This window comes from Solimonas marina (genome assembly GCF_012241385.1).
GTDB lineage: Bacteria > Pseudomonadota > Gammaproteobacteria > Nevskiales > Nevskiaceae > Solimonas > Solimonas marina.
Map to the genome: position 1 here is coordinate 1 of NZ_JAAVXB010000001.1, position 113,614 is coordinate 113,614.

General features: G+C 65.6%; 110 protein-coding genes and 1 pseudogene (1 of these 111 cut by a window edge). 47 read left to right on the forward strand and 64 right to left on the reverse strand.

The window, feature by feature from the left end; all coding sequences use genetic code 11:
• Positions 1-508: 508 nt before the first annotated feature.
• Positions 509-1,714 carry a tyrosine--tRNA ligase gene (gene tyrS, locus G7Y82_RS00005; protein WP_168145948.1) on the reverse strand — a complete coding sequence of 402 codons (1,206 nt, stop codon included), beginning with the start codon at positions 1,712-1,714 and terminating at the stop codon, positions 509-511.
• A 292-nt stretch (positions 1,715-2,006) separates the two neighbouring features.
• Here tyrS and G7Y82_RS00010 point away from each other — a divergent pair, with 292 nt between their 5' ends.
• Positions 2,007-3,314: an OapA family protein gene (locus tag G7Y82_RS00010; RefSeq protein ID WP_366515577.1), complete on the forward strand. Its 1,308-nt coding sequence runs from the start codon at positions 2,007-2,009 to the stop codon at positions 3,312-3,314.
• A gap of 17 nt (positions 3,315-3,331) precedes the next feature.
• Entirely contained in the window at positions 3,332-4,447 is a 1,116-nt protein-coding gene (locus G7Y82_RS00015) for an anhydro-N-acetylmuramic acid kinase (RefSeq protein ID WP_366515578.1), read from the forward strand.
• A 28-nt stretch (positions 4,448-4,475) separates the two neighbouring features.
• Here G7Y82_RS00015 and erpA read toward each other — a convergent pair whose 3' ends face one another.
• From erpA to argC, 4 genes are read right to left on the reverse strand one after another with little or no spacing between them, the layout of a single operon-like run.
• Positions 4,476-4,832 carry an iron-sulfur cluster insertion protein ErpA gene (gene erpA, locus G7Y82_RS00020; RefSeq protein WP_168145950.1) on the reverse strand — a complete coding sequence of 119 codons (357 nt, stop codon included), beginning with the start codon at positions 4,830-4,832 and terminating at the stop codon, positions 4,476-4,478.
• Positions 4,833-4,837: 5 nt separating this feature from the next.
• Positions 4,838-5,251: a bactofilin family protein gene (locus G7Y82_RS00025; protein ID WP_168145951.1), complete on the reverse strand. Its 414-nt coding sequence runs from the start codon at positions 5,249-5,251 to the stop codon at positions 4,838-4,840.
• A 34-nt stretch (positions 5,252-5,285) separates the two neighbouring features.
• On the reverse strand, positions 5,286-6,053 hold the full coding sequence (locus G7Y82_RS00030; protein WP_168145952.1) for a DUF6776 family protein: 768 nt from the start codon (positions 6,051-6,053) through the stop codon (positions 5,286-5,288).
• Positions 6,054-6,068: 15 nt separating this feature from the next.
• Positions 6,069-7,100: an N-acetyl-gamma-glutamyl-phosphate reductase gene (gene argC / locus G7Y82_RS00035; RefSeq protein ID WP_168145953.1), complete on the reverse strand. Its 1,032-nt coding sequence runs from the start codon at positions 7,098-7,100 to the stop codon at positions 6,069-6,071.
• Positions 7,101-7,195: 95 nt separating this feature from the next.
• Here argC and hemJ point away from each other — a divergent pair, with 95 nt between their 5' ends.
• Positions 7,196-7,621 (forward strand): protoporphyrinogen oxidase HemJ, encoded by a 426-nt coding sequence (gene hemJ / locus G7Y82_RS00040; RefSeq protein WP_168145954.1) that lies wholly within the window; start codon positions 7,196-7,198, stop codon positions 7,619-7,621.
• A gap of 65 nt (positions 7,622-7,686) precedes the next feature.
• On the opposite strand, the gene bfr is transcribed toward hemJ, so the two are convergent.
• The 3 genes from bfr to G7Y82_RS00055 form a co-directional block, all read right to left on the reverse strand.
• Entirely contained in the window at positions 7,687-8,166 is a 480-nt protein-coding gene (bfr, locus tag G7Y82_RS00045; protein WP_168146539.1) for a bacterioferritin, read from the reverse strand.
• Between the two features lie 115 nt (positions 8,167-8,281).
• Complete coding sequence (locus tag G7Y82_RS00050; protein ID WP_168145955.1) at positions 8,282-8,509, reverse strand: (2Fe-2S)-binding protein; 228 nt, start codon at positions 8,507-8,509, stop codon at positions 8,282-8,284.
• An 88-nt stretch (positions 8,510-8,597) separates the two neighbouring features.
• Entirely contained in the window at positions 8,598-9,119 is a 522-nt protein-coding gene (locus tag G7Y82_RS00055; protein ID WP_366515580.1) for an RNA pyrophosphohydrolase, read from the reverse strand.
• A gap of 109 nt (positions 9,120-9,228) precedes the next feature.
• Here G7Y82_RS00055 and G7Y82_RS00060 point away from each other — a divergent pair, with 109 nt between their 5' ends.
• A complete protein-coding gene (locus tag G7Y82_RS00060; protein ID WP_168145956.1) occupies positions 9,229-9,885 on the forward strand; it encodes a histidinol-phosphatase in 657 nt (218 codons plus the stop codon).
• 30 nt (positions 9,886-9,915) lie between these two features.
• On the opposite strand, the gene G7Y82_RS00065 is transcribed toward G7Y82_RS00060, so the two are convergent.
• Positions 9,916-10,713 (reverse strand): inositol monophosphatase family protein, encoded by a 798-nt coding sequence (locus G7Y82_RS00065; protein WP_168145957.1) that lies wholly within the window; start codon positions 10,711-10,713, stop codon positions 9,916-9,918.
• A gap of 105 nt (positions 10,714-10,818) precedes the next feature.
• Here G7Y82_RS00065 and G7Y82_RS00070 point away from each other — a divergent pair, with 105 nt between their 5' ends.
• Positions 10,819-11,361, forward strand: a complete 543-nt coding sequence (locus G7Y82_RS00070) for a cob(I)yrinic acid a,c-diamide adenosyltransferase (protein WP_168145958.1) — start codon at positions 10,819-10,821, stop codon at positions 11,359-11,361.
• Here the strand turns inward: G7Y82_RS00070 and G7Y82_RS00075 are convergent.
• The 3 genes from G7Y82_RS00075 to ampD are packed head-to-tail and all read right to left on the reverse strand — an operon-like array spanning position 11,342 to position 13,689.
• Entirely contained in the window at positions 11,342-12,175 is an 834-nt protein-coding gene (locus G7Y82_RS00075; protein ID WP_168145959.1) for a helical backbone metal receptor, read from the reverse strand. The two genes, G7Y82_RS00070 and G7Y82_RS00075, sit on opposite strands and share 20 nt — an antisense overlap.
• Positions 12,175-13,038, reverse strand: a complete 864-nt coding sequence (ampE, locus tag G7Y82_RS00080; protein WP_168145960.1) for a regulatory signaling modulator protein AmpE — start codon at positions 13,036-13,038, stop codon at positions 12,175-12,177. Before ampE ends, G7Y82_RS00075 begins: the two co-directional genes overlap by 1 nt.
• Before the next feature lie 60 nt (positions 13,039-13,098).
• Positions 13,099-13,689, reverse strand: a complete 591-nt coding sequence (gene ampD, locus G7Y82_RS00085) for a 1,6-anhydro-N-acetylmuramyl-L-alanine amidase AmpD (protein ID WP_168145961.1) — start codon at positions 13,687-13,689, stop codon at positions 13,099-13,101.
• 40 nt (positions 13,690-13,729) lie between these two features.
• Here ampD and G7Y82_RS00090 point away from each other — a divergent pair, with 40 nt between their 5' ends.
• A complete protein-coding gene (locus G7Y82_RS00090; RefSeq protein ID WP_168145962.1) occupies positions 13,730-16,519 on the forward strand; it encodes a M16 family metallopeptidase in 2,790 nt (929 codons plus the stop codon).
• A 67-nt stretch (positions 16,520-16,586) separates the two neighbouring features.
• Here the strand turns inward: G7Y82_RS00090 and G7Y82_RS00095 are convergent, their stop codons facing one another.
• A complete protein-coding gene (locus G7Y82_RS00095) occupies positions 16,587-16,886 on the reverse strand; it encodes a hypothetical protein (protein ID WP_168145963.1) in 300 nt (99 codons plus the stop codon).
• 176 nt (positions 16,887-17,062) lie between these two features.
• Between G7Y82_RS00095 and G7Y82_RS00100 the strand changes: the two genes are divergently transcribed.
• Together G7Y82_RS00100 and G7Y82_RS00105 are read left to right on the forward strand one after the other, a co-directional pair.
• The gene (locus G7Y82_RS00100) at positions 17,063-17,374 is read left to right on the forward strand and encodes a putative signal transducing protein (RefSeq protein WP_168145964.1); all 312 of its coding nucleotides are present in this window, start codon (positions 17,063-17,065) and stop codon (positions 17,372-17,374) included.
• Complete coding sequence (locus tag G7Y82_RS00105) at positions 17,371-17,826, forward strand: tRNA (cytidine(34)-2'-O)-methyltransferase (protein WP_168145965.1); 456 nt, start codon at positions 17,371-17,373, stop codon at positions 17,824-17,826. Before G7Y82_RS00100 ends, G7Y82_RS00105 begins: the two co-directional genes overlap by 4 nt.
• A gap of 9 nt (positions 17,827-17,835) precedes the next feature.
• Here G7Y82_RS00105 and G7Y82_RS00110 read toward each other — a convergent pair whose 3' ends face one another.
• The 4 genes from G7Y82_RS00110 to G7Y82_RS00125 form a co-directional block, all read right to left on the reverse strand.
• Positions 17,836-18,843, reverse strand: coding sequence for an NAD(P)H-dependent glycerol-3-phosphate dehydrogenase (locus tag G7Y82_RS00110; protein ID WP_168145966.1), 1,008 nt, complete (start codon positions 18,841-18,843; stop codon positions 17,836-17,838).
• A gap of 138 nt (positions 18,844-18,981) precedes the next feature.
• Positions 18,982-19,506, reverse strand: coding sequence for a protein-export chaperone SecB (secB, locus tag G7Y82_RS00115; RefSeq protein WP_168145967.1), 525 nt, complete (start codon positions 19,504-19,506; stop codon positions 18,982-18,984).
• 88 nt (positions 19,507-19,594) lie between these two features.
• Positions 19,595-19,858 carry a glutaredoxin 3 gene (gene grxC, locus G7Y82_RS00120; protein WP_168145968.1) on the reverse strand — a complete coding sequence of 88 codons (264 nt, stop codon included), beginning with the start codon at positions 19,856-19,858 and terminating at the stop codon, positions 19,595-19,597.
• A gap of 26 nt (positions 19,859-19,884) precedes the next feature.
• Complete coding sequence (locus G7Y82_RS00125) at positions 19,885-20,310, reverse strand: rhodanese-like domain-containing protein (RefSeq protein ID WP_168145969.1); 426 nt, start codon at positions 20,308-20,310, stop codon at positions 19,885-19,887.
• A gap of 59 nt (positions 20,311-20,369) precedes the next feature.
• On the opposite strand from G7Y82_RS00125, the gene G7Y82_RS00130 reads away from it, so the two are divergent.
• From G7Y82_RS00130 to G7Y82_RS00140, 3 genes are all read left to right on the forward strand, one after another.
• Entirely contained in the window at positions 20,370-21,527 is a 1,158-nt protein-coding gene (locus tag G7Y82_RS00130; protein WP_168145970.1) for a murein hydrolase activator EnvC family protein, read from the forward strand.
• A 100-nt stretch (positions 21,528-21,627) separates the two neighbouring features.
• Positions 21,628-22,989, forward strand: coding sequence for a S41 family peptidase (locus tag G7Y82_RS00135; RefSeq protein ID WP_168145971.1), 1,362 nt, complete (start codon positions 21,628-21,630; stop codon positions 22,987-22,989).
• 37 nt (positions 22,990-23,026) lie between these two features.
• Positions 23,027-23,878: a divergent polysaccharide deacetylase family protein gene (locus G7Y82_RS00140; RefSeq protein ID WP_168145972.1), complete on the forward strand. Its 852-nt coding sequence runs from the start codon at positions 23,027-23,029 to the stop codon at positions 23,876-23,878.
• Here G7Y82_RS00140 and ubiB read toward each other — a convergent pair.
• From ubiB to ubiE, 3 genes are read right to left on the reverse strand one after another with little or no spacing between them, the layout of a single operon-like run.
• Positions 23,864-25,474, reverse strand: a complete 1,611-nt coding sequence (ubiB, locus tag G7Y82_RS00145; protein ID WP_168145973.1) for a ubiquinone biosynthesis regulatory protein kinase UbiB — start codon at positions 25,472-25,474, stop codon at positions 23,864-23,866. The two genes, G7Y82_RS00140 and ubiB, sit on opposite strands and share 15 nt — an antisense overlap.
• The gene (locus tag G7Y82_RS00150) at positions 25,471-26,091 is read right to left on the reverse strand and encodes a ubiquinone biosynthesis accessory factor UbiJ (RefSeq protein WP_168145974.1); all 621 of its coding nucleotides are present in this window, start codon (positions 26,089-26,091) and stop codon (positions 25,471-25,473) included. Before G7Y82_RS00150 ends, ubiB begins: the two co-directional genes overlap by 4 nt.
• Positions 26,092-26,140: 49 nt before the next feature.
• Positions 26,141-26,908 (reverse strand): bifunctional demethylmenaquinone methyltransferase/2-methoxy-6-polyprenyl-1,4-benzoquinol methylase UbiE, encoded by a 768-nt coding sequence (gene ubiE / locus G7Y82_RS00155; RefSeq protein ID WP_168145975.1) that lies wholly within the window; start codon positions 26,906-26,908, stop codon positions 26,141-26,143.
• Between the two features lie 150 nt (positions 26,909-27,058).
• On the opposite strand from ubiE, the gene G7Y82_RS00160 reads away from it, so the two are divergent.
• Positions 27,059-29,488 carry a PAS domain-containing protein gene (locus G7Y82_RS00160; RefSeq protein WP_168145976.1) on the forward strand — a complete coding sequence of 810 codons (2,430 nt, stop codon included), beginning with the start codon at positions 27,059-27,061 and terminating at the stop codon, positions 29,486-29,488.
• Between the two features lie 10 nt (positions 29,489-29,498).
• Here the strand turns inward: G7Y82_RS00160 and G7Y82_RS00165 are convergent, their stop codons facing one another.
• The 7 genes from G7Y82_RS00165 to dapF form a co-directional block, all read right to left on the reverse strand.
• The gene (locus G7Y82_RS00165) at positions 29,499-29,918 is read right to left on the reverse strand and encodes a gamma-butyrobetaine hydroxylase family protein (protein WP_168145977.1); all 420 of its coding nucleotides are present in this window, start codon (positions 29,916-29,918) and stop codon (positions 29,499-29,501) included.
• Positions 29,918-31,279, reverse strand: a complete 1,362-nt coding sequence (gene hslU, locus G7Y82_RS00170; protein ID WP_206370171.1) for an ATP-dependent protease ATPase subunit HslU — start codon at positions 31,277-31,279, stop codon at positions 29,918-29,920. Before hslU ends, G7Y82_RS00165 begins: the two co-directional genes overlap by 1 nt.
• A 26-nt stretch (positions 31,280-31,305) precedes the next feature.
• Positions 31,306-31,848 carry an ATP-dependent protease subunit HslV gene (hslV, locus tag G7Y82_RS00175; RefSeq protein ID WP_168145978.1) on the reverse strand — a complete coding sequence of 181 codons (543 nt, stop codon included), beginning with the start codon at positions 31,846-31,848 and terminating at the stop codon, positions 31,306-31,308.
• A gap of 146 nt (positions 31,849-31,994) precedes the next feature.
• A complete protein-coding gene (locus tag G7Y82_RS00180) occupies positions 31,995-32,363 on the reverse strand; it encodes a hypothetical protein (protein ID WP_168145979.1) in 369 nt (122 codons plus the stop codon).
• Positions 32,364-32,601: 238 nt separating this feature from the next.
• The gene (locus G7Y82_RS00185; protein ID WP_168145980.1) at positions 32,602-33,579 is read right to left on the reverse strand and encodes a tyrosine recombinase XerC; all 978 of its coding nucleotides are present in this window, start codon (positions 33,577-33,579) and stop codon (positions 32,602-32,604) included.
• Positions 33,576-34,274, reverse strand: a complete 699-nt coding sequence (locus tag G7Y82_RS00190) for a DUF484 family protein (RefSeq protein ID WP_168145981.1) — start codon at positions 34,272-34,274, stop codon at positions 33,576-33,578. The genes G7Y82_RS00185 and G7Y82_RS00190 overlap by 4 nt, the downstream gene beginning before the upstream one ends.
• Positions 34,262-35,101 (reverse strand): diaminopimelate epimerase, encoded by an 840-nt coding sequence (dapF, locus tag G7Y82_RS00195; RefSeq protein ID WP_168145982.1) that lies wholly within the window; start codon positions 35,099-35,101, stop codon positions 34,262-34,264. Before dapF ends, G7Y82_RS00190 begins: the two co-directional genes overlap by 13 nt.
• Before the next feature lie 56 nt (positions 35,102-35,157).
• Here dapF and G7Y82_RS00200 point away from each other — a divergent pair, with 56 nt between their 5' ends.
• The 3 genes from G7Y82_RS00200 to G7Y82_RS00210 all read left to right on the forward strand — a co-directional run bounded on the left by G7Y82_RS00200 (position 35,158) and on the right by G7Y82_RS00210 (position 37,055).
• Positions 35,158-35,556 carry a GFA family protein gene (locus G7Y82_RS00200; protein WP_240953997.1) on the forward strand — a complete coding sequence of 133 codons (399 nt, stop codon included), beginning with the start codon at positions 35,158-35,160 and terminating at the stop codon, positions 35,554-35,556.
• On the forward strand, positions 35,553-35,942 hold the full coding sequence (locus G7Y82_RS00205; RefSeq protein ID WP_168145983.1) for a VOC family protein: 390 nt from the start codon (positions 35,553-35,555) through the stop codon (positions 35,940-35,942). The genes G7Y82_RS00200 and G7Y82_RS00205 overlap by 4 nt, the downstream gene beginning before the upstream one ends.
• 99 nt (positions 35,943-36,041) lie before the next feature.
• Positions 36,042-37,055 carry a ParM/StbA family protein gene (locus G7Y82_RS00210; RefSeq protein WP_168145984.1) on the forward strand — a complete coding sequence of 338 codons (1,014 nt, stop codon included), beginning with the start codon at positions 36,042-36,044 and terminating at the stop codon, positions 37,053-37,055.
• A gap of 25 nt (positions 37,056-37,080) precedes the next feature.
• Here the strand turns inward: G7Y82_RS00210 and G7Y82_RS00215 are convergent, their stop codons facing one another.
• A complete protein-coding gene (locus G7Y82_RS00215; protein WP_206370172.1) occupies positions 37,081-37,689 on the reverse strand; it encodes an Isoquinoline 1-oxidoreductase subunit in 609 nt (202 codons plus the stop codon).
• A 187-nt stretch (positions 37,690-37,876) separates the two neighbouring features.
• On the opposite strand from G7Y82_RS00215, the gene G7Y82_RS00220 reads away from it, so the two are divergent.
• The 6 genes from G7Y82_RS00220 to treF all read left to right on the forward strand — a co-directional run bounded on the left by G7Y82_RS00220 (position 37,877) and on the right by treF (position 44,639).
• The gene (locus tag G7Y82_RS00220; RefSeq protein ID WP_168145986.1) at positions 37,877-38,335 is read left to right on the forward strand and encodes a (2Fe-2S)-binding protein; all 459 of its coding nucleotides are present in this window, start codon (positions 37,877-37,879) and stop codon (positions 38,333-38,335) included.
• 10 nt (positions 38,336-38,345) lie between these two features.
• On the forward strand, positions 38,346-40,580 hold the full coding sequence (locus tag G7Y82_RS00225; RefSeq protein ID WP_168145987.1) for a xanthine dehydrogenase family protein molybdopterin-binding subunit: 2,235 nt from the start codon (positions 38,346-38,348) through the stop codon (positions 40,578-40,580).
• A 4-nt stretch (positions 40,581-40,584) separates the two neighbouring features.
• On the forward strand, positions 40,585-41,571 hold the full coding sequence (locus G7Y82_RS00230; RefSeq protein WP_168145988.1) for an XdhC family protein: 987 nt from the start codon (positions 40,585-40,587) through the stop codon (positions 41,569-41,571).
• A gap of 17 nt (positions 41,572-41,588) precedes the next feature.
• Positions 41,589-42,182, forward strand: a complete 594-nt coding sequence (locus G7Y82_RS00235; protein ID WP_168145989.1) for a nucleotidyltransferase family protein — start codon at positions 41,589-41,591, stop codon at positions 42,180-42,182.
• Between the two features lie 79 nt (positions 42,183-42,261).
• The gene (locus tag G7Y82_RS00240; protein ID WP_168145990.1) at positions 42,262-43,029 is read left to right on the forward strand and encodes an SDR family NAD(P)-dependent oxidoreductase; all 768 of its coding nucleotides are present in this window, start codon (positions 42,262-42,264) and stop codon (positions 43,027-43,029) included.
• A complete protein-coding gene (treF, locus tag G7Y82_RS00245; RefSeq protein ID WP_168145991.1) occupies positions 43,008-44,639 on the forward strand; it encodes an alpha,alpha-trehalase TreF in 1,632 nt (543 codons plus the stop codon). Before G7Y82_RS00240 ends, treF begins: the two co-directional genes overlap by 22 nt.
• 7 nt (positions 44,640-44,646) lie before the next feature.
• Here treF and G7Y82_RS00250 read toward each other — a convergent pair whose 3' ends face one another.
• Positions 44,647-46,056 carry a WS/DGAT/MGAT family O-acyltransferase gene (locus G7Y82_RS00250; protein ID WP_168145992.1) on the reverse strand — a complete coding sequence of 470 codons (1,410 nt, stop codon included), beginning with the start codon at positions 46,054-46,056 and terminating at the stop codon, positions 44,647-44,649.
• Between the two features lie 232 nt (positions 46,057-46,288).
• Here G7Y82_RS00250 and G7Y82_RS00255 point away from each other — a divergent pair, with 232 nt between their 5' ends.
• The 5 genes from G7Y82_RS00255 to G7Y82_RS00275 all read left to right on the forward strand — a co-directional run bounded on the left by G7Y82_RS00255 (position 46,289) and on the right by G7Y82_RS00275 (position 53,555).
• Positions 46,289-47,737 (forward strand): aldehyde dehydrogenase family protein, encoded by a 1,449-nt coding sequence (locus tag G7Y82_RS00255; RefSeq protein WP_168145993.1) that lies wholly within the window; start codon positions 46,289-46,291, stop codon positions 47,735-47,737.
• A gap of 102 nt (positions 47,738-47,839) precedes the next feature.
• A complete protein-coding gene (locus G7Y82_RS00260; RefSeq protein ID WP_168145994.1) occupies positions 47,840-50,284 on the forward strand; it encodes a penicillin acylase family protein in 2,445 nt (814 codons plus the stop codon).
• A gap of 92 nt (positions 50,285-50,376) precedes the next feature.
• Positions 50,377-51,105, forward strand: a complete 729-nt coding sequence (locus tag G7Y82_RS00265) for an endonuclease/exonuclease/phosphatase family protein (protein ID WP_366515581.1) — start codon at positions 50,377-50,379, stop codon at positions 51,103-51,105.
• Positions 51,102-52,571: a phospholipase D-like domain-containing protein gene (locus tag G7Y82_RS00270; RefSeq protein WP_168145996.1), complete on the forward strand. Its 1,470-nt coding sequence runs from the start codon at positions 51,102-51,104 to the stop codon at positions 52,569-52,571. Before G7Y82_RS00265 ends, G7Y82_RS00270 begins: the two co-directional genes overlap by 4 nt.
• A 6-nt stretch (positions 52,572-52,577) precedes the next feature.
• Positions 52,578-53,555, forward strand: a complete 978-nt coding sequence (locus G7Y82_RS00275; RefSeq protein WP_168145997.1) for a bile acid:sodium symporter family protein — start codon at positions 52,578-52,580, stop codon at positions 53,553-53,555.
• 21 nt (positions 53,556-53,576) lie between these two features.
• Here the strand turns inward: G7Y82_RS00275 and G7Y82_RS00280 are convergent, their stop codons facing one another.
• Both G7Y82_RS00280 and G7Y82_RS00285 read right to left on the reverse strand, forming a co-directional pair.
• The gene (locus G7Y82_RS00280) at positions 53,577-55,769 is read right to left on the reverse strand and encodes a TonB-dependent siderophore receptor (RefSeq protein WP_168145998.1); all 2,193 of its coding nucleotides are present in this window, start codon (positions 55,767-55,769) and stop codon (positions 53,577-53,579) included.
• A 119-nt stretch (positions 55,770-55,888) separates the two neighbouring features.
• Positions 55,889-56,893 carry an acrylyl-CoA reductase family protein gene (locus G7Y82_RS00285; RefSeq protein ID WP_168145999.1) on the reverse strand — a complete coding sequence of 335 codons (1,005 nt, stop codon included), beginning with the start codon at positions 56,891-56,893 and terminating at the stop codon, positions 55,889-55,891.
• A gap of 120 nt (positions 56,894-57,013) precedes the next feature.
• Here G7Y82_RS00285 and pdxH point away from each other — a divergent pair, with 120 nt between their 5' ends.
• A complete protein-coding gene (gene pdxH / locus G7Y82_RS00290) occupies positions 57,014-57,634 on the forward strand; it encodes a pyridoxamine 5'-phosphate oxidase (RefSeq protein ID WP_168146000.1) in 621 nt (206 codons plus the stop codon).
• A gap of 37 nt (positions 57,635-57,671) precedes the next feature.
• Entirely contained in the window at positions 57,672-58,484 is an 813-nt protein-coding gene (locus G7Y82_RS00295; RefSeq protein WP_168146001.1) for an SDR family oxidoreductase, read from the forward strand.
• Between the two features lie 133 nt (positions 58,485-58,617).
• Here the strand turns inward: G7Y82_RS00295 and G7Y82_RS00300 are convergent, their stop codons facing one another.
• From G7Y82_RS00300 to G7Y82_RS00315, 4 genes are all read right to left on the reverse strand, one after another.
• Positions 58,618-60,102 (reverse strand): PepSY-associated TM helix domain-containing protein, encoded by a 1,485-nt coding sequence (locus G7Y82_RS00300; RefSeq protein WP_240953998.1) that lies wholly within the window; start codon positions 60,100-60,102, stop codon positions 58,618-58,620.
• Between the two features lie 13 nt (positions 60,103-60,115).
• Complete coding sequence (locus G7Y82_RS00305) at positions 60,116-62,485, reverse strand: TonB-dependent receptor family protein (RefSeq protein ID WP_168146003.1); 2,370 nt, start codon at positions 62,483-62,485, stop codon at positions 60,116-60,118.
• A 93-nt stretch (positions 62,486-62,578) separates the two neighbouring features.
• Complete coding sequence (locus tag G7Y82_RS00310) at positions 62,579-62,995, reverse strand: DUF2946 family protein (protein ID WP_168146004.1); 417 nt, start codon at positions 62,993-62,995, stop codon at positions 62,579-62,581.
• A 101-nt stretch (positions 62,996-63,096) separates the two neighbouring features.
• Positions 63,097-63,309 carry a cold-shock protein gene (locus tag G7Y82_RS00315; protein ID WP_168146005.1) on the reverse strand — a complete coding sequence of 71 codons (213 nt, stop codon included), beginning with the start codon at positions 63,307-63,309 and terminating at the stop codon, positions 63,097-63,099.
• Positions 63,310-63,543: 234 nt separating this feature from the next.
• Here G7Y82_RS00315 and G7Y82_RS00320 point away from each other — a divergent pair, with 234 nt between their 5' ends.
• The 6 genes from G7Y82_RS00320 (at position 63,544) to G7Y82_RS00345 (ending at position 69,130) form a co-directional block, all read left to right on the forward strand.
• The gene (locus G7Y82_RS00320; RefSeq protein WP_206370176.1) at positions 63,544-64,323 is read left to right on the forward strand and encodes a M48 family metallopeptidase; all 780 of its coding nucleotides are present in this window, start codon (positions 63,544-63,546) and stop codon (positions 64,321-64,323) included.
• A gap of 92 nt (positions 64,324-64,415) precedes the next feature.
• Positions 64,416-64,988, forward strand: coding sequence for a hypothetical protein (locus G7Y82_RS00325; protein ID WP_168146007.1), 573 nt, complete (start codon positions 64,416-64,418; stop codon positions 64,986-64,988).
• A 184-nt stretch (positions 64,989-65,172) separates the two neighbouring features.
• Positions 65,173-65,646: a hypothetical protein gene (locus G7Y82_RS00330; protein WP_168146008.1), complete on the forward strand. Its 474-nt coding sequence runs from the start codon at positions 65,173-65,175 to the stop codon at positions 65,644-65,646.
• Positions 65,647-65,737: 91 nt separating this feature from the next.
• A complete protein-coding gene (locus tag G7Y82_RS00335) occupies positions 65,738-67,102 on the forward strand; it encodes a DNA recombination protein RmuC (protein WP_168146009.1) in 1,365 nt (454 codons plus the stop codon).
• Between the two features lie 73 nt (positions 67,103-67,175).
• Positions 67,176-68,570 carry a 30S ribosomal protein S12 methylthiotransferase RimO gene (gene rimO / locus G7Y82_RS00340; RefSeq protein ID WP_168146010.1) on the forward strand — a complete coding sequence of 465 codons (1,395 nt, stop codon included), beginning with the start codon at positions 67,176-67,178 and terminating at the stop codon, positions 68,568-68,570.
• Between the two features lie 17 nt (positions 68,571-68,587).
• A complete protein-coding gene (locus G7Y82_RS00345; protein ID WP_168146011.1) occupies positions 68,588-69,130 on the forward strand; it encodes a class IV adenylate cyclase in 543 nt (180 codons plus the stop codon).
• Here the strand turns inward: G7Y82_RS00345 and G7Y82_RS00350 are convergent.
• Complete coding sequence (locus tag G7Y82_RS00350) at positions 69,119-70,018, reverse strand: AEC family transporter (RefSeq protein WP_168146012.1); 900 nt, start codon at positions 70,016-70,018, stop codon at positions 69,119-69,121. The two genes, G7Y82_RS00345 and G7Y82_RS00350, sit on opposite strands and share 12 nt — an antisense overlap.
• A gap of 211 nt (positions 70,019-70,229) precedes the next feature.
• Here G7Y82_RS00350 and G7Y82_RS00355 point away from each other — a divergent pair, with 211 nt between their 5' ends.
• Positions 70,230-70,976: a type 1 glutamine amidotransferase domain-containing protein gene (locus G7Y82_RS00355; protein WP_240953999.1), complete on the forward strand. Its 747-nt coding sequence runs from the start codon at positions 70,230-70,232 to the stop codon at positions 70,974-70,976.
• 62 nt (positions 70,977-71,038) lie between these two features.
• On the opposite strand, the gene G7Y82_RS00360 is transcribed toward G7Y82_RS00355, so the two are convergent.
• A complete protein-coding gene (locus G7Y82_RS00360; RefSeq protein WP_168146013.1) occupies positions 71,039-71,887 on the reverse strand; it encodes a thiol:disulfide interchange protein DsbA/DsbL in 849 nt (282 codons plus the stop codon).
• 243 nt (positions 71,888-72,130) lie between these two features.
• On the opposite strand from G7Y82_RS00360, the gene G7Y82_RS00365 reads away from it, so the two are divergent.
• The gene (locus tag G7Y82_RS00365) at positions 72,131-72,847 is read left to right on the forward strand and encodes a CPBP family intramembrane glutamic endopeptidase, BDIM_20840 family (protein ID WP_168146014.1); all 717 of its coding nucleotides are present in this window, start codon (positions 72,131-72,133) and stop codon (positions 72,845-72,847) included.
• Between the two features lie 229 nt (positions 72,848-73,076).
• Here G7Y82_RS00365 and G7Y82_RS00370 read toward each other — a convergent pair.
• The 3 genes and pseudogenes from G7Y82_RS00370 to G7Y82_RS00380 form a co-directional block, all read right to left on the reverse strand.
• Positions 73,077-74,375 (reverse strand): annotated as a pseudogene (locus G7Y82_RS00370) (MFS transporter).
• A 110-nt stretch (positions 74,376-74,485) separates the two neighbouring features.
• On the reverse strand, positions 74,486-75,481 hold the full coding sequence (locus G7Y82_RS00375; protein WP_168146015.1) for an MBL fold metallo-hydrolase: 996 nt from the start codon (positions 75,479-75,481) through the stop codon (positions 74,486-74,488).
• A gap of 495 nt (positions 75,482-75,976) precedes the next feature.
• On the reverse strand, positions 75,977-76,876 hold the full coding sequence (locus G7Y82_RS00380) for a LysR family transcriptional regulator (protein WP_168146016.1): 900 nt from the start codon (positions 76,874-76,876) through the stop codon (positions 75,977-75,979).
• A 411-nt stretch (positions 76,877-77,287) separates the two neighbouring features.
• Here G7Y82_RS00380 and G7Y82_RS00385 point away from each other — a divergent pair, with 411 nt between their 5' ends.
• From G7Y82_RS00385 to dmpG, 8 genes are all read left to right on the forward strand, one after another.
• Positions 77,288-78,778, forward strand: coding sequence for an alginate export family protein (locus G7Y82_RS00385; RefSeq protein WP_168146017.1), 1,491 nt, complete (start codon positions 77,288-77,290; stop codon positions 78,776-78,778).
• 49 nt (positions 78,779-78,827) lie between these two features.
• Entirely contained in the window at positions 78,828-79,628 is an 801-nt protein-coding gene (locus G7Y82_RS00390; RefSeq protein WP_168146018.1) for an aldolase/citrate lyase family protein, read from the forward strand.
• 207 nt (positions 79,629-79,835) lie between these two features.
• On the forward strand, positions 79,836-80,762 hold the full coding sequence (locus G7Y82_RS00395; protein ID WP_168146019.1) for a catechol 2,3-dioxygenase: 927 nt from the start codon (positions 79,836-79,838) through the stop codon (positions 80,760-80,762).
• A gap of 61 nt (positions 80,763-80,823) precedes the next feature.
• On the forward strand, positions 80,824-81,609 hold the full coding sequence (gene dmpE / locus G7Y82_RS00400; RefSeq protein ID WP_168146020.1) for a 2-oxopent-4-enoate hydratase: 786 nt from the start codon (positions 80,824-80,826) through the stop codon (positions 81,607-81,609).
• 16 nt (positions 81,610-81,625) lie between these two features.
• Positions 81,626-82,414, forward strand: a complete 789-nt coding sequence (gene dmpH / locus G7Y82_RS00405) for a 2-oxo-3-hexenedioate decarboxylase (protein WP_168146021.1) — start codon at positions 81,626-81,628, stop codon at positions 82,412-82,414.
• An 11-nt stretch (positions 82,415-82,425) separates the two neighbouring features.
• Entirely contained in the window at positions 82,426-82,617 is a 192-nt protein-coding gene (gene thmT / locus G7Y82_RS00410) for a 2-hydroxymuconate tautomerase (RefSeq protein WP_168146022.1), read from the forward strand.
• A gap of 34 nt (positions 82,618-82,651) precedes the next feature.
• Positions 82,652-83,599 (forward strand): acetaldehyde dehydrogenase (acetylating), encoded by a 948-nt coding sequence (locus tag G7Y82_RS00415; protein WP_168146023.1) that lies wholly within the window; start codon positions 82,652-82,654, stop codon positions 83,597-83,599.
• A 26-nt stretch (positions 83,600-83,625) separates the two neighbouring features.
• Positions 83,626-84,675 (forward strand): 4-hydroxy-2-oxovalerate aldolase, encoded by a 1,050-nt coding sequence (dmpG, locus tag G7Y82_RS00420; RefSeq protein WP_168146024.1) that lies wholly within the window; start codon positions 83,626-83,628, stop codon positions 84,673-84,675.
• 28 nt (positions 84,676-84,703) lie between these two features.
• Here dmpG and G7Y82_RS00425 read toward each other — a convergent pair whose 3' ends face one another.
• Both G7Y82_RS00425 and glmS read right to left on the reverse strand, forming a co-directional pair.
• Positions 84,704-85,999, reverse strand: coding sequence for a hypothetical protein (locus tag G7Y82_RS00425; RefSeq protein WP_168146025.1), 1,296 nt, complete (start codon positions 85,997-85,999; stop codon positions 84,704-84,706).
• Positions 86,000-86,008: 9 nt separating this feature from the next.
• A complete protein-coding gene (glmS, locus tag G7Y82_RS00430) occupies positions 86,009-87,847 on the reverse strand; it encodes a glutamine--fructose-6-phosphate transaminase (isomerizing) (protein ID WP_168146026.1) in 1,839 nt (612 codons plus the stop codon).
• Positions 87,848-87,998: 151 nt separating this feature from the next.
• Here glmS and G7Y82_RS00435 point away from each other — a divergent pair, with 151 nt between their 5' ends.
• Positions 87,999-89,297, forward strand: a complete 1,299-nt coding sequence (locus tag G7Y82_RS00435; RefSeq protein WP_168146027.1) for a polysaccharide biosynthesis protein — start codon at positions 87,999-88,001, stop codon at positions 89,295-89,297.
• 94 nt (positions 89,298-89,391) lie between these two features.
• Here G7Y82_RS00435 and glmU read toward each other — a convergent pair whose 3' ends face one another.
• From glmU to rsmG, 15 genes are all read right to left on the reverse strand, one after another.
• Entirely contained in the window at positions 89,392-90,780 is a 1,389-nt protein-coding gene (gene glmU, locus G7Y82_RS00440) for a bifunctional UDP-N-acetylglucosamine diphosphorylase/glucosamine-1-phosphate N-acetyltransferase GlmU (RefSeq protein ID WP_206370181.1), read from the reverse strand.
• A 37-nt stretch (positions 90,781-90,817) separates the two neighbouring features.
• The gene (locus G7Y82_RS00445; protein WP_168146028.1) at positions 90,818-91,501 is read right to left on the reverse strand and encodes a carbonic anhydrase; all 684 of its coding nucleotides are present in this window, start codon (positions 91,499-91,501) and stop codon (positions 90,818-90,820) included.
• A 158-nt stretch (positions 91,502-91,659) separates the two neighbouring features.
• Entirely contained in the window at positions 91,660-92,082 is a 423-nt protein-coding gene (locus G7Y82_RS00450; protein WP_168146029.1) for a F0F1 ATP synthase subunit epsilon, read from the reverse strand.
• A gap of 24 nt (positions 92,083-92,106) precedes the next feature.
• Entirely contained in the window at positions 92,107-93,510 is a 1,404-nt protein-coding gene (gene atpD / locus G7Y82_RS00455) for a F0F1 ATP synthase subunit beta (protein ID WP_168146030.1), read from the reverse strand.
• A 111-nt stretch (positions 93,511-93,621) separates the two neighbouring features.
• Positions 93,622-94,482 (reverse strand): F0F1 ATP synthase subunit gamma, encoded by an 861-nt coding sequence (gene atpG, locus G7Y82_RS00460; protein WP_168146031.1) that lies wholly within the window; start codon positions 94,480-94,482, stop codon positions 93,622-93,624.
• A 13-nt stretch (positions 94,483-94,495) separates the two neighbouring features.
• Entirely contained in the window at positions 94,496-96,034 is a 1,539-nt protein-coding gene (atpA, locus tag G7Y82_RS00465; protein ID WP_168146032.1) for a F0F1 ATP synthase subunit alpha, read from the reverse strand.
• 36 nt (positions 96,035-96,070) lie between these two features.
• Positions 96,071-96,607: a F0F1 ATP synthase subunit delta gene (locus G7Y82_RS00470; protein WP_168146033.1), complete on the reverse strand. Its 537-nt coding sequence runs from the start codon at positions 96,605-96,607 to the stop codon at positions 96,071-96,073.
• A 4-nt stretch (positions 96,608-96,611) separates the two neighbouring features.
• Positions 96,612-97,082: a F0F1 ATP synthase subunit B gene (locus G7Y82_RS00475; protein ID WP_168146034.1), complete on the reverse strand. Its 471-nt coding sequence runs from the start codon at positions 97,080-97,082 to the stop codon at positions 96,612-96,614.
• A gap of 60 nt (positions 97,083-97,142) precedes the next feature.
• Complete coding sequence (atpE, locus tag G7Y82_RS00480) at positions 97,143-97,430, reverse strand: F0F1 ATP synthase subunit C (protein ID WP_168146035.1); 288 nt, start codon at positions 97,428-97,430, stop codon at positions 97,143-97,145.
• 69 nt (positions 97,431-97,499) lie between these two features.
• Entirely contained in the window at positions 97,500-98,348 is an 849-nt protein-coding gene (gene atpB, locus G7Y82_RS00485; protein ID WP_168146036.1) for a F0F1 ATP synthase subunit A, read from the reverse strand.
• 26 nt (positions 98,349-98,374) lie between these two features.
• Positions 98,375-98,740 carry an ATP synthase subunit I gene (locus tag G7Y82_RS00490; protein ID WP_168146037.1) on the reverse strand — a complete coding sequence of 122 codons (366 nt, stop codon included), beginning with the start codon at positions 98,738-98,740 and terminating at the stop codon, positions 98,375-98,377.
• Between the two features lie 336 nt (positions 98,741-99,076).
• Complete coding sequence (locus G7Y82_RS00495; RefSeq protein WP_168146038.1) at positions 99,077-99,919, reverse strand: ParB/RepB/Spo0J family partition protein; 843 nt, start codon at positions 99,917-99,919, stop codon at positions 99,077-99,079.
• A 25-nt stretch (positions 99,920-99,944) separates the two neighbouring features.
• Positions 99,945-100,826 (reverse strand): type 1 glutamine amidotransferase domain-containing protein, encoded by an 882-nt coding sequence (locus G7Y82_RS00500; protein ID WP_168146545.1) that lies wholly within the window; start codon positions 100,824-100,826, stop codon positions 99,945-99,947.
• Positions 100,823-101,611, reverse strand: a complete 789-nt coding sequence (locus G7Y82_RS00505) for a ParA family protein (protein WP_168146039.1) — start codon at positions 101,609-101,611, stop codon at positions 100,823-100,825. The genes G7Y82_RS00500 and G7Y82_RS00505 overlap by 4 nt, the downstream gene beginning before the upstream one ends.
• Positions 101,608-102,261: a 16S rRNA (guanine(527)-N(7))-methyltransferase RsmG gene (rsmG, locus tag G7Y82_RS00510; protein ID WP_366515583.1), complete on the reverse strand. Its 654-nt coding sequence runs from the start codon at positions 102,259-102,261 to the stop codon at positions 101,608-101,610. The genes G7Y82_RS00505 and rsmG overlap by 4 nt, the downstream gene beginning before the upstream one ends.
• 219 nt (positions 102,262-102,480) lie before the next feature.
• Here rsmG and G7Y82_RS00515 point away from each other — a divergent pair, with 219 nt between their 5' ends.
• Positions 102,481-104,151 (forward strand): cellulase family glycosylhydrolase, encoded by a 1,671-nt coding sequence (locus G7Y82_RS00515; protein ID WP_168146040.1) that lies wholly within the window; start codon positions 102,481-102,483, stop codon positions 104,149-104,151.
• 29 nt (positions 104,152-104,180) lie between these two features.
• On the opposite strand, the gene G7Y82_RS00520 is transcribed toward G7Y82_RS00515, so the two are convergent.
• From G7Y82_RS00520 to G7Y82_RS00545, 6 genes are all read right to left on the reverse strand, one after another.
• Positions 104,181-105,317, reverse strand: coding sequence for an alpha/beta hydrolase family protein (locus G7Y82_RS00520; RefSeq protein WP_168146041.1), 1,137 nt, complete (start codon positions 105,315-105,317; stop codon positions 104,181-104,183).
• 123 nt (positions 105,318-105,440) lie between these two features.
• On the reverse strand, positions 105,441-106,958 hold the full coding sequence (locus G7Y82_RS00525; RefSeq protein ID WP_168146042.1) for a helicase HerA-like domain-containing protein: 1,518 nt from the start codon (positions 106,956-106,958) through the stop codon (positions 105,441-105,443).
• Positions 106,959-107,234: 276 nt separating this feature from the next.
• Positions 107,235-109,709, reverse strand: coding sequence for an acyl-CoA dehydrogenase (locus G7Y82_RS00530; RefSeq protein WP_168146043.1), 2,475 nt, complete (start codon positions 109,707-109,709; stop codon positions 107,235-107,237).
• Positions 109,710-109,765: 56 nt separating this feature from the next.
• Positions 109,766-110,380: a TetR/AcrR family transcriptional regulator gene (locus tag G7Y82_RS00535; protein ID WP_168146044.1), complete on the reverse strand. Its 615-nt coding sequence runs from the start codon at positions 110,378-110,380 to the stop codon at positions 109,766-109,768.
• 108 nt (positions 110,381-110,488) lie between these two features.
• On the reverse strand, positions 110,489-111,151 hold the full coding sequence (locus tag G7Y82_RS00540) for an outer membrane beta-barrel protein (protein WP_168146045.1): 663 nt from the start codon (positions 111,149-111,151) through the stop codon (positions 110,489-110,491).
• A 102-nt stretch (positions 111,152-111,253) separates the two neighbouring features.
• The gene (locus tag G7Y82_RS00545) at positions 111,254-111,412 is read right to left on the reverse strand and encodes a hypothetical protein (protein ID WP_168146046.1); all 159 of its coding nucleotides are present in this window, start codon (positions 111,410-111,412) and stop codon (positions 111,254-111,256) included.
• A 138-nt stretch (positions 111,413-111,550) separates the two neighbouring features.
• Here G7Y82_RS00545 and G7Y82_RS00550 point away from each other — a divergent pair, with 138 nt between their 5' ends.
• Positions 111,551-112,693: an OmpA family protein gene (locus G7Y82_RS00550; protein WP_168146047.1), complete on the forward strand. Its 1,143-nt coding sequence runs from the start codon at positions 111,551-111,553 to the stop codon at positions 112,691-112,693.
• Between the two features lie 79 nt (positions 112,694-112,772).
• Here G7Y82_RS00550 and G7Y82_RS00555 read toward each other — a convergent pair whose 3' ends face one another.
• Positions 112,773-113,614, reverse strand: partial view of a cyclic nucleotide-binding and patatin-like phospholipase domain-containing protein gene (locus G7Y82_RS00555; RefSeq protein WP_168146048.1) — the end only. 931 nt of this gene lie beyond the right edge of the window; 842 of the gene's 1,773 nt are visible here — the last part of the coding sequence; its start codon lies beyond the right edge, outside the window; it ends in the stop codon at positions 112,773-112,775.

Consider the following 113,614-nt stretch of genomic DNA (forward strand, 5'->3'; position numbering starts at 1 on the left):
TTGACTTGGCTACGTTGATACTCTCATGTTTCATGGCTTCGCCACGTACACGGGAGCACCCACACAAATTACTTGCTTTGTTCTTAAAGAGTCAGGCTGCAGCGGCTTCGTCTTTCGTCGGTGCCGTGCAGCGGGGAGGCGAATAATAGGGGTTTTTGAGATGCGTGCAACGACTTTTTGCCGAACAGAAACTATCTAATTGATAAAATTGATTTTTTTGTTCAAGAGAAAGTCTTGCCGATGATCCGAGCGCGCTGATTTTGTGTACTTTTTCACCAAATTCTGATCATTATTTGACCTTGTCGCGCGGCCGCGGCCTGGCCCCGCACAACCATGCGCCCGTTTCACGCCTCAATAAATGCCGAAAACCGGCTGGCGCGGCTCGAGTCGCTGGGCTCTGGAAGCCCCCGATCGCCATAAACGCAAAAAGGCGGGCCCGAGGCCCGCCTTTTTTGTTCTCTTAATATATGTACTCATTCGTTGGCGTACACGGAACTATGCGCTCAGCTCATTCGCCAGCAACCAGCTCAACGCGGGCATAGCGCCGCGAGCCCACCTGCAACAGCAGCTGTTGGCCTGGCAACAACATCAACGTCCGATCCTCGATCCGCTGCTGATCGACACGAACCGCGCGCTGCTCAACCATGCGGTTGCCCTCCCCGTTGCTGGCCACCAGCCCCGCCTCCTTCAGCACGCGCGCGATGGGAAGGCCAGCGGCCGGCGCCGCGATCCGCACCTCGGGGATATCGTCAGGCAATGCGCCCTGCGAGAACTGCGCGATAAAAGCGGCCCTCGCCGCTTCGCCGGCTCCGGCGCCGTGGAAGCGCGAGACCAGCTCGACGCCCAACTCCATCTTCACGTCTCGGGGGTTGGCGCCCTGCTCGACACCGGCGCGCAGCCCCCGGACCTCGGTCAGCGGTCGAAATGACAGCAGGTCGAAGTACCGCCACATCAGGGCATCGGACACCGACATCACTTTGCCGAACATCTCGCCCGGCGCGTCATTGACGCCGATGTAGTTGCCGAGGCTCTTCGACATCTTCTGCACGCCGTCCAAACCCTCGAGGATCGGCACGGTCATGATGCACTGTGGCCGCTGCCCGGCACCGGACTGCAGATGCCGCCCTACCAGCAGGTTGAACTTCTGATCGGTGCCGCCCAGCTCGACGTCGGCCTTCAGTGCCACCGAGTCATAGCCCTGCAACAGCGGATAGAGGAACTCATGGATGGCGATCGGCTGGCCGGTTGCGAAGCGCTTGGAGAAGTCGTCGCGCTCCAGCATGCGGGCAACGGTGTGCTGAGCCGCCAGGCGCAGCATGCCTTCGGTGCCGAGCTTGTCGAGCCAGCTCGAATTGAAGGCGATCGTCGTGCGTTCCGGATCGAGGATCTTGAAGACCTGCTCTTTATAGGTCTGGGCATTGGCCTCGACCTGCTCGCGCGTCAACGGCTTGCGTGTTTCGTTCTTGCCGGTCGGGTCACCGATCATTCCGGTGAAGTCGCCGATCAGGAAGATGGCTTCGTGGCCCAACTCCTGAAAGGCACGCAATTTGTTAAGCAGTAGCGTGTGCCCGAGGTGCAAATCCCGGGCCGTCGGATCAAATCCGGCCTTGATGCGCAGCCGAACGCCATCCTTTGCCGCCTGTGCGGCGCGGGCGCGGAATTCGTCTGCAGGGATGACCTCATCGGTGCCACGTTCGAGTTCGGAAAAATCCATGACGGCAGGATGCAAATTGAGCGAGCTGGCGGCGAGTAATTAGGTGAAAACATCCACCACGATTTGCTTGCAATGCCTCTGAAACTATGGTTCCTTAGACGTGCAGGCAGTACCTCAAATTAATACAACAATAGCGCAGTAATTCGAGATGGACCGTGCGGCACAGCGCGGCCGTTTGGGCGTTTTTCGGGTTGAGAAGATGAAGATTGATTATAGCCCAGCCGAGCTGGCACCTCGCCGTTCGGCTCGTCGCTCCGTGTGGCTCGCGGCGGCGTGTGTTTCTATTCTTGCCGTGGTGGCGACGCGCGAAGGCATCGCGACGCGGGAGAGTGCCCTGCACGATGCCGCCGGCGACGAAGCCGCGCAGGCGTTCGCGCCCACCACTGAAAACGCGTTCGACGCCGCCGTGCAGGGTGCTGCCGCCGACAACGTTGCGGCGCCGTCAGCCAGCGACTGGACGACCGTCGTCGTCAAGCGCGGCCAGACGCTGTCCGACATCTTCGACAAGGAAGACCTCGCCTTCTCCGACGCGATGACGATCGTCGGCTTGAACGACGACGCCGGCCGCCTGAAAAATCTGCGCCCCGGCGACAAGATCAGCATCCGCAAGAATGAGGATGATCAGCTCGACCAGCTGAATTACGAATACGACCCGACGCACACCCTGCAAGTACGTCGCGGCGACAACGGGTTCGAGGCAGTAACCATCGAAGCCGAAGTCCAGCACCACCCGGCACAACTCACCGGCGTGATCACCAGTTCGCTGTTCGCCGCCGCACAGAAAGCCGGTCTATCGAACCGCTTGGTGATGGAAATGGCCGACATCTTCGGCTACGACATCGACTTCGCGCTCGATTTGCGCGACGGCGACCACTTCTCGGTCGTCTACGATCAGCTCTACAAGGACGGCAAGAAACTGCGTGACGGTGACATCCTCGCCGCCGAGTTCGTCAATCAGGGCCGCAGCTATCGCGCGATGCGCTACGTCGACGCCGATGGCAACGCAACGTACTACACGCCGAACGGCGAATCGCTGCGCAAGGCGTTCATCCGCACACCGGTCGACTTCGTCCGTATCAGCTCCGGCTTCAGCCTGGGGCGCCGGCACCCGATTCTCAACGTCATCCGCGCGCACAAGGGCGTGGATTACGCGGCGCCGATTGGCACCCCGGTCAAGGCGACCGGCGATGGCATCGTCGCGTTTGCCGGCGTCCAGCATGGTTACGGCAACGTCGTCATCCTCAAGCACGGCCCGAAGTACTCGACGCTGTACGGTCATCTGTCGCGTTTCCGCAAAGGCCTGCACGCGGGTCAGCGCGTACGCCAGGGCGAGGTCATCGCCTACGTCGGCATGACCGGTCTGGCGACCGGCCCGCACCTGCACTACGAATTCCGTATCGACGGCGTGCACAAGAATCCGGTGACCGTGGCCCTGCCGCGAGCCAATCCGCTGCCGAAGAGCGTGGTCGCCAGCTGGCGTCATGACAATGCCGATGTGCTCGCGCGCCTCGACCAGATGTCGGACACCGCCACGGCGATGGTCACGCCCAGCGCCCCGGCAAGCGCGCCGGGCGCCCCGCCGTCGGCCCTGCACGACTGATCCGCGGTTCGCGGGCGGTGTCGCGCAGCATCATCTGTCTCGGGCTGATGTCCGGCACGAGCCTTGATGCCATCGACGCCGCCGCCTGCGAGTTCGACGAAGCCGGCAGGCCCCTGCGCCTGCTCGGTACCGCGGCCACGCATTACCCGGAAGCACTACGCGACGAACTGCTGAGCCTGCAGCGCCGCCCCGATACGCCCGTCACCTTGCGCGACATTGCCCGCCTCGACGCAGCCGTCGGGGATTGCTTTGCCGCTTGCGCCGAGTCGCTGCTGCACGACCTACAGCTGCCGACTGCGGCCGTACTCGCGATCGGTTCGCACGGTCAAACCGTGTTCCACGATCCGACGACATTGGCCACGAGCACACAACTCGGCGACCCAAACCGTATCGCCGCACGGACCGGCGTCACCGTCGTCGCCGACTTGCGCCGGGCCGATATGGCGCACGGCGGTCAGGGCGCGCCCCTGGTGCCGGCCTTTCACGCCGCCGCCTTTGCCGATCCGGCGCGGCATCGCGTCGTTCTCAATGTCGGCGGCATTGCCAATATCACCATCCTGCCGCGCGAAGGCGCCGTCACCGGCTTCGACACAGGCCCCGGCAACGCGCTACTCGACGACTGGATTCAAGCGTCGCGCGGCCAGCATTACGACGCCGACGGCGCTTGGGCGGCATCGGGCCAGCTCGACACCGCCTTGCTCTCGCGTTGCCTGGACGATCCGTACTTCGATGCCCTGCCGCCGAAGAGCACAGGCCGCGACCACTTCAATCTGGAGTGGCTGCAGCGTCAGCGACGGGACGCGCCACTCGACGCGGAGGACATTCAGCGCACAATGCTCGAACTCAGTGTCGAGAGCATCGCTCGCGCCATCGAGCGCCATGCGCCGCAGACGCAGGATCTCTACGTCTGCGGCGGCGGTGCCCGCAATCAAGCAATGATGGAAGGGCTGCGTCGGCGCCTGCCGGGCATTGAGGTCGCCACCAGCGCGGCGTTGGGGATAGACCCCGACTGGGTCGAAGCCGCCGCATTCGCATGGCTGGCTTGGCAAACCATGCACGGGCGCAGCGGCAATCTGCCGAGCGTCACTGGCGCGCGCAGCGCGGCCATACTCGGCGGCGTCTATCGCGCCTGACGCGCAACAGGCCGCCCAGCCGGTCAGCTCAGACCGAGAACGAGTTGCCGCAGCCGCAGGACGTCGTGGCGTTCGGGTTGCGAATCACGAACTGCGCGCCTTCGATGCTTTCCTTGTAGTCGATCTCGGCGCCCGACAGGTACTGCAGGCTCATCGGATCGACCAGCAAGGTGACGCCATTGCGAACGACGATGGTGTCGTCGTCGTCCTGCGTCTTCTCAAACTTGAAACCGTACTGGAAGCCCGAACAGCCGCCGCCCGTGACGAACACGCGCAACTTCTGATCCGCATCCTCTTCTTCACTGAGCAACTCGCGGACCTTATCCGCCGCCGCTGCGGTAAAGATGACTTCACTCGCTTCTTCGAAGGCTTCGACTTCTGACATGACTGCTATCCGGTGATAAAGCCCTTCACACGGCGCGCCTCGCCAAGCTCATCGAACTCCATCTCACCCTCGAGACCGTCGATCGACGCCGCGCTGTGCGACTCGTGTACCAGTTGCCCGTTGATCTGGGCGCCGGCTTCCATCTCGATGACCTTGTAGTACACGTTGCCCGTCACCCGCGCCTTGGCGGCCATGGTGATTTTCTCGGACGCATGCACGTCGCCGACGACAGTGCCGTTCAACACAATATTGGGGACGCGCACGTCACCTTCAATGGTGCCGTTCTCGCTGACCGACAACGACGATGCCTTCTCGCCGGACGTCAGGACCTTGCCCTTGACCCTGCCGTCGACGTGCAAGCCGCCCGCAAAGCGGATGTCGCCCAGAATTTCCGTCTGTCTGCCGATCAGAGTATCCACACCGCCCCCGCTCGAAGTCGTTGTCTTCGTTACGTTATTCCCGAACTTCATCACCCGCCCCGTTATCCACTATGCGCTGCCAGTCGAAGCTCTCCTCGGACCGCGGCGCACCGCTGCGGTCCGGGACCAGCGTGATCACCACGCGCTCCGGCGAAAATCCCGACGGAAGCTGGAACTGACCGCTGAATTCCTCGAAGTACTTCAATGAAAATACCAGATTCTTCGCGGCATCAGGCGACAGGGTATCGAGCGGCAGCGACCGTTCGGCACCGCCCTGCTTGCCGACGACCTTCATTTCGATGTGGCCGCTGACGCGCTTGTCCTGACGAACCGACTGAATCAGGGTCAGGAACAGGCGAAACGAGCCGGGCTGTTTCGGTACCGGGTCGAAGCGGATCTCCTGCACGCGGACCCCGGCCTTGGCCTGGTCCGGCGCGGCGATACCGCGATAGAACGCCACCTGCTCGCGCAGCTCAGAGGCCTCGGCCTGCAGATCGGTCAACGACTTCTGCACTGTCGCACAGGCCTGCTTGTCGATCTGGTTGGACTGCTTCAGATAGGCGATCTGATCCTCCAACTCGTCGACCTTCGCCCGTGCCGTACGCAGGTCGCGCGACAGCTGACGCCGCTCGGCACGCAACTTCTGTGCTTCGGTCTGCGCCTGCTCGAAATCGCTGACCGTGGTCGCGCGCGTGTAGCTGTACAGCGCCCACGACCCGAGCAGCACCGCCATCGACACGCCACCGACCAACGCTGGCTTCAGCCACGGCCGGTGGCGTTTGATGATGATCTTGTGCTGCACGGCGGCGTGCTGCGATCAGGGCGCGAGCGGCGGCGCCTGCAATCCGGCGCGCTCGTCGAGACCGAACATGAGGTTGAAGTTCTGCACCGCTTGCCCGGACGCACCCTTGACCAGATTGTCGATCACCGACAGCACGATCACCGTGCGCCGGTCCGGCGCCAGATGCACTGCAATCCGGCAGGTGTTACCGCCGCGCACGCCACGCGTCTCCGGGTGATCGCCGGCGGGCGCAACGTCGACGAACGGTTCGTCGGCGTAGCGTGACGCGTACAGCGCCTGCAGATCGACATCGTCACGGGTCAAACGCGCGTAGATCGTCGAATGAATGCCGCGAATCAGCGGCAGCAGGTGCGGCACGAAGGTCAGCCCCACCTCGGCGCCGGCGATGTCCGCGAGGCCCTGGCGAATTTCCGGCAGGTGCCGATGACCCGCTGCGCCGTAGGCCTTGAACGAGTCGTAGGCCTCCGTGAACATCGAACCGAGCTTGAGTTCGCGGCCGGCACCACTGACACCGGACTTGCAGTCGGCGACGATGCCGTCGCGTTCGATCGCGCCGGCCTCGAGCAGCGGCAGCAGGCCGAGCTGCACCGACGTCGGATAGCAGCCCGGGTTACCGACGATGCGCGCCTGGCGGATCGCCTCGCGGTGCACTTCCGGCAGGCCGTAAACCGCCTCGCTGAGCAACGCCGGAGTCGCATGATCGAGCTTGTACCACTGCTTGAAGGTCGCAGTGTCACGCAGGCGAAAATCGGCCGACAGATCGATGACCTTGATGCCGCGCTCGACCAGCGCCGGCGCCATCGCCATCGCCGTGCCGTGCGGTGTCGCGAAGAACACCGCGTCGCAAGCGGCCAGCGCTTCCGGATCCGGCGCGCTGAATTCGAGGTCGGTGTAACCGCGCAGGTGCGGGAACATTGCATCGGCGCGCGTGCCCGCTTCCTTGCGCGAGGTCAGCAGCGTGACCTCGGCTTGCGGGTGCTGCGCAAACAGGCGCAGAAGCTCGGCGCCGGTGTAACCGGTGCCGCCGACGATGCCGACCTTGATCATGGGGTGTCCGTCATGACGTGAAACGCTTGGGCCGGCGATAATAGGACGATCCGCCGCAAACGCAAACGCGGCCTCGCATCGCACGGACACTCATCATGCTCTGGCTCTGGCTCAAGGCCTTCCATATCTTCTTTGTCATCGCCTGGTTCGCGGGCTTGTTCTATCTGCCGCGCCTGTTCGTCTACCACGTCGATGTCCATGGGGGTGCGGAGCACGAGCGCTTCTGCACGATGGAGCGGCGGCTCTACGTGATGACGACGATCGGCATGCTCGGCACCTGGGCGTTCGGCATCGCCACGCTGTTGTCGGGTCCCGACATTTATATGAAGTCCGGTTGGTTGCATGCCAAGCTGCTGCTGGTGCTGATCCTGTCCGGCTATCACGGCTGGCTGAAAACTCGCGTCCGTGCGTTCGCCCAACACCGCAATACAAAGAGCGCGAAGTTCTATCGGCTAATGAACGAGGTGCCGACGCTGCTGCTGCTGGCGATCGTGCTGCTGGTCGTCCTCAAGCCGTTCTGAAGCGCCAGCGACCATTACAAAAAAGCCCCGCCGAAGCGGGGCTTTTTTGTGGTCAAACCGGGAGATCAGGAACCGATCTCGCCCATTCCGGACTGCATGTAGTTCTGAATGCCGATCTTCTCGATCAGGCCGAGCTGTTCTTCCAGCCAGTCGATGTGTTCTTCCTCGCTCTTCTGGATGTCGACCAGCAGCTCACGCGTCACATAGTCACCGACCGACTCGCAGTAACCGATCGCTTCCTTGTACATCGGATGCGCCAGCTTCTCGATCTTCAGGTCGCACTCGAAGATTTCCTTGACGTCCTCGCCGATGTACAGCTTGCCGAGGTCCTGCAGATTCGGCAGTCCTTCAAGGAACAGAATGCGGGCAATCAGCTTGTCCGCGTGCTTCATCTCGTCGATGGACTCTTCGTACTCGTGCTTTTCGAGCCGCTTGAGTCCCCAGTTGCCGAGCATGCGCGCGTGCAGGAAGTACTGGTTGATTGCCGTCAGCTCATTCTTCAGGCCGAGGTTGAGGTATTCGATGACCTTGGGGTCGCCGCGCATGTCCATGCTCCGTCCGATTCAATGCACACGAGTATACGGACGCCGCCGAGGCGACGACGAAATCGATGCGGTAGCAATAACGGTTGCGATTTGCGCGCCGGCGGCGCGACGGCAATCAGGCGAGTTGCAGACCGCCGAGCCCGGCCAGCGGCACCGGCGCCACGGCCGCGCGATGCTGTTCGAGTGTCTCGTCGAGCAGGCGCCGCGCTTGCGGCACACACTTGCCACAGCAGGTGCCGACGCCGCGCAGACGCGCCAGTTCGCGAAGGCTGGTCACGCCTTCCTCGCGAATATCGCGGCGGATTTGCCGGTCGGAGACGGCTTTGCAGACACAAACGAACATGAATCGATCGTAGGCGTTAATGAGAATCCGTGTCAACTGCAATTTCTTTCGATTATCGGCTGCCCGATCGACGGCCGATTCGTGCAGCCTAGGCGGTGGGATGTGAACCGGGCGCGAACCGGCGCCGACGACGCGGCTTCGCGGGCAGCAATGGCGCCAGCTCGCGCAGCGCCGCCTGATAGACCGCGCGCTTGAAATCGACCACTTCGTCAAGCGGCAGCCAGTAGTCGACCCAACGCCAGCCATCGAACTCCGGCTTCTCGCCGGCGTCGAGGCGGATCTCGGCTTCGTCGGCCGTCAGACGCAGCGCGAACCATTTCTGCTTTTGACCGATGCAGACGCGGCCGCGGGTCCGGCGCAGGTAGCGGTCCGGCAGGCGATAGCGCAGCCAGCCGCGTGTCACGCCGAGGATCTGGACGTGCTCGGGGTCCAGCCCCAGCTCTTCGTTGAGTTCGCGAAACAGCGCCTGTTCCGGGTTTTCGCCGCGTTGGATACCACCCTGCGGGAACTGCCAAGCCTGCTGGCCGATGCGTTTGGCCCATAAAAGCTGCCCGTCGGCATTGCACAACACAATACCGACATTCGGACGAAAGCCATCAGCGTCAATCACTTGCAGGGATCTTGGCGCGAAGTGTGACTGGATTGTTTCATAGCCCGTCATGCGCCGGCAATCACGCTGCTATGCTGCGCGGCCCCCAGCTACCGCCGCCGCCCCGACCATGCGCCGCCTCGCCGTCTTCGACCTCGATCACACCTTGCTGGCCGACGACAGCGATCACCTCTGGGGCCGCTGGCTGGTCGAGCAGGGCGTCGTCGATCGCGAGCACTATGCGCGCGAGAACGAGCGCTTCTATGGGCAGTACAAGGCCGGCACGCTGGACATGCACGAATATGCCGCGTTCAGCCTGCAACCGCTGACCGAACACCCGATCGAGCAGATGCTGACGCTGCGCGAGCGCTTCATCCGCGAATGGATCGTACCGGTCGTGGCATCCGGGACACCGGCCCTGCTCGAACGTCACCGCGCACAGGGTGACGAACTGCTGATCACCAGCGCCACCAACCGCTTCATCACCGAACCGATAGCCGGGCTGCTGGGCGTCGACCACCTGATCGCCACCGATCCCGAGCGCCGCGACGGCCGCTACACCGGACGCATCGCCGGCATTCCGAATTTCCAGGCCGGCAAGGTGCGGCGCTTGCGCGACTGGCTGGCGGCGCGCACGCAACCGTTTACGCACGTCACCGCCTACAGCGATTCGCGCAACGACATTCCGCTGCTTGAAGAAGCCGACACCGCGATCGCCGTCGATCCGGACGCCGTGCTGCGCGCGACCGCCGAGTCGCGCGGCTGGCCCATCATCAGCCTGCGCTGAAGCCGGCGCCGGCGGCGATCGCCGGAACGCCTACAGCGCCAGAGCTGAAAAGGCCGCGTGCAGGTGGCCATTGCTGGCCAGCACGGTGCGCACATCGAGGCCGATCTCGCCGCCGTTGAGGTCGGTGAAACAACCGCCCGCCTCGCGCACGATGACCGCCAGTGCAGCGATGTCGAGGATGTTGATGTCCGACTCCACCACCGCGTCGATCTTGCCGGCGGCAAGCAGGTGGTAGTGCACGAAATCGCCATAGCCGCGGATGCGATGCAGCTGCGGGATCAGGCGACCCAGCTCCGCCCACTGCGGGGCGGCGGCCAGCGTCGCGATATTGCCGGTCGACAGGGTCGCCTTGTCGAGCCGCGCCACATCCGACACCTGCAGGCGCTCGAAATCGGCCAGCGGCGTTTCCAGCAAGCCGCGCCAGGCGCCGGCACCCTGCTCGGCCCAGACCACTTCGCCGAGCCCCTCGTTCCAGCACGGCGCGCATGACAGACCGAAGATCAGCGTGCCGCGGTGCATCAGCGCAATCTGCACCGAGAAGATCGGATAGCCGCGAACGAAGGCCTTGGTGCCGTCGATCGGATCGACCAGCCACAGGTATTCGGCATCGGCGTGGTCCTTGCCGGTCTCTTCACCAAAGAAGCCGTAGGCCGGGAATGCGGCGCCGAGCGCCGCCTTGATCGCCCGCTCGGCAGCGATGTCGACTTCGGTGACCGGGCTGGCGTCGGCCTTGTAGTCGACCTGGAAATTGCCGCGGTAGGCCTTGCGAATGATCTCGGTGGCGGCGCGCGCCGCCTGCAGCGCGGCGGCAAGGTGCGGACTGGTCATGTCGGTCTCCGTCGAGGGGTGCGCATGATAGCCGCGTCGCGCCGCAGCAGCGATATGGCGAACACGCTACGCTCATGGGCTGACCAGAACATCACGAGGAGCGTCATGGGCAATCGGCTCAGCAAGATCGTTACCCGCACCGGCGATGCCGGCACCACCGGCCTGGCGACCGGCGACCGCGTCGCCAAGACGGACCCGCGTGTCGCGGCCATGGGCGATCTCGACGAGCTGAATTCGACGCTGGGCGTGCTGCTCGCACACGAACTGCCGGGCGAATTCCGCGATGCCCTTTCGGTGGTCCAGCACCGATTGTTCGATATCGGCGGCGAGCTGGCGATGCCCGGCCACACCGCCATCACCGACGAACACGTCGCCCAGCTCGAAACCTGGGCCGAGGCCTTCAATGCCGAGCTGCCGCCGCTCAAGGATTTCGTCCTGCCAGGCGGCGGCGCAGCAGCCGCGCAGGCGCATTTGACGAGGGCGATCACGCGCCGCGCCGAGCGTGCGCTGTGGGGCGTGCATACGGAAACGCCGCTGAACCTCGCTGCGCTGCGTTACGTGAACCGGCTGTCCGATCTGATGTTCATCATCGGCCGTCGCCTGGCCCGCGCCGACGGCGGCAACGAAGTCATCTGGCGTCACGCCTGACGCGGTCCAATCCCTCGCAGAGTTGCTCGATGCCGTCGAGCACCCGTGGCGACTGTCGCGTCAGCGCATTGGCATCGACCACCACCTGACGCGACGGATCGGCGGCGCGTGCGCCGTCAAGCTTGGCCCAGAACGCAGCGATGCCGCGCCGATCCTCGTCGGCGGCGTACACCACCGCGTCCGGATCAGCCGCCAGCACGGCTTCCGGGCTGACCACCGATGACAGCGCCGGCAACGACGAAAACACGTTGTCGGCGCCACACAGGTCGAGCGCCGTCGAGATCGGGCTTTCGCCGTTGACGGTATAGGCCGGTGCGCTTTCGATCTGATAGAAGACCCGCAGCCGCGGCCGGTCCGCATAGCGTGCGCGCAAGGCTTGCAGGCGATCGCGATAGGCGTCGGCCGCCGCCTCGCCGGCCTCGGCATGGCCCAGATCAGCGCCCAGGGACTCGAGCGCGCCGGCAATGCCATCCAGATCATCAATGCTCACGACCTCGACGTTCAAGCCAAGGTCGCGCAGGCGCTGAATCGTCGCTGGCGGCGTGCCGCCGCCCCAGGCCAGTACTCGCGTCGGCTGCAGTGCCAGCACCGCTTCATAGTTCACCGAGAATGCCGAACCGACCTGCGGCAAGGCTGCAGCGCGCGGCGGCGCGTCGGTATACGCACTGACGCCGACCAGTTCGCCACAGGCTTGCACCGCACAGACCAGCTCGGCCAGATGTGGCGCCAGGGTGACGATGCGCTCGGCGGCCAGCGCCGGTGGCGCCAGCGCACCACCGAGCAGCAGCAACAGTGCCGACAGCGCTACGCGCATCAGAACATGCTGCCGGTCGCGAACACTGCGAAGATCGCCAGCAACAACAGCAGCGCGCGCCACTGCATGCGCAGCACTTCGCGCAGCGCCGAACCCAGATTGACGGGCTCGGCCGTACCGTCCTCATCCTCGACGCGCAGCGACGCCGTCGAAATCTCGGCCAGCAGCGCCCAGGTATAGAGCCGCCACCCGTAGTACGGCTGGCGGACGAACACGCGCCACTCGGCGATCGCATCGTCGAGGCTACCGGCCAGGCCGTAAAGCAACGTCGTGATGCGCACCGGAATCCAGGCCAGGAGATTGTGCAGCCAGTCGGCGGTCATCTCGCCCCAGGAATCCGGCGCCGTCTCGCGCATCAGGCGCGGCAAGCGGCAAGCGATGCGGTAAGCGACCGCACCGGCCGGCCCGAACGCAAAGAAGAACAGCAGCACACCGAACAGTTTTTCGTGCGACTGGATGAACAGCGTACCCATCAGCGAGCGATGGTTCTCGTCCGGCTGCGGCCCACGCTGCAGATTGCGGGCGATCTGCTGGACGCGGACGATGTCGCCGGCGGCGCGCGCCGCCAGCAGGTCGTGCACGTCCTCGGCCAGATCGCGCGGTCCCAGACACAGCAGCAGGATCCCCGCCGACACGCCCAGCGCCACCAGCGGGCTCCAGATCTGGCCGTACCACCACCAGACCAGCCACACCGGCGCCGCAACCACCGCCAGCGGCAACAGCGGCGATGCCCACAGGACATACGGCATCACCCGCCGCAGGCCCTGCATCACCCCCAGAAAGATCACCGGCTGGCCCCAGCCGGGAATACGGCCGAGCACGCGCTCAAGCGCCAGAGCGATAAGAATGCCGATCAGGGTCATGGTGTGAATTGTGCGGGAGCCACCCGGCTCCGCGCCATCGGCAGTTTGCGCAGTCAGCGCTCAGCCAAGCGCAGCGCGATAGCGCGCCCAGTCGAAGCAAGGGCCCGGGTCGGTCTTGCGGCCGGGCGCGATATCGGAATGACCGGCGATACGCGACGCCGTGATCTGCGGATAGGCGTGCATCAGCGCGCGGGTGACGCGCACCAGCCGCGCATACTGTCTTGCCGTGAACGCTCGCTCGTCACAGCCTTCGAGCTCGATACCGACCGAAAAGTCATTGCAGCGCTCGCGCCCATCGAAACTTGAGACGCCGGCGTGCCAGGCGCGTGCGGTAAACGGCACGTATTGCGTCGCGGCCCCGTTGCGACCGATCAAAAGGTGCGATGACACGCGCAAACCGTGGATGCCAGCGAAGTACGGATGCGCCTGCGGGTCCAGGGTATTGGTGAACAGCGCATCGATGTAAGGCCCGCCGAAGCGCCCCGGCGGCAGCGAGATGTTGTGAATGACGAGCAGCGAAATCTCGTGCGCCGGCCGCGCATCGAAGTTCGGCGAGACACAGATCCGGGCACCGCGCATCCAGCCGTCGGCATCGACCTGCGCGGCAGGCGGCCGGGAACCTTTGCGCTGCGGGGGCGTCTGTTCAATCATCACGTGATCCGTTCACGATACAAAACCTCAAGAAAGATCGATGAAACGACTGCTCCTCGCCGCCAGCATTGCGGCGACCACGCTGCTGAGCGCACTGCCCGCCGCCGCGGCCACCCAGGCCGACGCGTTTCCGGACGTGCACATTCCGTACACACGCTACCAGCTACCGAACGGGCTGACCGTCATTATCCACGAGGACCACAAGGCGCCGGTGGTGGCCGTCAACGTCTGGTACCACGTCGGCAGCAAGGATGAGCCGGCCGGCCTGCACGGCTTCGCGCATCTGTTCGAGCATCTGATGTTCAACGGCTCGGAGCACTACAACGACGAGTTCTTCCGCGCGCTCGAACCGGCCGGCGCAACCAAGATGAACGGTACGACGTCTTACGATCGCACCAACTACTTCGAGAACGTGCCGACCAGCGCGCTCGATCGCACGCTATGGCTGGAGTCGGATCGCATGGGCCATCTGCTCGGCGCGATCGATCAGAAGCGTCTCGACGAACAGCGTGGTGTCGTTCTCAACGAAAAGCGCCAGGACGAGAACAAGCCCTACGGCAAGGTCGACGACATCGTCGCGCGCGACACCTACCCGTCCGGCCACCCTTATTCGTGGACGCCGATTGGCTCCGAGAAAGACCTGAATACGGCGACGCTGGACGACGTCAAGAACTGGTTCCGCACGCACTACGGCGCCGCCAATGCAACGCTGGTGATCGCCGGCGATGTCGACACCGAAGCCGTGAAGAAAAAGATCGCGCTGTATTTCGGCGACATCCCGTCCGGCCCGCCGGTCGATCATGCGCAGGCCTGGGTCGCGAAGATGCACGGCACCCGGCGCGAGACCATTGAAGACCGCGTGCCGCAGGCGCGGCTCTATGAAGTCTGGAACATCCCCGGCTTCTGCGATCCCGACGCCAACATGCTGTCGATGGTCGCCTCGGTGCTCGGCGACGGCAAGAACAGCCGCCTCTACAAGCGGCTGGTCTACCAGGACCAGATCGCCACCGACGTCGACGTGTCGATCTCGCCGACCGAGATCGGTTCGCAGCTGACGATTACCGCGACGGTCAAGCCGGGCGGCGACGAGAAGGCGCTCGAACGTGCGATCGACGAGGAAATGGCGCGCTTCCTCAAGGACGGCCCGAGCAAGGATGAGGTCTCGCGCGTGCAGACCGCCGTCTTCGCATCGGCACTGCGTGGCCTCGAGCGCATCGACGGCTTCGGCGGCAAGTCGGCGATGCTGGCGCAGTATCAGGTTTATTGCGGCACGCCGGATCGCTACACGCAGGAACTCGACGAGATCAAGCACGCGACGCCGGACATCCTGCGCACGGTGGCGCGCAAGTGGCTGTCCGATGGCGTCTTCAAACTCGACGTCGAACCGTTCCCGGATTACACGGCGGCCAAGACCGGCGCCGATCGCAGCCAGCTGCCGGCGCTCGGCAGCCCGCCGGCGCTGACGCTGCCGCCACTGCAGCACGCGACGCTGTCGAACGGCCTGAAGATCGCGTTGGCCGAGCGGCATGAAGCGCCGATCGTGCACTTCAGCCTGATCGCCAATGCCGGTTACGCGGCCGATTCCGATCCCGACGTAAAGGCCGGCACCGCGCGCCTGACGCTGGCGATGCTGGACGAAGGCGCCGGTCGATACGACGCGCTGCAGCTCGACGCTGCCGAGGACAAGCTCGGTGCGCTGATCGGCGGCGGCTCGACACTCGATACTTCGTATATCGGACTCAACGCGCTGAAGGCCAAACTCAAGCCCAGCCTCGATTTGTACGCCGATATCATCCTGCGCCCAACCTTCCCCGCGCACGAACTCGAGCGGCTGAAGCAACTGCAGATGGCGGCCATCGAACAGGAAAAGGCGCGCCCGATCGGCATCGCCCGGCGCCTGTATACGCGCCTGCTGTACGGTCCACACCACGCTTACACGAATCCGGCGTCAGGCACCGGCACCACGGCCAGCGTCGCCAGCATCGACGTCAGCGATCTGCAGGCCTTCTATCACCGCTGGCTGCGACCGGACAACGCCACGCTGCTGGTCGTCGGCGACACGACCATGGACGAGATCATGCCGCTGCTCGAAAAGGAGTTCGGCAGCTGGAAGGCGCCGGACACGCCGGTACCGCAGAAGAATCTGGCGCACGTCGATCTGCCGACGCAACCGAAGCTGGTGATGATCAACAAGCGCGATGCGCCGCAGACACTGATCATGGCCGCCGAGCTGGCGCCGCCGAAGTCCGATCCGGATGATCTGGCGATGCAGCTGGCCTCGACCGTGCTCGGCGGCAATTTCGTCTCGCGCCTCAACATGAATCTGCGCGAGGACAAGCACTGGAGTTACGGTGCGTTCACCGGCATTGGCGGGGCCAAGGCGCAGCGGCCGTTCTTCGCCTACGCACCGGTGCAGACCGACAAGACCACTGAGTCGATGACCGAGATCCAGCACGAGCTCGACAACGCGCTCGGCGCCAAGCCGCTGACCGGCAAGGAGATCGACTTCGCACGCAACAGCATTGCGCTGGCGCTGCCGAGCGACAACGAGACCGCGTCCGACCTGGCGTCGTCCTACGCGACGGTACTGGCCGACGACCTGCCGGATGACTACTGGAATCAGGTGGTGCCGAAACTCGATTCGTTGAGCCCCGCCGACGTCAACGCCGCCCTGCACCGCCTGGTGCATCCGCAGGCACTGACGTGGATCGTGATCGGCGATCTATCGAAGATCGAAGCGCCGGTACGCAAACTGGCGCCTAGCCTCGGCATTCACGACATCGAGGTGCTCGACGCCGACGGCCATCCGGTCGCAGACGACGGGACTTGAGCGTTCTGCTCGCCCAACGAAAAACGCCGGCACGACGCCGGCGTTTTTCGTTGCATCGACAGCCGCTTTACTCGAAATCGCCAAGCGGTCGGCGGAATGTGAAGCGTGCCGGCTCGACAATGAGCTTGCGCGCCGGATCGGACGGCGGCTCGCCCTGTACCACCGACAGCGGCAACTGCAGCACGAACAGACCCGTGCCGAGTACGGTGGCGACCAGACCCAACGGGCGGACCAGCAGCAGATCGATCGTCATCGCACCGGCGGACGGCGCCGTGTCGACAACCTGCTGGCTACTGGATTGCGCCTGTGCGCAACCGACCGAGCACAGCAGCAACCCGGCGAACACGATGGAAATGATGCGCGACATGACGACCCCTGAATGAAGTTAAGCGCGAAGGCGAGCCTAGGCCCGCCACTGCAGGGTGTCAACGCACGCAACGCACCGATGTTGGCCGGCACAGATCCGGCACCGTACTCGGACACAGAGTCGGCGGTTGGGCTCTTGGGATTCGTGACGGCGCGCGAAGCGCCTACAATCCGCGCATGCACACCATTTACGCTGCGGCCGACCCGATCGAAGCCGAGATTCTGCGCAGCTATCTGGCGCAGCACGGCATCGCCGCGCGGGTTTTCGGCGCCGCCTTATGGGGCGGTCGCGGCGATCTGCCGCTGGACGCGTGGCCGCGACTGGTCGTCGACGATCAGCGTGACGTCGAACCGGCGCGCGAGCTGTTGCGTCGCTACGAACACCGCCGCCACGCGCAGGCGTCCTGGCTCTGCGGCTGCGGTGAACGCTCGCCGGTGCATTTCGAAATCTGCTGGGCCTGCGGGCTCGAACGCCCGACCGGACCATGATCGAAGTCGCGCTTTACCAACCGGAAATTCCACCGAATACCGGCAACATCATCCGCCTGTGCGCCAATACCGGCGCGCCGCTGCATCTGATCGAGCCGCTGGGCTTTCGCATCGACGACGCCTCGGTCAAGCGCGCCGGCCTCGACTATCACGAGATGGTCAACGTCACCCGTCACGCGTCGCTGGACGCGCTGCGCGCAGCGCGACCGGACGCACGCTGGCTGGCGTTCTCGACGCGCAGCACGCAACGCTACGATCAGTTCGAATTTCGCGACGGCGACATCCTGCTGTTCGGCCCGGAGACACGCGGCCTGCCGGACGACGTGCTCGACTCGGTGCCCGAGACGCAGCGCCTGCGGCTGCCGATGCGCCCCGGCAACCGCAGCTTGAACCTGTCGAATGCGGTCGCCGTCGGCGTCTACGAAGCCTGGCGCCAGTTCGGCTTCGCGTAGGCGCGCGGCTCAGTCGGCAACGACTTCCGCGCGCGCCGGCCGTGTCGCCAGCAGATTGACCGCTTCGACGGCACTGAGCCGGCCGATCAGCACGCCATGCACCGCTGCCGTGATCGGCATGTCGACTTCGTAGCGCTGGGCCAGTCGCAATACTTCCGGCGCGGCCTTGACGCCCTCGACAACCTGCTGGATTTCGGCAATCGCCTCGTCGACGCTGCGGTTTTGCGCCAGCAGCAGGCCCATGCGGCGATTGCGCGACTGATTGTCGGTACAGGTCAGGACCAGATCGCCCATGCCGGCCAGGCCCATCAGCGTCTCGGCCTTGCCGCCCATCGCGATCGCCAGGCGCATGATTTCCGCCAGGCCGCGCGTGATCAGCGCCGCGCGGGTATTGGCACCGAGCGACAAGCCGTCGGCGATGCCGACGCCGATCGCCATGACGTTCTTCGCCGCACCACCGATCTCGACGCCGACCAGATCCTCGCTCCAGTACGCACGAAAGCCGTCACCGTGCAGCAAGCGCGCAAAATTCTCGGCATAGGCTTCATCGGCCGAGGCGATCGTCACTGCGGTCGGCAGGCCGATGCCGAGTTCCTTGGCAAACGTCGGCCCGGACAACACCCCGAACGGCCGGCTGCTGCCATAAACGTCCTCGATGACCTCATGCACCAGCTTGCCGGTGTTCGGCTCCAGACCCTTGCAGGCCGCGATCAGGCCCTGGCCCTCGCGCAGCATGGGCTTGAGCTGTTCGAGCGTCGCACGCAGCGCATGCGACGGGGTGGCGATCAGCAGGTCATCGGCCGCGTCGACCGCGCCCGGCAGATCCGCGGTCGCCGCCAGCTTGACCGGGAAGTGACAGCCCGGCAGGTATTGCGCGTTCTCGCGCGCCTCCTGCATCGCCGCCAGCTTGTCGGCGTTGCGGCCCCACAGCAGCGTCGTCGAACCACGCCGCGCCAGCTGGATCGCCAGCGAAGTGCCGAACGAACCGGCACCAATGACGGCCGTTGCGTTGGTCATTCGATTTCTCCTGTCGTCATGCGCATCCATGCGCCATGCCAATCGCCACCCTACCGCGAGTGACGGCATCGTGCTCGGCGTCGGGACAAAAAAAGACGGGCCGGCCGGCGTCATCCCGGCCGGCCCGTCGGCGCAACCTCAATTCAGGTTGTTGGCGGCCGGAGCCGCTTCGCCAGCCTGCTCGGCGCGGCTGCGCTGCAGGTGCTCGAGGTAGATCGCGTCGAAGTTGATCGGCTGCAGCAGGAACTGCGGGAAGCCGGCGCGCTGCACCATGTCGGCGATCGTTTCGCGCGCAAACGGGAACAGCAGGTTCGGGCAGTACGCGGCGGCCACGGCAGCGCGCTCTTCCGGCTGCGTGAAGCCGCGCACCGTGAAGATACCGGACTGGTGCGCCTCGACCAGGAACGCCGTGTCTTCGCCGAGCTTGGCGGTCACCGTGATCGCCAGCGTCACCAGCAGACCGTCGGTCTCCAGCGGCTTGGCTTCGGTGTTGACCTGCACATCGAGCTGCGGCTGCCACTGACGCGTGAAGATCTGCGGCGCCAGCGGCACCTCGATCGACGCATCCTTGACGTAAATCTTCTGCAACAGCACCTGGCGCTGCTGCGGCTGGGCATTGCCTTCGGCGGCAGCCGGGGCTTCTGGCGTTTCGGTATCGCTCATGATGGTTCTATGTTTTTGAAATCTATGATGTAAGTCAGCAGCGCGGTGACAGCATGGTCGACCCGAAAACCGGCCTGCGTCCCAAGGGTCAGCTGGACTCGTCCTGCAACAGGGCGTCGAGCTTGCCGGCACGCTCCAGCGCATGCAAGTCGTCACAACCCCCTACATGCGTCTCGCCGACGAAAATCTGCGGCACGGTCCGGCGACCGGTCAGCCGCATCATTTCATCACGCCGCGCGGCGTCCTCGTCGATCCGCACTTCCTGAACGGCCACGCCCTTGATGTCCAGCAGCCGCTTGGCCATCACGCAGTAAGGGCAAACCCTCGTTGTGTACATCAACACTCGCTTCATCACGCATCACCACTGATCGGCCGGCACTACTTGGTAGTCACCGGCAGGTTTGCTGTCGTCCAGGCATTGATGCCGCCGCGCAGCGGGTAAACCTCGGCCATACCGTTCTTGCGCAGCTTTTCGGCAACCGTGCCGCTGCTGCCGCCGAGCGCACAATAGACCAGCACGGGCCGTGCCTTGTCGCGCGCCAGCTGACCGAGGTAATCGTCGATCTTGGCGGCCGGGGCATGAAAAGCGCCGAGCAGATGGCCACGCTTGAAGTCGGCGGCTGGACGAATGTCGACGATCAGCGGGTCCCGGTCGTTGATCAGGCGTACGGCGTCGGCGGTCGACATCTTCTTGCCGCCGGTCATATTGCCGTGCAACTCGTTGGCGACCAGCAGCGCCAGCACCACGAGCAGGGCGATGAACAGCACGAGGTGCGCCTGAAAAAACTCGAAAAACTGGGCCATGAATCGTCGCCGCGGCTCGCGCCGCATCAAATTGAAGAAAGAACGGCTAGCATTATCGCATGTTCCGCCGCGCTTCCTGCCCTGCCCTCGCCCTGGCGGCCGTGCTCGCGGCCGTGTGCCTGCCGGCCGGCGCCGACTCCATCGGCGACAAGCAGAAGGCGTTGGACACGGTCCGCGACAAAATCAGCGCCCTGCAAAAGCAGGTCGAATCCGACCGCGGCACGCGCGACGATCTGGCGCGGCAGATGCAGGATGTCGAGCGCAAGCTTGCCGATGCACGGCAGGCGGTGCGCGAAGTGGATGCCAAGCTCGACGCCCAGCAGCGCAAGATCAGCGACACCGAGGCGCAGCAGGCGCAGGCGCAGGCCGCGCTTGCCGCGCGCCGTGACAGCCTCGCCCGCCAGGTGCGCGCCGAATACATCCTCGGCCGCCAGGGCGAAACGCAACTGCTGCTCAACCTCGACGACGCGCAGACCGTCGGTCGCATGCTCAGCTACTACGGCTATCTGCAACGCGCACAGCTGGCGGCGATCGCGCAGATTCGCGAGCACGCCCAGCAATTGCAGGCGCTGGCCGACCGGCTACAGGAAGAAAACGACCAACTGGTCGCATTGCAGCAGGATCAGAAGAAAACCCTCGCCGACCTCCAGGGCCAGCAGCAGGCTCGCGCCGGACTGTTGACCCAGCTCAAGTCCCGGCTGTCCGGCGAGGAGGACAACCTCGCGCAGCTGAAGGCCGATGAGCGCAGCATTCGCAAGCTGATCGAGTCGTTGAAGAAGGCGCTGGCAACGTTGCCGCCAGACGTCACGCCCAGCAACGAGGCGTTCACCAAGCTGCGCGGCAAGCTGCCGTGGCCGGTCCGTGGCACGCTGCTCGCGCGTTACGGCGACGGCAAGGCCGATGGCCGCCTGAAGTGGAATGGCGACTGGATTGCCGCCAGCGAAGGCACGCCGGTCCGGTCGGTGGCGCGGGGCCGCGCCGTGTACGTCGGCTGGATGCACCGCTACGGGCTGATCGTGCTGGTCGAGCACGACGGTGGCTATTTCTCGCTGTACGGTCATTGCGCGGGCGCCAACGTCAAGGTCGGCGACCCGGTCCGGGCCGGGCAGACCATCGCCACCGCCGGAAACACCGGCGGTTACGAACAGGCCGGTGTCTATTTCGAGATTCGCAAGGGCGCCGACGCGGTCAACCCCAACAGCTGGCTGGCCCGCTGATCGCCGATTTTCCCGCATTCGGGAACCCTTGCCTTTGCTGCGCAGTCCCAGGCTTTGCTATCGTCCCGCCGTTCCCCAGCGTTCAATCAAGTCAGATTACATGCCTCGTTCCTATCGTGTTCCGCTGGCGCTGGCCGCCGGCGCCCTCCTCGGCGCGGCCGCCACGCTCACTCAGAGCGTGCTCGCCGACAAGCCGCAGTCGACCGCCACCGACACGCTGGGATTCAGGGATCTGCAGACCTTCGTCGAAATCCTCAACCGGGTGAAGGCCGACTATGTCGAACCGGTCGACGACAAGACGCTGATCGAGAATGCCGAGCGCGGCATGATCTCGGGCCTGGACCCGCACTCGGCCTATATGGACAAGGACGAGTACAAGGACATGAACGTCATCACGACGGGCAAGTTCGGCGGTCTCGGCATCGAAGTGCAGATGCAGGATGGCTTCGTTCGCGTCGTCTCACCGATCGATGACACGCCGGCGGCCAAGGCCGGCATCAAGCCGGGCGACCTGATCGTCAAGATCGACGACACGCCGGTGAAGGGGCTGACGCTCAACGAGGCCGTCGACAAGATGCGCGGCGAGCCCGGCAGCAAGATCAAGCTGACCATCGTCCGCGAAGGCGATTCCGCCCCGAAGGTGATGGACCTGACGCGCGAGACGATCTCGGTCGACAGCGTACGCGGCCGCATGCTCGACGACGGCATCGCTTACCTGCGTATCTCCAGCTTCACGACCGAGACCGGCGATTCGCTGCGCAAGCAGTTCGCCAAGCTGCAGAAGGACAGCAAGACGCCGATCAAGGGCATGGTCCTCGATCTGCGCAACAACCCCGGCGGCGTGCTCGACGCGGCGGTTCAGGTCGGCGACGACTTCATCACGCATGGCCCGATCGTCACGATCAAGGGCCGCGAGCCGGAAGCGCGCCGCGAGTTCGACGCCAAGCCCGGCGATATCCTCAAGGGCGCACCGATGGTGGTGCTGATCAACGGTGGCTCGGCATCGGCGTCGGAAATCGTCGCGGGTGCGCTGCAGGATTCACACCGTGCGCTGATCGTCGGCACCCGCTCGTTCGGCAAGGGCTCGGTGCAAACCATCCTGCCGCTGTCGAACGGCGGCGCGATCAAGATCACCACGGCGCGCTACTACACGCCGTCCGGGCGCTCGATCCAGGCTGAAGGCATCCAGCCGGACGTGCCGATCCGCCCGCTGCAGATCGCCAAGACGGACGACGACAAGCCGGACTTCGACCCGATCACCGAGGCCGACCTCAAGGGCAGCCTGACCAACACGGACGACAAGGAATCGCAGGAACAGCGCGAGAAGGATGCCGCCGAGCGCAAGCGCCAGGCCGAGGACGCACAGAAGCTGGCCGAGAGCGATTACGGCCTGTACGAGGCGTCAAACATCCTGCGTGGCCTGATCCTCAGCAAGACCGCACTCGGCGACGGCGCCAACTAAGCGCCGACACACCACCGCACTCCGGGGGGAGACGGGCATGAGCAGATGCAGCGCCCGCCCGGGGGCGGTGGTGGCGATCGCGGTCGCGACGCTGCTCGGCCCGCTCACCGTTCACGCCGCGCCGCGGCCGATCGCCATCGCCATCGTCATCGACGATCTCGGTTACAACGCGGCGGAAACGCGCGCGGCCACCCAGTTGCCCGGCGCCGTCGCCTGCTCGTTCCTGCCCGATGCGCCCTACACGCACCGCTATGCCGACGAGGCCCATGCGCGCGGCAAGGAAGTGCTGCTGCATCTGCCGTTGGCGCCGATCGACGCGCGCAAGGCGCAGCCGCAACCGCTGCCGACCGGTGCGCCGGACGTAACCCGCAATGCCGAACTGACGCGCATGCTCGCCGCCGTGCCGCATGTCGACGGCGTCAACAATCATCAAGGTAGCCTGGCGACATCAAGCCGGCCGGCGATGCGTTGGCTGATGCACGCGCTGCTGCTGCATCACATCGGCTACTTCATCGACAGCTACACCAGCGCGCGCAGCGTCGCCTACCCGATGGCGCGCGCCTACGGGATGCCGAGCATCCGCCGCGACGTTTTCCTCGACAACACGGCGACCCCAGCGGCCATCAACGCTCAGTTCGACGAACTGCTGCGCCAGGCACGCCACCACGGTTACGCGGTCGCGATCGGCCATCCACACCCGGCAACGCTGAAGGTTCTGGCGCAGCGCCTGCCGCAGCTCGCCGCGCAGGGCATCGTGCTGCTGCCGCCGTCCAGGCTGATCGCACACTACGAGCCGGCGCCACAGCCGGCGACCGTGGCATTACGGTACAGCGGCCGTCTGCATGCGCCGCCGCAGGCACCGACGACCGTCGCCTCAGACGCGCCGTAGCGCGCGCCAGACCAGCAGCGCGGCGGCCACCGCCGCCACGTAGCCGGCCACGTGCAGTGTCGTATCCGGCGCGCTGCGCGCAGCGAACCACGCCGCCGCGGCAATGCCGCCACAGCCCAGGCCCGCGAGCATCAGCAAGGTGCGACGATTCCCCGTGCGAATCTCGGCACGCAAGGCGTCGAGCTCGCGACGGCTGTGTCCGAAGCCTTCGCCGCGGCGCAGCTGCTGCAGCGCGTGCTGGGCGATCTCCGGCAGCGACTCGGCCAGCGACGGCCCCTGCGCGCGCATGCGCTCGAAGGTCGCCACCGGCCCCAGGCGCGAGCGCATCCACTCTTCCATGATCGGCTTGGCGGTCTTCCACAGATCGAGATCGGGATTGAGCTGACGGCCCAGTCCCTCGATCTGCAGCAAGGTCTTCTGCAACAGCACCAACTGCGGCTGCACCTGGTAATTGAAACGCCGCGCCACCTGGAACAGGCGCAGCAGGAAGAACCCGAACGAGATGTCGCGCAGCGGCCGCTGGAAGATCGGCTCGCAGATCGTGCGAATCGCGGCTTCGAAGTCCTCGACACGCGTGCCTTCCGGAATCCACTCGGATTCCAGATGCAGTTCGGCAACGCGCTTGTAGTCGCGATTGAAGAACGCGTAGAAGTTCTCGGCCAGGTAGCGCTGATCGGACGCGGTCAGCGTGCCGACGATGCCAAAGTCGACCGCCATGTAACTCGGTCGCGCCGGATCGGACACATCGACGAAGATGTTGCCCGGGTGCATGTCGGCGTGAAAGAAATTGTGGACGAAGGTCTGCTTGAAGAAGATCTCGACGCCGCGTTCGGACAACACCTTGAAGTCCACGCCCATCGCACGCAGCTTGTCGAGCTCGCGGATCGACACACCGTAGATGCGTTCCATGACCAGCACGCGGGTCCGCGTGTAGTCCCAGAACACCAGCGGATGGTAGATCAGGTTGGAGCCGAGCCAGTTGCGGCGCAGTTGCGCGCAGGCCGCTCCCTCACGCATCAGGTCGAGCTCGTCGAGCAACACCTTCTCGTACTCGGCCACCACGTCGCGCGGCCGCAGACGGCGCAGGTCGGACGAGAAGCGCTCGGCGAGACCCGCCAGCGTGTGCAGCAACTCGATATCGCTGCGCATGATCGCATCGATGCCAGGCCGCAGGACCTTGACGACGACATTGAACGGCTCGCCGCCGTCCTCGCCCTTGAGCTTGGCGGCATGGACCTGTGCCACCGACGCCGACGCCATTGGCGTGTCGTCGAATTCAACGAAGACGTCATCGATCGACTTGCCCAGCTCGCTCTCGATGATGGCGCGCGCTTCGGCGCTGGAGAACGGCGGGACACGGTCCTGCAACAGCGCCAACTGCTCGGCGATGTCGGCCGGCACGATGTCCGGTCGTGTCGACAGCGCCTGGCCGAATTTGATGAAGACCGGCCCCAACTCCTCGAGCGCCAACCGCAGGCGCTCGCCACGTGGCCGCGGATCCTTGGTCGGTTTGCGGCCGGCGAACTCGTAAAGGCCATAGCGTCGCGCAACGCGACGAATCTGCCAGACGCGGCGCAGCCGCCCGAACGACATCATGACGCGTCTCCGTTGCCGGCTTCGAGGCGGCGCAATCGCGCGTCGAAGCGCTCGACATCGTCGCGCAAGGTGTCGACGGCGTCCGCCCAGTCGTCGACGTCCGGCGCCCGCGCCAGATCGCGCGTTTCTTCACGCAAATACTCGGCGGTATCGAGCGCCAGCGTATCGGCGCTGCGGCGCCCCCAGCCGAATAGCGTTTGCAAGCCTTGCGTCAGACGATGTGCGGCGGCATCGCCGACGAAGCGCGCCGCGAATTCCTCGGGGTCGAAGCCGACACTCGCCAGCGTGCGGTTGAAGCGGCGCAGCAGTTCGACGTCACCGTCGATCGTCAGACCCTGCGGGACGCCGCCGTCGCCGCGGCCGACGGCGAATGCCAGGCGCATCAGCGTCGTCAGCGAGCCGCGAACGCTGACGTCGGGCGCCAGCATGTCGGCTGGCAGGACGCGCACGCCGCCGCCGTGAAATTCGATCAGAAAGGTCCAGTCCGGCGCGTCGACCGACAGCGCGATGCTGCGGCCCGACAGCGCCGCGCACTCGGCCAGCGCGTCGGCCTCCAGCGCCAGATAGCGATTCAGCGCGACTTCGAGCGCTGCCGACAACATCGACGGCGGGTTCACGAGCGGCGCTCCACGCGCCCGGCCGTCGGCCGGGCCTGTCGCACGTGCGTCATTCGAGGCGGAATCCGCGGTGCACGGCGACGATGCCGCCAGACAGGTTGTAGACCTGCACGCGCTCCAGACCGGCGCCTTCCATCATGCCCTTCAGCGTCTGCTGGTCCGGATGCATGCGGATCGATTCGGCGAGATAGCGATACGAATCCTCGTCACGCGCGACGACGCGGCCCATCATTGGCAGCAGCTTGAAAGAGTACTGGTCGTACGCCTTGCCGAGCAGCGGATTCAGCGGCTTGGAAAACTCCATCACCAGCAGACGACCGCCTGGCTTGAGGCAGCGTGTCATCGAACGCAGCGCCGCGTCCTTGTCGGTGACATTGCGCAGACCGAAACCGATCGTGATGCAGTCGAAGCTGCCTTCGGCAAACGGCAGCATCTCGGCGTTGGCCTGCACGATCGGTACATTGAGCAGGCCATGATCGACGAGGCGCTTGCGGCCTTCGGCGAGCATCGCGGCGTTGATATCCGACAGGATCACCAGGCCCTTGGGCCCCGCCGCCTTGGCGAACTCGCGCGTCAGATCGCCGGTGCCGCCAGCGACGTCGAGCACATGCTCGCCGGCGCGGACGCCTGCCAGGTCGATTGCGAAACGCTTCCAGACCCGATGCACGCCCATCGACATCAGGTCGTTCATCAGGTCGTACTTGTGTGCGACCGACGTGAAGACGCCGGCCACGCGGCGGCGCTTGTCGCCGACCGGAACCTGCTCGTAGCCGAAGTGGGTGTAGTCGGCGGAATCTTTTTCAGTATCGCGGGGCATGGTCGATCTTTCGCTCGTCCGGCATTGTAGCCGCAAGCCGGCGCGCACCGGCGAACGCGCCGCGACCACCGCCGGTCGGCCTGGGCGACGGCGGCGGCCGGTAGCGAATATCATCGTCAGAATGCCCATCGCATGTCCGCCAGAATCCGCATGAATTCCGCCCTGACGCCAGCGGGCCCGCACGCAACGCCGTGGAGCAAAGCGCTCGAGGAAGCCGAGGCGCAGCTGTGGGAGTGGGATTTCGGCGACGGCAGCCAGGATCTCGCGCGCGGTAGCGACTGGCCGCTGTTGCACCCCGATGACCGCGACGGCATGCAGCAGGCGCTGGCGGCACATCTGCGCGGGGAAACACCGAGCTTCCGCCACGAGCACCGGATTCGCTGCAGCGACGGGCACTACCGTTGGATCTCGGTGCGCGGACACGTCGTCGAGCGTGGCGCGGGGGGCCATCCGCGCCGCATGGTTGGCAGCGCTACCGATATCCACGACTTCCGCATGGCACTCGACGACGGCGCACGACGCTTCCGCCTGATGTTCGACGCCGCGCCGATCGGCATGACTGTGCAGTCGCTACAGCGCCGCCTGCTCGACGTCAACCGCGCTCTGTGCGAGATGCTCGGCTACGACGCCGACACCCTGCTCAGGCAGCATTCTTACGACATCACGCACCCGGACGACCGCGCCGACGACGAGGCCACACGTGAGGCGCTGATGTCCGGCTCGTCGCCGACCGTCCGTCAGCACAAGCGCTACATCGCCCGTGACGGCTCGGCACTGCCGGTGCAGGTCGACGTGTCATTGCTGCGTGACGAAAACGGCGCGCCGCAGTATTTCATCACCCAGGTCCAGGACGTTCGCGAACGGCGCCGCTATGAAGAGGCACTGCACGCCGAAAAGGAACTGGCGCAGGTCACCCTGGCGTCGATCACCGATGGCGTGCTGCGCACCGATCGTGATGGTCGCATCAGCTTCTGCAACATCGCGGCACTGCGCCTGCTCGGTCACGAGCAACTCGACGCCGTCACCGGCCAGCCGTTCACCGACGTCGTCACGTTTTTCACCGAACGCGGCTCGCAGGAGCTGGCGGACCCGATCGGCCGCGTGCTGGCCGGCGAACAGGATGCCGACACGGTGATGCCGCCGATGCTGCTGCAGAACCAGCATGGCGAAGGCGTCCCGGTGGAGATTTCCCTGGGTCCGCTGCGCGCTCGTGACGGCAGCCTGCTCGGCTGCGTCTGCGTGCTGCATGACCTTTCGCACATGCGGCTGCTGTCGGATCAGCTGATTCACCAGGCCAGCCACGATGCGCTGACCGACCTGCCCAACCGCCGCGAGCTCGAAGCCGAACTCGTGCACTGGCTCAGCACCGCTCGGCTCGGCGTCAGCCGCCACACCTTGCTGTATCTGGATCTCGATCACTTCAAGCTGATCAACGAAACCGCCGGTCACAGCACCGGTGATCGCGTGGTTCGTGAGATCGCCGACCGGCTGCGCACGACGGTGCCGGAAAAAGCCGTGCTGGCCCGCACCGGCGGCGACGAATTCGCCATCCTGCTGCCGCACTCGACGCCGGCCGACGCCCTCGATCTGGGCGAATCGCTGGTGCGCACGATCGGCGCGATGCGTTTTGAGTACGAAGGGCGCAGCTACGCGCTGTCGGCCAGCGTCGGCATTGGCGTCATCGATGCCGATACCAGCGACGCCAATACCGTGCTCGCCGAAGCCGATACCGCGTGCTACATCGCCAAACGCCACGGCGGCGGCCGATGTCAGAGCTACAGCGCACGCGACGCGGCGGTACGTCAGGCCTTCGTCGAAGGCAATTGGGCATCGCGCATCCAGCAGGCGCTGGAGAACGGCGATGTGTTGCTCTACGGCCAGCGCATCATCAGCGCCGAAGATGCAGCGCTGCCGAATTACGAAGTCCTGATCCGCATTCGCGACAGCGACGGCTTCATCCACCGGCCGATGGCATTCCTGACGGCTGCCGAGCGCTTCGGGCTATCGGGGCGCGTTGACCGCTGGGTCGTCGAGCATTCGCTGGCGACGCTGGCGCGTCATCTCGATCGCAGTGGCCAGCCGCAGTTCGGCTACACGGCGATCAACCTGACCGCGCACAGCGCGTCCGACCCGGCCTTCGCCGATTTTCTGTTCGACGCGCTGGAGCGCTATCGCTTCCCGCCGTCGCGCCTGCGCTTCGAGATCACCGAAGGCATGGCGCTGCGCAGTTTCGGCACGGCGCGACGGCTGGTCTCACGGCTGCGACAGATCGGCTGTCGCGTGATGCTCGACGACTTCGGTAGCGGCTTCACGTCGTTCGACTATCTGCGTGAGATGAAGGTCGACGGCCTGAAGATCGACATGTCGTACACACGCGAACTGTCGGCCGACGCGCTGAATCGAACCATCGTCGAATCGATCATTCGCATCGGCAAGGCGCTGGGCCTGGAGATCGTTGCCGAGGGCGTCGAGACGCAAGCGACGCGCGAAATCCTCGTGGCGTTGGGATCCGACTATCTGCAGGGCCATCTGTTTCACGTCGCCGAGCCGATATCGCAGCTGCTGCAGCTCGACGACTGATCGCCCGCCGTCAGCCGCCCGGCTTCTGTGGCGGCTTGTACTGGCCGACCAGCGCCGCCAGCTTGACGACATCGCGATCGCGCGACATATCGACTTCCGCCAGCCGCTCGAGATAACGCGTCCAATTGCGCGCTTCGTCGCGTGCCAGCTCGTCGAACACGTCCCACGAATACAGCCCGGAATCGTGGCCGTCATCGAACACGAGGCGCACCGCGTAGCGACCGACCGGCTCGATCCGCGCGATCCCGACGTCGCGCTTGCCACCGACCAGCATGGGCTCCGGCAAGCCGTGGCCGCGCAATTCAGCGCTCGGCGAGAACACCCGCAGATATTCGCAGCTGAATTCGTGGCGGCGTCCATCCGCCCACGTCAGCTCCAGCACGCGGCGCTGGCGGTGCAGGCGGATCGCCGTCGGAGCCGGGGCCGCCATCAGAGGATGTAGCGGCTCAGGTCCTGGTCGGCGGCCAGCTTGCCAAGCTTGCCGTCGACGAACGCACGGTCGACGACCAGCTCGCTGCCGGCCTTGTCCGGCGCCTCGAACGCGATGTCCTCGAGCAGCCGCTCCATCAACGTATGCAGGCGACGCGCGCCGATGTTCTCGGTCTGCTCGTTGACCTGCCAGGCAAACTCGGCGATGCGCCGCAGCCCGGATTCGTCGAAACGCAGCGTCACACCCTCGGTCAGCATCAGCGCCTTGTACTGCTCGGTCAGCGCATAGCTCGGCTCGGTCAGGATGCGCAGGAAGTCCTCGGTCTTCAGCGCATCGAGCTCGACGCGAATCGGCAGGCGCCCCTGCAGCTCCGGCACCAGATCGGACGGCTTGGCCAGATGAAATGCGCCGGAAGCAATGAACAGGATGTGGTCGGTCTTGATCATCCCGTACTTGGTGCTGACCGTGCAGCCTTCGATCAGCGGCAGCAGATCGCGCTGCACGCCTTCGCGCGAGACATCGCTGCCGCCGGCATACTCGCCGCGCTTGCAGATCTTGTCGATCTCGTCGATGAAGACGATGCCGTTTTCCTCGGCATTGCGGATCGCCTCGGTCTTGATCGCTTCCTCGTCGACCAGCTTGGCCGCTTCCTCTTCGGTGAGCTGCTTGAACGCGTCCTTGATCTTCATCTTGCGCGAGCGCGTCTGCTGCTGGCCAAGATTGGCGAACATGCTCTGCAACTGCTGCGTCATTTCCTCCATGCCCGGCGGCCCCATCAACTGCATGTTGGCGGTCGGATTGGAGAGCTTGACCTCGATTTCCTTGTCGTCGAGCTTGCCTTCACGCAGCTGCTTGCGGAACACCTGACGCGCCGCGCTGTTTTCGCTCTGGCGCTGCGTGCTGGCCTCGCCGAAGTCCTTCGGCGGCGGCAACAACACATCGAGCACACGGTCTTCGGCAGCGCCTTCGGCACGATCGCGCATGCGCTGAATGGCCTGCTCGCGGGTCAGCTTCACCGCGCCGTCGACCAGATCGCGAATGATGGTCTCGACATCCTTGCCGACGTAGCCGACCTCGGTGAACTTGGTCGCCTCGACCTTTACGAACGGCGCGTGCGTCAGCTTGGCTAGGCGCCGTGCGATCTCGGTCTTGCCAACGCCGGTCGGGCCAATCATCAGGATGTTCTTCGGGTGAATCTCGCCACGCATCGGTCCATCGAGGCGCGTACGCCGCCAGCGGTTACGCAGCGCGATCGCCACGGCACGCTTGGCAGCGGCCTGGCCGACGATGTGCTGATCGAGCTCCTGCACGATCTCGCGCGGCGTCATCATCGAAGTAGTGGCGGGGGAAAGGTCGGTCATCGTTCTCTCGTCGGGGCGCGCTGCCATCAAGCCGGCAGCGTTTCGATCGTCAGGTTGTGATTCGTATAGATGCAGATATCGGCCGCGATGTGCAGGCCTTTCTCGACGATCTCGCGCGCCGACAGCTCGGTGTTTTCGACCAGCGCGCGTGCCGCGGCCGACGCGAAGCTGCCGCCGGAGCCGATCGCCAGCACGCCGTGCGGTTCCGGCTCCATCACATCGCCATTGCCGGACACCATCAGCGTCGCTTCGGTGTCGGCGACGATCAGCAGCGCTTCGAGGCGTCGGAGGTAGCGATCGGTACGCCAGTCCTTGGCCATTTCGACGGCGGCGCGCACCAGCTGCCCGCCATGCTTCTCGAGCTTGCCCTCGAACCGTTCAAAAAGCGTGAACGCGTCGGCCGTACCGCCGGCGAATCCGGCCAGCACCTTCTCGCCATAGAGACGGCGCACCTTGCGCGCATTGCCCTTCACGCGCGTATTGCCCATCGACACCTGGCCGTCGCCACCGAGCGCGACCTCGCCGTTGCGGCGCACGGCGAGAATGGTGGTTCCATCGAACTGTTGCATGATCTTCTGTTCTTCAGTCGAGCTGCGATGGTGGGGACGGCGCGCGGCCGTTTCAAGACGGCAGCGCCCGCGCGCCTGGGCAATGGGCAAAAGAAAAGGCGCCTTGCGGCGCCTTTTCAGATCCAGCCAGAGGCAGACAGCGCGTCTTACTGCGGCTGCTTGTCGTCGCCCTGCGGAGCCGGCTCGGTGCCGTCGGCAGCCGGCGCGGCCGTCGAGTCGTCACCGGCGGCAGCCGGCTCGCACTTGGCCTTCGGATCGGCAGCGCAATCGCAAACGGCGGTTTCGCCGGCGGCGCACTGGATCGTCGCCGTCACGCCGTTGCCGCAATCCTGCGTGCACGACTGGGCGGCAGCGGCGGCGTCGGCAGCCTGCTGCTCGGCCGGAGCCGCGGCATCCGGCGCGGGCGCCATATCTTCGGCAGCCGGCGCCTGGGCCGGAGCTTCTTCCTTCTTGTGGCAGGCAGCGAGCGCGAGGGCAGCCGCCAGGCCCATCGCCATCAGTACATTGCGCGTCATTTTCAACTCCCGGAATCAGTCTTCATCAGTAATGAATGCCTTGGCGCCGCTTGAGAAAAACTGACACCAAGGCCGCGCATCATACCGGCTTTTACAACGCACACAAGCGCCGCATGAACACCGTTAACAGCTGGTTCAGAAAGGATTCAGGCGGCATTCAACGAGCACTGAAAAGTAGATTCAAAACAACAGAACAGTTAACTATTTTTGTATTTATATTGAAAAGACTTAATTTTTATTATTTTTTCAACTTTTCTTTCAGGGAGGAAACCGCGGCGACCGCGGCGGGACCAGCCTTGCGCCGCGCTCGCGGGTGCGCGTCATCATAGACTCGCGCGAGATGTTTCCAGTCCAGGTGGGTGTAGATCTGGGTGGTCGACAGATGCGCATGACCCAGCATTTCCTGTACTGCGCGCAAATCGCCGCTGTTTTCGAGCATATGCGTTGCGAACGCATGGCGTAGGCGATGCGGATGCAGGCCGACATCGAGCTCGCGCGCCCGCGCCCACTGCTTGAGACGCTGTGCGATCGCGCCGCGCGACAGGCGCTGGCCACGGCTCGACACGAACAGTGCACGTTCGTCGGCATCGGCGTATTGCGGGCGCAGGGCCAGCCAGGCATCGAGCGCCGCACGCGCCTTGCGCCCGAGCATGGCGACGCGCTCCTTGCTGCCCTTCCCGCGCACGGTGAAAGCGCCCCGATCCGGGTCGAGCGTGTCGAGATCGAGTTGCTGCAGCTCGGCCAGGCGCAATCCCGCCGAATAGAACAGTTCGACGATCGCATGGTCGCGAAGGTCGAGCTCGCCATCTCCGCTGCGATCGAGCGCCGCGCCCAGGGTCTCGGCATCGATCGTCGCCGGCAGCTTGCGCACCAGCTTCGGTGCACGCACCGCAACCGCCGGATTGGCGGTCACCGCCCCATCACGCAACAGATGACGAAACCAGCCGCGCAGACTCGAAAGATAGCGATGCAGGCTGGCCGCCTCGTGGCCGGCGCGGCGCTGCGCCCCGAGCCAGTCCCGGATCAAATGGGAGTCGATGCGTGCCGGATCATCGATGCGCACACGTGCGCAATACACCGCGAACTGCGACAGATCGCGACGCGCGGCGTCGACCGTGTGCGGGGAATAGCGCTTCTCGACACGCAGGTAGTCGAGGTAGCGCTCGATCCAGGGCGCCAGTGCCGCCGGCGCAATGACCGGCGGAGCATCGCTCATGTCCGTGCGCGAATTGCGGCGGCGACCAGATCGGCCGTCAATTCGAGAAACATCTTGCCCTGCCGCGGCGCGAAGCGCTGCGGGTCAGTCGAGCCGAGCGCGACGAACCCGAGGCGCTTTTCCTTTTCGAGCGGCACGATCGCCGCCGAACGCACCTCGGCCTTCGGGAACAGCAGCGCCGCGCGGTCCGCGTCGATCGGCCCGCATTCGATCAGGTGCGTGCGGAAGAAATCCTCGAGCGCCCGGGCGATGCGACCGTCCGGCTCGATCGCGACGATGCCGTCGATGTCATGGCGCTTGTAGTTCGTCGAGTTGATACCGATCAGCGTCGCCTCGATGCCGAAGTCCTCGCGCATGCACTTGCCGAGACCGGCCGCAACGCTGGCCAGCGACGGCGCGCGGATCAGGGTTCGCGCCAGCTGGTGCACGTGATCCTGACGACGTTCGTTGTCGCGCGCCGCTTCGAGCAGGCGCTCCATGCGGTCCTCGACACGCTGGCTGCGCGCGCGCAGCAGCTCCACCTGCTTTTCGATCAACGATACCGCCGACCCGGCGCGGTGCTTGACCTCCAGCACTTCCAGCAGATCCGGATGCCGCGACAAAAAGTCGGGGTGCGCCTTCAGGTACGCGACGATTTCGCGCTCGTTGAGCTTGGGCGTCGCGGCCGGCTTGTTCTGTGCGTTTACTTCGGCCACTCAATTTCTCCCTCGAACACCGTTTCCGCCGGCCCGGTCATCAGCACCGGCTGGCCCTCGCCGCTCCATTCGATCGTAAGCTCACCGCCGCGCACCTGCACGTCAACCCTCTCGTCGAGCTGCCCCCAGAGCCGCCCGACGACGACCGCCGCACAGGCGCCGGTGCCGCAGGCCAGGGTCTCGCCGACGCCGCGCTCATAGACGCGCAGTCGCACATGCGTGCGGTCGACGATCTGCAGAAAGCCGACGTTGACGCTTTGCGCAAAAGCCGGATGCCGTTGCACGGCCTCGCCGAGCGCCGCCACCGGCGCGGTATCGACGTCGGCGACGACGATCACCGCATGCGGATTGCCCATGCTGACCACGCCGATCTCCAGCGGCTCGCCGTGCGCCAGCGTCAATGTATAGCGCTCGGCACGCGCGGCGGCGTCGAACGGCACGTCGGCCGGATCGAGGCGGGGCGCGCCCATGTCGACGCGATAGCGGTTGCCGTCGACATGCCGCAGTTCGAGCACGCTGGTCTGGGTGCGCACGCGGATCGCCGCCTTGTCGGACAGACCATGCTCGCGGACGAAGCGCGCCAGTGCGCGCGATCCGTTGCCGCACTGCCCGACTTCGCTGCCGTCGGCATTGAAGATGCGGTAGTCGAAATCGACGTCGGGCGCCGACGGCGCTTCAACGACGAGAATCTGGTCACAGCCGACGCCGAAGCGTCGATCGCTGAGCCGTTCGAGCAGCGCTGGCGTTGGCGCGAAGCGCGACCTCGTCGCGTCGATCACGACGAAATCGTTGCCGGCCCCGTGCATTTTGGTGAAGTGAAGCTTCATTCGTATATTGTAAGCCTGCGCCTGCGTTGCCAGTAGCAGGCCGCGAAGGAAATCTCTTGGACCAGATCGTTCACCAGGGCGGCTGCCACTGCGGCCAGGTTCGCTTTGCCGTCCGCGTGCCGGCCGCACTGCGCGTGCAGCGCTGCAATTGCTCGGTATGCCGGATGACGGGGTTCCTGCACCTGATCGTGCCGGCCTCGTGCTTCACGCTGCTCAGCGACGCGGCTGCGCTCAGCGAGTACCGCTTCAATACCGGCGTCGCCCGCCATCTGTTCTGCCGCCATTGCGGGATCAAGTCGTTCTACGTGCCACGCTCCAACCCCGACGGCTATTCGGTCAACCTCAACTGCCTGGCCTCGGCGACGATCGCCTCGGTCGAGATCGAAGACTTCGACGGCCAGAACTGGGAACAGCACGGGGCGTCCCTGGCTGGCCTGTCCAGGGACGCGCCGTGAGGCGGGTCTATGCCGTCGTCACCACGCCGGAGATTCGCGCCTGCTGCGATTTCTACCGCCGCGCGCTGGAGGCCCGCATCGTCTTTCGCGCCGACTGGTACGCGCACATCAGTTTCCGCGGCTGGGAGCTCGGCTTCTTGCGCCCCGAGCATCAGGCGCCCCTGCCGATCTTCCAGCACACGACGACCACACGCGGCCTGTGCATCGCCGTCGAGAGCGAGAACGTCGATGACGAGTACCAGCAGCTGCAGCGCCGCGGCGTCGCGATGCTGGGGCCGATGCGCGAATTCGCCAACGGCGAGCGCGCGTTCGCGCTGGTCGACCCGGCCGGCACCGTCATCAATTTCGTCGAGCATCGCGCGCTGGGGCTACAACAGGACGATTGAGGGCGAGGCGGTGCGCCTTGCTTTTGCCAACCCGCGTGTGAATCATGCGGGTCGACATGCGCCGACAGCGGCGCGAGCGACATCTCAAAGGGGCGGTGCGTGAAAGTTCTCGGCGCGGACATCGGTTTCGGCTTCACCAAGGCAACGGACGGCCGACAGTTCCAGATTTTCAAGACCGTGGTCGGCGATGCCCCCGACGTGCAGTTCGGTGAAAGCCTGACGCCGGCCGCAGCGCCGTTCCCGCGCCACTTCATCATCGGCGGCCAGGCGTCGTTCGTCGGTGAACTGGCCGAGGCGCAGTCCCGCGGCCGCGGCTTCACGCTCGACCAGACCCAGTTCCTGTCGCAATACGCCAAGACCCTGGCGATTGCCGCACTGGCACCGTTCGCTGACGACGGCGAACCGATCCGCTGCGTCACCGGCTTGCCGATCAGCTTCTTCCGCAAGCATCGCGAAGCGCTGATGACGCTGCTGCAGAACCGCCACACGGTGACGGTCGTCAAACCCGGCGGCGAGCGGGAAGACAAGACGCTGAACATCGAGCGCGTGCGCGTGATCCCGCAGCCGTTCGGCTCGATGTTCAATCTGATGCTCAACGATCTCGGCAAACCGGCCAGCCAGCGCTTCATTACCGAGAAGATCGGCATCGTCGACATCGGCTTTCGTACGGCCGACTACACGATCAGCGAAAAGACCCGCTATCTCGAACGCGGCTCGCAAAGCTCGGATGCCGGCATCGCCAGTGCCTATCAGGCCATCGCCAACGTGCTGCATGAAAAGAGCGGCGTCAGCATCGAGCTGTACCGACTCTATGACGCGGTCAGCCGTGGCTCGATCAAGATCAAGGGCAAGCGCTACGACCTGACCGGCATCGTCCAGGCCGCCCTACAGCAGCTGGCATTGCGCATTTCCCAGGAAGTGAACCGCCTGTGGGCCGACGACTGGGATATCGACGTCATCGTCGTCACCGGTGGTGGCGGCGCAGCGCTGGCGCCTTACCTGCAGCCATTGCTCGAAGGTGAAGTGCTGCCGATGCCACCCGACCAGGACGCGCGCCTCAACAACGTGCACGGCTACTGGAAGTACGGCATGCACCTCTGGCCGGCCGGCTGACGTCCGCCGGCTTCCGCCGCAAGCCTCAGCTCGCCGGGCAGACCGCGCCGGTCTGAATCCACGCTTCGATCAACTCACCGAACTGCTGCTGCGTACCGGGGGCCGGGGTACGCGGCTGGCCGTGCGAATCGATGCCCGGATGCCAGGCCCACCCGACCAGCGCATCGTCGGCCATGTGTGTGTGCAACTGCACCAGCGAACGTCCGCCGTTGCGCGATTTGTCCTTGATCTGCCGGCAGATCTGACCCAGCGTGTGGTGCTGCCAGGCCATGCTGCGGGGCGCCAGGCCCCAATGCGGATTGCCGGGCACACCCGACGAGGCGAAGTTGTCGGCCTGGTGGCAGGTCTGGCAGGCCAGCCCCACCGCGCCATGACCATCGGCACCTCGCACCACATGCGGCAGATGCGCGTGCAGGTCATCGCCCTGAGTCGGGCTGTCGCCGACCGGGTGGCAGTTCAGACAGCGCGGGCTGGTGATGACCTTGCCCGCCTCGGTGAACAGCGCCTGCGAGCGCGCACCGCGATCGGCAATGCCGGCAAAGTCGGCTGGCGACTTCAGCGGTTCGGCGGCGCGGGCTGCGGACCCGCCGGCAGCCAACACACCAACGAGCATCGCGAGGCGAATCAGGCGCATGACGATCATCTCCGTGGAACGGGCCGCTGAAGGCGCGGCCGCATGACCGGGCGATCATAAGCAGCACGCCGACGCAGCGGCGAGACCACCCGTCGATTGCGGAGGATCAGGCAATCCAGACGGACGTCCGCGTCAGTCGTCAGGGGTTAAGCTCACCATCTGATCCTGACCATCCGAGGGGAGTCGCATGATCGAGTTCAAGGTCAATGGCGAGACACGCAAGGTCGACGCCGATCCACAAACGCCACTGCTCTGGGTACTGCGCGACGAACTCGGGCTCACCGGCACCAAATACGGTTGCGGCATCGCCCAGTGCGGCGCCTGCACCGTACATCTCGAAGGGCGCTCGCTACGCTCGTGCTCGGCACCCGTCGCCGCCGTCGCCGGGCAGAACGTGACGACGATCGAAGGGTTGGGTTCGAAGACCGCGAAGGCCGTTCAACAGGCCTGGATCGCACTCGACGTCGTGCAGTGTGGCTATTGCCAGTCCGGGCAGGTGATGTCGGCCGTGGCACTACTCGACCAGAACCCGCGCCCAAGTGACGAGGACATCGATCTGGCCATGTCCGGCAACATCTGCCGCTGCGCGACCTATCAACGCATCCGCGCCGCGATCCATGCGGCCTCCGACGCACTGTCCGCCTGAGGAGCCCGCCATGATCTCCCTACCCCCTGAAGCACGGCCTGCCGAACCGACATCGCCCTCGCCGACAGCGGCGGCACTGACCCGGCGCGGCTTTCTCAAATCGGCCGGTGCCGCAGCCGGACTGGTTATCGCCCTGCAGTTGCCGTTGATGCGCAAGGCCTATGCCGGCGCCGACGTCGGCGAGGTGCCGACCGGTGACTTTGCGCCGAACGCGTTCATCCGCATCGCGCCGGACAATCGCGTGATCTTCGTCATCAAGCACTTCGAGATGGGCCAGGGCGTGACGACAGGCCTGGCGACCATCCTCGCCGAAGAACTCGACGCCGACTGGTCGCAGATCGAAACCGAATACGCGCCGGCCAACGTCAAGCTCTACGCCAACACGGAACTCGGCGCGCAGGGCACCGGCGGCTCGACGTCGATGGCCAACTCGTGGATGCAGATGCGTCGCGCCGGCGCCACCGGCCGCGCCATGCTGGTCGCCGCAGCGGCACAGCGCTGGCAGGTGCCGGCGGCGAAGATCACGGTCCGCAGCGGCGTCGTTCACGGGCCGGGCGGTCGCCACGCGACGTTCGGCGAACTGGCCGAGGCCGCCGCGCAGTTGCCGGTGCCGGTCGACGTGACGCTCAAGAACCCGAAGGACTTCGTGCTGGTCGGCAAAACCAGCGTGCGGCGCCTCGATTCGGCGGCCAAGAGCACCGGCACCGAGACCTACACCATCGACGTCAAGCTACCCGGCCTGCTGACCGCGGTGATCGCGCAGCCGCCGGCCTTCGGCGCCACGCTGCGCCATTTCGATGCAACGGCGGCAAAGAAGGTCGCCGGCGTGACCGACGTCGTCGAGGTGGCGGAAGGCGTGGCCGTCGTCGCCACCGGCATGTGGGCGGCACTGCAGGGGCGCCGCGCGCTGAAACTGGACTGGAACCTGGACGCTGCCGGCCCGGCATCGAGCGCGGCGCTGTACGACCACTACCGCGCGCTGGCCGCCAAAGGCGACGGAGCGCCGGTACAGATCGACCCGCAGCACAAGACGGCCATGGCGAGCGCCGCGAGCACGCTGGAAGCGAGCTACGAGTTTCCGTATCTGGCGCACGCGGCGATGGAACCGATGAACTGCGTGGCCTGGCTGCACGACGGCATGCTCGAAACCTGGGGTGCGCATCAGTTCCCGACCTTCGATCACGCCAACGCGGCGAAGGCCGCCGGCCTGACACCGGACAAGGTCAAGCTGCACACGCTGATGTCGGGCGGCAGCTTCGGGCGTCGGGCCAACAACTGGTCGGACTTCACGGTCGCCGCCGTAAACGTCGCCAAAGCCATCGGCCGGCCGGTACCGGTGCGCGTGCAATGGACGCGCGAGGACGACATGCGCGCCGGCCTGTATCGGCCGCTCTACGTGCATCAGGTCAAGGTCGGCCTCGACGCGAAGCAACGCCCCGCCGCCTGGCAGCACGCCGTGGTCGGCCAGTCGATCATGGCGCCGACCGCGATGGCCGCAGCGCTGATCAAGAATGGCGTCGACAGCACCTCGGTCGAAGGCGTCTGGCCGACCCCGTACACCTTGCCGGCCCCGGAGATCACACTGCATTCGCCGAGCCAGGCAGTGCGCCCGCTGTGGTGGCGCTCGGTCGGCAATACACACACCGCCTATGTCATGGAAACGATGATGGACGAGCTGGCCGAACGCGCCGGCGCCGACCCGGTCGCGTTCCGGCTGGCACACCTGCAGGATCAGCCGCGCTTCGCCGGCGTGCTCAAGCTCGCCGCCGAAAAAGCCGGCTGGGAGACGCCGCTGCCCAAGGGCAAGGCGCGTGGCATCGCCGTACACTATTCGTTCGAAACCTATGTCGCGCAGGTCGCCGAGGTCAGTCTGACGGCGGATGGCCAGCCCAAGGTCGAGCGCGTGGTCGTGGCCGTCGACTGCGGCACGGCGATCAATCCGGATCAGATCGTCGCGCAGATGGAAGGCGGCGTCGGCTTCGCGCTCGCGGCACTGTTCTACGGGGAGATCGACATCGAAAACGGCCGGCCCCGGCAGGGCAATTACAACGACTATCGTGTGCTGCGCATGAACGAGATGCCCCGGGTCGAAGTGCACATCATGCCGAGCGGCGAGGCGCCGACCGGCGTCGGCGAGCCCGGTGTGCCGCCGACCGCGCCGGCCGTGGCCAATGCCCTGGCGCGGCTCACCGGCCAGCGTATCCGTCGCCTGCCGCTGTCACGGACGTCCTTCAAGACCGCTTGAGCGCATGGCTGATTCCGTCGCCAGCGATCGCGCCCTTGCCCAGGCCTGGCCGGACTGGCCGGACTACGCGCTTGTCGATGATCTGCTGCCGACGCTGCAGGACTGGGTCGCGCGCGGGCGCCGCTATGCCTTGGCGACGCTGATCGACGTGCAGGGCTCGGCGCCGCGTCCGGTCGGCGCTGAAATGGCAGTCAACCAGGACGGCGACGTGGCCGGCTATGTCTCCGGAGGCTGCGTCGAGGCGGCCGTGGCCGCCGAAGCCCGCGCCGCGCTGATCGACGGGCAGGTTCGCATGCTCGACTACGGCGCCGGCAGCCCGGTGCTCGACCTGCAACTGTCCTGCGGTGGCCGTATCCGCATCCTGGTCCGGCCGCTGGTCGATGGCTCCGCACACGTCGCGATGCTGGCCGCGGCACGCCAGGCACGGCGACCGCTGGCACTGGCCATCGATCTGAACAGCGGCGCGACACAAGCCGCCGGCACCGCTCCTGCGGGCCTGCATGCGCGCCATTTCGTGCAGATCTACACGCCGCCGCGACGACTGGTCGTGGTCGGCGGGGATCCGGTAGCCCTGGCGCTGCTGCGCCACGCACCGGGCTTCGGCATCGAGGTCGTGCTGCTGCGCCCGCACGGCCCCGAATCGCTGCCGGCGTCGCTGCCGGCTCCGGCGCTTTACGATCGGCGTGGCCTCGAGACCGCACTGGCGGATCTGCGGCTCGACCGCTATTGCGCGGTTTACAGCGTCTCGCACGATGCCGACATCGACCACACCGTGCTCACGCACGCGCTGTGCAGCGACGCTTACTGCATCGGCGCCCTCGGCAGCCGCACCAAGGCCGAGCAGAAACGGCAGCGACTGCGCGACGCCGGCTTCGACGATGCGGCAATGACGCGCCTGCACACACCGGCCGGCCTGTACATCGGCGCCCGCACGCCGAACGAGATCGCGCTGTCGATCCTCGGCCAGGTGGTCGCTGACGCCCGGCACTGAGCGTGAGGATCGCCGCCGTGGTTCTCGCAGCCGGCCGCTCGCGGCGCTTCGGCCACGCCAACAAACTGCTCGCGCCCCTGCACGGCCGCCCCTTGCTTTGGCAGGTGCTGGACGCCGTGGCCACCGCCGCGCTGCGACCGGCGGTGATCGTGCTCGGGCATGAACAGCGGCGTATGCGCCTGTCATTGCAGCACTGGCGCGCGCAAGCACCGCAGCATCAGCGGCATTGGCGCATCGTCGTCAATCGCCGCTATCGCGACGGCATGGGCGCTTCGTTGCGGCGCGGGCTGTCGGCACTGCCGGGACACGTCGATGCCAGTGTGGTCTGCCTCGCCGACATGCCACAGCTCGATGCCGCGCTGCTGCGGCGCCTGCGCGCGACCTACCGTCGTGGCGATGATGCCGTGGTCCCGGTCGCCAACGGCCGCCGCGGCAATCCGGTGCTGCTCGGCCGGTCGTTGTTCGCGAGCCTGCGTGCCCAGCTGCACGGCGACGGGGGCGCGCGCCGCCTGATCGCGCAGTCGGCCGCCGTTCGCGAGCTGCCCGCCGACCACGCGGCGCTGCTCGACATCGACACCCGGCGGCAGTGGCAGCAACTGCGGCGCCGCTGAGACCGACGCACGGCGAGCCGCGATCTGGCTGACGTTCAGTCTCGCTGACCTATGGTGATCGTTCGAGTCAGGAGCGATCATGAAGCTAGCGGGGAAAGTGGCGCTGGTCACCGGCAGCGGTCAGGGCATCGGTCGCGCAATCGCTGTGCGGCTGGCACAGGAAGGCGCCGACATTCTGGTCGAGGACCGGCTCGATAATGACAGCGCACACCAGACCCTGGATGCCGTGCGAGCCTGCGGACGACGCGGCGCCGTCATCGCCGGCGACATCGGCCGCGCTGCGGACGATCAGCGCGTCATCGCCGACGGTGTCGCGCAATTCGGGCAGATCGACATTCTCGTCAACAACGCCGGCGTCGAGCGGCGCGCCGACTTCTGGGACGTCAGCGAAGACGACTACGACTTGGTCCTCAACGTCAATCTGAAGGGCGCGTTCTTCGTGACCCAAGCCTTCGTCCGCCACCGACGCGAAGTGCAAGCGGCCGGTCGTGTCATCAACATCAGTTCGGTGCACGAGGAACTGCCGTTCCCGCACTTCACCAGCTACTGCGCGAGCAAGGGCGGCATGAAAATGATGATGCGCAATCTGGCGATCGAACTGGCACCGCTCGGCATCACCGTCAACAACGTCGCGCCCGGCGCCGTCGAAACGCCGATCAATCGCCAGCTGCTGAACAATCCCTCACAGCTGCATGCACTGCTCGGCAATATTCCGCTGAACCGCCTCGGCCAACCCGGCGACGTCGCCGGCGCCGTGGTCTATCTGGCGTCCGACGACGCCGCGTATGTGACCGGCACGACACTGGTCGTCGACGGAGGGCTGCTGTGGAATTACCGCGAGCAGTAGCCGACGCCGCGCATCGCGACAGCGACGACGCGCAGGCGCGTGTTGCGCGCATCGCCGCCGCCGACACCCTGACACCAGCCGACCGCTACCAGGAGCTGTTCGTCGAGGTGCAGATGTCGCGCGTGTTCGACGACGGCAAGACCTTCATCGACTGCGCGCCACTCGACGAACCGGAGAAAATTCTCAGCGCCTATCGCGCACAGAAAGACCACGCCGGCTTCCGGCTCGCGGATTTTGTTGCCGCGCACTTCAGCGCCGAGACGATTCCGGAGCATCACTACGAATCCAACCCCAACCAGTCGCTCGCCGACCACATCGACACCCTGTGGGATGTCCTGACGCGGGCACCGCAAACCCACCCACGCAAGTCCTCGCTGCTGCCGCTGCCCAAGCCCTATGTGGTGCCCGGCGGCCGCTTCGGCGAGCTCTATTACTGGGACTCATATTTCACGATGCTGGGCCTGGCCGAGAGTGGGCGGCCGGAGCTGCTGCGCGCGATGGCCGACAACTTCGCGTTCATGATCGACACCTACGGCCATGTCCCGAACGGCAATCGCACCTATTACTTGAGCCGCTCGCAGCCGCCGGTCTTTGCGTTGATGGTCGAACTGTTCGAAACGCACGGCGTGCACTCGGCGCTGCACTACCTGCCGCAGCTGCACAAGGAATACGCGTACTGGATGCACGGCGTCGACGACCTGCGTCCCGGCGAAGCACATCGTTCGTGCGTGAGGCTCGACGACGGTCACGTGTTGAACCGCTATTGGGACGACCGCGATGCGCCGCGCGAGGAGTCATATCGCGAGGACGTGATGACGGCACGGCAATCGTCCCGCCCCGCGCACGAGGTGTATCGCGACCTGCGCGCCGGTGCCGCCAGCGGCTGGGATTTCAGCTCGCGTTGGCTCGACGATCCGCGCGAGCTGTCCAGCATCCGCACCACCGCCCTGCTGCCGGTCGACCTCAACAGCTTCCTGTGCAAGCTCGAACGGCAGATCGCGCGACTCAGCGCCGCGATCCATGACACCTCAACGGCGCAGCGCTTCGATGCGCTGGCCGCTGCTCGACGCCAGGCGATCGACCGCTATCTATGGAACGACGCAGCCGGCGCGTACTTCGACTTCGACTGGCAGCGCGATACGCGCCGGGAACTGCTGACCGCGGCCACCGCCGCCCCGCTGTTCGTCGGCATTGCCGGCAACGAACAGGCGCAGCGCTGCGGCGATGCGATGGTCGACCGCCTGCTGGCACCGGGCGGCCTGGTGACGACCAGCGTCGGTTATGGCGAGCAGTGGGACAGCCCCAACGGCTGGGCGCCACTGCAATGGATGGCGATTCACGGCTTGCGCCAATACGGCGGCCACGTCATCGCCGACGACATCGCGCGGCGCTGGCTGCATACCGTGGCGGCGGTCTATGAGCAGGAGAGCAAGCTCGTCGAAAAATACGTGGTCGTCGGCCACGCGCACGGTGGCGGCGGTGGCGAATACCCGCTGCAGGATGGCTTCGGCTGGACCAACGGCGTCACCCGCAAACTGCTCAATCAGCAGCCGCGCGACCATGCGCACGACGCCCGCGCCGGCCGCCGCCACCGCGGCCGGCGGCGCTGATCGCGCGTCAGTCCGCGGTGGCCGTTTCGGCCGGCGCGCCGATCCCAAGAACCTGTTCGAGTTCGTCGAGCGCCTCGCCGGCATAGACCGACAGGCGCTGCATGCTCGGCAGTGCCTCGCGACAGCCCGTGAAGCCGACGTTGAACTGACCGGCATAGCTGACCGCGGTGATGTTCAGGGCCTGGCCGTGCGCGAGCAGCGACACCGGATACATCTGCTCCATGCGCGCGCCGTTGAAGTACAGGGTCTGATCCGGCCCCGGCACGTTCGACACCGTCAGGTTGAACATCGGTCGCAAATGACCGCCGAGTCCGGACAAGAGCTGCGCCATGAACGGCGCCATGAACAGCGCCGTGTAGTTGTCCATATCGGCCTTCGGCAGCTGCTGCAGGTGCAGCTTGGCTGCCTGCGCCGAGTCGTGGATCGCGCGCAGGCGCTGCAGCGGATCGGCGATATTCGTATTGAGGTTGGCGATGATGAAGCTGATCGCGTTGCCAGCGCTCTGGTCGTCTGCGGGACGCACCGAGACCGGCACGCCGGCCGTCAGCGGCTTGCTCGGCAGCGCGTGCATCTCACCGAGATAGCGGCGCATGGAGCCCGCGCAGATTTCGAGGAAAACGTCGTTGACGGTGACGTCCGCCGCCTTGGCGATGCGCCGCACGCGCGCCAGCGAGTAATGCTGGGTGGCGAAGCGGCGCTGGCCGGAGATCTTGCCATTGAACGCCGAGCGCGGGCCGGAGAACGGCAGCGCCCAGTCCTTCTCTTCCTGGCGGACGGCTTCGCGCACGATGTCGCCGAATGCGCGCGTCACGCCGGGCACGGTCTTCAGCTGCACGCGCATGCCGTCGAGTGCGGCCTGCCACGGCGATGCCAGCGGCTCTCGCGTCTTGGTCTTCTGCCGCGCACCGACCGCCCATGGCGGTAGCTGCGTGCGCGAATTCGGATCCGGCGAGAGGATGCGCGCCAGCATGCGCATGCCGCTGATGCCGTCGACCAGCGAGTGGTGCATCTTCATGTAAAGCGCGAAACGGCGGTGCTGCAGACCCTCGATCAGATGGCATTCCCACAACGGACGATTGAAGTCCATCGCGTTCGAGTGCAAGCGCGACACGAGGATTCCCAGTTCGCGCTCGCCGCCAGGCTGCGGCAGCGCCGAATGGCGGAAGTGGTAATCCAGATCGATCTGCCGGTCCTCTTCCCAGGCCGGCAGCAGAAAGCGCAGACGCGGCGCCTTGAGGCGCAGATTGAACGGATAGACGAATTCGCGCGTCGAACGAAATGTCTCGACCTGCTTCTTCAGAAATGCCGGGCCAGCCTTCGGCGGCAGCGAAAAGATCGCCAGACAGCCCACCTGCATGGGCGTTTCACGCGTGTCCACGTACAGCCACGCAGCATCGAGCGGCTTGATCGGTTTCATGCTTCTCCCCCGGCGGGCCCGGATCACGGATTGTGGCGCACGGGCGCCTCGACGTTGTGCGCGGAGTGTACGGGCTGACGCCGCGCTGTCGCAGCGTCGCAGGCGCCCGACCGTCTGTCGCCGCAGCCAAGCCGGTGCTGTTGCCGGGACGCGGAGCGGCCTATACTGAAGAACAAAACGGGCGTTCAATTCCTCGGCCAAGCCGGCGCCCCGACTTTCCAGGAGGATGATCATGAGCACTGTCGTGTCCTATCTACCGACGGCGAGCGGCGCCAACGCCAGCGACGAGATCACGCGCGCCTTCGAGGCCCAGCGCGAAACCGCATTGCGCCTGCGCACATCGACCGCCAAGGAGCGCATCGCCAAGATCCAGCGCTTGCTCGACGCCGTGCTCGCCCATCGCGAAGATTTCTACGCAGCCGGCTACGCTGACTTCAAGAAGCCGCCAGCCGAGGTCGATCTCACCGAAATCCTGCCGGTGATCGCCGAAGCCAAGCACGCGATGCGCAGCATCAAAGGCTGGATGAAGCCGCAGCGCGTCTGGCCGTCGCGGATGACGGTCGGCACCAAGAGCTGGATTCAGAACGAACCGAAGGGCCGCACGCTGATCGTTTCGCCGTGGAACTACCCGGTGAATCTGACGTTCGGGCCGCTGGTCTCGGCGATCGCCGCAGGCAACACCGCAATCCTCAAGCCGTCGGAAATGACACCGAACCTGTCGGGACTGATGGCGCGCATCGTTCGCGACCTGTTCCCGGCCGACGAAGTGGCGATCTTCGAGGGCGACGTCAGCGTCTCGACGGCGCTGCTGGCCCTGCCCTTCGACCATATCTTCTTCACCGGCTCGCCGGCGATCGGCAAGGTCGTGATGGCGGCGGCCGCCAAGCATCTGACCTCGGTCACGCTCGAGCTGGGCGGCAAGTCGCCGACCATCGTCGATGCCAGCGCCGACCTCAAGGCGGCCGCCCGCACCATCATGTGGGGCAAGTACACGAACAACGGCCAGACCTGCATCGCCCCCGACCACCTCTACGTGCATGAAAGCGTCAAGGATGCGTTCGTCGCCGAATGCGTGGCAGTGCTGAAAGCCAGCTACGGCACGACCGCAGCCGAGCAGATGAACAGCGCCAATCTCGCGCGCGTCGTCAACGAACGCCACACGCAGCGCATCGGCGGCCTGCTCAGCGACGCCAAGGAACGCGGGGCACGCGTGCTGTTCGGCGGCGAAGTCAGCGAGTCCGACTGCTTCATCCAGCCGACGCTGATCGACAACATCCCGGCCGACGCCAAGATCCAGAGCGAGGAAATCTTCGGTCCGTTGCTGCCGGTCATCGGCTACCGCGATCTCGATGCGGTGATCGCCGAGATCAACGCGCACCCCAAGCCGCTGGCGCTTTATGTGTGGAGCAAGAACGAGGCGAACATCGATCGCGTGCTCAAGCGCACGTCGGCCGGTGGCACCTGCATCAATCACGTCGTCATGCAGTACGCGCAGGGCAATCTGCCGTTCGGCGGCGTCAACAACTCCGGCATCGGCTCGGCGCATGGCCTGTTCGGCTTCAAGGCGTTCTCGCATGAACGCGCCGTGGTCCGCACCCGCTTCAACATCGCGACGCTGCTCTATCCGCCGTACACCGATCTGACGCGGCGCATCCTGTCGTTGATGATGAAGACGCAATAAGACGATCTCCCCCGCCACATCCCCAGGCCGGCGTATGCCGGCCTTTTTTTTGCGCGCTATAGTCGGCGTAGCGGCACAAACATAGAAGACGGGGGAGTCACCATGAAGGATCAGGCCCGCAGCGCATGGGCGCTGGTATTGCTGTTGCTGGCGGCCTGCAGCGGCAGCAACAGTCCCAACGCCGATGGCGGCGCTACGACCGGCGGCGACGGCGCACCCGGCGGCAGCACCTATGACGTCACCGTGACACGAACCGAGATGGGCATCCCGCACATCAAGGCCGCCGACTGGGGCAGTCTCGGCTATGGCTACGGCTATGCGTTCGCCGAAGACAATCTTTGTGTCTTCCTCGACGATCTGGTGACGATACGCGGCGAGCGCTCGCGCTATTTTGGTCCCGACGGCAGCTATTCGATCCCGGCGGTCCCGGTCACTGCCAACAATGTCGACAGCGACTTCTTCTGGAAGCTGATGGCGACCGACGACGTGGTGGCGCAACTTAAGGCCAGCGCCCGCGACGAAGTCCGGCAGATCACCACCGGCTATGTGGCCGGCTTCAACCGCTACATCCGCGAGCTGCAGGCCGGCGAGCATCCGGGTCGTCATGCCACCTGCGCCGACGCCGGCTATCTGCAACCGATCACCGAAGACGACATGTACCGGCGCTATTTCCGGCTGTCGATCATCGCCTCGTCGTCGGTGTTCACCAACGAAATCGCGCAGGCCACACCGCCGCTGCTGTCGCCGGCCGACGCCAGCAGCAGCGCCAGCACCGACGACGTCGCCGAGCCCGACACGGCAGCCGCCAGGGCGGCCCTGCTGGCGCATCCCGGCCCGTTCGCGGCCTTCGGCCCGGACAAGCGGCTTGGCAGCAACATGTACGGCCTCGGCCCCGATGCAACGCAGACCGGGCAGAGCATGCTGTTCGGCAATCCGCACTTCCCGTGGACCGGCACCGAGCGCCTCTACATCGTCCATCTCGAAGTGCCAGGCAAGATGAACATCATGGGCGCGTCCTTGTATGGCGTGCCGCTGGTGTTGATCGGCTTCAACGACAAGCTGGCCTGGAGCCACACGGTGTCGACCGCCTACCGCTTCACGCTCTACGAGCTGCCGGTCAACCCGCTCAACGCCAAGCAGTACTTCTATGACGGCCAGTTGACCGACGTCACCCCGGTGCCGCTGACCATCGACGTCAAGCAGGACGACGGCAGCATCGCGCAGCAATCGCGGACGCTGTATCGCACGCAATACGGACCGGTGCTGGAACTCACCATCAGCGGCATACCGGTGCTCGGCTGGGACAATCTGCGCATGTACACGCTGCGTGACGCCAATGCCGAGAACGACCGTCTGATGAACCAGTTCTTCGCCTGGGACACGGCGCCGGACCTGACGACGTTCAAGGCCGATCACGCCAGCATCCTCGGCGTACCGTGGGTCAATACGGTCGCCACCGGCCCCGGCCAGGACGCCTATTACGGCGACCTCAGCGTGGTGCCGAACGTGCCGGACGATCTGGTTTCGCGCTGCAAGGCGCCGCTGCTGTCGCCGGTGATCGCCAGCGTCGCCCCGGGCCTGCCGCTGCTGCTCGGCAATCGCACCGACTGCCAATGGCTCAACGACGCCGACGCGCCGGCCGGCATCTTCGGCGCCGAGCATCTGCCGACGCTGGAACGCAGCGACTGGGTCGCCAACATGAACGATAGCTACTGGCTGACCAATCCGGCCGAACCGCTGACCGGCTATGCGCGCATCATCGGCGACGAAGCGACGGCGCGCACGCTGCGCACACGGCTCGGCATCCGCCAGATCCAGCAGCGTCTCGACGGCAGCGACGGCCTCGCCGGCACCAAGTTCAGCTATGACGACCTCAAACAGATCGTGCTTGGCAGCCGCATCTACAGTGCCGAACTGGCGCAGGCCGACGTGCTCGCCGATCTGTGCGGCGGCAGCGGCACTGACGAGGTCTGCGCAGCGCTCGCGAACTGGAACGGCACCGCCAATCTCGACGCGACCGGCACACAGTCGTGGATCGAGTTCTGGCAGCGCGTGAAAGGCTTGTCCAACCTCTGGAACACGCCGTTCTCGGCCGACGACCCGGTCAACACGCCGAACACGCTGAACACCGCCAACCGGCAGGTCGCACAGGCGCTGTCCGATGCGCAAACCGCGCTCGACGAGGCCGGCATCGCCGCCGATGCGCCGTTCGGCAGCGTCCAGCACTCCGGGGTGCACGGCGACAACGGCCCATCCATCTTCGGCAGCGAAGGCACGATCGGGGCGTTCACGGTCGCCGATAGCGAAGGTCTGACCGACCAGGGCTATCTCGTCGATTTCGGCAACAGCTACATCCAGGCCGTCACCTGGGAAAACGGTGCGGTCCATGCCGAAGGCTTCATCACCTATTCGGAATCAACCGATCCGGCCAATCCGCACTATGTCGACTACACCGAGCGCTACTCGGCGAAGAACTGGCTGCGCTTTCCGTTCACCGACAGCCAGATCAGCGCCGACGCGCAGAGCACCGTCGAACTGAGCGAATAGTCGAGCGCGATGCCCCGTATCCGCCGCATAATGCGGCGGTTATGGAGCATCGAAACGCGGACACGGACGAACGGGCAGATCGCCGCCTGCGCGTGCTGACACTGAACATCCAGGTCGGCATGGAGACGGCGCATTACGGTCACTACGTGACCGGCGCCTGGCGTCACGTGCTGCCGTCGGCACGCGTGCGCGCCAACCTCGACCGCATCGCCCGGCTGGCTGCCGACTTCGACCTCGTGGCGCTGCAGGAGGCCGATGCCGGCAGCCTGCGCACCGGCCAGCTCAATCAGGTCGAGTATCTGGCACGCGCCGCCGGCATGCCGCATTGGCACGCCGCGGTGAACCGCAACTTCGGGCCGTTCGCGCAGCACTGTCTGGGATTTTTATCGCGGCACCCGCTGCAGGACGTCGAGCACCATGCGCTGCCGGGCAAGGTGCGTGGCCGCGGCGCACTGCTGGCAACGCTGACGCTGCCAGGCAGCAACGCGCTGCGTGTGGTCGTCACGCATCTGGCACTGAGCCGCGCGTCGCGCGCACGACAGCTCGACTATCTCGCACGCCTGGTCCCGCAGGGCGGACCGCTGCTGATGCTCGGCGATCTGAACTGCGAAACCGACGAATTGCTGCAACACCCTCCGCTGCGCGATTGCGGCCTGCGTCCGGTCAATGGCGCACCGACCTTCCCCAGCTGGAAGCCACGACGGCGTCTGGACCACGTGTTGGCGACCCCGCAGCTGCAGGTCGTGCACAGCCACGTGGTGCCGACGCCGTTGTCCGATCACCTCGGGGTCGCCGCCGAGTTGCAGCTGGGCCCGGCATGAGCAGCGCACTCGACGCGTTGCGGCAGCTGGCCGCCGGCATTGACTGGAAGACGCTGCTGCTGACCCTGTGGCCGCTGGTCGCGATCTTCACCGCCGGGCACGCGCTGCTGACCAAGCGCGACGCGCGCGCCGCCTGGGGCTGGATCGCGGTCTGCTGGCTGTTCCCACTGGCTGGCCCCGGCCTGTACTACATATTCGGCATCAATCGCGTGCGCACCCGGGCGCGGCGCTTCAATGTCGACCGTAGCGACCGCGACATCGGCCCCGCGCATGCCACCGACATCCGCAACACGCCGCCAGAGAAGCCGCCGGTGCCGGGCTGGCTACAGGAGGTCGCCCGCACCGCCGACGTCCTCACACGGCGGCCGCTGCTCGGTGGCAACGAGGTCGTGCCGCTGCACAATGGCGAACAGGCCTACCCGCGCATGCTCGCCGCGATCGACGGCGCGCGCGAGCACGTCTGGCTGTCGACCTACATCTTCGACAACGACCGCGTCGGCCGTCAGTTCGCCGATGCCCTGACGCGTGCGCATCAACGCGGCGTCGACGTCCGCGTCCTGGTCGACGATACCGGCGAGCGCTATTCGTGGCCGCGCATAGGGCGCTTGCTGCAACGGCGTGGCGTCGCCTTCGCGCGCTTCAATCCGCTGCGCCTGATGCCGCCCGCATTGCACCTGAACCTGCGCAATCATCGCAAGCTGCTGATCATCGACGGCCATCTCGGCTATACCGGCGGCATGAACATCGGCGTGCGTCACCTGGCCGAAGACCCGCAGAACAAGAAGCGCGCCGTCGACCTGCATTTCGAACTGCACGGCCCGGTCGTCCACCAGATCGCCGAAGTCTTCGCGGAGGACTGGCGCATCGCGGCCCGCGAGAAACTGCAGCTGCCGGTCATTGCCGACGATGCCGGCGGTGGTGCCGTCTGCCGGGCGATCACCGACGGCCCGAACGAGGACTTCGAGCAGCTCAACTTCGTCATGCAGGCGGCGATCGCCGCCGCCCGGCGCGAGATCCTGGTGATGACGCCGTACTTCCTGCCCTCGGCCGAATTGATCGCAGCACTGCAGGGCGCCGCGCTGCGTGGCGTGCGCACCGTCGTGCTGCTGCCCAAGCGCAACAACCTGCCGTATGTCGGCTGGGCGGCGCAGCACCAGCTCGGCCAGCTGCTCGAACGCGGCGTGCGCATCCGCTTCCAGCCGGGGCCGTTCTGTCACAGCAAGCTGTTCGTCGTCGATGGCACGTATGCACTGATCGGCAGCGCCAACTGGGACCCGCGCAGCCTGCTGCTGAACTTCGAGCTGAACGTCGAAACCTATGATCCGGCGCTGGCGCGCACGCTGGCGACGCATTTCGCCGAAGTCTGGCAGCGCTCCGAAGAATTCCTGCTGCGCGACGCACAACACCCGGGGTTCCTGCGTAAGCTGCGCAACGCCCTGTTCTGGCTTTTTTCCCCCTACCTCTGAAGCTCCATGCGCATTCCGTTTCTCGACGGCTTTCTCGCCTCGATGCTCGGCGCGATCTGCATCGCCGCGCTGTTTCCGCAACTCGGCGTCAGCGGCGGCGCGCTGCATCTCGATCACGTCACGCAAGTCGGCGTGGCGCTGGTGTTCCTGCTCAGCGGCGCCGGCCTGTCGGTCGACCGCCTCAAGGCTGGCGCGGCGAACTGGCGCCTACACTTGTTCGTGCAGTCGTTCACGTTCATCGTCTTCCCGCTGATCGGCCTCGCCGTCACCGCCCTGGTCGGTCGCTGGCTGCCGCGCGAGCTGGTGATCGGCTTCTTCTATCTTTGCGCCCTGCCATCGACGGTTTCATCGTCGATCGCGATGACGTCGATGGCGCACGGCAACATCGCCGGCGCGGTGTTCAACGCGACCTTGTCGAGCCTGATCGGCATGGTGTTGACGCCGCTCTACATCAGCCTGTTTCTCAGCACTGCGGCACACGGCGCGCCCTTGTCCGATCAATTCGTCAAGATCGGCGAGCAGCTGTTCCTGCCGTTCGTCGTCGGCCAGCTGCTGCGACCGTGGGTCGGCGACTGGATCGCAAAGCACAAGACGTCGGTCGGCAAGGTCGATCGCACCGTCATCGTGCTGATCGTGTTCAATGCGTTCAGCGACGCCACCGCAGCCGGCATCTGGACGCGCTACGGCGTGACGCCGCTGCTGCTGACGGCGCTGTTCGCTGCCGCCTTGCTGGCTGTGGTGCTGACGCTGACGCGCTTCACCGCTGAACGCCTGCACTTCGGCATCGAGGATGAGATTGCCGCCGTCTTCTGTGGCTCGAAGAAAAGCCTGGCGGCCGGTGCGCCGATGGCAGCACTGATCTTCGGCTCCGGCGGCGCACTGGGCCTGATCATGCTGCCGATCATGCTCTACCACCAGATCCAGCTGATCACCTGCTCGGTGATCGCACGGCGCTATGCCGCGCGTCCGGGCGTCGCGCACTGACGACGCCCGGACACAGGCCGCTCAGAAACTGATACGCAGCGACGCCGAACCGTTGATCGGGGCACCGTAATACGTGTTGTCGTATTCATCGAGCACGTAGTACTTCTTGTCGAGCAGATTGCTGCCGTTGATCTGCAGGGCGATCTGCGGCGTGAACTGCCACCGCGCCATCAGGCTCAGCAGCGTCACGTCGCCCTGACGCAAAGTCGCCCCGCCATCCGGCGATCCGACCTGCGTGCTGCTCGACGACTGCCAGTCGACTCCGCCGCCCACGGTCAACCGACGCAGCGCGCCACTCGGCGTCCAGGTGGTATAAGCACGCACCAATGTACCGGGCACGAAGGTGCGGCTTGCGTTGCCGTCGGCATCCTCGATCACGTAACGCGTCCAGCCCAGCGATGCATGCCAGCCGGGCCGCAGCTCGCCGTCGATCTCGAATTCGAAGCCCCGCGACACCGTGCCGTCGACAGGCTGCGACACCTGCGAGCCGTCAGGCAGCAACAGCGCGTTACCGCTGTCGTCGTAGACGGCTTCGGCAACGTTGTGCTGCAGCGTCCGGAACAAGGTCAGCTGGCTATTGAGGCGCCCGCCGAAATGCACCCCCTTGATGCCGACCTCGTAACTGCGCCCATCGATCGGATCGAGATACTGGCCGTCGATGTTCTTGCTGTTCTGCGGCTTGAAGATTTCCGTATAGCTCGTGAACAGCGAGTAATGCGCACCGACATCGAAGATCAGTCCGGCGTACGGAATCGTCTTGCGATAGTCGTAGTCATTGTTCGGCGTGTCGTCGTACACGTAGTACGAGTCGATCTTCCAGTCCGCGTAGCGCGCACCGGCCACCAGCTTCAGCGTGTCGAGCAGGTGCAGCCGCGTCGCCAGATAGAACCCGTTCTGCGTGGTCGTGATGTCGGCAGCACGCGTGCCGGCACCGAACGTCGGTTCCGGATAAGAACCGTCCCAGTCGAACAGATTGACGGTCTGCGTCATTTCGCCCGGTTCGTACTCCTCCGAATTGTTGGTCAAACGCGAACCGTTGTAGCCGAAGACCAGCTCGTGCTTGCGTCCGAAAAGACGAAACGAGCCGCTGGCATACAGATCCGCCGCGCGCTGAATGCTTTTTGCGCGATCGCTGTACGCGTACGGGCCGGTGCCGGTATCGGCGTCGATCGCGATCTCGCCGGTTTGCGGGTCCGGGAAACCGTAAAGGTAGAACAGGCGGTTGTACTCGTTGTAGCGTCGCCAGCTCAGCGTCGAGCGTAGCGTCCAGTCACCACCGAGCCGGTAACGCAGTTCGGCGAAGGCCGTCTGGAACTCGCGGTTCCAGAACGCCCATTTGGTCGAAGTGGTCACGGACCTCGGCCAGTTGGCGAGACTGCCGTCGGAGAAGTAAAGCGGGAACGAACCCCACGTATTCCCCTGCGGCATGTTTTGCTGGTAGTCGTAGCCGACCGACAAGCGGCCGCGCGAACCGAGATCAGCATCGATGACGCCGTACATCACCTGCTTTTCGTTGTGGTAGAGATGCTGGTACGACTCGCGATACTGGTAGGCGCCAACCAGGCGCGCACGGACGTGCCCGTCGCGTGTCAGCGGCGTCGACAGGTCGGCATCGATGCGGCTGTCGTTCCACGACCCCTCGGTGAACTCGAGCTGCGCCGCCGGCACACGGCTGTCGGCGTGCTTGCGCACCAGATTGACCGACGCCGCCGGACTGCCGGCGCCGGTGGTCAGGCCAGTTGCTCCACGCACGATCTCGACGCGCTCGTACAGTGCAGTATCGAGGGCGTCCTCGATCGAGTCGGTGTTGAAGTTGGTCGTCGCCGGAACGCCGTCGTACATCAGATTGTCGACGACGAAACCGCGCGACGTGAACAGCACGCGTTCGGTGTCGTACTGATAGGAGTAAACGCCCGGCGTGTTGTCGAGCACGTCACGAACCGTTTGCAGATTCTGGTCGTCGAGACGCTGGCGCGTGATGACGGTGATCGACTGAGGCGTCTCGCGCAGACTCAGCGGCAGTTTCGTCGCCGCATCGCTGCCGTCGACGGTGTACGAGCGGCGCTCGGTGGTGACGACGACGGTATCGATGTCCTTTGCGGCCGTCTGCCCGCTGGCGTCTTCGCGATCACCACTGTGCTGCTGTGCGAAGGCAGGTATTGCGAAAAGGCCATACAGCACTGCGGCGCCCCAGGCGCCGATCTGAATACGCATATGCACTCCCTGAACGAAGACGAGGAGCTGGCAATGCGCAACAGGCGCGGCTGGCGATGAGACGGAGCGCGATTCTAAACGAGCGCGCGGCGCCGACCAAATCGGCGCGCGCGCAGCGGTCACTCGGCGCCGGACACGCGCACCAACGTGCGGCCGGTGACGGTACCGGCAATCAGATCCTCGCAGGCCGCCGGCAGATCCTTGAGCGCGATTTCGCGCGTGACGATGCGGTCGAGCACGCGGGGCTTCCAGGCCCCCGCCAGCTTGGCCCAGATGTCCTCACGCCATGCGCGCGGGCACTCGACCGAGTGAATACCGAGCAGCGAGACGCCGCGCAGAATGAAGGGCATCACCGTCGTCGTCAGCTCGTGCGATTGCGCGAGGCCAATGCTGGCGATGTTGCCCCACGGTTTCACCGTGCGCGTCAGCATCGCCAGCGTGTCGCCGCCCAGATTGTCGACCGCACCACCCCAGACCGCCGATTCGAGCGGTTTGCTGCCAACCGCCAGCGACTGCCGCGAGACGACCTCGTCGGCGCCGAGCGCCTGCAGATAATCGTCGGCTTTACCGGCCTTGCCGGTGATTGCGTGCACGGTGAAGCCGGCACGCTTGAACAGGTCGATCGCCACCGAGCCGACGCCGCCGGTCGGTCCGGTCACGGCGATCGGCCCCATCTCCGGCGCCTGATGATTCTCGAGCATGCGCCGCAGCGCGAACGCGGCGGTGAAGCCGGCGGTGCCGATCGCCATCGTTTCACGCAGCGTCAGGCCGTCCGGCTTGCGGATGATCGAATCGGCCGCGACGCGCGCGACTTCGGCGTAGCCGCCGTCGTAGACCTCGCCGATGTTGCAGCCGGTGACCAGCACCGCATCGCCCGGTTGATAACGCGGATCGCTGCTCGATTCGACGTGGCCGGCCAGATCGATGCCCGGCACCTTCGGAAAACCCTTGAGAATGCGGCCCTTGCCGGTCACCGCCAACGCGTCCTTGTAGTTGATGCCGGTCCACGCGACACGCACCACCACTTCACCGGGCGACAGTGCATCGACATCGAGCGGCTCGAATCGGGCCTCGGTGTGGTTCTTCTCAGGGGAATGCACGCGCAGTGCGGTGAAGCTCGTCATCAGGTTTCTCCGGTTCGTGATGTTGCTCTGCGTCATGGCAATTGCCTGCAGCGGTTTTCCGGCGGCGCAGAACGCGAGACAATCCACGGATTCTGCCAGAGCCCGCACCGGTCATCCGCCATGCCGCAATACAACGCCAACCCGCCGCTGAACGTCGAGGATCTCGACGCCGATCCGCTTGCGCAACTGCAGCTCTGGCTCGACGATGCACGACGCGCCGAGATTTATGACCCGACGGCGATGACCTTGGCCACCGTCGACAGCGAGGGCAAGCCATCGGCGCGCATCGTGCTGTTCAAGGGCTTCTACGAGCAGGGCCTGACGTTCTACACCAACTACGAAAGCCGCAAGGGCGCTGAACTGGCAGCCAACCCGAACGTCGCGCTGGTGTTCTGGTGGGACCGACTCGAACGCTCGGTGCGTGTCGAAGGCGCCGTTTCCAAACTGCCTCGCCCGCTGTCGGAACGTTATTTCCACTCACGCCTGCACGAGTCGCAGGTCAGTGCCTTGACGTCGAAGCAGAGCGCCGTCGTCACCGATCGCGACGCCCTCGACGCGCGCTTCAACGCCGCGCTCGAACAGTACGCCAAGCAGCCGGTCCCGCTGCCCGACTTCTGGGGCGGCTATCGCGTCGAGCCGCGCGCCATCGAATTCTGGCAGGGCCGGCACGGCCGCCTGCATGATCGGCTGCGCTACCGCCGAGACGATGGCACCTGGCGCATCGAACGCCTCGAACCGTAATCGCGCCCTATTTCTTTTCGCTCTTGAGGATTCTCCGATGTCCGTTTCGTTCGACTTTCGCGGCAAGCACGTCTTCGTGGCCGGCGGCACCAGTGGCATCAATCTCGGCGTCGCACATGCGTTCGCGCGTAGCGGCGCGCGCGTCTCGGTACTGTCGCGCTCGCAGGACAAGGTCGACGCGGCCGTGACCGCGCTGAAGCGCACCGGTGGCGACGCCGCCGGTTTTTCCGCGGACGTACGCGATTACGCCAAGACCGAAGAGGCGTTGAAGGCGGCACACGCCAAGTTCGGCGAGATCGACGTGTTGATCTCCGGCGCCGCCGGCAACTTTCCGGCCCCGGCGCTGGGCATTTCGTCGAACGGCTTTCGCGCCGTGGTCGAGATCGATCTGCTCGGCACCTTCCACGTCCTGCGCGCCGCCTATCCGCTGGTGAAGAAGCCCGGCGCCAGCATCATCAACATCTCTGCACCGCAGGCCTTCCTGCCGATGGAAATGCAGATGCACGTCTGCGCCGCAAAAGCCGGCGTCGACATGGTGACGCGCGTCGGCGCGCTCGAATGGGGTGCGGCCGGCGTGCGCGTCAACTCGGTGGTGCCCGGCCCGATCGACGAGACCGAAGGCATGGCGCGCCTGGCGCCGACGCCGGAGACACGGCAGTCGACGATCGAATCGGTGCCGATGCAGCGCTACGGCACCAAGCAGGACATCGCCAACGCCTGCCTGTGGCTGGCCAGCGACGCCGCCAGCTATGTCAGCGGCGCGATCATTCCGGTCGACGGCGGCTGGTCGCTCGGCGGTGCCACCTCGCTCGGCACCAACATGAAGAAGCTGCTGGCCAGCGACAGCTGAGGCGAACGGCAAAGGCGGGAACCACAGATTTCACAGAAGAAACGAGAAGCCGGAATTTTTTCTTTCTGTGAAATCCGTGGAATCTGTGGCGGATCGCGGTTTGCAGAGATCACGGCGCGCCGACGGAGCCGGCTCAGGCACGCAGGCCGAGGAACGCGCGCGCCGGGGCGATGCGGCGCAGCACGAGGCGCTCGACGAGCAGCACCGCGACCAGCGAAATTCCCATCGCCGGCAAGAGGATGCCGAGCAGCACGGCAACCGCGACGAAGGCCACGAGCCTCGGCGTCGAGCCACTGACCGCCAGCGGCGCGCCCAGCGTGCCGTCCGGCCGTCGCTTCCACCACATCATCAGCGCGCTGACACACAAGGTCATCAGACCCAGCGCGGTCAGCAGACCCAGCAGCTGATTGGGCCAGCCGAACAACTGGCCTTCGTGCGCGGCGACACCGGTGCCGATGATGCGATCCAGCATCGGCCGCTGATCAAAGTCAGTCCGAGACACGACACGCCCCGCATCACCGTCGAGCACCAGACTGACGCGCTGCGGGCGATCCTGAGTGTCGGAGCGCGCCGTCCAGGTCGGCGCCGCCTTCGACGGCGGTGCAATCAGCGCCGGCGGCGGTAGATGCAGCGCCGCGATCACCGGCACCAGACGATCCAGTGCCGCGGCATCGAACGGCCCGGTATTGCCCTGCCCCGGCATCGCCGCCATTTCCGCGGCGGTCATGCCCGGCATGCTGCTCGGCGCGTCATCCGGGGTCGCCGGCATCTTCATCCCGGACATCTTCATGCCGGACATTTTCATGTCCTTCATCGGCATGCCGTCTTGATGCGCTGTCGGCGCCGGTGTGTTCTGCGCCGCCGCCAGGGCCAGATCGTCGGCGGTGCCGGTGCTCCAGTCCTGCTGCATCGGGGTGCTCGGCCCGAACATCGAGCGCACCGTCTGCAGGTTGTGACCCCAGAACGTCGCCCACGGTAGCCCCGAACTCAGCAGGAACAGCGCGAACGCCGATACCCACAGGCCGACCACCGCATGCAGATCACGCCAGAACACGCGGCCGCCACGCCGCAGGCGCGGGTAGAGCACGCCGGCCGCCCCCTGCGCCTGCCGTGGCCACCACAGGAACAGGCCGCTGACGATCATGATGATCGCCCACGATGCCGCCAGCTCGACGAGCAGCGAGCCACGCGCACCGAGCAGCAACTCGCCATGTAGCCGGAAGATCAGCCGCGTGAAGCGCTGCTCGTCCGGCACGCTGCCGAGCACCTGCAAGGTCTGCGGGTTCACGAACACGCGGGTGATGACGCTGCCGTGGCCGATCAGCACACGTGCCGCGGCCGACGGCATCGCCGGCAGCTCGTAGGCGTTGAGCACCGAGCCCGGCTGCGTGGCCAGCGCCGCCGCGACCTGTGCCGATGGCGGTGCCAGCGGACCGTCGATCTGCAGATGGTCATAGCGGCGTTCGAGCAGCGCGTCGATCTGCGGCTTGAACAGATAGATCGAACCGGTCGTGGCCAGCCAGATCACGAACGGAATACAGAACAGACCGGCGTAGAAGTGCCATCGCCATACCGCGCGATAGCGGGCGGCGCGACGCTCGGAAGCAGTGGTTTGCATCATCGTCTCCCGATCAGAACTGCACTCGCACGCCGCCGAAGTAGCTGCGCGGATTGCCGGCGTAGATCGAGCCGGAGCTTGCGGCCAGCGACGCCGCCGTCGAATCGAGCTTGTCGCTGAGGTTCGATGCCGAGCCGATGTAGGTCTGATCGAGCAGGTTCTGCACCGCGAAGTAGGCACTGATGCGCGTCCCGGTGCCGACATGCGGCGCGTCGTAGTGCAGGTTCAGGTTGACGATGCCGTAGCCCGGGACCTTCAGCAGGTTGGCGTTGTCGAGATAGAACGCATCGCGCGCATAGACCTCGACGTAGGCGCCGAGCCCCTGCAGCGCGCCACTCGGCTGGTCGTAGGCCAACCGTGCGTTGAGCGTTTGCGGCTGCACGCCCGGGATGCGATTTCCGCCGCGATCGAAGACCTCGCTGTCGCTACTGGTGCTGATGACCTCGTCGTAGCGCTTGTAGATCTGGTTGTCGTAGGTATAGGCGAGCGAGAACTGCGCGCCCGGCAGCGCTTGCGGCAAGGGCTTGAAGCCGACGCCCAGCTCGACGCCGCGATGCTCGGATCGCGGCGCATTGAAGGTGTAGCTCTGCTTGCCGACGCCGGCCGACTGCGAGACCAGCTCGTCGCGGAAGAACTCGTAGAAGCCGGTGAGATCGACGCGCACCACATCGCCGAGATGCCAGGCGGCCCCGATGTCGACACCGACATTACGCTGCGAATCGAGCTGCGTGTTGTTGCCGGCGTCGCCGTCTGCATTGACGAACAGGTTCGACACCTGCGGCGTGCCGTAGCCGGCGGCGATGCGCGCATGCAGCAGCCAGGCTTCGGCCGGCGCGTAGCGCAGCGCCAGCTCCGGCGCGACATTGAAGAATTCACGATGCGCGTCGATGCGAGACATCGTCGGCGTGGCGCCGGACGGATAGCTGTATTGGTCGCTATAGCCCTCCAGCTCCGTGTACTCGCCGCCCAGCGCGGCAACCACCGTCCAGGCATCGGCCATCTGCCACTGCTCACGCGTGTGCAGTCCGGCGTTCAGATGATGGCCGGGGCTGGTCTGCGTGACACCCCCCTTGGCAGCATGCCTGGCCGGCGTGACGTTGTAGACATACGAGTTGATCTCCTCGTAGTTGTAATAGCCGCCGAACGCGAACTGTGACGCGCGGCCGAACAGCAGGCCGTCGTGAAAGACATCGCTGCGCAGGTTGAACGACGGATAGGTCCCGTCATAGCTGGCCGAACTGGTCGGCTGCTTGATGTCGCGGTTGTCGAACACGAACTGGCTGCGAATGCGCGTCTGCGCGTCGAACGCGTGCTCCCAGCGCGCGCCGACGATGGTGCGCCGGTCATGGCGGCTCAGGCCGGCGGCGGCCGGCGTCATCACCGTACTGCCGTCGTCGCTGTTGTAGCCGTTGTTGAGCAGCGAGACCGTCGCGCAATCCGCATCGCCCACCGCACAGCCGTGCTGGTATGGGTTGGCGCGGTACTGGTTCAGCGACAGGCGCAGCGCCAGGTCGGCGTCCAGCTCGTTGTCGATCAGCTTGATCGTCACGCGATCGCGCGGTGTCATGTCGAAGCTCGCCAGCACGTTGGCGGTGGTCGTCAGATAGGCCGTGTGATCGGTATAGGCCTGCCCGCGCACATTGCTGATGAACGCCGTGTAGTCGTAGTGCTCGCCGCGATCTCCGGCCAGCATGTAAGCGTTGAGATAGCCGAAGCTGCCGGTGTCGAGACCGGCTTCGACGCCGCGGATATCACCGCCATCGCGCAAGTGAAAGTCGACGACACCGCCGCTTGCGTAGTTGCCGTACCACGCCGACGACGGACCACGAATCACATCGATCGCGCCGTAGGCGTGCGGATCGGTCAGATCGGTGCGCGACAGGCCATCCGGCTGGGTGACGTCGAAACCGTCCTCCAGCACCTGGATGTTGCGCACGCCATAGGTCTGCCGATTGCTCGAACCGCGCACCGACAGTGCGACATCGCGCGGACCATTGCCCTGCACGAAGCTGACACCGGGGCTCAAGGCCAGTGCCTCGGCAATCGACAGACCCGGCTGGTCCTTGAACTTCGCATAGCCGACCGTGGTGGCCGTCTGTGCGACCGGCGTTTTCGCCTGCCGTCCGGTGACGACGACCGTGTCGATCGAAACCGGCGGATTCGCTGCGACGGGCGTTGCAACCGCCGGCGCAGTGGCCTGCGCGGCGTCGAGACGTTGCAGTTCGGCGTCGATCGTCGCGCGCTCGCGCAACAGTTCGGCGCGCCGCGCGTCGGCGGCAGACGGATCGGATCCAGCCGCCAGCAGCAACGGCGAATGCGTCAGCATCAACAGGCCGACGGGCAGCAGCGCACCCGCCGGCAAAAGACGAGAAGAACGGAACATCGTGTCATTCCTAGTGGCCGCCACGCGGCCATGAGCAAAGCGCTGCCGACCGGCAGCACGGGTTCGTCGCCGACCGGCGACGCGCTTCAGGGCTCAGGAATGAATCGGCGGGCCGCGCGGCGGCGGCAGCCAGAGGCGGGCACGGGCACGCCGGATCGCCCCCGCCAGCACATGCGCCGGCGCCGCCGCACGCGGCAGCAACGGCAACGCGAAGATGCTGGGAACGGCGAATTGGCCCGCATGGATGGTCCCGCACAACGGGCAGCCGGCTTTCATCTGCGGCTGCTGCGTGGCGGCCCGCTCGTCGCTCTGCTGCAGGCTGGTGTGCAGCTGCCGCTGCAGCGCTGCCAAGCGCTGCGGCGCCACCTCGCCGCAGAACGCGGCGTAAAGCGGGTTGCCCATGCGCTGCGCCAGCGATTGCGCGTGAATCGAAGGCAGCAGCAGCTGCCCGATCAGCGCAAAGACGCCGAGGTAGGTCAGAACGCAGCGATGGACGAGCGAACGGGGCACAGGCTGAATTCTGCCAGCGCGCGGACCGCGTGTCCGCAGCGTGCAACATCTGGCGAAAATTTCATCTTCCGCGTCACGACGATGTGACGCGCCGGCATGCCTCAGGTGACGACCGTCACCCGTTCGGCCTGCAGCCCCTTCTGCCCTTGCGTGACCTCAAACTCGACCTGCTGGCCTTCGGTCAGCGTGCGGTAGCCGTCACCGATGATCTGCCGGAAGTGGACGAAGACATCTTCCTTGCCGGGCCGCAGGATGAATCCGAATCCCTTGGCACTATCGAACCACTTCACGGTCCCTGTTTCGCGTGCGGCCATCTTCAACCTTCCTTTGTCTAGCGGCCAGCCGGCCGCAACGATGTTGCGCGGAGACGATCCTTCGTCCGCTTCGACCGGGTCGGCATCATGCCTGCCGGTCGCCCTGATCCACATCTGGCAACCCGGTTCGTACTCTACCGAAACCGCAGTGCCCGACAAGCCGTCGACCTGACATATGGCCTCGCCCATCGATTGACTATGATCGAGGGCTCACGATCTTCAGGGGATCCGACGATGAAACGCTGGACAGCGCTGATCTGCGCCCTCACCTTCCTCGGCGCTTGCGCCACCTCACCGACCGGCAGGCGGCAGCTGCACCTGGTCTCCGATGCCGAGGTGTCGCAAATGGGGGTGACCGCTTTTCAGGAGATGAAACAGAAGACCCCTGTCACCAAGAGCCAGGAGGACTCCGCGTTCGTGCAGTGCGTGGCCCGCGCCATCACAGCGCAGGTGCCGAACACGCCGCTGACGCCAGCCAACTGGGAGGTGCAGGTCTTCGATTCCAAGGAGATCAATGCCTTTGCCCTGCCCGGCGGCAAGATCGGCGTTTACACCGGGCTGCTGAAGGTGACCCAGAACCAGGATCAGCTCGCCGCGGTGCTCGGCCACGAGGTCAGCCATGTGCTCGCCGGCCACTCGGCGTCGCGCGTGTCCAACCAGATGGCGGCGCAGTTCGGCGGCGCGCTGATCAGCGCCGGAACCGGCATGTCGTCGGACCTGATCGGCACCGGGGCCAACTATCTCCTGCTGCTGCCGTTCTCGCGCGGCGACGAATCGGAGGCCGATATCCTTGGCATGGACCTCATGGCGCGCGCCGGATTCGACCCGTCGCAGTCGATCGCGCTGTGGCAGAACATGTCGAAACAGGCCGGCCAGGCGCCGCCCGAGTTGCTGTCAACACATCCGTCCAACCAGACACGCATCGCCGACCTGCAGCGCCACCTGACGCAGGACATGCCGGTCTACGAGCAGGCCCGCGCGGCCGGTCGTCGGCCGGCCTGCGGTCGCCCGTGATAGGCTCACGCCATACAAATCCTTACAAATCAATAAGGGCAGCTTCATCTGCCGCTGCGAAAGTTACGGTTTGTCCAAGAAGGGGAAAGCACATGACACGACATTTCCACCTCGCCGCCGGCCTCGCCGCGGCGCTGGCCCTCGGCAGCACCTCGGTCTGGGCCCAAGGCCAGGGGCACGACCAGGATCACGGGAAGGACCAGAAACCGCAGTCCAGCGCGCAGCACGGCGCACCGCAGTCCGGCGGCGGGCATGAGTCGGCATCGCCGCAGCACGGCGGCGGCGCACCGTCGAACGGCAATTCGCATGGCAGCGCGCCGGGCAATTCAGGCGAACATCGCGCCACCACGCCGGCACCGGCCCAGTCGCGAGGCAATAGCGGCAACGCGCATTACGAGTTCAGCGCGTCGGATCGCAGCAAGCTCGAGCAGCACTATCACCGCATCCTCGGCAATGTCGATCGCAGTCATCGCCCGGACTTCCGCTCCGGCGAGAAGATCCCGGACCGCTATCGCGGCTCGATCACGCCCGCACCGGAATCGATTCGCGGTCGCCTGCCGGCACCGCCGAGCGGCTATTCGATCGGCTACTACCAGGGTTACACCGTCGTCTACGATCCGACGACGTATCTGATCCTGTCGGTCGTCGATCTGCTGACGAACTGAGCGGAGCGCTGGACCGAGCCGCCAAGTCACTGACTTGGCGGCTTTTTTATTGGGCGCCCCAGCCTTGCGCGGCATGCGTACAGCTGACGCTCAGCCGACCACGACACTTCGTGACACCACCGCGACGAACCGTGCATCGCCACCGCCGATGATGGATACGCCATCACCGATCAGGAGGTTTCCGATGCGCACCAAGACCCACAAACTGTCGATCAAGCTCGCCGCCGCCGGTCTGCTGACCGCTGCCACGGTCATCGCGGTACCGGCCGCCTTCGCCGACGATCATGGCCGAGGCCCCGACCGCGGCCACGTCGAAAGCCACGGCAATACGCACAGCAACGGCCACGACAATCGCGGCAACAGCGACCGCGGCAATGTCCGTCACGATGACGGCCGCAACGACCGAGGCCGTACGCAGACCCGCGTCGTGCACGACACGCGCGTCGTCTACCGCGACAGCCACCCGGCGTTCTATCGCGGGCACACGATCCCGGCCAGCTATCGCCGTGAGATCCGTCCGGTGCCGACGCAGTACCGCGCCTACGTGCCGGCGGTGCCGCGCGGTTACGCGGTCGGCTACTACCAGGGCTACACGGTGGTCTACGATCCGGCGACGTATCTGATCGCCTCGGTCGTCAACCTGCTCGCCTATCACTAAGACCGCTGTCAACGCCGCCGCCACGCCCGCCGTGGCGGCGGCTTTTTCATGCGGGCCGTCATGCGAGGCTGCACACCTCTAAAATGCGGTCATGAATCTGATCCTTGCCGCTCTCGCCGCGTTGATCGGCGCCTTCGTCGGTGGCGCGCTGGCCGCCTGGCTGCGCCGCGCGCCCGACACTAGCAGTGCCCTCAAGAACGACCTCGAACGGCTCGAGCGTCTGATTCGCGACGAAACCGCACAGTCGCGGCGCGACGCCGCCGAACTGACGCGCGGCCAGCGCGCCGAGCTGATGTCGACCTTCACGCAGTTCGGCCAGCAGTTGCAGCAGCAGCAGGAAAACCTGCGCAACGTCCTCAGCGGCACGCAGCGCCAGCTCGCCGAAGACGCGGCCAAGGCGCGCGGTGAGCAGGCGCAAACGCTGGCGCGCTTCGGCGAGCAGCAGGGCGTGGCGCTGAAGGCGCTGACCGAGGCGCAGACCCAGGCCGCCGAAAAGCTGCGCGGACACGTCGAAGAGAGCCTGAAGACGCTGCGCACCGAGAACGCCGACAAGCTCGAACAGATGCGCCGCACGGTCGACGAGAAACTGCACGAAACGCTGGAGCGACGACTCGGCGAGTCGTTCAAGCTGGTCAGCGAGCGGCTCGAACAGGTGCACAAGGGTCTCGGCGAGATGCAGACGCTGGCCAGCGGCGTCGGCGACCTCAAGCGCGTGCTGAGCAACGTCAAGACGCGCGGCGGCTGGGGCGAGGTGCAGCTCGAAAGCATCCTCGAACAGATTTTCACGCCGGAGCAGTTCGCCAAGCAGGTGGCGACCAAGCCGCGCTCGGCCGAAAAGGTCGACTGCGCGATCCGCCTGCCGGGCCGCGGCGACGGCGACTCGACGGTCTGGCTGCCGATCGACGCCAAGTTCCCGATCGAGGACTACGAGCGCCTGGTCGATGCCCAGGAGCGTGCTGACCTCGACGCGATCAAGACTTGCAGCGCGCAACTCGAGCGCGCCGTGCGCCTGCAGGCCAAGTCGATCAGCGACAAGTACATCGCGCCGCCCGACACCACCGATTTCGCGGTGCTGTTCCTGCCGACCGAAGGCCTGTACGCCGAGCTCGTCCGCCGCCCCGGCATCGTCGAAGGGCTGCAGCGCGAGCATCGCATCGTGCTGGCCGGCCCGACCACGCTGACCGCCTTGCTCAACAGTCTGCAGATGGGTTTCCGTACGCTGGCGATCGAGCAGCGCAGCAGCGAGGTCTGGCGCGTGCTCGGCGCGGTCAAGACCGAGTTCGGCAAGTTCGGCGACGTGCTCGACAAGGTCAGCCAGAAACTCAAACAGGCGCAGGATCAAATCGATCAGACCGGAGTACGCTCGCGTGTCATCACGCGCCGTCTGCGTGACGTCGAAGCGCTGCCGGCGACCGACGCCGAACAGTTGCTCGGCAGCGACGACGAGCCGACTTGAGCCTGCGCGCGACAGCGGCCAAAGAATCGCCAACCGGCTAGAATGCGCGCCCTTCGTCGTCCTCTCGCCCGCCATGGCCCGTAAGTCCGCCAGCCGCGCTTCCAGCGCCGCCCGCTCCGCCGCCCCCAAGGTCGGCTTCGTCTCGCTCGGCTGCCCGAAGGCGCTGGTCGACTCCGAGCGCATCCTCACGCAGTTGCGCGCCGAGGGTTACGAAACGACGCCGAGCTACGACGCTGCCGACGTGGTCGTCGTCAACACCTGCGGCTTCATCGACGATGCCGTCGCCGAATCGCTGGACGCGATCGGCGAGGCGATGGCCGAGAACGGCCGCGTCGTCGTCACCGGTTGCCTCGGCGCCGGCCCCAAGAGCCAGGTCGTGCGCGACAAATTCCCGGACCTGCTGTCGATCAGCGGCCCGCAGGACTACGTGTCGGTGATGAACGCCGTGCACACGGCGGTGCCGCCGGCGCACGATCCGTTCTTCGACCTGCTGCCGCCGCAAGGCATCAAGCTGACGCCGAAGCACTACGCGTATCTGAAGATTTCCGAAGGCTGCAATCACAAGTGCAGCTTCTGCATCATCCCGTCGATGCGCGGCAAGCTGGCGTCGCGACCGGTCGCCGACGTGCTGACCGAGGCCGAGAAGCTGGTCCGTTCCGGCGTGCAGGAACTGCTGGTCATTTCGCAGGACACGTCGGCCTATGGCGCCGACCTGAAATACGCCAAGGGCCAGTGGCGCGATCGCGAATACGAAGCGCGCATGCTGGGGCTGTGCGACGGTCTGTCGCAGCTGACCGGCCGCGACGGCCAGCGGCCGTGGATCCGCCTGCACTACGTCTATCCGTATCCGCACGTCGATCACATCATGCCGTTGATGGCCGAGCGCAAGGTGCTGCCGTATCTCGACGTGCCGTTCCAGCACGCCTCGCCGAAGGTGCTCAAGGCGATGAAGCGTCCGGCCGCCGCCGAGGACACGCTCGAACGCATCCGCGCCTGGCGCAGCATCTGCCCCGACCTGGCAATCCGCAGCACCTTCATCGTCGGCTTCCCCGGCGAGACCGAGCAGGATTTCGAGCTGCTGCTCGACTGGCTCGACGAAGCGCAGCTCGACCGCGTCGGCTGCTTCCGCTACTCGCCGGTCGACGGCGCCACGGCCAACGCCCTGCCCGGCCAGGTACCGGACGAGGTCAAGGAAGAGCGCTATCACCGCTTCATGGAAAAGCAGCAGGCGATCAGCGCCGCCAAGCTGCAGCAGAAGGTCGGCCAGACCATCGAAGTACTGGTCGACGAGATTCACGACGATGCCGCCAGCGTCGGCCGCTCGTGGGCCGATGCGCCGGAGATCGACGGCAAGGTCTACATCCAGGGCCTCGGAGAAGGCAGCAAGCTGAAGGCCGTGCCCGGCCAGCGTATCCAGGTCAAGGTCGTCGACGCCGACGAATACGACCTGTTCGCCAGACTGGTCTGAGTACGGCGCCGTCCGGCATGGCGCGCAACATCGAAATCAAGGCGCGCGTCGCCGATCTGGCTGCAGTGGAAATGCGCGCCGCGGCGCTCGCCGATCGCGGGCCGACCGACATCGCGCAGGACGACACCTTCTTTCGTTGCGGCAACGGCCGCCTCAAGCTGCGCACGTTCGCCGACGGCAGCGGCGAACTGATCTTCTACCGTCGCGACGATACGCGCGGCCCGCGCACTTCGTTCTACCTGCGTACACCGGTGCCGACCCCGGATCCGCTGCGCGAATCGCTGACGCTGGCTTATGGACAAGCCGGCCGGGTGCGCAAGCAGCGCCGGCTGTATCTGGCGGGACGCACGCGCATTCATCTAGATCGCGTCGCCGGGCTCGGCGACTTCGTCGAGCTCGAGGTCGTGCTGACCGACGACGAGCCGATCGACGCCGGCACGCGCGAAGCAAGATCGTTGATGGCGCAGCTCGGCATGACCACCGATGCGCTGATCGATTGTGCGTATGTCGACCTGATCGCCGCGTCAGACGCTGGCGGCACAGCGCCGTCAGCCGAGTAGAAAACTCCAGGCCGGCACCGTCACGAAGCCCAGCAGCGTACCCGCACCGAGCAGCGTGTTCGCCACCGGCGGATCGAGGTGATGCTGATCGGCCAGAATCGTTGCAGACACCATCGGCGCCATCGACGCCTGCAGCACGCCGATCGTCAGCATCTGGCCGTAAATGCCGAGCAACAGGCCGGCACCGAGCACCACCGCCGGAATCAGCACCAGCTTGTAGGCGAGACCCATGCCGACCGCCGACAACTGATCGCGCTCCATGTGCAGCTTGAAACGCAGGCCAACGACGAACAGCGCCAGCGGCGTCAGCGTCGCCGCGATGCGGCCGAGCAGGTCTTCGATGAGCGGCGGCCACCCGCCGAGCAGATTGACGACGACACTCGACATCAACGCGAGAAACGCCGGAAAGCGCAGCACGCGACCGATGACGTCCGCGGCTTTCGGGCGCTGCCCGGAATAGATTGACGAAACGACAATGCCGCCGACCGCCAGCGCCACAAAGCAACCGGCCTGGTCGGCGACGACCGCCAGCCCCAGCGCCTCGCGGCCGCGCAGAGCCTCGATCATCGGGTAGCCGATGAATGACGTGTTGCCGAGCCCGGCGACCAGCGTCAACGCGCCGATGCGCCCGCGCGACCAGCCGAGGCGCCCTCCGATGAAAGCGAACAACACCCAGGCCGCGATGAAGATGAACCACTCCGACAGCACCAGGAACAGCATGTGCGGATCAAAATTCAGCTGCGGCACCATCTCCAGCACCATCGCCGGCAGCGCGATATTGATCAGCCACCAGTTCAGGCCCGGCGCCAAGCCGATCGGTGGATGCGCGTAGCGTGCGACGAGCACGCCGAGTGCGAGGCAGACGACGAGGAGAAGGAAAGCGACCATAAGCCGCCATTGTATGAAGACAGCGTCGATTCAGGCATTGGCCGTGGATTCATCGGCGGTGCACTTGCGCGGCGTAGCCTCAACGGTGCGAGCCGAAACGACGCGTAAAGCGCGGCCATGCAAAACGCCACCGCTGCCGCAACGCGCATTGCGCTCGCCGTCAGGCGTCCACGATCACGCCTTGCGCCGACCGTATGTCAGGAGAACGGACATGATGAAAAACGCAGCGAATGCCGACCGCCAGATCGATGAAGCACTCGACGAAACCTTCCCGGCCAGCGATGCACCGGCCTGGGGCGGCAGCGACCGCCAGCGCGAGCAGCGCGCGGCGCGCGCACGCAAGTCATCGCGCGATCGCGCCTATGAAAAAGCCGATGGATTGAAGGGCAAGACCTTCGCAATTCTGGCTACACATGGCTTCGAGCAGTCCGAGCTGATGGAGCCTCGCCGAGCACTGCTCGATGCCGGCGCGACGGTGGAAGTCGTCTCCATCGACAAGCAAGCGATTCGCGGCTGGCGCGGCAAGGATTGGGGCGACTCGATCGAGGTCGACCTCGACCTCAAGGCCGCCGATCCGTCACGCTACGACGGGCTGGTGCTGCCGGGCGGCACGCTCAATGCCGATGCCATGCGCCTGCAGCCGCGCGCGATCAAGTTCGTGCAGGCATTCCTCGACACCGAAAAGCCGGTTGCGGCGATCTGCCATGCGCCGTGGCTGCTGGTCGAGGCCAATCGCGTCGACGGGCGGACCTTGACGTCCTGGTCCTCGCTGAAAACCGATATCCGCAACGCTGGCGGCGAGTGGGTCGACGAGACGGTCGTCACCGATCGTCAGCTCGTCACCAGCCGCAAGCCGGATGATATCCCCGCGTTCAACGAGGCGATGATCGGCCTGTTCGCACAGGACAAGCGCCGCACCAGTGCCCGGACCGCGATCGGCCCCACCGACGTGCCCTGAGGTCGCGCACAAAAAAGGCCGGCCGTTCTGCAACGGCCGGCCTCCTGCTTCAGGTGTCCGCGTCAGCTCGCGCGCTCGCGGGCGACCAGCGCCGCGGCATTCTTGACGATGTCGTCCCAGCTCTTGCCCTTGACCAGGTATTTGCCGTCGATCACCAGCGACGGCGTCGACCGCACCTGGCTTTGCATCATGAACTGATGCGCCTTGAGCACCTTGGCATTGACCGAGAAGCTCGACATCAGATCCTCGAACTGCTTCGGATCGGCGCCGTACTTGGCGTAGAAGGCCGCAACCTTGGCCGGATCGATCACCATGCCCTCGCCCGGCAGCGTGTGCTGCTCGTGGATGGCGGCGTAAACGGCATCATGCGTCTTGGCCACCAGGCCCAGCGCGTCGGCCGCGTAATAGGCCTTGGCATAAGCCTTGAAATCCTGGCGAAAATCCGCCGGCACGTAGACCACGTTGACATCGGACGGCAAGGTCGCCTTCCACTTCTCGAACGTCGGATTGAACGCGTTGCACGCCGGGCAAACGTAGTTGAAGACCTCGGCGACTTCGACCTTGCCGTTCTCCGGCTGGAACGGGCTGCCGTTCGGAATGCGAATGTAGTCGACGCCTTCCTGCAAGTTATCGCTGGTGGCAGCGGTTGCGGTGGCCTTGGCCGCAGGTGCCGGCGGCGGTGTCGGCGCCGGGGCTTCGCTGGCAGCGGCATCCGCCGTTTCCGAAGCCGGCGCCGGCGCATCCGCCGCAGCGCCGGAATCGGCCGCGGTATCCGCACTCGTATCGGCCGGCGCCGCGGGCGCCGCAGACTCGGTGGCCGCCGGAGCCGCCGGCGCCGACGAATCCTGAGATTTCGAACAGGCGGCCACAGTGGCCAGCAAGCCAACCGCCAGCAGGTAACGCAACTTCATCGACTTCACTCCCGAGAGTTGGGCGAGGCCCGGATCACCGAACCCACGCAAAAGGATGCGAGAACGCCCATTCTAGAGGGGTTCGTCGCTGAGCACCGACCACGGCGGCGCTCGGAAGGTTCCACGTCACCGGCGAGCGCAGCGCCGATTCAAACCCAGGGCGCCAACTGCGCGTCTCACCCTTGCGGGCGGGCGAGTCGGCCATCCGACAGCTGCGCGTAATCAAAAAGGGGCAAATAGCGAATGAACGCAGTGATCGGCATGACCGGCGTTGTCGGCCTCCTGCTGCTGGCTGGCTTCGCGCTGGGCCTGACGCAGCGGCGCCATTTCTCGCCGAGATGGCTACTGATCGCCGCTACGCTGGTGCTCGTCAATGACTTCCTGCTGACACGCGGTTACGGGCTGCTGCCGCACCTGCTGCCGCCCAGCGAGTGGAACTGGCAGGGCAAGCTGCTGGCACTGGCGGCAACCCTGTGCATTGCCGCGCTGCCTGGCTTCGGCTGGCGACGCAGCGGCCTGACCGTCACGCAAACGCCGGGCAGCCTGAAAAGCTGCGTCCCGGTCGCGCTGCTCTACTGCGCGTTTTTCGCCGTCATCGCCTGGATCTATCCGAGTGGCCCGGCGTCGCACGAAACGGTCGCCTTCCAGCTGACCATGCCCGGCTTCGAAGAAGAGCCGTTCTATCGCGGCATTCTGCTGCTGGCACTTGACCAAGCCTTCCGTGGCCGCGTGCGCTTTCTCAGCGTCGACTGGGGCTGGGGCGCGGTGCTGTCATGCGCCTTGTTCGGTCTGGCCCACGCCTTCGGCTACGGCGCGCACGGCTTTTCGTGCGGCCCGATGACCATGGCGCTGACCGCGCTACCATCGTTCATCGCCGTCTGGCTGCGCCTGCGTACCGGCAGCGTGCTGCTGCCGATCGTGCTGCACAACTTCGGCAATTCGATCTCGTTGCTGATCTAGCATGCTCGGCGGAAACTCGACACAACCATGCGGCGTCGATGCGAAGTCCCTCTGACGCTTCACCAGACGAGCCGGTCGAACGACCACGCCGCCACGGTCCATTGCGTGTATCGCCCACGGGTATTCGCGCAAACTGTCGGCGTTGGCCTTCCGGCAAACGTCCTGCAGGGGCGCCGCCGCTGCGACCGACGCGCTCTGCACCGTTCGCGTTTCTAGCGATATGCCATGGCTACCGACTGCGGAAATCAGCGGCCGGCAGCACGTCTACAGGCTCTCGCGCGGCCAGCTTGCGTGGCGCGGTTTCGCGCAAGAACAAGCTGATGACCAAGCCTATCACCAACCCGGCGAGCGCCAGATACAGCGGGCTCTGCAGGCCGTGATGCTTCGCCATCCAGCCGCCAATGACCGGGGCGATGCCTCCCCCGAAGATTTCCCCACTACCACTCACCAGACCAATCGTCGCAGCCATACGCCCGACGGGCGCCGCTTCCGCGGCCATGGTCCCGCTGATCAGCGTCAACAGGCCCAGCGCCGAAGTGGCCACCAGCATCAACAGCACGAACAAGCTCACCGGCTCGGCGCCGACATGCGCAAACCACCACAGGAACAGAGCGCCGAAGCCGAACCCGAGCACCGCGGCAAGGCGTCGGCCGATCTAGTCGGAGGCGGTCGGCAAACCGAACATGCCCAGCGCGCCACCGAAGCCCAGCGCCGAGAGGACAAAGCCCATCGCGGCCGGCGTCATGTGCAGGTAGTCGCTGAGATATATCGGCATGAAAGCGGCCAGCACGAACATGCCCATCACGGCGCAGAACTGCGCGAGCATGCCCAGCAAGACATTGCGATGCCCGAAAATACTCCCAGTGACATTCGCACTGACCAGATCCCCGGTGACATCCCCCTGCGCGGCGGGGGAATCGCTTGCGCCCTGCGCGCGATCGCGAATCACCTTCCACATGACCACGGACAGGATCAGGCCCGGAACGCCCACCACCAGGAACACCCAGCGCCAGCTGGGCAACACGTTCAACAGCTGTGTGGCAATGATGGGCCCGAAGCCCAGGCCGAACAGCGCGAACGCGCACTGCTGGATTCCCTGGTTGCGTCCTCGTCGCGCCGGCAACGACGCATCATTGGTCGCAGCAAAACTGCTCGGACAGAACGCACCTTCAGTGACCCCCATCAACGCGCGAATCAGCAGCAGACTGGCCAGACCTGTTACCAACCCGGAAAAGGCCGATAGCAGCGAGAATGCAATCATCGCGGGAATCAACACTTTCCTGCGGCCCAGACGGTCGCTCAGGTGGCCGGTGATCACCGCGAAGAGGCCCCATGCAATGCCGAGCACTCCGAGGATATTGCCCACGTCCTGCGGATCCAGATGCAGATCCTTCATCATCATCGGCAGCAACGGCGCAATGATCCATCGGTCCAGGCCGACCAGACCGAAGCCCAGCGTCAGTAGCGTCACCGCTTTCCATTCGTAGACGGTGTCCCATTTCGTTTCTTGTGCCTGCACGGTGCTCATCCCTCGGAACTTGTGCTGCGGAACGCCCGGTGACGTCGACGCGCCGATGTATCGCGACGGCTTGCGCCTCTGCGATGTCATTCGTCACGCGCCGCGGCGGGCGCGCGGATTTACTCTTTCTTGTCGCTGTACATCGGGATGACGGTGATCGACTTGCCGATCACGAAACGCGTCAGATCCTCACCGACCACCAGCGGGCCCGAATACGTCGTGCGCGTACGCGCGACGATCTCGTCGATGCCGACCGGCGCAATGCCCGGCCGCGCCAGTCGCACGATGTGCGAGTACACCGCCAGACGCGGCTTGGCCTGGCTGAACACGCGGCCCGCGTCTTCCGGATCGGTATGGTGATCCATCACCCGCTGGATCATCGGCGTACCCTCGATCGACTTCGGCGCCGCCGCCACCTCGTGAATCAGCACGTCGGTACCGGTGCCGTACTTGATGACGTTCGGGTTGTATTTCGTGTCACCGCTGATCGCCACCGAATGCCCCGCATAGTCGACGCGGTAGCCGTATGACGGCTTGATCAGCGGGCCGTGGTTGACCTCGAACGCCGTCACCTTGACGCCATCATGATCAAGGATCACGCCGTCCTTGGAGAACTCGTGCGCGATCATCTTGGTGCCGTCCACCGGCACGTGCTCGTCGGCTTCGCGGATGCTGATGTCCTTGCTGTAGGTCTCCATCAGCCCATTGACGATATGCGCGGTGCCTTCCGGCCCATAGACATCGAGCGGCTCGCTGCGTGCACCAATCGGCGGGATGTAACCTGTCATCCACAGATCGGCCAGGCCATTGAGATGGTCGGAATGAAAATGCGTGAGGAACACGCCGTCGATCTTGCCGAGCGACACGCCGGCCTGCGCCAGCCGCAACGCCACGCCGCGCCCGGCGTCGAATACCAGATTCAGGCCGCCGGCCTGCACCAGCGTCGAGTTTCCGTAACGCGACGGCAGCAGCAGCGGCGTGCCCGTGCCGAGCAGCGTCACCACGATCTCGCCTTGCGTATCGTCGGCCGGCGGCGGCGGCGCCGCGCCGGCCTGCTGCGTGAGAAGCACACCGGCGACCAATACGCTGACCATCGACAGCAGTTTCTTTTTCATATTTCCACGAATTGACGAGTACATGTCATGACCTCCTCGAATGTGCCGATCTTTGAAAAATTCCGGCGTTGAATGGCGCGTGAAATGTCATCACGAGCCGGCTCGCTCTCTGGTTGCATACACGCCGATGCGGCGAAAGATGCACAGGGTCACCGTGTCAAATCCGAGGCGCACGTCGCCGACACCGCGGGTGGTGCGGCGCATGCGGACAAGGCGCTTGAATGCTCGCACCCTGACGAACAGCAGGGGCCGAAATCTTGGAAAACGGCCGCCTGCAGCCCAGCGTCAGCTGAAGACTATGGCAGTGGTGGTGGACATCTGTGGTCTCCTCGCTCCTTATCGTGTGCTGCGACGCGTGGCGGCACGGGAAGCAGCCGGCACGCATCTCATCGAGCGACGCTATCTGAACGCAGCCGGCGACGTGACGTCCAATACTTTAGGCAGCTCCTACTATGCGCAGCAGGCATAGTAGGAGCCTGCTCTGCGATCGCCAGCTCAGCCGCCGGTCGACCAGATGGCGAGTTCGGCGTCGATCATCTGCCGGAATCGCTGCAAAAGCGGCGAGGAATCACCGGCGCGGACGGTCATGATCAACGTCGAACTGAGCTCTTCCTCGGCCAGTGGCCGATAGGCGATGTCGTCGCGATGCAGGCGTTGCACCGAAGACGGCACGATCGTCACGCCCATGCCGGCAGCAACGAGACCGATCGCGGTCTGCAGTCCGTTCACTTCGAACGTGCGCGCCAGTTCGTAGCCGCGCGTCGTGAACTGGCGCAGCACTTCGTCGGCATAGCTGGGACGCGGCGTCGCGGGATAAAGCAGCAGCGTCTCGCCGGCAATGCGTTCCAGCGAAATCCGCGCCTCGTGGACCAGGGGAGAATGCGACGGCAGCGCCACGACCATCGGCTCCTGCATCAGCACCACGTTTTCGAGCCCTTCGCTGTGGATCGCCAGACGCCCGAAGCCGACATCGATGCGGCCGGACTTGAGCGCCTGCGCCTGCTGGATCGACGTCAGTTCCAGCAGGGTCACGTCGCGCCGCTCGTTCTCGGCCGCAAACGCACGCAGCACGTTCGGTAGCGGCCCGTAAAGCGTCGACGGCACGAAGCCGACGCCCATCCATTCGGTGTTGCCGCCGGCAATGCGCTTGGTGGCCTTCTCGATTTCGCGCAGCCGCGACAGCACCTGCACGGTCTGGTCGTAGAAGAACTGGCCAGCCTTGGTCAGCTTCATCGGCCGCGTGCCGCGCTCGAGCAGTTTGACGCCCAGCTCGTCCTCGAGCTGCTGGATCTGTCGCGACAGCGGCGGCTGGGCGATATGCAGCTGCTCGGCGGCGCGACTGAAGTTCAGGGTGCTCGCCACGGCCTGGAAGTATTTCAGGTGACGAAGCTCCATTAAACCTCATAGGTATGGTCGAAGATGAATTAAATATTGGACACGACTCATCCACAAAGTCAAAGCTTCGCCGTCGCCAGTCAGGACGGCGTGGGCACAGACCACGCCGGGACGTCGAATACGACGAATCGATCCGGCGCGCCATAAATACCAAAGATGGAGAGGAGAGCGACATGCCGATTTTCAGCCATTTTCCGCAAGGTGCCGACACCCGCCCGGGCAACGTCCCCGATGCGCCGCCTCGCGTGGCAGATGCATTCGGCGTCGGTGGATAGCGCACGTCTGCCGCCACCCTGATTTCTGAATGACGAAGGGCCGCCTCGAGGCGGCCCTGAATCCCGACAAAGCGCTGCGACTGGCCGGGCCTGCGATGCCCGACCGGTGACGGGCGCACCATTTCCGGAGGAAGCCATGAACGACAACAATTCAGTACCACACGCATCGGCGTCACCAGCGAACCGCCGCCGCACCCCTCGCACGCGCGCTGCGGCGCTGGCGCTGGTCGCCGGCGCCAGCGCCGGCGCCTGGTCGACGGCGCATGCCGACGCACAGCTGCCGGCAAACACCGGCAAGGGGCCCGCACAGGGCGAGTACCACCTGCTGCGTTTCAACGATCAGCCGCCCAGCGCTCCGGCCACCGCCGACTGGTCGGACAGCCTCAAGCACATCAGCTTTGGCAACCCTGACGATCAGATCTATCTTTCGCTCGACGGCCTCGAACGTTTCCAGTTCAACAGTTACTCGCACGAGTCGCTGGGCTCGACGAGTTATGACGGACAGCGCTTCTATCAGTATCGGCACATCTATGGCGCCGACCTGCATCTGGGCCCGCAGCTGCGCATGTTCGGCGAGTTGGGCAGCGCCCAGGTCGCAGACCACCAAGCCGCCAAGCAGCCGGCGCGCCAAGTCAACGACGCCTTCGTCGAGCAAGCGTTTGTTGAAGCCAATACTGCTGTTGGCAACGGCTCACTGACGGTCCGCGTCGGCCGTCAGCAGATGTGGCTCGGCAACGGCTTGCTGGTGACGACGCAGCCGAACGCCAACGTGCCCTGGTCGTTCGACGGCATCGACATGAGCTGGCGTTCCGATTCGGTCCTCGTCGACACCTTCCGCGTCGAGGCCGTTCAGACAGGCACCGGCGGCTTCGATGACGACCGCCGCACCGACGCACGTCGCATGTGGGGCGTCTACAGCAGCTTCGCGCTGCCACAGGGCGGCAGCGGCGCGTCGAAGCTCAATCTCGACGCGTTCTACATCGGCACGCGCTGGGAAGGCATGAAGTTTGCCGGCACGGCCGGCACCGACCGCCGCGGCAGCTACGGCGCGCGGCTGTGGGGCAAGCTCGGCGGCCTGGCGGTGGACTGGACGGCGATCGCGCAGGTGGGCCGCTATGCCGGCACCGACGTTTCGGCATACGGCGTCTACTCGACGACAGGCCATACCTTCGGCTCGGTACCACTGAAACCAACCGTCGCCGTGCATGCCGACCTGATCTCCGGCGGCTACAGCGAATCGAAGACGCATACCTACAACCCGCTGTACTCGGGACAGGTGTACTACGCGGCAAGCGGCTATCTGGCCGGCAGCAACATGATCGACGCCGGCCCGGCGCTGTCGCTGCAAGTCGCACAGAATGTGCGCGTCACCGTCTACAACCGTTGGTACTGGAAGCAGAACGAAAAGGACTTCATCTACGGCCGCGGCTTCGTCGCATTGCCCGGCACCAACGACAGCAGCGCGTCGTACATGGGCATGCAGCCGGACATCAACTGCGTCTGGCAAGTCAGTCGGCATCTGTTTCTGTCGCCAGAGCTGGCGTACTTCAAGGTCGGCAAGACACTGGAAAGCGCCGGCGGTGACGACGTCTTCTACTCTCAGCTGGACCTGAGTTTCATTTTCTAACCGGCCATCCGGCGCGTTGCCCGTGCCGCGGCCCAGACACGGAACTGCAATGGATTTCCAGGAAAACCCCTTCAAACGTCGCCTGCTGCGCGGCGAGACGCAGTATGGCCTGTGGCTCGGCATGTCGCAGACGATCAGCGCCGAGATCTGCGCCGGCGCCGGCTTCGACTGGCTGCTGATCGACGCCGAGCACGGTCCCAACGACCTGCGTTCGATCCTGCCGCAGCTGCAGATGATCGCGCCATATGCGTCGCAGGCCGTGGTGCGGCCCTCGCACGGCGACGACGTGCTGATCAAGCAGGTTCTGGAGACGGGCGTGCAGACGCTGCTGATCCCGATGGTGGAGACCGCGGAGCAAGCCCGGCGCCTGGTCCGCGCGATGCGCTATCCACCGCACGGGATTCGCGGTGTCGGCAGCGCATTGGCACGCGCATCGCGCTGGGGCCGCATCGCCGACTACGTGCAGCGCGCCAACGATGAGATGTGTCTGTTGGTACAGGTCGAAACGGTTGAAGGCATGCGCAACCTCGACGCGATCCGCGACGTCGAAGGCGTCGACGGCATCTTCTTCGGCGCCGCGGACCTCGCGGCGTCGATGGGGCATCTCGGCTATGCCAACCATCCCGACGTCGTCAAGTCCATCGAGGATGGCCTGCAGAGGATCTCAAAGGCAGGAACGTTCGGTGGCGTGCTGTGCACCGACAAGCCACTGGTCGCGCGCTACCACGCGGCGGGCGCGCGCTTCATCGCGGTCGGCGTCGACGTCCTGCTGCTGGCGGCCGCAACGTCGCGGCTCTGTGCCGAGTACAAACCCGACGTCGCCGGCCGCACGGTCGCCGACAGCTACTGACGCAGCGCCGCCCCCCAGTCCGTCATCACAGCGCTCTTTGGCGCCAGGACTATACCTCGCAGGCATGATGCCGACTGCCAAAGTATTGGACTCTCCCTCGCGGCGGGCATGTAATGGCAGCAGGAACAGGCCGGGCCCATCAGGCGCTTCGAGCTTGGTCACGATTCTCGAATAAGTGCCTGAACACAGGCGGTGGAGGAGTCAAAGATGGCGATGACTGGCGTGTTGCGCCCTGCGCATTGTGAGCTCCGCGTGCTCGATCTCGACGAAACGCTGAGCTTCTACCTCAATATCCTCGGGCTCACCGAAGTCGCGCGCGACGCGGCCGGCCGCGTCTACCTGAAGACCTCGAACGAAACCGACCAGCACAGCCTCGTGCTGCGCAAGGCAGATCGCCCCGGCATGGACAACTATGCCTTCAAGGTTATCGATGAGGTGACACTCGAACGGCTCGAATCGGATCTGCGCGCCTACGGCGTGGCCACCGAATGGATCCCGGAAGGCGAGATGCTCAATACCGGTCGCCGGGTGCGCTTCGAGTCGCCGACCGGGCACATCTTCGACCTGTTCGCGAGCAAGGCGCCCGCGCCGGATCTGCGTTCGTACACGAACCCGACGCTGTTCGATCACGAAGGCGTGGGCATCAATCCGGTGCGCCTCGACCACTGGCAGATTCACGGCACCGATCTCGACGGCAGCGTGAAGCTGTTCAGCGAAGTGCTCGGCTTCAGCACCGTCGAAAAGATCGTCACCAACGACGGCAAGACCGATCTGGCGTGCTGGATGACCTGCTCGCACAAGCCGCACGACGTGGCCTTCGTGCGCGACGAGCGCCCCAACACGCTGCATCACCTCGCTTATCTGATCGGCTCCTGGGAGCAGCTGCTGCGCGCCGCCGACCTGATGTCGGCTCGCCGCGTGAAGATCGACGCCGGCCCGATGCGACACGGCATCACGCAAGGCACGACGATCTACGCCTTCGATCCGTCCGGCAATCGCATCGAAACGTTCTGCGGCGGCTACGACTACTACCCGGACATGCCGATGACGGTGTGGACGGAAAACGAAATGGGGGCCGCGGTGTTCTATCACACGCGCGAGCTCAACGAGCGCTTCCTCACCGTCGTCACCTGAAACGGCAGACGCACGATAGAACGGCGGGGCGCATGAACGCCGCGCCAATACCGGAAACACCATGACGCAAACCCTGCATCAACGCCTCGGCGAGCGCCTCTACCAGGCGCTGCGCGAACGCAAGGCGATCGCGCCGCTGACGGCCGAATACCCCGAACTGACGATCGCCGACGCCTACCGCATCCAGCAATGCATGATCGATCGGCGCCTGGCCGCCACCGGCGAGCGCATCGTCGGCAAGAAGATCGGCGTCACCAGCCAGGTGGTCATGGACATGCTCGGCGTCGACCAGCCGGACTTCGGCGTGCTGACGTCGGGGATGGTCTACAACGACGGCGCTCAGATCGCTGCCGGCGAGCTGATCGCGCCGAAGGCCGAGGGCGAAATCGCCTTCCTGCTCAAGCGCGATCTGTGCGGCCCCGGCATCGGCTGCGCCGACGTCCTGGCCGCCACCGAGCTGGTGATGCCGTGCTTCGAGATCGTCGACTCGCGCATCGCCGACTGGAAGATCAAGATCCAGGACACCGTCGCCGACAACGCCTCGTCCGGCGTCTTCGTGATCGGCGACGCCGCCGTCGATCCGCGCCGGCTCGATCTGACGCTGACCGGCATGACGCTGGAGAAGAACGGCCAGCTGATCGGAACCGGTGCCGGCGCCGCCGCGCTCGGACATCCCGCCAACGCCGTGGCCTGGCTCGCGAATATGCTCGGCACGCTGGGCGTGACGCTGCGCGCCGGCGAGATCGTACTGTCCGGTTCGCTCGCGGCGATGGTTCCCGTTGCGGCCGGCGATCAGCTGCGCATCGGCCTGTCCGGCATCGGCTCGGCCAGCGTCTCCTTCATCTGACCCCTACGGAGCCACCATGGCACTGGACCCGAACACCATCGCCGCGCTCGCCGCGCATCTGGAAGATGCCGAGCTGCAGCGCCGCGAAGTCACCAAGATCACCGACGACCATCCGGACATGGACTGGGCGGACGCCTACGCGATCCAGGACGCGATCCGCCTCCGCAAGCAAGCGCGAGGCACGCGCATCACCGGCCTGAAGATGGGCCTGACCTCGGTCGCGAAGATGCGGCAGATGGGCGTCACCGAGCCGATTCACGGCTTCATCACCGATTACGGCGCAGTTGCCGACGGCGGCGAGATCGCCATCGACGAGCTGATCCATCCGAAGATCGAGGCGGAGATCGCCTTCGTTCTCAAGCGTCCGCTGGCCGGGCCCGGCGTGCACATCGGCGACGTGCTCGCGGCGACCGACATCATCGTGCCGGCCGTCGAAGTGATCGACTCGCGCTACAAGGATTTCAAGTTCGACCTCAAGAGCGTGATCGCCGACAACACCTCGTCGGCCCGTTATGTGGTCGGCGGCCGTGCGCGCAGCGTCGCCGGCATCGACCTCAAGCACCTCGGGGTCGTGCTCGAAAAGAATGGCCGCATCCTCACCACCTCGGCCGGCGCCTCGGTTCTCGGCCACCCCGCCGCCAGCGTCGCGATGCTCGCCAACATGCTTGGCGCCAAGGGCCGCGAGGTCCCGGCCGACACGCTGATCCTGACCGGCGGCGTCACCGAAGCGTTCCTCGTCGAGCGCGGCGACCACATCAACGTGCGCTACGAGCATCTCGGCAGCGTTTCCATGCATTTCGTCTGAGGATTTCCCCCATGCCCATCATTCAAGTCTCGATGATCGAAGGACGCGGCGAAGAGAAGAAGGCCGCGCTGGTCAAGGCGCTGACCGAAGCCGCCGTCGACAGCATCGGCGCGCCGCGCGAGAGCGTGCGCGTCATTCTCAATGAAGTGCCGAACACCAACTTCGGCATCGGCGGCAAGACCGCCAAGGAACTGGGGCGCTGACCGCGCCCCGTCACCCGTTTCCAGGAGCATTGCCATGCGGCTCAATTCCGCCGTCCCTGCCGCCATCATCGGCTCGGGCAACATCGGCACGGATCTGATGATCAAGGTACTGCGCAACGCGCGCCATCTGAAGATGGGCGCGATGGTCGGCATCGATCCGAACTCGGACGGCCTCGCCCGCGCTGCGCGCATGGGCGTCGCGACCACGCACGAAGGCATCGACGGGCTGGTCAGCCTCCCGGGCTTTGGCGACATCCGCATCGCCTTCGACGCCACCAGCGCCGGCGCGCACGCGCGCCACAACGAGGTGCTGCAAAAGCACGGCATCAAGGTCATCGATCTGACGCCGGCCGCGATCGGCCCGTACACCGTGCCGGTCGTCAACCTCGACGACCACCTCGATGCCGGCAACATCAACATGGTGACCTGCGGCGGCCAGGCGACGATCCCGATCGTCGCGGCGATCTCCCGCGTCGTGCCGGTCAAATACGCCGAGATCGTCGCTTCGATCTCCAGCAAGTCGGCCGGCCCCGGCACCCGCGCCAACATCGACGAGTTCACCGAAACCACCAGCCGCGCACTCGAAGTCGTCGGCGGCGCCCAGGTCGGCAAGGCCATCATCGTCCTCAATCCCGCCGAACCGCCGCTGCTGATGCGCGACACGGTCTATTGCCTCGCCGAGCCCGGCGATCAGGCAGCGATCGAGCGTTCGATCGAGGAGATGGTGGCGTCCGTCAACGCCTACGTGCCGGGCTATCGGCTCAAGCAGCGCGTGCAATTCGACCTGATCCCCGAGAGCGCGCCGGCCAACGTCCCGGGCATCGGCCTCAGCAGCGGCCTGAAGGTCAGCGTCTTCATCCAGGTCGAAGGCGCCGCGCACTATCTGCCGGCCTACGCCGGCAACCTCGACATCATGACCAGCGCGGCCCTTGCCTGCGCCGAACGCCTCGCGGAAACGCGCCTGCTGCCGAAAGCGGCCTGAAGCGCACTCGATCACGGAGAACCGACATGCCCTTCGATCCCGGCAAGAAGCTCTACATTTCCGACGTGACGCTGCGCGACGGCAGTCACGCGATCCGTCATCAATACAGCGTCGAGCAGGCAGCGACCATCGCCAGGGCACTCGACGACGCGCGCGTCGATTCGATCGAAGTCGCCCACGGCGACGGCCTGCGCGGCTCCAGCTTCAACTACGGCTTCGGCGCTCATTCGGATCTCGAATGGATCGAAGCCGTCGCCGGCGTCGTCCGCCACGCCAAGGTCGCGACGCTGCTGCTGCCCGGCATCGGCACCGTGCACGATCTCAAGGATGCCTATTCGGCCGGCGCGCGCATCGTCCGCGTCGCGACGCACTGCACGGAGGCCGACGTGTCGAAGCAGCATATCGAGGCGGCGCGTCACCTGGGCATGGACACGGTCGGCTTCCTGATGATGAGCCACATGACCACGCCAGCCGAGCTCGCGCGTCAGGGCAAGCTGATGGAAAGCTACGGCGCGACCTGCATCTACGTGGTCGACTCCGGCGGCGCGCTGGGCATGCAGGACGTCCGCGACCGCTTCCGCGCGCTCAAGGACGTGCTGCTACCGGACACACAGACCGGCGTGCACGCGCATCACAACCTGAGCCTCGGTGTCGCCAACTCCATCGTAGCTGTCGAGGAAGGCTGCGACCGCATCGACGCCAGTCTCGCCGGCATGGGCGCCGGCGCCGGCAACGCGCCGCTCGAAGTCTTCATCGCCGCCGCCTCGCGCCTCGGCTGGAACCACGGCTGCGACCTCTACACACTGATGGACGCCGCCGACGACATCGTCCGTCCGCTGCAGGATCGCCCGGTACGCGTCGACCGCGAAACGCTGGCACTCGGCTACGCCGGCGTCTATTCGAGCTTCCTGCGTCACTCCGAAGCGGCGGCCGACAAGTACGGCATCAAGGCCGTCGATATCCTCGTTGAGCTCGGCAAGCGCCGCATGGTCGGCGGCCAGGAGGACATGATCGTCGACGTCGCCCTCGACCTGAAGAACGGCGCGCACACCGAACAGCGGCTCACCGCCGGCTGAACGCATCGAAGCCGCTGCACGCAGCGGCTCAGTGCAGCAACGCCCGCTTGATACTGATGCCGGCCGACAGCTCGTCCGGCAGCGGCCCGCGTTCGAACGTGCGCCCAACGGAAACGCTGAGCCACGTGCCCTTCGCCAGATGCGCGTCCATGCCGGCGCTGACCTTGCCGAAGCGGTCGTTCGGCTCGCCATCGAACCAGTCGTGTATCCAGGCCAGCTCGAGATCGGCGTTCAGCGGCGACGTACCGCCGCGCAGGCGCATTGACGTCACCAGCTCGTCGGCGTCGGTGTAGCGCTTCTGATCCTGCGGATCGGGCAGTGGTTCGTTGAGACGATAGAGCACCTGCCCCAGCACCTGTACGTATTTGCCGAAAAACGTCGGCACATACGCGCGCTTGGTGCCGCCGACGTCGAAGCCGATCGCGCCGGTCGCGTACGTCACCAGGCCGCGCGGCGCGATCGAACCGAGCTGATCGTTGCGGTCGCGGAACGACGGCGAAATGCCGATCGCCAGGCCGCTGGCGTTCCAGGTGTATGCCGCCACCTGCGGATCGTCCCGGCATTGCTTCATGCCCGCCCGCACGGTGTCCTGCAGCGCCGTCACGTACTGCGCGTGTATCACGTCACGCTGCGCCTCGAGCTCGGCGTAGCGGCTTTCGAGCGCGGGGCGCTCGGCGTCATCGAGGGCCGGATCGCCCATCCTCGCGTCGAGAATCTGAAGCTGTGCGTCCAGCGCCGCCTGTTGCGCACGCAGTGCCGTCGGCGGCGTCACATGCCGCTCGAAGCAGTCCTGCAAGGACCCCGGCCCGCGATGCACGCGCGGATCGCGCTGCTCGTGAAAGACGATGCGAAACGTCGGCGCAAACCGCGTCGTCTGATCCTGCGCGCTCTCGCCCTTGCTGATCGCAAACGACACCTGGATGCGCGACGCGAAGCGATACGGCCGGTGATGCTGATAGTCGTCCAGCGTGAGACTGGAGTCCGCCAGCGCGACCGGCGCAAAGTCCACGCCGAGCGCCGCACGTGGATGACCGTAGTCATCCCAGACCTGCGCTCCCGAAAACGCAATATCGGAAGACGCCAGCGCCTGCCCGGTCAGAAACGGCGAGACCCCGAGCGCGACGAAGCTGGCCGGCTCCGGCCCGGCAACGTCGACGCGCGTCTCGCCCAGCGATACGGAGCGCTCGAGATCATAGAACCACTGTTCCTGCGACGCCCGGCAGTCGACCGGAGCACCGCACGCCCACGCAGACAGCCCCCAGGCACACACCACAACGCCGACGCGGGCCTGCCAAGTCGCCGCGCGCGCAGGCACAGATTTCATTTCCGGCGATTACTCGACCGTTACACTCTTGGCGAGATTGCGCGGCTGATCGACATCGGTGCCGCGCAACACGGCGACGTGGTACGCGAGCAGTTGCAGCGGCACCGTGTAGACCAGCGGTGCCTGCAGCGCTTCGATGTGATCGGGCATGGTCATGACGTCGATGCCATCAGCCGGCTCGATGCCGGCATTGGGGTCGGCGAAGACGAACAGCTGACCGCCGCGGGCGCGGACTTCCTGCAGGTTGCTCTTGAGCTTTTCGAGCAGCGCGTTGTTCGGTGCCACGGCGATCACCGGCATTTCGGCGTCGACGAGCGCCAGCGGACCGTGCTTGAGTTCGCCGGCGGGATAGGCCTCGGCGTGGATGTACGAAATTTCCTTGAGCTTGAGCGCGCCTTCCAGCGCCACCGGGTAGCTCGGTCCACGGCCAAGAAACAGCGCGTGCTGTTTGTCGGCGAAGCGCGTCGCCCACTGGCGAATCTGCGGGTCGAGCTTGAGCGTGTGCTCGACCAGCGTCGGGACCTGCGCCATCTGCCGAGCGTACAAGGCGATGGTGCGACGATCGAAGCCGCGGCGCTGGGCAATCGCCAGGCCCAGCATGCCGAGCGCGGCCAGCTGGGTAGTGAACGCCTTGGTCGACGCGACGCCGACTTCCGGGCCGGCGCGCGTCATCAGCGCCATGTCCGCCTCACGGACCAATGAGGATTCGGCGACGTTGCAGATCGCGCAGGTGCCGACGTAGCCGAGCCGGCGCGCCTCACGCAGCGCGGCGAGCGTGTCGGCGGTTTCGCCAGACTGCGAGATCGCCAGGAACAGCGTGCCCGGCGTCACCACCGGATCGCGGTAGCGGTACTCGCTGGCGACCTCGACCGAGCACGGAATGCGCGCGCCCTGTTCGAGGTAGTAGCGCGCGACGAGGCCGGCGTGGAAGCTGGTCCCGCAGGCAACGATGTGCACGTTCTGTACGAGCGGCAGGATACGGCCGGCGGCCGGCCCCAGCACCGCTTCGAGGACGTGATCGCCCAGCAGGCGCTCCGACAAGGTATCGGCCAGCGCGCGCGGCTGCTCGTAAATCTCCTTGAGCATGTAGTGTGCGTATTCACCGCGCTCGACCGCGTCCGCCGACAGCGACGATTCGTGCACGGGGCGGCTGACCTCGGCGTCGGACTGATCCCAGATCGTGATCGCGTCACGGCGGATTTCAGCGACGTCGCCCTCCTCCAGAAACTGGAAGCGCCGCGTCTCGGTCAACAGCGCCTGCACGTCGGACGCCACGAAGTTCTCGCCGTCCTTGCCGAGGCCGATGACCAGCGGACTGGCGATACGCGCGACGCAGATGCGATCAGGCTCCTGGGCATCGAAGACGACGATGGCGTAGGCGCCGGTCAGACGCCGCACCGCCTGGCGAACGGCGGTCGTGAGGTCGTTGCCCTGCTTGACGAGCTCGTGAATCAGGTGGGCGATGACCTCGGTATCGGTTTCTGAAGCGAAGTGATAGCCCTTGGCCTGCAGCTCGCTGCGCAGCTCGACGTAGTTCTCGATGATGCCATTGTGAATCAGCGCGATCCGGCCACCGGACACATGCGGATGGGCATTGGCTTCGGTCACGCCGCCGTGCGTCGCCCAGCGTGAGTGGGCAATACCGATCGGCCCATGACAGGGCGCGGCACGCAGCCGCTCTTCGAGGCGAACGACCTTGCCGACGGCTCGGCGCAGCTGCAGCTCGCCGTCCTCGTCCAACAGGGCGATGCCGGTCGAGTCGTAACCGCGATACTCGAGGCGATGCAGGCCGTCGATGAGGATGGAGCTGACGTCACGGGCGGCGATGGCGCCGACGATTCCGCACATGGGCTAAGGATTCCAGAACGCGCAAAGCTCGATTTTAGCGATTGTCACAGGTTCGGGCTTCGTGGCGGCTTTTGGCGACCGCCCAACAGGTCTGTTGATATACGATAGTGGCAAACAGCGGCCGTCAGATGCCGCACGTGGGAGGACAGGCATGGAACCCGAGCGGCCCGAAAAACCGGCAGCCTTGCATTCAGGCGGCGACGCGTTGTTCCGCGTACTGGGCGTAGCACTGCAAATCGCGGCGACGCTGGCGGTCGCCAGAACCCTGACGCTGTTCGAGACCGGGCTGTTCTTCGAAGGCTTCGTGGTCACGATTGCCGGCGCGGCGTTTGTCCGTGCCAAGCTCGACCTCTATCTTGGCCGCCACATCGTCGCCGAACTCGAAAGCAGCACCGGCATCGGCAACGCTGAGCTGCTGCGCGCACTGAGCCGCCGCGCCGTCAAACGCTCTGCGCTGATCTGCGCGGTGCTGTTGGTGATCATGGCGGACGCCGATGTCATGGTGCAGTCGCTGCACCCGTATTTTCAGACCTTCACCCCGTTCGTGCTGGCGCTGCCACTGGTCAGTTATGCCTCGATGATCGCCAGCGCACTGCGTGCCGCAGGCTGCCACCTCAAGAGCTTGATCTGCACCGCGTACGCGATGAATGCCACGCTGCTGATCGCCGTTGCGGTCGCACCTCCAGCGCCGCCGGTCGCCGTCTTTTCCTGGATCTTCCTGATCGGCAGCGCCGTCGCTGCCGCGACTGCCTACGGATTCGCACATCGCGTCTTCGGGCCGGCGCCGCGCAGCACCGGGATGCAAGCCGGCCAACGCCATGCCTGGACATCGATCGATGCCGAAATCAACAAGGTCGGTGGCATCGGCTTCGCCAATGCCGCATTGCTGTGGGCGCCGATGTGTCTGCTGGTCCTGCTGGCGCCACCGACCGAGATGGCGCGCTACGCGGTCAGCACGCGGACCGCACAACTACTGTTGTACCTGATGCCGCTGGTGGCCTTGCTGCTGGCGCCGCAACTGCGCGCGCAGCATGCGTTGGCCGCGTTCGGGCGCAGCGCCATGTGGCGCGCACTGCGCGGCATCACGCTGGCCAGTGCGGTGATGGCCGCTGCACTGATCGCCAGCGCGCACTGGAGCCTCACACAGTACGGCGCACCATACGAGACGGCGGTCGTGCTGTTCGCGGTGCTGGTGCTGGCGGAAATGCTGGCGACGATGACGCGCCCGCTGTTCCGCTATCACGCCGCACACTGGAACCAGGGCCAGGCCGGCCATGTGCTGTACAGCGCGGCGGCTGTCGCGACCGGACTGACGCTGCTGCTGATGCCGTGGTTGCAGGCCCTGGGCGCGGCGATCGCCCTGGCGGCCGGCCATGCCACCGCCGTCATCCTCGGTGCCCGCGCCGCCCTGCGCAGCGAGCCGCGAGAGCGCGGCATCGCCGCGCATTAACGACGCGCCGCCGCAGTCCCCGCGATGCGCTCACTGCGACCATTTGCAGTGCCCAAACACCCCGCCGTTCGCCCGACCGGGCGAGCATGCTTTTTTATTTGCGCTTGCGCGGACGCTGCCAGCCGGACACGGTCTTTTGTTCACGCGCCCGCGCGATCGTGAGGCCACCGCCCGGCACGTCACGGGTGATCGTCGAGCCGGCACCGATGGTGGCGCCGTCCTTGACCGTCACCGGCGCGACCAGCTGTGTATCGGAGCCGACAAAGACGTCATCGCCGATGATCGTGCGGTGCTTGTTGGCGCCGTCGTAATTGCAGGTGATGACGCCGGCACCGATATTGGTTCGGGCACCGATGCTGGCATCGCCGACATAGGCCAGATGATTGGCCTTGGTCTCAGTGCCCAACGCTGCGTTTTTCACTTCAACGAAGTTTCCGAGATGAGCACCGGCGGCCAGCGTCGTCGACGGCCGCACGCGCGCGAACGGGCCGATCACGCAATCGGCACCGGCCTCGCAACCGTCGAGCATGCTGTGCGGCTGCACGACCGTGCCGCTGCCCAGGCGCACGTCGCGCAGGATGCTGTAGGCACCGATGCGCACCCCATCGCCGAGCACCACATCGCCTTCGAAGATGCAGCCGATGTCGATGCTCACGTCGCGACCATGCTCGAAGCGGCCACGCAAATCAAAGCGTGACGGATCGGCGAAGGCGACGCCGGCGCGCATCAAGGCGTCGACCTGGCGCTGCTGCAGCAGACGTTCAAGGCGTGCCAGCTGCAGCCGGTCGTTGGCCCCCTCGACTTCGTTCGCGTCGGCCGTCACGGTCGCGACCTCGAGCTTGGCCTTGACCGCCATCGCGACGATATCGGTCAGGTAGAACTCGCCGGCGGCGTTGTCGTTACCGACCTTCGCCAACCAGCCGCGCAGTCGCTTGGCCGGCGCGCTCATCAGGCCGGTATTGACCTCACGAATCGCACGCTGGCGCGGCGTGGCGTCCTTTTGCTCGACGATGCCGGTCACCCGCTTCTGACGATTGCGGACGATGCGGCCGTAGCCCTGCGGACCGTCGAGTTCGACCGTCGCCAGCGCCAACGTCTTGCGCCCGGCCTGCACCAGCGCCCTGAGACTGTCGGCCGACACCAGCGGCACATCACCGTAGAGAATCAGCACCTGCGCATCGTCGGGAATCTGCGGCATCGCTTGCTGCACCGCATGCGCCGTGCCCTTCTGCTCGCGCTGCTCGGCCCACTGCAGCGTACTGCCCGCATCCGCCGACGCCGCCCAGGCACGGACCTGCTCGGCGCCGTGCCCGACGACGACATGGATCGCCGCCGCACCCAGCGCCTGCGCGGCATCGATGACATGGCCGAGCATCGGCTTGCCGCCCAGCTCGTGCAGCACCTTGGGTTTGGCGCTCTTCATGCGCGTGCCCTGGCCGGCGGCCAGGATCACGGCATGCAAAGGCATCTTCTTGTCGGGCATCGGGCTCCAGGCGAGTCAGGACGCGGGAACGAGCAAGCTACTGCGTGCTGCCGGGCGCGGGCGCGCGACGCACGACGTCGACGGTGCCGGCTTCCGGCAGTTCGAGCTCTTCGATGGGCACGAAGCGGCGCTGTTCGGCGCTGTAACCGCGAATCATGCCGGTCTCGATGTCGTAGACCCAGCCGTGCACGCGCAGCAGGCCGGCGGCGAGGCGCGCCGCCACCGAAGGATGCGTGCGGATATGGTCGATCTGCGCAATGACATTCGTTTCGGTCAGCACCGCCAGATGGTCCTCGGCGCAGTCGCACTGCTGGTTGAGCTCGACGACGCGTTTGGCCACATGCGCGTGACGCAGCCAGGCGCTGACGGCCGGCAGGCCGGGCTGCTCATCGGACTTGGCCAGCGCCTTCATCGCGCCGCAGTCGGAGTGTCCACAAATGACGATGTCCTTCACTTCCAGCGCCATGACCGCGAACTCGATGGCCGCCGAAACGCCGCCAGTGAACTGCGCGTACGGCGGCACGATGTTGCCAACATTGCGGCAGACGAACAGCTCACCCGGGCCACTGCTCGTGAACAGCTCGGGAATCACCCGCGAGTCGGCACAGGTGATGATCATCGTGTGCGGCGTCTGCTTGGCCGCCAGCTGCTCGAACAGGGCGCGCTGTTCCTGGAAGGTGCTGCGCTGGAACTGCTTGAAGCCTTCGATCAGTCGTTTCATGAGAGGTGCGCTCTTTCGCGTTTTCGGGTCAAGGCGCGGCCGTGCTCAGTGTGCATCGCGCGGCGCGCCGTGCCAGTTTAGAACGGGATGATCCCCATCAACGAAAAAAGGGCGCCCGACGGCGCCCTTTTCCTACATTCAACAGCACCAGCCGTCACTCAATGATGGCTCGGTGCCCGCAGCTTGCGCACGAATTCGAGGCGCGCCGCCGCTTCGACCAGCTCGGCCTGCGCCTTGGCCAGATCGGTTTCGGTGCTGGCGCCGGCGAGACGCTGTTCGGCTTCTGCCTTGGCCGCCTGCGCGGCGGACTCGTCGGCGTCCTGCGGACGCAGGGCGGTGTCGGCAAGCACCGTGACGAGATGCGGCTGCACCTCGAGGATGCCGCCGCCGACGAAGAACGGCAGCATCTGGCCGTCCAGGGTCTGCACGCGAACCGTGCCCGGCTTGAGGCGGGTCAGCAGCGGCGCGTGCTGCGGCGCGATGCCGACTTCACCGACTTCCGCCGGCGCGAACACCATCTGGGCTTCGCCCGAATGAATCTCGCCTTCGGCGGATACGATGTCGACGTGGATCTGGGACATCTACGGTCTCCGTTCGATCGGGGCTCAGGCGGCGAGCTTCTTCGCCTTCTCGACAGCCTCGTCGATGGTGCCGACCATGTAGAACGCCTGCTCCGGCAGGTTGTCGTACTGGCCGTCGACGATGCCGCGGAAGCCACGGATGGTTTCCTTCAGCGACACGTACTTGCCCGGCGCGCCGGTGAAGATTTCGGCAACGTGAAACGGCTGCGACAGGAAGCGCTGGATCTTGCGCGCGCGCGACACGACCTGCTTGTCGTCTTCCGACAGCTCGTCCATGCCGAGAATGGCGATGATGTCCTTCAGTTCCTTGTAGCGCTGCAGCACGCCCTGCACGTCGCGGGCGGTGTTGTAGTGCTCGTCGCCGATGACCAGCGGATCGAGCTGGCGCGAGGTCGAGTCGAGCGGATCGACGGCCGGGTAGATGCCCAGCGAGGCGATTTCACGCGACAGCGTCACGGTCGAGTCGAGATGCGCGAAGGTCGTTGCCGGCGACGGGTCGGTCAAGTCGTCGGCCGGCACGTAGACGGCCTGGATCGACGTGATCGAGCCCTTCTTGGTCGAGGTGATGCGCTCCTGCAGCACGCCCATTTCCTCGGCCAGCGTCGGCTGGTAACCCACCGCCGACGGCATACGGCCGAGCAGCGCCGAAACTTCAGTGCCGGCCAGCGTGTAACGGTAGATGTTGTCGACGAACAGCAGCACGTCGCGGCCTTCGTCACGGAAGTATTCGGCCATCGTCAGGCCGGTCAGCGCGACGCGCAGGCGGTTGCCCGGCGGCTCGTTCATCTGACCGTAGACCATCGCGACCTTCGACTCGGCGAAGTTCTCGACGTTGACGACGTTCGACTCCTGCATTTCGTGATAGAAGTCGTTGCCTTCGCGCGTACGCTCACCGACGCCGGCGAACACCGACAGACCCGAGTGCGCCTTGGCGATGTTGTTGATGAGCTCCATCATGTTGACGGTCTTGCCGACGCCGGCGCCGCCGAACAGGCCAACCTTGCCGCCCTTGGCGAACGGGCAGAGCAGATCGATGACCTTGATGCCCGTTTCGAGCAGTTCGGTCGAACCGGCCTGATCTTCGTAGCTCGGCGCTTCGCGATGGATCGACCAGTGGCTCTCGGCATTGACCGGGCCGCACTCGTCGATCGGCTCGCCAAGCACGTTCATGATGCGGCCGAGCGTCGCCGTGCCGACCGGCACCGAGATCGGCTCACCGGTGTTGCGCACTTCCAGGCCGCGCTTGAGGCCGTCGGTCGAGCCGAGCGCGATCGTGCGCACGACGCCGTCGCCGAGCTGCTGCTGCACTTCCAGCGTCAGCTCCGTGCCGTCGATCTTGAGAGCGTCGTAAATCGCCGGAATCGCGTCGCGCGGAAATTCCACGTCGATGACGGCGCCGATGACCTGAACAATCTTGCCTGTGCTCATCTTCATTCCTCAAAAATGCAAACCACAAATTTCACAGATTCCGCCACTTCGGCGGGAACGCGAGTACTCGTCTTTCTGTGAAATCTGTGCAATCTGTGGTTGATCCCTGCGTCAGACCGCGGCTGCGCCGCCGACGATTTCCGCCAGTTCCTTGGTGATGTTGGCCTGGCGGGCTTTGTTGTACTGCAGCTGCAGCTGGGTGATGATCTTGCCGGCGTTGTCCGACGCCGCCTTCATCGCCACCATGCGCGCCGACTGCTCGCACGCCGAGTTCTCGATCACCGACTGGTAGATCTGCGACTCGACGTAGCGCTGCAACACCGTGTCCAGCAGCCCTTCGGCGTCCGGCTCGTAGATGTAGTCCCAGTGCTGCAGCAGGCCTTCGCTCTTGACCGGCTCGACCGGCAGCAGCTGCAGGGCGTCGGCCTTCTGCGTCATCGTGTTGACGAAGGCGTTGCCGACCACGTAAACGCGATCGACCTGGCCGTCGCGGTAGGCGTCGGACAGCACCTTGATCACGCCGAACAGTTGGTCGATCGACGGCTTGTCACCGAGATGCGAGGTCGTTGCCAGCACCTTGCCGCCGATGCGCTTGAAGAACGAGATCGCCTTGTTGCCGACCAGCACCAGGTCGACGTCGACGCCCTTGTCCTTCCAGCTGCGCATGTCGCGCACGGTCTGGCGGAACACGTTCATGTTCAAGCCGCCGCACAGGCCGCGATCGGTCGACACGACCAGATACGCGACGCGCTTGACCTCGCGCTCGATCGTGAACGGATGTTTGACTTCGAGATTCGCCTGCGTCAGATGGCCCAGGGTGCGGCGGAGCTTCTCGGCATACGGACGAGCCGCCGCCATGCGCTCCTGCGCCTTGCGCATCTTCGACATTGCGACTTTTTCCATCGCCCGCGTGATCTTCTGCGTGTTCTTCACGCTCTTGATCTTGGTGCGGATTTCCTTGGCGCCGGCCACGGCTGAACTCCGGTTAGATCGCGGACTGCTGCTGGTAGGCGTCCATCGCCGCCTTCAGACCCGCTTCGAGCGTGTCGTTCCAGTCGCCCTTGTCGAGCTTGCCGAGCAGATCCTTCTGGTTGTTTTCGAGGTACTGATGCAGACCCTCTTCCCAGGCCAGGACCTTGTTGACCGGCACCTTGTCGATGTAGCCCTTCTCGACCGCGTACAGCGTCGCGCCCATCTGGCCCACCGACATCGGCTCGTACTGCTTCTGCTTCATCAGCTCGGTAACGCGCTGACCGCGCTCGAGCTGCGCACGCGTTGCCGCGTCGAGGTCCGAGGCGAACTGCGCGAACGCCGCCAGCTCGCGGTACTGCGCCAGCGCCAGACGCACGCCGCCACCGAGCTTCTTGATCAGCTTGGTCTGCGCCGCACCACCGACACGCGACACCGAGATACCGGCGTTCATGGCCGGACGGATACCGGCATTGAACAGATCGGTTTCGAGGAAGATCTGACCGTCGGTGATCGAGATCACGTTGGTCGGCACGAACGCCGAGACGTCGCCGGCCTGCGTTTCGATGATCGGCAGCGCCGTCAACGAACCGGTCTTGCCGGTGACCTTGCCGCCCGTGTACTTCTCGACATAGGCAGCGTTGACGCGCGCGGCGCGCTCGAGCAGGCGCGAGTGCAGATAGAACACGTCGCCCGGGAACGCTTCGCGGCCCGGCGGACGACGCAGCAGCAGCGAGACCTGACGATAGGCGACAGCCTGCTTGGACAGATCGTCGTAGATGATCAGCGCGTCTTCGCCGTTGTCACGGAAGTACTCACCCATCGAGCAGCCCGAGTACGGCGCGATGTACTGCAGCGCCGCCGATTCGGATGCCGACGCCGAGACGACGATGGTGTACGCCATCGCGCCATGCTCTTCGAGCTTGCGCACGACGTTGGCGATCGAGCTGGCCTTCTGGCCGATCGCAACGTAGACGCACTTAATGCCCGACGTCTTCTGGTTGATGATGGTGTCGATCGCCAGCGCGGTCTTGCCGGTCTGACGGTCGCCGATGATCAGCTCGCGCTGACCGCGGCCGACCGGCACCATCGAGTCGATCGCCTTGTAGCCGGTCTGCACCGGCTGGTTGACGCCTTCGCGGGCGATGACGCCCGGCGCGATCTTTTCGATCGGGCTCATTTCGGTCGCGTCGATCGGACCCTTGCCGTCGATCGGCTGGCCGAGCGCGTTGACGACGCGGCCGAGCAGCGCCGGGCCGACCGGCACTTCGAGGATGCGGCCCGTCGTCTTGACGGTGTCGCCTTCCTTCAGGTGCTTGTAGTCGCCGAGAACGACGGCGCCGACCGAGTCGCGCTCGAGGTTGAGCGCCATGCCGAAGACGTTGCCCGGAAATTCGAGCATTTCGCCCTGCAGCGCGTCCGACAGGCCGTGCACGCGGACGATGCCGTCCTGCAGGGACACGATCTGGCCGACGTTACGCGACTCCGAAGCCGCATCGAAGTTCTTGATGCGCGCCTTGATCAGGTCGCTGATTTCGGAAGGATTGAGTTGCATGGAACCGATTCCTGAAGAGTTCTGCTGTAAGGCCCCTTAGCGGGCCACCGCGGTCTTGAGCCGCTCGAGTTCACCGGAGACCGAACCGTCGATGATCGTGTCGCCGGCACGGATCACGGCGCCGCCGATCAGCGACTCGTCCGTCTTCCAGCTGATCACGACATCACGCGCGACACGCTGCTTGACCGCCGCCGCGAGCTTTTCCTGCTGCTCGGCCGCAACCGGAACCGCCGACGTGATCTCGACTTCGACACGACGCTCGGCTTCGGCACGCAGTGCTTCGTATTCGGAAGCAATGGCCGCAACCGCCCGCAGGCGGCCGTTGTCGACGAGGATGCGCACCAGCGCCACCGCGTCGGCCGGCACCTTGCCGTCGAGACCGCTGGCCAGGCCAGCCGCCAGATCGGCGCGCGACAGCGCCGGATTGGCCGCCAGCGCCGCGACCTGCGGATCGGCGAGCAACTTCGCCAGTTCCTGCAGCGAGTCGCTCCAGGCCTGGTAGTCGCCGGCGTCGCGCGCCAGTTCGAAAACGGCCTTCGCGTACGGATGTGCGATCGTGCTGAAGTCCGCCATGGCGTCAGATCTTCGCAGCCAGCTCGTTCAACACGTCGGCGTGCGCCTGGGTGTCGATCTCGCGCTTGAGGATCTTCGCCGCGCCGGCCACGGCCAGTTCGCCGACCTGCTTGCGCAGATCTTCGCGAGCGTGGGCGACTTCACGGGCGACGTCGTCATGGGCGCGGGCGATGATGCGCTCGGCCTCGACCTGCGCCGTGCCCTTGGCCTGCTCGACGATCTGCGACGCCTGCTTGTTGGCACCCGCGAGAATGTCCTGCGCCTGGGCGCGGGCGGCTTTCAGCGCTTCCTCGCTCTTGGCGGAAGCGTCCTGCAGTGCGCGCGCGCCCTTCTCGGCGGCCGCGAGGCCGTCGGCGATGCGCTTCTGGCGGTCGTTCATGGCCTTGAGAATCGGCGGCCAGACGTACTTCCAGGTGAACGCAACGAAGAGCAGGAACGCGATGCTCTGGAAGATCAGAGTAGCGTTAAGGTTCATCGTTCAAACCCCTCTCGGGGAACCGGTAGTGGTGGGCGAAAAGCTCGGACAGCCGCGGCCTTAGCCGCCAGCCGCCGCCTTGACCGCCGCCGCGAACGGGTTCGCGAACGTGAAGTACATGCCGATACCGATGCCGACGAACGTCACGGCGTCGAGCAGACCGGCGACGAGGAACATGCGACCGGTGAGCATGCCGGCCATTTCCGGCTGACGGGCAACGCCTTCGAGCAGCTTGCCGCCGAGCAGGCCGAAGCCGATAGCCGTGCCGGCGCCACCGAGGCCGAGGATCAGGCCCACGGCGAGAACGGTCGAGCCGTTGACTTGGGCGAGCAGGGTTGCGATATCCATGTGGGTCTCCAGTAACTCTCTTCGAAAAACGACAGCGTTGGTTGAAAGGATGTAGGCGTTACGACGTCATCAATGGTCGGCGTGCGCTTCCGCGGCAGCGCCGAGGTACACGATCGTCAGCACCATGAAGACGAAAGCCTGCAAGGTGACAACGAGAATGTGGAAGATCGCCCAGGCGATCTGCAGCAGCACGCCACCGCCGGCCAGGAACGCACCGGCAATACCGTTGAAGGCCTGACCGAGCATCAGCGCGATCAGAATGAAGATCAGCTCGCCGGCGAACAGGTTGCCGAACAGTCGCAGCGCCAGCGACACCGGCTTGGCGACGTCCTCGACGATGCGCAGCACCAGATTGACGGGGAACAGCCAGGGGCCGAACGGATGCGTCAGCACTTCCTTGCCGAAACCGCCGACGCCCTTGAACTTGAAGTTGAAGATGTACATCAGCACGAACACCGACAGCGACAGGCCGAAGGTGATGTTGACGTCCGTGCTGGGCACGATCTTCAGATAGGGCACGCCCACCAGGCCGGCCGCATGCGGCAGCCAATCGACCGGCACGATGTCCATCAGGTTCATCAGGAACACCCACGCGAAAATCGTCAGCGCCAGCGGCGCAACGATGGAATTCGCATGCGGGAAGATTTCGTGAACCTGGTTCTGCACGAAGTCGACGATCATTTCGATCGCGTTCTGCGTCTGCGTCGGGTGTTCGGCATTGGCCTTGCGCGCCACGCGCCAGAACACGAACGCGAAGATCAACCCGAGCAGCACCGAGAAGATGCAGCTGTCGAGGTTCAGAACCCAGAAGCCCTGAGCGTCGGGGTTGATCGACATCGTGTGCAGATCCAACCGCAGATTGGTCAGATGGTGCAGAACGTAACTGCCGGAATCGTGGTGCCCTTCTTCGGCTGCCATAGCTTTCGTCAGTGAAAACGCCTTGTTTATCGAATTCCGACCCGGGCCAGGGCCAGCCAATAGGCTGCCTGACAGGCCACGAAGGTCCCCAACAACGGGAGAAATTGCTTGGCAAAGAGCATGACGCCAAACCAGAACAGCACGGCCGTCAAGGCAATCTTGCCAATCTCTCCTTGATACATCGCGCCGACCACTTCGGCCGCCCCTTCCCTTGGGCGTTGCGCAAACGCGCGCCAAGCAAAATAAAACGTGGGCAGCACCGCCGTCAGACCTCCCCAGGCCGCTGCGATCGCGTGCGACTTGCCAAAAAAGGCGGCGCAAACCAGAACCGCCAGAGCTGTGATCACCAACTGCGCGAGACAAACCGAACGCGCTGCTGAGGAACCGCTCAATGGTCGGGACTCGGTCCGCGCACGTCGCGACATGCTCATTCGCACCGGCGGGCTGCTAAACGGCCAGCGATTGTACGGGCAGCCATGGGGCAGGTCAATAAAATTGGTGCATACGAGACCAGCCGCGAACGGGCACGCGGCATGCGCTAACTAATGTCACGGATGTGCGACGAACTGTGCCATTGTTGCGCGCAACCGGCCGCAACAGCTTTCAACTTCGCGCAAACTGCATCCGTCAGCCGGGCGTCAGCGAAACCCCGCAGCTTTTGATGTCGACGACTCGGCGCCCGCCCCGCACGCGAGGCCTTGCACCATTTCAGTGCGATTGTAGCGGCACTAACCGAGTCTGGCGAGCAGGGCCTGCAATTCATCCGCACTGCGGAACGAAACCGTCAGGCGCCCCCGCCCATTCTCCCCTTGCTGCAGGCGCACCGGCAGGCCGATCTTCTGTGCGATCTCCTGCTCCAGTGCCGGTGCCCGCGGCTTGACGGGTCGTGCACGCTCCGTGCCATCGGCGTGCACCATGGCTTCCAGCTGACGCACCGTGAGCTGCCGCTCGACCGTCAGCTTGGCCAGCGACGACTGCCGCGCGCCTTCGGCACCGAGCAGGACTTTGGCATGGCCCAGCGTCAGATGGCCGTTACGGACCAGTTGCTGGACGTCGTCGTTGAGCTCGGTGAGGCGCAGCAGATTGGTGATGTGCGTGCGCGACCGGCCGACGGCGGCGGCGCAGGCCTCGTGCGTCAGCCCGCATTCCTTGATCAGCTTGTGCAGCGCCTCGGCTTCTTCCAGCGGGTTCAGGTCGGCGCGCTGGATGTTCTCGACCAGCGCCACCGCCATCGCGCCCTGCTCGTCCAGCGACTTGATGACCGCCGGCAGCACCTTGAGCCCCGCCTGCTGGGCGGCGCGCCAGCGGCGCTCGCCGGCAACGATCTCGTAGCGGTCGGCGCCGACCGCGCGCACCACGATCGGCTGCACGACGCCCTGCGCGCGGATCGATTCGGCCAGGGCATCGAGCGCCGCCGCGTCGAACTGCCGGCGCGGCTGATGCCGGCCCGGCTGCAGTTGCCCGACCGCGATCTCGCGCAGTTGGTCGCCGGCCTCTTCGTCGACCGTGTTGTTGACGCTGCTCAGCAGCACGTCGAGCCCGCGGCCGAGGCCGCGCTTCTTTGCACTCACGTAAATCTCTCCGGAGCCGCCCGCTTCAGGCCGCCCGCTTCAACGGTGTCCATTCTTTCAATACTTGCACGAAAGTCCGCGCAAACGTGTGCACATCACCCGGCCAACGCGCCGACACGTACTGGCCGTCACGCACGACGAAGGCCGGTCGCGCATCGCCATCACGGTCGCGCAGCAGGCCGCTGGTCTTGCGCCAGCGCTGCGGCGCATCGTCCGGCACATCGACGAAATCCGCCGGCGACGCCAGCACCCGCGTCACTTCGTGCTGCACGCTGCGCCAGCCGTCCGGCTCGCCGGCCTGCTCACGGTAGGTGCGATAGTAATCGCCGTCCCAGAAACGGGCGAAATAACGCGTCAGCGCCCACGCACGGCGCTCGAACGCCCAGGTCAGCGCCGTCGTGCGACGGCCGTGGAGCACCGAGCGGCCGTTGCGCCGCGACAGGCTGCGCGCCGCGAGCACGACGCCGTGGCAGATCGCCGCGACCGGCTTGCCGGCGTCGAAAAAGCCGGCGACATGCGCCTGCAGCAGCTCGCTTTCGAGATATTCGCGCATGCCCTGCGCATGCCCGCCGGGCAACAGCAGGGCGTCGTAGGCATCCGGATCGACCGCCGCATAGCGCAGTGGCGCACGAAACGATGGATCGGCGAGCAGTGCCGCGTGCGCGCGCCGAGCGGCACCGTTGGCGCGCAGCATCAAACCAATCACGCGCAGCCAGCTCAGGAATGGAATGAAGCCCCAGACGTCGAGGCCACGCCCGGTCAGCATCAGCGGATCGGCTTGCGCCGGTACGCCGTCGGGGGTCGCGAAGCGCACGTCGTGGCCGGCGTCACGCAGCGCCTTCCAGCTGACGGCAACCTCGCTCGGGTCGTAGTCGTGCCGCGGCAGCGGCAGCAGGACTTTCATCAGCTAGGCAGACGCAGCTGACCGCCGTCGTGACGGCGCAGCACCTCACCGGCCAGCGCCAGATAGGCCTTGGCGCCGGAAGAATTGGCGTCGTACAGCATCACCGGCAAGCCGTGGCTGGGCGCCTCGGCCAGGCGCACATTGCGCGGCACCAGCGTGCGGTAGACCTTGTCGCCGAAGTGCTGCGTCAGCTGACCCGAAACGTCGTTCGCGAGGTTGTTGCGCGGATCGAACATGGTCCGCAGCAGCCCCTCGATCTCCAGCCTGGGATTGATCACGCGCTTGATCTTCTGCACGGTGTCCATCAGCGCCGACAGGCCCTCGAGCGCGTAGTACTCGCACTGCATCGGAATCAGCACACCGTCGGCGGCGACCAGCGCGTTGACGGTCAGCTTCGACAGCGCCGGCGGGCAGTCGAGGATCACGTAGTCGAAGTCTTCGGCAACCTCGGCCAGTGCGGTTTTCAGTGCGAAGTCGCCGACCGCGACATCGCGCAGCTTGATTTCGGCCTCGGTCATGTCGGCATTGGCCGGAAGCACCGACATGCCCAGCTCCGGCAGCTGTTGAATCGCAACGCGGATCGGCGCCTCTTCGAGCAGGACGTCACGCGCACTGTGCGTCAGCGCGCTCTTGTCGACGCCGACGCCCATCGTCGCATTGCCCTGCGCATCCAGATCGACCAGCAGCACGCGGCGCTTGGTCGCCGCCAGCGAGGCGGCGAGATTGATCGACGTCGTCGTCTTGCCGACGCCGCCTTTCTGGTTGGCAACCGCGATGATGTGACTCATGTCTTCAGGCTTGCGATAACGGCGTGGCGCTGCTCATCGAGCCCCGGCACCCGCAGGGGAACGGACTCCCGAATCTGCACGGCGGCCGGCACGGCCGCCAGTTCGGCAGCGTCTAGTTTGCCCTTCATCGCCACCCAAACACCACCGGCGGCCAGCAGCGGCTGCGTCGCCGACACGAAATCGGTCAATGCCGCGAACGCGCGGCTGGTGATGACGGCGAAGGGTTCGGTCGGGGAAAATGCCTCGACGCGGCACTCGGCGACCTCGACATTGCCCAGCCCCAGGGTCCGTGCCGCGTGGCGCATGAAACGGGCTTTCTTGCCGTTGCTGTCGAGTACGGTCACCGACAGGTCCGGCGCCGCGATCGCCAGCACGATGCCCGGCAGGCCGGCGCCGGCGCCGACATCGAGCAGGCGCAGCGCCGGGAATGCAGGCAGTCGCTGTAAGGCCGGCAACAGCGCCAGCGAATCGAGCAAATGCTTGGTGACCATCTCGCTCGGCGTGCGGATCGCCGTCAGGTTGTAAGCGCTGTTCCAGCGCGTCATTTCGTCGAGATAGCGCAGCAGCAGCGGCTCGACGGTCGGCGCCAGGCCCAGGCCCAGGGCCTTCACGCCGCGCGCCAGATGCTCGGCCATCGGATGCGCGCTCACGGGCCGCGACTCCGAACGAGAGCCAGCAGCGGCAACGAATTGAACATGGCGGAGCAACACATGGCAGGTTCGACGCGGAACGATCGATGACGGGCGGCCGCGCAGTATACCGACAGCCGCCCGACCGCCCGTCGCTGGCGGCAACGGTCAAGCGCGGAGCGCTATCGCTGCTCTAGCTTTACGTGACATCGACTCGTGAACCGGGGGGAGAACGGACCGATGCAGCACCGCTTCAGCATTTCAGGGACAGCCACGATCGTTCTGCTGCTGGCGAGCGCCGGCTTGTTGGCCGCCTGCGGCGGCGGCAACCGCGACAACGGTGACGCCACGGCGCAAGCGGCGATGTCGCTGCGCTTTTTGCATGTCGAGGCGGCGGCCGACGCCAGTAGCCTCGCGCAAATCGTCGACCCGTACGGGCGCACCGTGTTGCTGCGCGGCATCAACGTCTCCGGCATTCGCGACGACTATGTCGACAACGACACGCCGCTGGTGCCGCAGTACCCCATCGACCCCGCCGCCTACACCGATGGCAAGTGCCCGCAGCCGGGCGCCGGTTATACGCAGTTGGCGGTGTGCGAGGCCGATGCGCAGCAGCTGCGCTCCTACGGCTACGACGTGGTACGCCTGCCGGTGTCGTGGTCGCTGCTCGAACCGCAACCGGGCGAAATCGACACGCAGTACATCGACCGCATCGCGCAAGTCGTCGGCTGGTTCAAGCAGGCCGGCATCTACACGGTCATCGACCTGCATCAGGACGCCTGGAGCAAATACGTCTACACCGCGGCGGACGCCAGCTGCCCGCCGCTGACCGATCCGGTCACCGGCGCACACGAGGCCGACGGCGCGCCCGAGTGGGCCAGCCAGTACCTGACGCCGGCCTGCATGATGGCCGGCACCCGCGAGCTCGACCTCGCCGTCGAGGAGGACTTCACGCGCTTCTGGCTGAACCAGCCAGCGGCCGACGGCGTCGGACTGCAGGATCATTTTGCCGCCGTGGTGCTGGCGCTGGCGCAGCGCTTCCACGACGAACCGGCGGTGGCCGGCTACGAGCTGTTCAACGAACCGCTGCCGGGCCTGGAAGTGGTGCCGGAGCTGGTCGATCTGACGTCGACGTTTCCGTTCTACGCCAAGGTCGTCAAGACCGTGACCGGCGCGCTGCCCGACTTCCAGCAGCTGTTCTTCATCGAACCGGATGCGCTGCGCAACGTCACCGACCAGCGCAGCGAATTCACGCCGTGGTCGCTCTACAGCAGTTATCCGAACGTGGTGTACGCCCCGCACATCTACACCGACGTCTTCACCCTCAACGCGATCATCGGCTCCATCGTGCCCGGCCTCGGCCAGGTGCTCGATCCGCTGTTTCCGATGTCGGCCAGCTATGCGAACGCCGCCGGCGATGCGCGCATCCTGGGGCTGCCGCTGTGGGTCGGCGAGTTCGGCAACGGCACACCGAACGACGACACGCAGCTGCGCGAACACTACGAGTATAACGACCAGTACCGGATCGGTAGCGCGCTGTGGACCTGGAAGCAGCTGCAGGCGCTCGACAGCGCGAGCTGCTACTGCGACCTGCACGGACCGGCGCCCGATCAGGTGGCCGAGATTCCCAGCCGCCGCAAGTTCAGCGCGCGCGCCTATCCGCTGTACACGGCCGGCACCCTGGAAAGCCTGCAGTACGACCCGGACGACTCCGGCTTCGATCTGCAGGCCACCGCCGCCGATGCGGTCGCGGTCGGCGACACGCAGCACGCCACCGTGCTCTATGTGCCGGCCACCGTCAGCGGCGAGATCAGCGTCGAAGGCGCCGAGCTGCAAACCGTCAAGCGTGACGACGGCTCACGCGAGCTCTACGTCTACCCGACGGGTGGCGCCTATCGTGTCCACAGCTGAGCCGGCGCCGATCGGCGTCTACGCCGGCCTCAGTCCTTGGGGTGCTCGCGCAGGAAGGTGAACATCTGGTCGGTCCAGCCGAACGGCCAGGTCAGGTGATTGGTGGTCCCGAGCGTGTAACCCGGCAGATCCTGCAGGTAACCGAGCGGATCGGTCAGGCTGGCCGGCACCGCATTCGGATCGGTGCCGCAGATGTCCTCGCAGGCATCGGCAGACTGCTTGAGGTTGTCGATGGTCTGGTTCGTGAACGGCACGCCGGCGGCAATCAGCCGATCACGCATGCGCAGCGTGTTCGGACACAGCCCGGCGATGTCGCAGGCGTTGTGAATTTGATAGATCGGCACCGACGGGTTCAGCACCTGCAGTTGCGTGTCGTCGGTCGGCGCCCCGGCAACCGGCGTCTGCTCGCAGGGGTCGTTGAAGGCGGCCAGCGGATCGGGCGACGAATAGACCGCCGTCGCCGCGACCATCGGCCGATTGAGACTGTAGAGAATCCCCATCGCCGAGCCGTTCGACCAGCCCATGACGTAGATGCGGCGGGTATCGACCTTGCCGCTGTCGATGACCTCCTGCACGTAGTGGTCGACGGTCGCCGCATCGACGTTTTCCGGATACGAGATGCCGTTGACCGTGCGCGCCGCAACGTCCGGTTCGAGCTGGCGATACCAGTTGTCCCAGCCGGGGCTGCCGGCATTGTCCGGCAACGGGTAATAGCGTTCGGTGACGCGGCCGTACGGCGCCAGCAGGATGAAGCCCGGGCGATCCGGATCGCCGGTGAGATCGGCGGTGTCGAGCTGCGAGCGGATGTTCGACACCGCCAGCGTGATGTCGACACCGACCAGCGACGGATGGAAATAGATCACCAGCGGCAGCTTGTGCGTGTCGCTGGCGGCGGCCGGCTCGTAGAGACAGGCCTGGCGCGAATTGCCGTCCGGATCATCCCAGTCGTCCATGCTCTGGCCGCCCCCACCGATACAGGTGGCGCCCCAGACGTTGTCGAGCACGGTCTCGACCGGGCGCGGCGTATCGCCGAACGGCGTGCAAGCCTCACGGGTCACGGGAATCTCGGTTGCGAGCTTGCCGCTCGTCGACGCCGGATCGCTGCTGCTGCAGGCCACGCCGGCGACGGCCAGCGACAGCACCGTCAGGTGCTTCCATGCGTCCATTGCACTCCTCCTGCGTGGTCCGAAACCCCGCATCGAGGACGGGCCGGCCACTGCTTGTCGATGGACGCAGTATAGGCACGCGCTCGCGATCTCGCGTAACGCCGTGCAACACCGTCGCGACGCTCAGCGACGCGATAGAGACCCGAGAATGCCGCGCAGCAGCGAGCGCCCGATTTCGCGGCCGACCGCCGAGGCGGCGCTGCGCGTGGCGCTCTTGATCGCCGACTCCATCACCGTGTCGCGCGTCCGGCCGCCACTGCGCGTGCTGCGTTTCGTTGCCGGCGGCGGCGCGGCGCCGTGGTCCCACCAGCCGGTGTCGGTGCCGGCCGGCGCGGTGGCCGAGTCCGGCTGTGGCGCTGCGGTCTGCGCCGCGCGCGCGGCGAGCTTTTCGTATGCCGACTCTCGGTCGACGGCCGTTTCGTAACGGCCGGCGACCGGGCTACGGCCGATCACCGCGTGGCGCTCGTCAGCCGTCAGCGGCCCGATGCGCGAGCGCGGCGGCGCGATCATGGTCTTGTCGACCATACCCGGCACGCCGTTGTCGCCGAGCATCGACACCAACGCCTCGCCGACGCCGAGCTGCTGGATGACGTCGGCGACATCGAGCTTGGGATTCGGCCGGAAGGTTTCGGCGGCAGCCTTGACCGCCTTCTGATCGCGCGGCGTGAACGCACGCAGCGCGTGCTGCACGCGATTGCCCAGCTGGCCGAGCACCGCGTCCGGCAGGTCCAGCGGATTCTGCGTGACGAAGTAGACGCCGACGCCCTTGCTGCGAATCAGGCGCACGACCTGCTCGACCTTCTCGACCAGCGCCTTCGGCGCGTCGCGGAACAGCAGATGCGCTTCGTCGAAGAAGAACACAAGTTTTGGCTTGTCGGCATCGCCCGCCTCCGGCAGTTGCTCGAACAGCTCCGACAGCAGCCACAGCAGGAAGGTCGAGTACAGGCGCGGCTTCTGGTACAGCACATCGGCCGCCAGCACGTTGACGATGCCGCGGCCGGTCAGATCGGTGCGCATCAGCTCCGACAGTTCGAGCGCCGGCTCGCCGAAGAAATGTTCGGCACCGTCGGACTCCAGCTGCAGCAGCGCGCGCTGGATCGCGCCGATAGACCCGCTCGTGACCAGACCGTAGTCGCTGCCGAGCGACTTGGTATTGGCGCCGACGTATTGCAGCACCGCGCGCAAATCCTTGAGATCGAGCAGCAGCAGCCCCTGGTCGTCGGCGTATTTGAAGACCAGCGCCAGCACCGCTTCCTGCACGTCGGACAAGTCCAGCAGCCGCGCCAGCAGCAACGGCCCCATGTCGGAAATCGTCGCGCGCACCGGATGCCCGCTCACGCCGAACACGTCCCAGAACACCGTCGGACAGGCGGCCGGCGCATAGCCCTCGACACCGACCGTTGCCGCACGCTCGGCAAGCTTGGGCTTGGCCTCACCGGCCGCGGCGATGCCGGACAGATCGCCCTTGATGTCGGCCGCGAACACCGGCACGCCGATCTGCGAAAAGCCTTCGGCGAGCACCTGCAAGGTCACGGTCTTGCCGGTGCCGGTGGCGCCGGCGATCAGGCCGTGACGATTCGCGTATTCGCCGCGCAGCCGCTGCGGCGTCTCGCCCTTGCCAATGAGGATCGAAGCGGACATGGCACCCCCGAAGTGAACTGCGCGCAGCATAGCGCGCGGCGACGCTGCAAAAGCATTGAACCGCAGATTACGCAGATTGACGCAGACATGGCCCCCTGAAATCCTGCGCGTCCTTCGTCTGCGCAATCTGCGTAATCTGCGGTTTCGCCTTTTTGTGGCCTGCCATCCGTGGCGGCCACCCTGCGGGCCGTCGCTGGCGCGACGTCAAAAATCGCTCCCGGCGATTTTTCGTTGGAGCGTGATCGCGGCCGGCGCCGCGCCGACGCCCGCGACGCCTCAGGCGACGCGCGCGAGCTGTCCGGCTTCCTCGATCTCGCTGAGCTTTTCGGCGGCAAAGTGACCGGCGAGGTATTCCTTGCTGAAGTCGTCGGTGAGGATCACGTCATAACGCGCATCGTCGTAGGCCTTGGCCTGCTCGGCCTCGTCACGCGTCATCAAATTGCGCTGTACGGCGTCGGCGAGGCGCTCGGCGACCGTATCGCCGGCCAGCTGGCCGTGATTGGCGAGCTTGAAGTACTTCACGTAAGCCGCCTCGCACTTGAGGCTGATCGTCCAGGCGTGCTCCATGCGGCCGATCGGATCGTGCTCACCGCCATTCTTGAAGATCAGCCACGACAGACGCTCGCGGACGTCGCTCTGTTCGAGGATCAGGTCGGCGACACGCGCATTGCGGCGATCGCTGACCGGCTTGAAGCTGTTGCCGAACGGCAACACGACGATACGCAGCAGCACCCGCGCCCAGGCGACCGGGAAGTTGCGGATATAGCCGTCGAACGCATGGCCGATCTCGTACAGGCAGGTGTCAAGCGCCCAGCGCGCATGCGCACGCTCGGCGTCGCTCTTGCTGCCTTCGAGGTAGAACTTCAGCACCGCCGAGGCGATGTAGAGCTGCGACAGCACGTCGCCGAGGCGCGCCGACATGCGCTCCATGAACTTCAGCTTGCCGCCGACCGTGCCCATCGTCAGATCGGAGGTGAACGCCAGGGCCGACGACATACGCTCGAGCTTGCGGAAGTAATCGGCGAACTCGCCGTCGACCGGCGCACGCGCCAGCTTCGAGCCGGTCAGCGCAAGCGTGAACGCGCGCACCGCGCGATTGACAGCGAAGCCAATGTGACCGAACACCAGCTTGTCGAACTTGATCAGGTCGTTCTCGCGCGCCGCTTCCATTTCCGGGAACACGTACTGATGGCAACGGATGGCGCCCTGGCCGTAGATCATCAGGTTACGCGTGAGGATGTTGGCGCCCTCGACGGTGATCGCCACCGGCGTTGCCTTGTAGCCGGTCGCCATGAAGTTGCGCGGCCCCTGCTGGATGCCCTTGCCGCCGAGCACGTCCATGCCGTCCATGATGATTTTCCGCATCAGCTCGGTCATGTGGTACTTGGCGATCGCCGTCGTCACGCTCGGCGCGCAGTGGTCGACGGCCGATGCCGTCAGCACGCGCATCGCTTCGAGCGTATAGGCATGGCCGGCGATGCGGCCGGTCGCTTCCTGTACGCCCTCGAACTTGCCGACCGACACCTTGAACTGGCGACGGAAGCGCGCGTAGACGCCGGTCATGCGGTAGCCGAGCTGGCCGGCCGCGACCGACAGCGCCGGCAGCGAAATACCGCGGCCCGCCGACAGGCATTCAGACAGCATGCGCCAGCCTTTGCCGGCCATTTGTGGCCCGCCGATGATCGCGTCGAGCGGCACGAACACGTCACGGCCGTGGATGGTGCCGTTCATGAACGCCGCGCCGGGATAATGCCGGCGGCCGATGTGAACGCCCGGCGTGCTCGCCGGCAGCAGCACGCAGGTGATGCCGTAGTCGACCTTGTTCTTGTCGCCGAGAAAGCCGTCCGGATCGCGCAGCTTGAAGGCCAGACCGATGACGGTCGCCACCGGTGCCAGCGTGATATAGCGCTTCGAGAACGTCAGCCTGATGCCGACCGTCTTCTTGCCGTCGATTTCGCCTTCGCAGACATCGCCGAGATCCGGCATGGCCGTGGCATCCGAGCCGACCTCTGGGCCGGTCAACCCGAAGCACGGAATCTCGCTGCCATCGACAAGGCCCGGCAACCAGTGCTTCTTCTGCTCGTCGGTGCCGTAGTGCATCAACAGCTCGCCGGGCCCCAGCGAGTTCGGCACCATCACCGTCACCGCCAGCGTGATCGACTTGGTCGCCAGCTTGGTGACGACGGCCGACTGCGCATTGGCCGAAAAGCCCAGGCCGCCGTATTCCTTCTTGATCAGCATCGAGAAGAATTTCTTCTCGCGGATGTAGTTCCAGGCGGCCTGCGGCAGATCCTTGTCCTCGAACTCGATCTTCCAGTCGTCGCAGAGCTTGCACAGCTCGTCGCACTCATTGTCGAGGAAGGACTGCTCTTCCTTGCTCAGCTTCGTGTACTTGAAGCTCAGCAGCTTCTCCCAGTCCGGCCGGCCGCGAAACATCTCGGCCTCCCACCAGACGTCACCCGACTCGAGCACCTCGCGCTCGGTCGACGACATTTCCGGCAGCACTTTCTTGAAGATCGCGAAAGCCGGTTTGGTCAGCACCGCACGGCGCAGCGGCACGATGTTGAGCAAGGCCGCAACGACCACGAAGATCACGCCGACCACGATCAGCGCGGTCGCGCCGAGCGCACCGACGGCGCCGAATGCTGCAATCAACGCGGCGGCGCCGAGAGTCCACAGCCACAGTGGCGCGGCCATGAAGGCGAACAGCCATGCCGCGACGAGCGCGATCAAAACGATGGTGAGTGTCATGTTCAATCTCCCAAGTCGGAGTTTGATGCCACGCCTGCACTGAACCGCGGATGATCCTAATCGACCGCGCTACCGGTGGCGCGGGGGATCAGGACCTTGATCATCAACTTCACGTATTCGCTGAACTTCTCGCCGGTCGGCATCAGGTCCGGCGTATCGCGGCCGATCTGTAGATTGCCCATGAACGTCGCATAAGCAAAGCGCGCCCAGTCACGGGCCTCGTCCTCGGCAAAGCCGAGCGCGTGGTAACAATCGTAGAGGTAGCCCATGCGCCGCTCGGAAACCCGACGCACGAAGGCCTGCACCATGGGCTTGTCCTCGGCCGCGGCGATCGCCAGATACAGACGGCCGGCGCGGTAGCTCGCATTGGCCGCCTTGAACAGCTTGACGATGCGCGTGTACGGGTCGGCCTCGGGACCGACCCGTGCGACGATGTCGTCGGTTTCGGCCTGCTCCCAGCGCGCCAGCGCCGCGCGCAGAAGCGCGTCGCGGTTGGCGAAGTGCCAGTAGAAACTGCCCTTGGTCACGCCGAGACGCCGCGCCAGAGGCTCGACCGCGACCGCATCGAGACCGCCATTGGCGATGGCGTCGAGCGCAGCCTCCGCCCAGGCATCCGCGGTCAGGCTCTGGCGGGCTTCGGCGGAGTTTGCGGCATTGGCGGCTGGCGGCATGAAGGCATGAGACGCGGCAAGTGTGGCGAAAAGTCTTCCATACGCACGCGTATGGATCAAGCCGGCGCATGCTTCAGCCGTGTGTGCGGCAGCGGCCCGTCGCCATTTTCAGTGCAGGTGCCAACCCGCCTCGATGCGGAACACCGTCGTGTCGTAGGTACCGACATCGCCGCCGACGTCGATCCATTGCTGACCGGCCTCGCCGCGCACGAAGAACGTGCGCGTCACGTCCCAGCGCAAGCCCATCGCTGCGCCGTAGCTGACGTCACTTTCCGAGTGGGTCGGCACATAGCTGCCACAGACATAGCCCCACCAGGGGTCGTACCAGCACACGCCCTGCGGCGGGCCATCCGGAATGTCGGTATCGATGAACGCCATGCCGATCTGCGCGCGCAGATACGGCGTGACGGGCCCAGGATTGAAGTAGTACGTGCCGTCGAGTGCGAGAATGCCGACATCGGTCTTGCCGGACATGTGCGCACCGCCGCGGCTGCCGTCGATCGTCGCGTCGTAATCGACCTGGTTCCAGTCGAAGGTCGCGCCGAGCGCCCAATGCGCATCGACGTTGTAGAACAGACCGAAACCCAGGCCGACACTGTTGTCGGTGCTGGTTTTGGCGCCATCCACGGTGTCGTCACTGCCGAGCGCGTCGTTGACGCGCACCGTCATGTCCCATGTGCCGCCACGCTGGAGCGCGCCCTGCTGCGCCATCGCCGGAGCGGCCGCGATCGCGCCGCCCAGCACCGTCATCACCACGATCAATCGATTCATGAGCCACCTCGCTGGACCGCAGTCTAGAGATCGGCGGCCGGCACTCGTGTATCGCTGTGTAGCAAGGCCTGCGAGCGATACATCGCCTTCAGTGCCGCGATTTCATCGAGATAGATTGAACGGCCGGGCGATCAACGGCGGCGTGTTCGCCGGCTTCTTCACCGCGGCGCATCGTGCGTGGCGCAGACGCTTCGCCACCGGCAGCGGTGCGAGCATTGCCGCAACACCGCTGCAGACCTGCGTCATCGAGACTGCCATCACGCGGCAGGGTTCAGGATGGATTCATTGCTCGCGACCAAGATGCGCGGGACGGTTAAGGGAGCAATGCAGTGCGTTGTGCAGCATCCCGGCAGCGCGCTCGCGACTTTCTTCAGTCGGATCCACCCGAGGAAAGCAATAATGAAAATGAAACACACGCTGATCGCGTTCGCGCTACTGGCTGGGGGCACCCAAGCCGCCATGGCGGCGGATGACACCACCACCCCGTACATGGGCATCCAGGGCACTTACGAGTGGCCCGACCAAGCCCGCGATACTGACGATGGTTTGGGCGGCAAGCTGCTGTTCGGCTTCCCGATGAACGAATATTTCGCCCCGGAAATTCAGCTGTACGGCCTCAGCACCAGCCGCAACAACAGCTCCAAGCATGACGGCCAGTACGGCGCGGGCCTGAATTTCGCCGTCTATCCGTTCATGCGCTCGAGCTGGTTCTCGCCGTTCCTGCTCGCCGGTGGCGGTGGCGAATATGAAGACCGCTCGCACGACAGCGACGTCTACCCGTATTTGAGCGCTGGTGGCGGCTTCCTCATCAATCTCAACGAGAGCAAGACGGCGGCGATTCGCGTCGACGCGGCGCGTTACTGGGTTTACGACAACGACGTCGAGTCCAACCGCAGCCACGTGATGGACACGCGTATCAACGCCGGTGTGCAGTTCTCGCTCGGCGGCAAAGAAGCGCCGCCCCCGCCACCGCCCCCGCCGCCGGCTCCAAAGGACACCGATGGTGACGGCGTGATCGATTCGATGGACCAGTGCCCAGGCACTCCGGCTGGCGTCAAGGTCGACTCGCGTGGCTGCCCGCTGCCGCCGCCTCCGCCGCCGAAGGACAGCGACCATGACGGTGTGATGGATCCGCAGGATGCCTGCCCGGATACGCCGTACGGCATGAAGGTCGATGCTCGTGGTTGTGCGATTCGCGAAGCCAAGATCATCCTGCACGACATCAACTTCGAGTTCGACTCGTCGCGCCTGAAGTCGTCGTCCAAGCTCGAACTGGACAAGATCGCTGCCGGCCTCAAGGGCCAGCCGACCATGGGCCTGATGATCGAGGGTCATACCGACGCCACCGGCCCGGACGCGTACAACATGAAGCTGTCGAAGGCGCGCGCCAACGCCGCTCGCGATTATCTGATCTCGCAGGGGATCGAGGCGTCGCGTCTGGAAGCGACTGGCTTTGGCGAGACCAAGCCGATCGCGACCAACAAGACCAAGGAAGGCCGTGCGGAAAACCGCCGCGTCGAATTCAAGGTCACCAAGCAGTAAACAGCCCTGGCGCTGACCCGGCCCCGGCGACGACAGACGCCGGGGCTTTTTCATGCGCGGGTTACATCGGTAATGGCGCTCAACGCGCCAGACGGTCGCGGTGTGGCGCCAGCTCCGCCAGTGCGTGCTGATAGGCGCGCTCGACGATCTCGTCCATGCGCTTCCAGTCGAACATGCCGATGCGCTCGACCGGCATGCGCAGGTAACGATCGGCACGTGCGGCGCGCGCGGCGACGCCGCTTTCGCTGGTCAGCGTCGCCGTGCGAAACAGGATCGACAGCAGGCGCGGTGCATCGTCACCCTTGAGACCGAACGCGCCTTCCGGATCCGGACCTTCGACGCCCGGCGCTTCAACCCCACCTTCGGTGCTGACGTCGGAGGCGATGATCGGCCCGCGATCCAGCGACTGCATGACGTCGGTCGGCAGACTGTTGATCACCGAACCGTCGGCATACAGTTCGCCGTTGTAGACCAGCGGCGGCGCAACACCCGGCACCGCCATGCTGGTCGCCGTCCACAGATAGACCGGGCCATGGTGGTGGGCGACAGCCGTACCGCGGCTGAGGTTCGTCGTCATGCAGAAGAACGGCCGCCGTAATGATTCGATGCTGCGGTCGCCAAAGGTGTCATGCAGATGGCGAACGAACTTGCGACCGCGGATCAGCGATACCGTCGGCAGCACGTAGTCGTTCAGATAGTTGTGCGCAACGAAGGTCTCGCGGGCGATGCGGCGGATATTGTCGATCGACTCCTCGCAGGCCAGCAGCGCCGCAAAGTACGCGCCCATGCTCGAACCGCCGACCACGTCGACCGGGATACGCAGATCACGCAGGGCTTGCAGCAAGCCGACGTGCGCAAAGCCCCGCGCGCCGCCGCCGCCGAGCACCAGACCGACACCGCGGCCGGTCAGCTGCCGTGCCA

Coding starts and splice junctions, on each gene's coding strand:
- tyrS (WP_168145948.1), bottom strand. CDS start 1,714: ATGGATTTTTCCGAACTCGAACGTGGCACCGATGAGGTCATCCCTGCA.
- erpA (WP_168145950.1), bottom strand. CDS start 4,832: ATGTCAGAAGTCGAAGCCTTCGAAGAAGCGAGTGAAGTCATCTTTACC.
- argC (WP_168145953.1), bottom strand. CDS start 7,100: ATGATCAAGGTCGGCATCGTCGGCGGCACCGGTTACACCGGCGCCGAG.
- hemJ (WP_168145954.1), top strand. CDS start 7,196: ATGCTCTGGCTCTGGCTCAAGGCCTTCCATATCTTCTTTGTCATCGCC.
- bfr (WP_168146539.1), bottom strand. CDS start 8,166: ATGCGCGGCGACCCCAAGGTCATCGAATACCTCAACCTCGGCCTGAAG.
- G7Y82_RS00050 (WP_168145955.1), bottom strand. CDS start 8,509: ATGTTCGTTTGTGTCTGCAAAGCCGTCTCCGACCGGCAAATCCGCCGC.
- G7Y82_RS00060 (WP_168145956.1), top strand. CDS start 9,229: ATGCGCCGCCTCGCCGTCTTCGACCTCGATCACACCTTGCTGGCCGAC.
- G7Y82_RS00065 (WP_168145957.1), bottom strand. CDS start 10,713: ATGACCAGTCCGCACCTTGCCGCCGCGCTGCAGGCGGCGCGCGCCGCC.
- G7Y82_RS00070 (WP_168145958.1), top strand. CDS start 10,819: ATGGGCAATCGGCTCAGCAAGATCGTTACCCGCACCGGCGATGCCGGC.
- G7Y82_RS00075 (WP_168145959.1), bottom strand. CDS start 12,175: ATGCGCGTAGCGCTGTCGGCACTGTTGCTGCTGCTCGGTGGTGCGCTG.
- ampE (WP_168145960.1), bottom strand. CDS start 13,038: ATGACCCTGATCGGCATTCTTATCGCTCTGGCGCTTGAGCGCGTGCTC.
- ampD (WP_168145961.1), bottom strand. CDS start 13,689: ATGATTGAACAGACGCCCCCGCAGCGCAAAGGTTCCCGGCCGCCTGCC.
- G7Y82_RS00090 (WP_168145962.1), top strand. CDS start 13,730: ATGAAACGACTGCTCCTCGCCGCCAGCATTGCGGCGACCACGCTGCTG.
- G7Y82_RS00095 (WP_168145963.1), bottom strand. CDS start 16,886: ATGTCGCGCATCATTTCCATCGTGTTCGCCGGGTTGCTGCTGTGCTCG.
- G7Y82_RS00100 (WP_168145964.1), top strand. CDS start 17,063: ATGCACACCATTTACGCTGCGGCCGACCCGATCGAAGCCGAGATTCTG.
- G7Y82_RS00105 (WP_168145965.1), top strand. CDS start 17,371: ATGATCGAAGTCGCGCTTTACCAACCGGAAATTCCACCGAATACCGGC.
- G7Y82_RS00110 (WP_168145966.1), bottom strand. CDS start 18,843: ATGACCAACGCAACGGCCGTCATTGGTGCCGGTTCGTTCGGCACTTCG.
- secB (WP_168145967.1), bottom strand. CDS start 19,506: ATGAGCGATACCGAAACGCCAGAAGCCCCGGCTGCCGCCGAAGGCAAT.
- grxC (WP_168145968.1), bottom strand. CDS start 19,858: ATGAAGCGAGTGTTGATGTACACAACGAGGGTTTGCCCTTACTGCGTG.
- G7Y82_RS00125 (WP_168145969.1), bottom strand. CDS start 20,310: ATGGCCCAGTTTTTCGAGTTTTTTCAGGCGCACCTCGTGCTGTTCATC.
- G7Y82_RS00130 (WP_168145970.1), top strand. CDS start 20,370: ATGTTCCGCCGCGCTTCCTGCCCTGCCCTCGCCCTGGCGGCCGTGCTC.
- G7Y82_RS00135 (WP_168145971.1), top strand. CDS start 21,628: ATGCCTCGTTCCTATCGTGTTCCGCTGGCGCTGGCCGCCGGCGCCCTC.
- G7Y82_RS00140 (WP_168145972.1), top strand. CDS start 23,027: ATGAGCAGATGCAGCGCCCGCCCGGGGGCGGTGGTGGCGATCGCGGTC.
- ubiB (WP_168145973.1), bottom strand. CDS start 25,474: ATGATGTCGTTCGGGCGGCTGCGCCGCGTCTGGCAGATTCGTCGCGTT.
- ubiE (WP_168145975.1), bottom strand. CDS start 26,908: ATGCCCCGCGATACTGAAAAAGATTCCGCCGACTACACCCACTTCGGC.
- G7Y82_RS00160 (WP_168145976.1), top strand. CDS start 27,059: ATGAATTCCGCCCTGACGCCAGCGGGCCCGCACGCAACGCCGTGGAGC.
- G7Y82_RS00165 (WP_168145977.1), bottom strand. CDS start 29,918: ATGGCGGCCCCGGCTCCGACGGCGATCCGCCTGCACCGCCAGCGCCGC.
- hslU (WP_206370171.1), bottom strand. CDS start 31,279: ATGACCGACCTTTCCCCCGCCACTACTTCGATGATGACGCCGCGCGAG.
- hslV (WP_168145978.1), bottom strand. CDS start 31,848: ATGCAACAGTTCGATGGAACCACCATTCTCGCCGTGCGCCGCAACGGC.
- G7Y82_RS00180 (WP_168145979.1), bottom strand. CDS start 32,363: ATGACGCGCAATGTACTGATGGCGATGGGCCTGGCGGCTGCCCTCGCG.
- G7Y82_RS00185 (WP_168145980.1), bottom strand. CDS start 33,579: ATGAGCGATGCTCCGCCGGTCATTGCGCCGGCGGCACTGGCGCCCTGG.
- dapF (WP_168145982.1), bottom strand. CDS start 35,101: ATGAAGCTTCACTTCACCAAAATGCACGGGGCCGGCAACGATTTCGTC.
- G7Y82_RS00215 (WP_206370172.1), bottom strand. CDS start 37,689: ATGCGCCTGATTCGCCTCGCGATGCTCGTTGGTGTGTTGGCTGCCGGC.
- G7Y82_RS00220 (WP_168145986.1), top strand. CDS start 37,877: ATGATCGAGTTCAAGGTCAATGGCGAGACACGCAAGGTCGACGCCGAT.
- G7Y82_RS00225 (WP_168145987.1), top strand. CDS start 38,346: ATGATCTCCCTACCCCCTGAAGCACGGCCTGCCGAACCGACATCGCCC.
- G7Y82_RS00230 (WP_168145988.1), top strand. CDS start 40,585: ATGGCTGATTCCGTCGCCAGCGATCGCGCCCTTGCCCAGGCCTGGCCG.
- G7Y82_RS00240 (WP_168145990.1), top strand. CDS start 42,262: ATGAAGCTAGCGGGGAAAGTGGCGCTGGTCACCGGCAGCGGTCAGGGC.
- G7Y82_RS00250 (WP_168145992.1), bottom strand. CDS start 46,056: ATGAAACCGATCAAGCCGCTCGATGCTGCGTGGCTGTACGTGGACACG.
- G7Y82_RS00255 (WP_168145993.1), top strand. CDS start 46,289: ATGAGCACTGTCGTGTCCTATCTACCGACGGCGAGCGGCGCCAACGCC.
- G7Y82_RS00260 (WP_168145994.1), top strand. CDS start 47,840: ATGAAGGATCAGGCCCGCAGCGCATGGGCGCTGGTATTGCTGTTGCTG.
- G7Y82_RS00270 (WP_168145996.1), top strand. CDS start 51,102: ATGAGCAGCGCACTCGACGCGTTGCGGCAGCTGGCCGCCGGCATTGAC.
- G7Y82_RS00275 (WP_168145997.1), top strand. CDS start 52,578: ATGCGCATTCCGTTTCTCGACGGCTTTCTCGCCTCGATGCTCGGCGCG.
- G7Y82_RS00280 (WP_168145998.1), bottom strand. CDS start 55,769: ATGCGTATTCAGATCGGCGCCTGGGGCGCCGCAGTGCTGTATGGCCTT.
- G7Y82_RS00285 (WP_168145999.1), bottom strand. CDS start 56,893: ATGACGAGCTTCACCGCACTGCGCGTGCATTCCCCTGAGAAGAACCAC.
- pdxH (WP_168146000.1), top strand. CDS start 57,014: ATGCCGCAATACAACGCCAACCCGCCGCTGAACGTCGAGGATCTCGAC.
- G7Y82_RS00295 (WP_168146001.1), top strand. CDS start 57,672: ATGTCCGTTTCGTTCGACTTTCGCGGCAAGCACGTCTTCGTGGCCGGC.
- G7Y82_RS00300 (WP_240953998.1), bottom strand. CDS start 60,102: ATGCAAACCACTGCTTCCGAGCGTCGCGCCGCCCGCTATCGCGCGGTA.
- G7Y82_RS00305 (WP_168146003.1), bottom strand. CDS start 62,485: ATGTTCCGTTCTTCTCGTCTTTTGCCGGCGGGTGCGCTGCTGCCCGTC.
- G7Y82_RS00315 (WP_168146005.1), bottom strand. CDS start 63,309: ATGGCCGCACGCGAAACAGGGACCGTGAAGTGGTTCGATAGTGCCAAG.
- G7Y82_RS00320 (WP_206370176.1), top strand. CDS start 63,544: ATGAAACGCTGGACAGCGCTGATCTGCGCCCTCACCTTCCTCGGCGCT.
- G7Y82_RS00325 (WP_168146007.1), top strand. CDS start 64,416: ATGACACGACATTTCCACCTCGCCGCCGGCCTCGCCGCGGCGCTGGCC.
- G7Y82_RS00330 (WP_168146008.1), top strand. CDS start 65,173: ATGCGCACCAAGACCCACAAACTGTCGATCAAGCTCGCCGCCGCCGGT.
- G7Y82_RS00335 (WP_168146009.1), top strand. CDS start 65,738: ATGAATCTGATCCTTGCCGCTCTCGCCGCGTTGATCGGCGCCTTCGTC.
- rimO (WP_168146010.1), top strand. CDS start 67,176: ATGGCCCGTAAGTCCGCCAGCCGCGCTTCCAGCGCCGCCCGCTCCGCC.
- G7Y82_RS00345 (WP_168146011.1), top strand. CDS start 68,588: ATGGCGCGCAACATCGAAATCAAGGCGCGCGTCGCCGATCTGGCTGCA.
- G7Y82_RS00350 (WP_168146012.1), bottom strand. CDS start 70,018: ATGGTCGCTTTCCTTCTCCTCGTCGTCTGCCTCGCACTCGGCGTGCTC.
- G7Y82_RS00355 (WP_240953999.1), top strand. CDS start 70,230: ATGATGAAAAACGCAGCGAATGCCGACCGCCAGATCGATGAAGCACTC.
- G7Y82_RS00360 (WP_168146013.1), bottom strand. CDS start 71,887: ATGAAGTTGCGTTACCTGCTGGCGGTTGGCTTGCTGGCCACTGTGGCC.
- G7Y82_RS00365 (WP_168146014.1), top strand. CDS start 72,131: ATGAACGCAGTGATCGGCATGACCGGCGTTGTCGGCCTCCTGCTGCTG.
- G7Y82_RS00375 (WP_168146015.1), bottom strand. CDS start 75,481: ATGAAAAAGAAACTGCTGTCGATGGTCAGCGTATTGGTCGCCGGTGTG.
- G7Y82_RS00380 (WP_168146016.1), bottom strand. CDS start 76,876: ATGGAGCTTCGTCACCTGAAATACTTCCAGGCCGTGGCGAGCACCCTG.
- G7Y82_RS00385 (WP_168146017.1), top strand. CDS start 77,288: ATGAACGACAACAATTCAGTACCACACGCATCGGCGTCACCAGCGAAC.
- G7Y82_RS00390 (WP_168146018.1), top strand. CDS start 78,828: ATGGATTTCCAGGAAAACCCCTTCAAACGTCGCCTGCTGCGCGGCGAG.
- G7Y82_RS00395 (WP_168146019.1), top strand. CDS start 79,836: ATGGCGATGACTGGCGTGTTGCGCCCTGCGCATTGTGAGCTCCGCGTG.
- dmpE (WP_168146020.1), top strand. CDS start 80,824: ATGACGCAAACCCTGCATCAACGCCTCGGCGAGCGCCTCTACCAGGCG.
- dmpH (WP_168146021.1), top strand. CDS start 81,626: ATGGCACTGGACCCGAACACCATCGCCGCGCTCGCCGCGCATCTGGAA.
- thmT (WP_168146022.1), top strand. CDS start 82,426: ATGCCCATCATTCAAGTCTCGATGATCGAAGGACGCGGCGAAGAGAAG.
- G7Y82_RS00415 (WP_168146023.1), top strand. CDS start 82,652: ATGCGGCTCAATTCCGCCGTCCCTGCCGCCATCATCGGCTCGGGCAAC.
- dmpG (WP_168146024.1), top strand. CDS start 83,626: ATGCCCTTCGATCCCGGCAAGAAGCTCTACATTTCCGACGTGACGCTG.
- G7Y82_RS00425 (WP_168146025.1), bottom strand. CDS start 85,999: ATGAAATCTGTGCCTGCGCGCGCGGCGACTTGGCAGGCCCGCGTCGGC.
- glmS (WP_168146026.1), bottom strand. CDS start 87,847: ATGTGCGGAATCGTCGGCGCCATCGCCGCCCGTGACGTCAGCTCCATC.
- G7Y82_RS00435 (WP_168146027.1), top strand. CDS start 87,999: ATGGAACCCGAGCGGCCCGAAAAACCGGCAGCCTTGCATTCAGGCGGC.
- glmU (WP_206370181.1), bottom strand. CDS start 90,780: ATGCCCGACAAGAAGATGCCTTTGCATGCCGTGATCCTGGCCGCCGGC.
- G7Y82_RS00445 (WP_168146028.1), bottom strand. CDS start 91,501: ATGAAACGACTGATCGAAGGCTTCAAGCAGTTCCAGCGCAGCACCTTC.
- G7Y82_RS00450 (WP_168146029.1), bottom strand. CDS start 92,082: ATGTCCCAGATCCACGTCGACATCGTATCCGCCGAAGGCGAGATTCAT.
- atpD (WP_168146030.1), bottom strand. CDS start 93,510: ATGAGCACAGGCAAGATTGTTCAGGTCATCGGCGCCGTCATCGACGTG.
- atpA (WP_168146032.1), bottom strand. CDS start 96,034: ATGCAACTCAATCCTTCCGAAATCAGCGACCTGATCAAGGCGCGCATC.
- G7Y82_RS00470 (WP_168146033.1), bottom strand. CDS start 96,607: ATGGCGGACTTCAGCACGATCGCACATCCGTACGCGAAGGCCGTTTTC.
- G7Y82_RS00475 (WP_168146034.1), bottom strand. CDS start 97,082: ATGAACCTTAACGCTACTCTGATCTTCCAGAGCATCGCGTTCCTGCTC.
- atpE (WP_168146035.1), bottom strand. CDS start 97,430: ATGGATATCGCAACCCTGCTCGCCCAAGTCAACGGCTCGACCGTTCTC.
- atpB (WP_168146036.1), bottom strand. CDS start 98,348: ATGGCAGCCGAAGAAGGGCACCACGATTCCGGCAGTTACGTTCTGCAC.
- G7Y82_RS00505 (WP_168146039.1), bottom strand. CDS start 101,611: ATGAGTCACATCATCGCGGTTGCCAACCAGAAAGGCGGCGTCGGCAAG.
- G7Y82_RS00515 (WP_168146040.1), top strand. CDS start 102,481: ATGCAGCACCGCTTCAGCATTTCAGGGACAGCCACGATCGTTCTGCTG.
- G7Y82_RS00520 (WP_168146041.1), bottom strand. CDS start 105,317: ATGGACGCATGGAAGCACCTGACGGTGCTGTCGCTGGCCGTCGCCGGC.
- G7Y82_RS00525 (WP_168146042.1), bottom strand. CDS start 106,958: ATGTCCGCTTCGATCCTCATTGGCAAGGGCGAGACGCCGCAGCGGCTG.
- G7Y82_RS00530 (WP_168146043.1), bottom strand. CDS start 109,709: ATGACACTCACCATCGTTTTGATCGCGCTCGTCGCGGCATGGCTGTTC.
- G7Y82_RS00535 (WP_168146044.1), bottom strand. CDS start 110,380: ATGCCGCCAGCCGCCAATGCCGCAAACTCCGCCGAAGCCCGCCAGAGC.
- G7Y82_RS00540 (WP_168146045.1), bottom strand. CDS start 111,151: ATGAATCGATTGATCGTGGTGATGACGGTGCTGGGCGGCGCGATCGCG.
- G7Y82_RS00550 (WP_168146047.1), top strand. CDS start 111,551: ATGAAAATGAAACACACGCTGATCGCGTTCGCGCTACTGGCTGGGGGC.